General features: G+C 35.6%; 79 protein-coding genes, 4 tRNA genes and 1 pseudogene (1 of these 84 cut by a window edge). 21 read left to right on the top strand and 63 right to left on the bottom strand.

Annotated elements, in window-relative coordinates; all coding sequences use genetic code 11:
• A pseudogene (locus KZH69_RS05380) lies at positions 1–180 on the top strand (hypothetical protein); the annotation flags it as partial.
• A gap of 132 nt (positions 181–312) precedes the next feature.
• Positions 313–1,902, top strand: coding sequence for a peptide chain release factor 3 (locus KZH69_RS05375; RefSeq protein ID WP_219316413.1), 1,590 nt, complete (start codon positions 313–315; stop codon positions 1,900–1,902).
• Between the two features lie 87 nt (positions 1,903–1,989).
• On the opposite strand, the gene KZH69_RS05370 is transcribed toward KZH69_RS05375, so the two are convergent.
• From KZH69_RS05370 to KZH69_RS05275, 20 genes are all read right to left on the bottom strand, one after another.
• Positions 1,990–2,349 (bottom strand): hypothetical protein, encoded by a 360-nt coding sequence (locus KZH69_RS05370; RefSeq protein ID WP_219316412.1) that lies wholly within the window; start codon positions 2,347–2,349, stop codon positions 1,990–1,992.
• A 201-nt stretch (positions 2,350–2,550) separates the two neighbouring features.
• Positions 2,551–2,862, bottom strand: coding sequence for a DUF3467 domain-containing protein (locus KZH69_RS05365; protein WP_219316411.1), 312 nt, complete (start codon positions 2,860–2,862; stop codon positions 2,551–2,553).
• A gap of 63 nt (positions 2,863–2,925) precedes the next feature.
• A complete protein-coding gene (gene rpoC, locus KZH69_RS05360) occupies positions 2,926–7,236 on the bottom strand; it encodes a DNA-directed RNA polymerase subunit beta' (RefSeq protein ID WP_219316410.1) in 4,311 nt (1,436 codons plus the stop codon).
• 235 nt (positions 7,237–7,471) lie between these two features.
• Complete coding sequence (gene rpoB, locus KZH69_RS05355; RefSeq protein ID WP_219316409.1) at positions 7,472–11,284, bottom strand: DNA-directed RNA polymerase subunit beta; 3,813 nt, start codon at positions 11,282–11,284, stop codon at positions 7,472–7,474.
• 269 nt (positions 11,285–11,553) lie between these two features.
• On the bottom strand, positions 11,554–11,922 hold the full coding sequence (gene rplL / locus KZH69_RS05350) for a 50S ribosomal protein L7/L12 (protein ID WP_077370834.1): 369 nt from the start codon (positions 11,920–11,922) through the stop codon (positions 11,554–11,556).
• A 94-nt stretch (positions 11,923–12,016) separates the two neighbouring features.
• Positions 12,017–12,517 (bottom strand): 50S ribosomal protein L10, encoded by a 501-nt coding sequence (gene rplJ / locus KZH69_RS05345; RefSeq protein WP_219316408.1) that lies wholly within the window; start codon positions 12,515–12,517, stop codon positions 12,017–12,019.
• 22 nt (positions 12,518–12,539) lie between these two features.
• Positions 12,540–13,229, bottom strand: a complete 690-nt coding sequence (gene rplA / locus KZH69_RS05340; RefSeq protein WP_072944426.1) for a 50S ribosomal protein L1 — start codon at positions 13,227–13,229, stop codon at positions 12,540–12,542.
• A gap of 13 nt (positions 13,230–13,242) precedes the next feature.
• Complete coding sequence (gene rplK / locus KZH69_RS05335; RefSeq protein WP_035639405.1) at positions 13,243–13,680, bottom strand: 50S ribosomal protein L11; 438 nt, start codon at positions 13,678–13,680, stop codon at positions 13,243–13,245.
• 66 nt (positions 13,681–13,746) lie between these two features.
• Positions 13,747–14,298 (bottom strand): transcription termination/antitermination protein NusG, encoded by a 552-nt coding sequence (gene nusG / locus KZH69_RS05330; protein ID WP_077370832.1) that lies wholly within the window; start codon positions 14,296–14,298, stop codon positions 13,747–13,749.
• A gap of 9 nt (positions 14,299–14,307) precedes the next feature.
• A complete protein-coding gene (secE, locus tag KZH69_RS05325) occupies positions 14,308–14,505 on the bottom strand; it encodes a preprotein translocase subunit SecE (protein WP_111411243.1) in 198 nt (65 codons plus the stop codon).
• An 18-nt stretch (positions 14,506–14,523) separates the two neighbouring features.
• Positions 14,524–14,594: transfer RNA gene (locus KZH69_RS05320), tRNA-Trp, on the bottom strand.
• A 55-nt stretch (positions 14,595–14,649) separates the two neighbouring features.
• Positions 14,650–15,837 (bottom strand): elongation factor Tu, encoded by a 1,188-nt coding sequence (tuf, locus tag KZH69_RS05315; RefSeq protein WP_111411244.1) that lies wholly within the window; start codon positions 15,835–15,837, stop codon positions 14,650–14,652.
• Positions 15,838–15,891: 54 nt separating this feature from the next.
• A tRNA-Thr gene (locus KZH69_RS05310) sits at positions 15,892–15,963 on the bottom strand.
• Positions 15,964–16,048: 85 nt separating this feature from the next.
• A tRNA-Tyr gene (locus tag KZH69_RS05305) sits at positions 16,049–16,129 on the bottom strand.
• A 30-nt stretch (positions 16,130–16,159) separates the two neighbouring features.
• Positions 16,160–16,233, bottom strand: a tRNA-Thr gene (locus KZH69_RS05300).
• A 91-nt stretch (positions 16,234–16,324) separates the two neighbouring features.
• Positions 16,325–16,627 (bottom strand): ribosome hibernation-promoting factor, HPF/YfiA family, encoded by a 303-nt coding sequence (gene hpf, locus KZH69_RS05295; RefSeq protein ID WP_219316407.1) that lies wholly within the window; start codon positions 16,625–16,627, stop codon positions 16,325–16,327.
• A gap of 33 nt (positions 16,628–16,660) precedes the next feature.
• Positions 16,661–17,560: a tyrosine-type recombinase/integrase gene (locus KZH69_RS05290; protein ID WP_219316406.1), complete on the bottom strand. Its 900-nt coding sequence runs from the start codon at positions 17,558–17,560 to the stop codon at positions 16,661–16,663.
• A 74-nt stretch (positions 17,561–17,634) separates the two neighbouring features.
• Complete coding sequence (gene rpsU, locus KZH69_RS05285) at positions 17,635–17,832, bottom strand: 30S ribosomal protein S21 (protein WP_100431805.1); 198 nt, start codon at positions 17,830–17,832, stop codon at positions 17,635–17,637.
• Positions 17,833–17,967: 135 nt separating this feature from the next.
• Positions 17,968–19,107, bottom strand: a complete 1,140-nt coding sequence (locus tag KZH69_RS05280; RefSeq protein WP_219316427.1) for an acyl-CoA dehydrogenase family protein — start codon at positions 19,105–19,107, stop codon at positions 17,968–17,970.
• A 17-nt stretch (positions 19,108–19,124) separates the two neighbouring features.
• A complete protein-coding gene (locus KZH69_RS05275) occupies positions 19,125–20,009 on the bottom strand; it encodes a ComEA family DNA-binding protein (protein WP_219316405.1) in 885 nt (294 codons plus the stop codon).
• A 254-nt stretch (positions 20,010–20,263) separates the two neighbouring features.
• Between KZH69_RS05275 and KZH69_RS05270 the strand changes: the two genes are divergently transcribed.
• Positions 20,264–21,742, top strand: coding sequence for an amino acid permease (locus KZH69_RS05270; RefSeq protein WP_219316404.1), 1,479 nt, complete (start codon positions 20,264–20,266; stop codon positions 21,740–21,742).
• 80 nt (positions 21,743–21,822) lie between these two features.
• Here the strand turns inward: KZH69_RS05270 and KZH69_RS05265 are convergent, their stop codons facing one another.
• The 5 genes from KZH69_RS05265 to KZH69_RS05245 all read right to left on the bottom strand — a co-directional run bounded on the left by KZH69_RS05265 (position 21,823) and on the right by KZH69_RS05245 (position 27,586).
• Positions 21,823–22,050, bottom strand: a complete 228-nt coding sequence (locus KZH69_RS05265; protein WP_219316403.1) for a PspC domain-containing protein — start codon at positions 22,048–22,050, stop codon at positions 21,823–21,825.
• A 107-nt stretch (positions 22,051–22,157) separates the two neighbouring features.
• Positions 22,158–23,429, bottom strand: a complete 1,272-nt coding sequence (locus KZH69_RS05260; protein WP_219316402.1) for a DUF2851 family protein — start codon at positions 23,427–23,429, stop codon at positions 22,158–22,160.
• Positions 23,430–23,601: 172 nt separating this feature from the next.
• Complete coding sequence (locus KZH69_RS05255; RefSeq protein ID WP_219316401.1) at positions 23,602–24,084, bottom strand: 3'-5' exonuclease; 483 nt, start codon at positions 24,082–24,084, stop codon at positions 23,602–23,604.
• Between the two features lie 79 nt (positions 24,085–24,163).
• On the bottom strand, positions 24,164–25,525 hold the full coding sequence (locus KZH69_RS05250) for a pyridoxal-phosphate dependent enzyme (protein ID WP_219316400.1): 1,362 nt from the start codon (positions 25,523–25,525) through the stop codon (positions 24,164–24,166).
• Between the two features lie 105 nt (positions 25,526–25,630).
• Entirely contained in the window at positions 25,631–27,586 is a 1,956-nt protein-coding gene (locus tag KZH69_RS05245; protein WP_219316399.1) for a putative porin, read from the bottom strand.
• A gap of 381 nt (positions 27,587–27,967) precedes the next feature.
• On the opposite strand from KZH69_RS05245, the gene rnhB reads away from it, so the two are divergent.
• Positions 27,968–28,627, top strand: coding sequence for a ribonuclease HII (gene rnhB / locus KZH69_RS05240; RefSeq protein ID WP_219316398.1), 660 nt, complete (start codon positions 27,968–27,970; stop codon positions 28,625–28,627).
• 10 nt (positions 28,628–28,637) lie between these two features.
• Here rnhB and lipB read toward each other — a convergent pair whose 3' ends face one another.
• Both lipB and KZH69_RS05230 read right to left on the bottom strand, forming a co-directional pair.
• The gene (gene lipB, locus KZH69_RS05235) at positions 28,638–29,339 is read right to left on the bottom strand and encodes a lipoyl(octanoyl) transferase LipB (RefSeq protein ID WP_219316397.1); all 702 of its coding nucleotides are present in this window, start codon (positions 29,337–29,339) and stop codon (positions 28,638–28,640) included.
• A 169-nt stretch (positions 29,340–29,508) separates the two neighbouring features.
• Entirely contained in the window at positions 29,509–30,249 is a 741-nt protein-coding gene (locus KZH69_RS05230) for a hypothetical protein (RefSeq protein ID WP_219316396.1), read from the bottom strand.
• A 357-nt stretch (positions 30,250–30,606) separates the two neighbouring features.
• On the opposite strand from KZH69_RS05230, the gene lysS reads away from it, so the two are divergent.
• Together lysS and KZH69_RS05220 are read left to right on the top strand one after the other, a co-directional pair.
• The gene (gene lysS / locus KZH69_RS05225; RefSeq protein WP_219316395.1) at positions 30,607–32,304 is read left to right on the top strand and encodes a lysine--tRNA ligase; all 1,698 of its coding nucleotides are present in this window, start codon (positions 30,607–30,609) and stop codon (positions 32,302–32,304) included.
• Between the two features lie 125 nt (positions 32,305–32,429).
• Positions 32,430–32,666 (top strand): hypothetical protein, encoded by a 237-nt coding sequence (locus KZH69_RS05220; RefSeq protein ID WP_219316394.1) that lies wholly within the window; start codon positions 32,430–32,432, stop codon positions 32,664–32,666.
• Between the two features lie 70 nt (positions 32,667–32,736).
• Here KZH69_RS05220 and KZH69_RS05215 read toward each other — a convergent pair whose 3' ends face one another.
• From KZH69_RS05215 to KZH69_RS05160, 12 genes are all read right to left on the bottom strand, one after another.
• A complete protein-coding gene (locus KZH69_RS05215; protein ID WP_219316393.1) occupies positions 32,737–34,011 on the bottom strand; it encodes an alginate export family protein in 1,275 nt (424 codons plus the stop codon).
• A gap of 11 nt (positions 34,012–34,022) precedes the next feature.
• Entirely contained in the window at positions 34,023–34,664 is a 642-nt protein-coding gene (locus tag KZH69_RS05210) for an SCO family protein (RefSeq protein ID WP_219316392.1), read from the bottom strand.
• 127 nt (positions 34,665–34,791) lie between these two features.
• On the bottom strand, positions 34,792–35,562 hold the full coding sequence (locus KZH69_RS05205) for a formylglycine-generating enzyme family protein (RefSeq protein ID WP_219316391.1): 771 nt from the start codon (positions 35,560–35,562) through the stop codon (positions 34,792–34,794).
• 26 nt (positions 35,563–35,588) lie between these two features.
• Positions 35,589–35,966, bottom strand: coding sequence for a c-type cytochrome (locus tag KZH69_RS05200; protein WP_219316390.1), 378 nt, complete (start codon positions 35,964–35,966; stop codon positions 35,589–35,591).
• Between the two features lie 27 nt (positions 35,967–35,993).
• Positions 35,994–37,415 (bottom strand): copper-containing nitrite reductase, encoded by a 1,422-nt coding sequence (gene nirK, locus KZH69_RS05195; RefSeq protein WP_439649425.1) that lies wholly within the window; start codon positions 37,413–37,415, stop codon positions 35,994–35,996.
• Between the two features lie 166 nt (positions 37,416–37,581).
• Entirely contained in the window at positions 37,582–37,824 is a 243-nt protein-coding gene (locus KZH69_RS05190) for a cytochrome C oxidase subunit IV family protein (protein ID WP_219316388.1), read from the bottom strand.
• Positions 37,825–37,826: 2 nt separating this feature from the next.
• Positions 37,827–38,408: a cytochrome c oxidase subunit 3 gene (locus tag KZH69_RS05185; RefSeq protein ID WP_219316387.1), complete on the bottom strand. Its 582-nt coding sequence runs from the start codon at positions 38,406–38,408 to the stop codon at positions 37,827–37,829.
• A 279-nt stretch (positions 38,409–38,687) separates the two neighbouring features.
• Positions 38,688–39,653, bottom strand: a complete 966-nt coding sequence (locus KZH69_RS05180; RefSeq protein ID WP_219316386.1) for a DUF438 domain-containing protein — start codon at positions 39,651–39,653, stop codon at positions 38,688–38,690.
• A 236-nt stretch (positions 39,654–39,889) separates the two neighbouring features.
• The gene (locus KZH69_RS05175) at positions 39,890–41,665 is read right to left on the bottom strand and encodes a nitric oxide reductase activation protein NorD (RefSeq protein WP_219316385.1); all 1,776 of its coding nucleotides are present in this window, start codon (positions 41,663–41,665) and stop codon (positions 39,890–39,892) included.
• Positions 41,666–41,751: 86 nt separating this feature from the next.
• Positions 41,752–42,543: a CbbQ/NirQ/NorQ/GpvN family protein gene (locus KZH69_RS05170; protein ID WP_219316384.1), complete on the bottom strand. Its 792-nt coding sequence runs from the start codon at positions 42,541–42,543 to the stop codon at positions 41,752–41,754.
• 115 nt (positions 42,544–42,658) lie between these two features.
• Positions 42,659–43,993, bottom strand: coding sequence for a cbb3-type cytochrome c oxidase subunit I (locus tag KZH69_RS05165; protein WP_219316383.1), 1,335 nt, complete (start codon positions 43,991–43,993; stop codon positions 42,659–42,661).
• A gap of 11 nt (positions 43,994–44,004) precedes the next feature.
• The gene (locus KZH69_RS05160) at positions 44,005–44,439 is read right to left on the bottom strand and encodes a c-type cytochrome (RefSeq protein WP_219316382.1); all 435 of its coding nucleotides are present in this window, start codon (positions 44,437–44,439) and stop codon (positions 44,005–44,007) included.
• 431 nt (positions 44,440–44,870) lie between these two features.
• Here KZH69_RS05160 and ric point away from each other — a divergent pair, with 431 nt between their 5' ends.
• The 8 genes from ric (at position 44,871) to KZH69_RS05120 (ending at position 52,070) form a co-directional block, all read left to right on the top strand.
• Positions 44,871–45,602: an iron-sulfur cluster repair di-iron protein gene (gene ric, locus KZH69_RS05155; RefSeq protein WP_219316381.1), complete on the top strand. Its 732-nt coding sequence runs from the start codon at positions 44,871–44,873 to the stop codon at positions 45,600–45,602.
• 29 nt (positions 45,603–45,631) lie between these two features.
• The gene (locus KZH69_RS05150; RefSeq protein WP_219316380.1) at positions 45,632–47,737 is read left to right on the top strand and encodes a ribonucleoside triphosphate reductase; all 2,106 of its coding nucleotides are present in this window, start codon (positions 45,632–45,634) and stop codon (positions 47,735–47,737) included.
• Positions 47,738–47,861: 124 nt separating this feature from the next.
• A complete protein-coding gene (gene nrdD, locus KZH69_RS05145) occupies positions 47,862–48,029 on the top strand; it encodes an anaerobic ribonucleoside-triphosphate reductase (protein ID WP_116763518.1) in 168 nt (55 codons plus the stop codon).
• The gene (locus tag KZH69_RS05140; protein ID WP_369410633.1) at positions 47,983–48,705 is read left to right on the top strand and encodes an anaerobic ribonucleoside-triphosphate reductase activating protein; all 723 of its coding nucleotides are present in this window, start codon (positions 47,983–47,985) and stop codon (positions 48,703–48,705) included. Before nrdD ends, KZH69_RS05140 begins: the two co-directional genes overlap by 47 nt.
• The gene (locus KZH69_RS05135) at positions 48,702–49,937 is read left to right on the top strand and encodes a hypothetical protein (protein WP_219316379.1); all 1,236 of its coding nucleotides are present in this window, start codon (positions 48,702–48,704) and stop codon (positions 49,935–49,937) included. The genes KZH69_RS05140 and KZH69_RS05135 overlap by 4 nt, the downstream gene beginning before the upstream one ends.
• Before the next feature lie 44 nt (positions 49,938–49,981).
• Positions 49,982–50,416, top strand: a complete 435-nt coding sequence (locus KZH69_RS05130; RefSeq protein WP_219316378.1) for an RrF2 family transcriptional regulator — start codon at positions 49,982–49,984, stop codon at positions 50,414–50,416.
• 63 nt (positions 50,417–50,479) lie between these two features.
• Entirely contained in the window at positions 50,480–51,217 is a 738-nt protein-coding gene (locus KZH69_RS05125) for a hypothetical protein (RefSeq protein ID WP_219316377.1), read from the top strand.
• Between the two features lie 109 nt (positions 51,218–51,326).
• The gene (locus tag KZH69_RS05120; protein ID WP_219316376.1) at positions 51,327–52,070 is read left to right on the top strand and encodes a DUF3667 domain-containing protein; all 744 of its coding nucleotides are present in this window, start codon (positions 51,327–51,329) and stop codon (positions 52,068–52,070) included.
• A gap of 61 nt (positions 52,071–52,131) precedes the next feature.
• On the opposite strand, the gene KZH69_RS05115 is transcribed toward KZH69_RS05120, so the two are convergent.
• A complete protein-coding gene (locus tag KZH69_RS05115; RefSeq protein WP_219316375.1) occupies positions 52,132–53,946 on the bottom strand; it encodes a hypothetical protein in 1,815 nt (604 codons plus the stop codon).
• A gap of 260 nt (positions 53,947–54,206) precedes the next feature.
• Here KZH69_RS05115 and nadA point away from each other — a divergent pair, with 260 nt between their 5' ends.
• On the top strand, positions 54,207–55,133 hold the full coding sequence (nadA, locus tag KZH69_RS05110) for a quinolinate synthase NadA (RefSeq protein WP_219316374.1): 927 nt from the start codon (positions 54,207–54,209) through the stop codon (positions 55,131–55,133).
• A gap of 2 nt (positions 55,134–55,135) precedes the next feature.
• Positions 55,136–56,677, top strand: a complete 1,542-nt coding sequence (gene nadB, locus KZH69_RS05105) for an L-aspartate oxidase (RefSeq protein WP_219316373.1) — start codon at positions 55,136–55,138, stop codon at positions 56,675–56,677.
• A 99-nt stretch (positions 56,678–56,776) separates the two neighbouring features.
• Here nadB and KZH69_RS05100 read toward each other — a convergent pair whose 3' ends face one another.
• The 17 genes from KZH69_RS05100 to KZH69_RS05020 all read right to left on the bottom strand — a co-directional run bounded on the left by KZH69_RS05100 (position 56,777) and on the right by KZH69_RS05020 (position 73,980).
• Positions 56,777–57,868 (bottom strand): alpha/beta hydrolase family protein, encoded by a 1,092-nt coding sequence (locus KZH69_RS05100; RefSeq protein ID WP_219316372.1) that lies wholly within the window; start codon positions 57,866–57,868, stop codon positions 56,777–56,779.
• Positions 57,869–58,232: 364 nt separating this feature from the next.
• Complete coding sequence (locus tag KZH69_RS05095) at positions 58,233–58,481, bottom strand: DUF6755 family protein (protein ID WP_219316371.1); 249 nt, start codon at positions 58,479–58,481, stop codon at positions 58,233–58,235.
• Between the two features lie 104 nt (positions 58,482–58,585).
• On the bottom strand, positions 58,586–59,101 hold the full coding sequence (locus KZH69_RS05090) for a Rieske (2Fe-2S) protein (RefSeq protein ID WP_219316370.1): 516 nt from the start codon (positions 59,099–59,101) through the stop codon (positions 58,586–58,588).
• 101 nt (positions 59,102–59,202) lie between these two features.
• Positions 59,203–59,772, bottom strand: coding sequence for a 4Fe-4S dicluster domain-containing protein (locus KZH69_RS05085; protein ID WP_219316369.1), 570 nt, complete (start codon positions 59,770–59,772; stop codon positions 59,203–59,205).
• A 16-nt stretch (positions 59,773–59,788) separates the two neighbouring features.
• Entirely contained in the window at positions 59,789–62,005 is a 2,217-nt protein-coding gene (locus KZH69_RS05080; protein WP_219316368.1) for a molybdopterin oxidoreductase family protein, read from the bottom strand.
• A gap of 98 nt (positions 62,006–62,103) precedes the next feature.
• A complete protein-coding gene (locus KZH69_RS05075) occupies positions 62,104–63,153 on the bottom strand; it encodes an MFS transporter (protein ID WP_219316367.1) in 1,050 nt (349 codons plus the stop codon).
• Positions 63,154–63,275: 122 nt separating this feature from the next.
• The gene (locus KZH69_RS05070) at positions 63,276–64,868 is read right to left on the bottom strand and encodes an MFS transporter (RefSeq protein ID WP_219316366.1); all 1,593 of its coding nucleotides are present in this window, start codon (positions 64,866–64,868) and stop codon (positions 63,276–63,278) included.
• Between the two features lie 376 nt (positions 64,869–65,244).
• On the bottom strand, positions 65,245–66,774 hold the full coding sequence (locus KZH69_RS05065; protein ID WP_219316365.1) for an ArnT family glycosyltransferase: 1,530 nt from the start codon (positions 66,772–66,774) through the stop codon (positions 65,245–65,247).
• Positions 66,775–67,127: 353 nt separating this feature from the next.
• Positions 67,128–68,078, bottom strand: coding sequence for a tRNA modification radical SAM protein MnmL/YtqA (gene mnmL, locus KZH69_RS05060; RefSeq protein ID WP_219316364.1), 951 nt, complete (start codon positions 68,076–68,078; stop codon positions 67,128–67,130).
• Between the two features lie 208 nt (positions 68,079–68,286).
• Positions 68,287–69,294 (bottom strand): GTP 3',8-cyclase MoaA, encoded by a 1,008-nt coding sequence (gene moaA, locus KZH69_RS05055; protein ID WP_219316363.1) that lies wholly within the window; start codon positions 69,292–69,294, stop codon positions 68,287–68,289.
• Positions 69,284–70,204, bottom strand: coding sequence for a bifunctional molybdenum cofactor biosynthesis protein MoaC/MoaB (moaCB, locus tag KZH69_RS05050; RefSeq protein ID WP_369410635.1), 921 nt, complete (start codon positions 70,202–70,204; stop codon positions 69,284–69,286). Before moaCB ends, moaA begins: the two co-directional genes overlap by 11 nt.
• Before the next feature lie 51 nt (positions 70,205–70,255).
• Positions 70,256–70,729 carry a molybdenum cofactor biosynthesis protein MoaE gene (locus KZH69_RS05045; RefSeq protein WP_219316361.1) on the bottom strand — a complete coding sequence of 158 codons (474 nt, stop codon included), beginning with the start codon at positions 70,727–70,729 and terminating at the stop codon, positions 70,256–70,258.
• Between the two features lie 44 nt (positions 70,730–70,773).
• On the bottom strand, positions 70,774–71,922 hold the full coding sequence (locus KZH69_RS05040) for a HesA/MoeB/ThiF family protein (RefSeq protein WP_219316360.1): 1,149 nt from the start codon (positions 71,920–71,922) through the stop codon (positions 70,774–70,776).
• A gap of 155 nt (positions 71,923–72,077) precedes the next feature.
• Entirely contained in the window at positions 72,078–72,320 is a 243-nt protein-coding gene (locus KZH69_RS05035) for a MoaD/ThiS family protein (RefSeq protein ID WP_219316359.1), read from the bottom strand.
• Positions 72,317–72,886 (bottom strand): molybdenum cofactor guanylyltransferase, encoded by a 570-nt coding sequence (mobA, locus tag KZH69_RS05030; RefSeq protein ID WP_219316358.1) that lies wholly within the window; start codon positions 72,884–72,886, stop codon positions 72,317–72,319. The genes KZH69_RS05035 and mobA overlap by 4 nt, the downstream gene beginning before the upstream one ends.
• Before the next feature lie 18 nt (positions 72,887–72,904).
• Positions 72,905–73,654: a sulfite exporter TauE/SafE family protein gene (locus KZH69_RS05025; RefSeq protein ID WP_255557643.1), complete on the bottom strand. Its 750-nt coding sequence runs from the start codon at positions 73,652–73,654 to the stop codon at positions 72,905–72,907.
• Positions 73,651–73,980 (bottom strand): winged helix-turn-helix domain-containing protein, encoded by a 330-nt coding sequence (locus tag KZH69_RS05020; RefSeq protein WP_219316357.1) that lies wholly within the window; start codon positions 73,978–73,980, stop codon positions 73,651–73,653. The genes KZH69_RS05025 and KZH69_RS05020 overlap by 4 nt, the downstream gene beginning before the upstream one ends.
• A 325-nt stretch (positions 73,981–74,305) precedes the next feature.
• Here KZH69_RS05020 and KZH69_RS05015 point away from each other — a divergent pair, with 325 nt between their 5' ends.
• Positions 74,306–75,064, top strand: a complete 759-nt coding sequence (locus KZH69_RS05015) for a DUF5995 family protein (protein WP_255557642.1) — start codon at positions 74,306–74,308, stop codon at positions 75,062–75,064.
• A gap of 101 nt (positions 75,065–75,165) precedes the next feature.
• Here the strand turns inward: KZH69_RS05015 and glgA are convergent, their stop codons facing one another.
• The gene (glgA, locus tag KZH69_RS05010) at positions 75,166–76,392 is read right to left on the bottom strand and encodes a glycogen synthase (protein ID WP_219316356.1); all 1,227 of its coding nucleotides are present in this window, start codon (positions 76,390–76,392) and stop codon (positions 75,166–75,168) included.
• Positions 76,393–76,662: 270 nt separating this feature from the next.
• On the opposite strand from glgA, the gene KZH69_RS05005 reads away from it, so the two are divergent.
• Together KZH69_RS05005 and KZH69_RS05000 are read left to right on the top strand one after the other, a co-directional pair.
• Entirely contained in the window at positions 76,663–77,751 is a 1,089-nt protein-coding gene (locus tag KZH69_RS05005) for an AI-2E family transporter (protein WP_219316355.1), read from the top strand.
• Positions 77,752–78,353: 602 nt separating this feature from the next.
• Complete coding sequence (locus tag KZH69_RS05000; protein WP_219316354.1) at positions 78,354–78,782, top strand: putative quinol monooxygenase; 429 nt, start codon at positions 78,354–78,356, stop codon at positions 78,780–78,782.
• 32 nt (positions 78,783–78,814) lie between these two features.
• Here KZH69_RS05000 and KZH69_RS04995 read toward each other — a convergent pair whose 3' ends face one another.
• From KZH69_RS04995 to KZH69_RS04980, 4 genes are all read right to left on the bottom strand, one after another.
• The gene (locus tag KZH69_RS04995; protein WP_219316353.1) at positions 78,815–79,984 is read right to left on the bottom strand and encodes a molybdopterin molybdotransferase MoeA; all 1,170 of its coding nucleotides are present in this window, start codon (positions 79,982–79,984) and stop codon (positions 78,815–78,817) included.
• Between the two features lie 89 nt (positions 79,985–80,073).
• Positions 80,074–82,071: a TonB-copper family protein gene (locus KZH69_RS04990; RefSeq protein ID WP_219316352.1), complete on the bottom strand. Its 1,998-nt coding sequence runs from the start codon at positions 82,069–82,071 to the stop codon at positions 80,074–80,076.
• A 139-nt stretch (positions 82,072–82,210) separates the two neighbouring features.
• Positions 82,211–83,059: a hypothetical protein gene (locus tag KZH69_RS04985; RefSeq protein WP_219316351.1), complete on the bottom strand. Its 849-nt coding sequence runs from the start codon at positions 83,057–83,059 to the stop codon at positions 82,211–82,213.
• Between the two features lie 331 nt (positions 83,060–83,390).
• Positions 83,391–83,765 carry a hypothetical protein gene (locus KZH69_RS04980; RefSeq protein ID WP_219316350.1) on the bottom strand — a complete coding sequence of 125 codons (375 nt, stop codon included), beginning with the start codon at positions 83,763–83,765 and terminating at the stop codon, positions 83,391–83,393.
• 130 nt (positions 83,766–83,895) lie between these two features.
• Here KZH69_RS04980 and KZH69_RS04975 point away from each other — a divergent pair, with 130 nt between their 5' ends.
• Positions 83,896–84,645 carry a glycosyltransferase family 2 protein gene (locus tag KZH69_RS04975; protein WP_219316349.1) on the top strand — a complete coding sequence of 250 codons (750 nt, stop codon included), beginning with the start codon at positions 83,896–83,898 and terminating at the stop codon, positions 84,643–84,645.
• Positions 84,646–84,762: 117 nt separating this feature from the next.
• Positions 84,763–85,191 (top strand): DUF4890 domain-containing protein, encoded by a 429-nt coding sequence (locus KZH69_RS04970; RefSeq protein ID WP_219316348.1) that lies wholly within the window; start codon positions 84,763–84,765, stop codon positions 85,189–85,191.
• Positions 85,192–85,299: 108 nt separating this feature from the next.
• Here the strand turns inward: KZH69_RS04970 and hemL are convergent, their stop codons facing one another.
• Positions 85,300–85,776, bottom strand: partial view of a glutamate-1-semialdehyde 2,1-aminomutase gene (hemL, locus tag KZH69_RS04965; RefSeq protein ID WP_219316347.1) — the end only. 810 nt of this gene lie beyond the right edge of the window; 477 of the gene's 1,287 nt are visible here — the last part of the coding sequence; the start codon falls outside the window, past its right edge; it ends in the stop codon at positions 85,300–85,302.

Raw genomic sequence — 85,776 nt, 5'->3', positions numbered from 1 at the left:
AAAAACCCATATAACCGTTCTGATTTAAAACGGTATATATGGGCTATAGCTAGATTAGGAGGCTGGAAAGGTTATCTTTCAGAGAGAAAACCTGGCATCACAACCTTTTGGATTGGTCTTCAAAAATTCGCCGCAATTATGCAAGGCTGGATGCTTTTTAGAGATGTGTCCAGACCGTAGCTGTAAAGGGTAGCTTTTTTTATACATTTAAATTCCACCGTAAATTCAAACAATAAAGAACTCTATTATTACAACTATATTTTTCAAATAGCATTTATAAATAGTACTTTTGCAAACTATTGATATAAAAATATGAGTTTTTTAAAAGAAATACAAAGACGACGCACTTTTGGGATTATTTCACATCCCGATGCTGGAAAGACAACACTAACCGAAAAATTACTTCTTTTTGGAGGAGCTATTCAAGAAGCTGGTGCCGTTAAAAATAATAAAATAAAAAAAGGGGCAACGAGCGATTTCATGGAGATTGAACGTCAGAGAGGAATCTCAGTTTCCACTTCTGTTTTAGCCTTTAATTACAAAGAAAAAAAGATAAACATTCTTGACACACCAGGTCACAAGGATTTTGCAGAAGACACTTTTAGAACATTAACAGCTGTAGACAGCGTAATTGTTGTTATTGATGTTGCCAAAGGGGTCGAAGAGCAAACCGAAAAACTGGTTGCCGTATGTAGAATGCGTAAAATCCCAATCATTGTTTTCATCAACAAATTAGACCGAGAAGGAAAAGATGCATTTGACTTGATGGACGAAGTGGAACAAAAACTTGGATTAACAGTTACTCCTCTAAGTTTTCCTATCGGGATGGGATATGACTTCCAAGGCATTTATAATCTTTGGGAACAAAACATCAACTTATTTAGCGGTGATAGTCGCAAAAACATTGAAGAAACAATCGCTTTCTCCGATGTACAAAGTCCTGAGCTGGAAAAAATAATTGGCCAAAAACCTGCCGACCGTTTGCGTGAAGAACTTGAATTAATAGACGAAGTATATCCTAAATTCGACCGACAAGATTATTTGGACGGAAAATTGCAACCAGTCTTTTTTGGATCTGCGTTAAATAATTTTGGAGTTAGAGAACTTCTTGATTGCTTCGTTGCAATCGCACCTTCTCCAAGACCAAAAGATTCCGAAACAAGGCTAGTAGACCCTAAAGAAGAAAAAATGTCTGGGTTTGTATTTAAAATCCATGCGAATATGGATCCAAAACACAGAGACAGATTAGCATTTATAAAAATTGTTTCTGGAACTTTTGAAAGAAACAAACCTTACTACCATGTTCGTCAAAAAAAGAACTTAAAATTCTCAAGCCCAAATGCTTTCTTTGCCGAAAAGAAAGAAATTGTAGATATTTCATATCCTGGAGATATCGTTGGCTTACACGATACCGGGAATTTCAAAATCGGAGACACTTTAACTGAAGGCGAAATCATGAGTTTCAAAGGAATTCCAAGTTTCTCTCCTGAACACTTTAGATACATTAACAATGCTGACCCAATGAAAGCCAAACAGTTAGACAAAGGTGTTGATCAATTGATGGATGAAGGAGTTGCGCAATTATTCACATTAGAGATGAACAATCGAAAAGTGATTGGAACTGTTGGAGCGTTACAATATGAAGTTATTCAATACCGTTTGGAGCACGAATATGGAGCAAAATGCACATACGAAAATTTCCCGGTACACAAAGCTTGTTGGGTAAAACCAGATGACCCTAAAAATGATGAATTCAAAGAATTCAAACGCATCAAACAGAAGTTTTTAGCAAAAGACAAATACAATCAGTTGGTATTCCTTGCAGATTCTGATTTCACTATTCAAATGACACAAAATAAATACCCAAGTGTAAAATTATTTTTTACTTCTGAATTTGATTAAATCAATTATTACAGAAACAAAAAAAGAGGGTGTCTAAAATAGACAACCTCTTTTTTATACATACAAATTAATTTTAACCTATAAATCTTAACAAGACTTAATATTTATCGTTTTTTTTAATAAAGTCTTCAATAGCAATCGATTAGGCTCCCTCCCCGAAGTTATTATACTTTTTTTAGAATATACCCCATCATCCATAAGAGTACTATTCACACCCTCTTTGGTTCCCATGAACCATAATATAAAATTCACATTCGAATTCAACACTCTTACAGGAACATTATCACTAACAATATCATTTCGATTAATTGCTATTTGCTGACAAGGGCCTTCAATATTAGTCTTTTGGGAAAACACAGTACTACTTAAGAAAAAAACAAAGAAAACCACAGTGAAAAATTGTAATCTTTTACTGTGGTTTTGATTTATCTGAATAATTATTTTCATAAATTTATCTTATAAATGATATGGCAAACATTTATAAGCAGCAAAACTAAGTCAATAGCCAAGCAAGAAAAAAAATAGTCGTTGAAATGTATATTTAGTCGTTGAAATGCAATATAACAACTGGAAAATAAGTAAAAAACTCAATTATCAATAATAAAAAAAAAGACTCCTATTCAGGAGTCTTTAATCTTTTTTAAAAAATTAGGCTTGTCCAGTGGGCCCAAAATTAAGAGGGATTTGAGCTTGTTCAACCTCTTTTATTTCTCCATGTGTTTGTTCAAAACGGTGAATATTTTCGCCTATGGCTTTGAGCAATCTTTTAGCATGTTGTGGAGTTAAAACAATTCTTGATTTCACTTTTGCTTTTGGAACACCTGGCATAATACATACAAAATCTAACACAAATTCAGATGAAGAATGATTAATTATAGCCAAATTTGAATAAATTCCTTCAGCTACTTTTTCATCTAATTCAATATTAATCTGTTCTTGCTGTTGTTTAGAATTGCTCATAAAATATATATTTTTTCAATACTCTCTCTCTACAAAAGTAGAGAGAGACATATTGTAAAAGAATTAATAAATGTATTCTTCTTTATTGGCCATCATATCATTATAATCTTCCCTAGAACCTACAATTGCATTGTCATATTCTCTCATACCGGTACCAGCTGGGATTCTATGTCCTACAATTACATTTTCTTTCAATCCTTCTAATAAATCAACTTTACCTGCAACAGCAGCTTCGTTTAATACTTTTGTTGTTTCTTGGAAAGAAGCAGCAGAAATAAATGATTTAGTTTGAAGAGAAGCTCTAGTAATACCTTGCAATACAGGTGTTGCAGTTGCTGTGATTACATCACGTGCAACAACAAGGTTTTTATCTGTACGTTTCAATAATGAATTCTCATCACGCAATTGACGTGGCGTTATGATTTGACCTGGTTTCAAAATACTTGAATCTCCAGCATCTTCTACCACTTTCATTCCATATAAATTATCATTTTGAACGATAAAATCTTTAGTATGAATCAATTGATCCTCTAAGAATAAAGTATCTCCTGGATCTTGAACTCTAACTTTACGCATCATTTGACGTATTACTACTTCAAAGTGCTTGTCGTTGATTTTTACCCCTTGAAGACGGTATACCTCTTGAATTTCATTTACCAAATACTGTTGAACAGCTGCAGGTCCTTGAATTCTCAAAATATCATCTGGAGTAATTGCACCATCGGACAAAGGAACACCAGCTCTTACGAAGTCATTTTCCTGAACTAAAATCTGACTTGATAATTTAACCAAGTATTTTCTAATATCACCAAATTTAGACTCAATAACGATTTCACGGTTACCTCTTTTAATTTTTCCAAAAGAAACAACACCATCAATCTCAGAAACTACAGCTGGGTTTGAAGGATTACGAGCCTCTAACAACTCTGTAATTCTTGGTAAACCTCCTGTAATATCCCCAGACTTAGATGAACGACGTGGAATTTTCACCAAAACTTTACCAGCTTTAATTTTCTCCCCGTTTTCAACCATCAAGTGAGCTCCAACCGGTAAGTTATAAGAACGGATTAACTCTCCTTCTTTACCGTAAACCAATAAAGTTGGTATTAATTTTTTATTTCTTGACTCAGAAATTACTTTTTCTTGGAAACCAGTTTGCTCATCAATCTCAACCATGAACGATTGTCCTTGCTCTAAATCTTCATAAGCAATTTTACCAGTAAACTCAGAAACAATAACTCCATTATATGGATCCCATTTACAAATCACATCTCCTTTGGCAACTGATTGACCATCACCAACAAAAATACTTGAACCGTAAGGAATATTATTGGTACTCAATAAAATACCCGTTTTTTCGTCAATTAATTTCAATTCTGTTGAACGAGAAACTACAATATCAACTGCGTTACCTTCGCTATCTTCACCTTTAACAGTTTTTAAATCTTCAATTTCTAGTTTACCAGCAAAACGAGTAATAATACTAGACTCTTCAGAAATACCCCCTGCAACCCCTCCAACGTGGAAAGTACGTAAAGTCAACTGTGTACCTGGTTCTCCAATAGATTGTGCAGCAATTACACCAACTGCCTCACCTCTTTGAGTCATTTTACCAGTAGCTAAGTTTCTACCATAACATTTAGCACAAATTCCTTTAGTAGCCTCACAAACTAATGGTGAACGTACTTCAACTTTCTCCACTGGAGAAGCTTCGATACCTTTCACTAATGCTTCTGTGATTTGCTGACCAGCATGAACTAATATTTCACTTGTTAAAGGATTAATTACGTCTTGCAATGCAACACGTCCTAAGATTCTTTCACCTAATGATTCAACAATTTCCTCATTTTTCTTCAAAGCAGAAACTTCAATACCTCTAAGAGTACCACAATCCTCAATATTAACAATAACATCTTGAGAAACGTCATGTAATCTTCTAGTTAAGTATCCAGCATCAGCCGTTTTCAAAGCCGTATCCGCAAGTCCTTTACGAGCACCGTGAGTAGAGATAAAGTACTCAAGGATTGAAAGACCTTCCTTAAAGTTAGAAAGAATCGGGTTTTCAATAATTTCACCACCACCAGCAGTCGATTTTTTAGGCTTAGCCATCAAACCACGCATACCAGTTAACTGACGAATTTGTTCTTTGGAACCCCTCGCTCCAGAATCAAGCATCATATACACAGAGTTGAAACCTTGTTGGTCTTCTCTAATGTTTTTCATTGCTAACTCTGTCAATTGAGCATTTGCTGAAGTCCATACGTCAATAACTTGGTTGTAACGCTCGTTATTGGTAATAAGACCCATGTTATAGTTTGCAGAGATACCTTCAACTTGCTCTCTGGCATCTGCAATCAATTTTGGTTTTTGTTCTGGGATTCTAATATCACCAAGAGAGAATGACAATCCTCCTTTGAATGCAAATTTATAACCCATATCTTTCATATTGTCCAAGAAAGCTGCTGTAGTAGGAACATCAGTCGAACTCAATACGTGTCCGATAATATCTCTCAAGTTTTTCTTAGTCAATACATCATTAATATATCCAGCTGCTTCCGGCACTACTTCATTAAATAATACACGTCCAGCAGTTGTTTGGATAATTTGATACACTAATTCTCCAGCTTCATTGAAATCTTTTGCTCTAATTTTCACACGAGCATTCAATTCTAATCTTCCTTCGTTCAATGCAATATTTACTTCTTCAGCAGAATAGAATGTAATTCCTTCTCCTAAAATTTTAAGTTCTGGTGTAGACAAACGCTCTTTGGTCATATAGTAAAGACCAAGTACCATGTCTTGAGAAGGTACCGTGATTGGCGCACCATTTGCAGGGTTCAAGATATTATGAGAAGCCAACATTAACAATTGTGCTTCCAAAATAGCCTCTGGTCCTAATGGTAAGTGAACCGCCATCTGATCCCCATCAAAATCCGCATTAAATGCAGTACAAACTAAAGGGTGCAATTGGATTGCTTTTCCTTCAATTAATTTTGGTTGGAAAGCTTGAATACCTAATCGGTGCAAAGTAGGAGCACGGTTCAATAATACTGGATGTCCTTTGATTACATTTTCAAGAATATCCCAAACAACTGGCTCTTTTTTGTCAATTATTTTCTTAGCAGATTTCACTGTTTTTACAATTCCTCTTTCTATCAATTTACGAATAACAAAAGGTTTGTATAATTCAGCTGCCATATCTTTTGGCAAACCACATTCGAACAATTTCAATTCAGGTCCAACAACAATTACCGAACGAGCAGAATAATCCACACGTTTTCCAAGTAAGTTTTGACGGAAACGTCCTTGCTTACCTTTTAAGGAATCCGATAATGATTTCAAAGGTCTGTTTGATTCTGTTTTTACTGCAGAAGCTTTACGAGTATTATCAAAAAGTGAATCTACAGATTCCTGCAACATACGTTTTTCGTTACGAAGGATTACTTCAGGAGCTTTAATCTCGATTAATCTTTTCAAACGGTTGTTACGGATGATTACACGACGGTATAAATCATTCAAATCTGAAGTTGCAAAACGACCTCCATCAAGAGGCACAAGAGGACGTAATTCTGGTGGAATTACTGGAATCACTTTCATGATCATCCATTCAGGACGATTTTCTCTGTTCAAAGTAGACTCACGGAAAGATTCTACAACTTGCAGCCTCTTTAACGCTTCAGTTTTACGTTGTTTAGATGTTTCGTTATTCGCTTTGTGTCTTAAATCATATGACAATTCGTCAAGATTAATACGAGCCAATAAATCCATAATACACTCTGCTCCCATTTTGGCAACAAATTTATTAGGATCAAAATCATCTAAATATTGATTATCTGCAGGAAGAGTATCTAAAATATTCAAATATTCTTCTTCTGTCAAGAAGTCTAATCTTTGTACCGATTCACCTTCTGCATTTTTAGCAATACCAGCTTGAATTACTACGTATCTTTCGTAGTAAATAATCATATCTAATTTCTTAGATGGAAGACCAAGAATATAACCAATTTTATTAGGAAGTGAACGGAAATACCAGATATGAGCAATTGGCACAACAAGGTTGATGTGTCCTACTCTGTCTCTACGTACTTTTTTCTCTGTAACTTCAACACCACAACGGTCACAGATGATCCCTTTGTAACGAATTCTTTTATATTTACCACAAGCACATTCAAAATCTTTGACAGGTCCAAAAATTCTTTCGCAGAAAAGACCGTCGCGCTCTGGTTTGTGAGTTCTGTAATTGATAGTTTCAGGTTTTAAAACCTCACCTCTTGACTCTTTCAATATTGATTCTGGCGAAGCCAATCCAATTGAAATTTTGTCAAACCTTTTTACAGGATTCTTATCTTTATTATTATTTCTATTATTCATCATAGTTTTTACTATTGATTTATTTGCAATTAAAAATTGATTTTACAGAGACGTAGCAGTGCTACGTTTCTACTCCTCGGATTACTTCTCTAAACTTCAAACAAATTTTGAAGTGCTAGTTATAAATTACTTAAAATTTATAAAAAATCGGAACGGTTTACGGGTCTAAATCCTAAAAACTCTTATAAATGAGTAATCAGTCTCGAAAAAATCGGACTGATTACTACTAAACTTTTATTTATTCTTCTAAACGAATATCAAGTCCAAGACCTTTCAATTCATGCATTAATACATTGAATGACTCAGGTAATCCTGGTTCTGGCATAGACTCTCCTTTTACGATTGCCTCGTAAGTTTTGGCTCTACCTATAACATCATCAGATTTAACAGTCAAGATTTCACGAAGAGTACTTGATGCTCCATAAGCTTCAAGTGCCCAAACCTCCATCTCTCCAAAACGCTGACCTCCAAATTGAGCTTTACCTCCAAGTGGTTGTTGTGTAATCAACGAGTATGGACCGATAGAACGTGCGTGCATCTTATCATCAACCATGTGACCTAATTTTAACATATAGATAACTCCTACGGTTGCAGCTTGATGGAAACGCTCTCCAGTACCACCATCGTAAAGATGTGTATGTCCAAAACGTGGTACTCCAGCTTCGTCAGTCAATTCATTGATTTGATCAAGAGTTGCTCCGTCAAAAATTGGTGTAGCAAATTTTCTACCCAAATTCATACCAGCCCAACCTAATACCGTTTCATAAATTTGTCCAATGTTCATACGTGAAGGTACCCCAAGTGGGTTCAACACGATATCAACTGGTGTTCCGTCTTCAAGGAAAGGCATATCTTCATGACGAACAATACGAGCTACAATACCTTTGTTACCGTGACGTCCCGCCATTTTATCCCCTACTTTCAACTTACGTTTTTTAGCAATATATACTTTAGCTAATTTCAAAATCCCTGATGGTAATTCATCCCCAACAGTAATTGTAAATTTCTCTCTACGTAGCGCACCTTGTAAGTCGTTCAATTTAATTTTATAGTTATGAATTAAATCATTAACCATTTTATTAGTCACATCATCAGCAACCCATTGACCTTTACTTAAGTGAGCAAAATCTTCAACAGCATAAAGCATTTTTTGAGTATATTTTTTACCTTTTGGTAAAACTTCTTCACCCAAATCATTCATTACACCTTGAGACGTTTTTCCGTTTACAATATTGAAAAGTTTCTCAATCAATTTATCTTTAAGCTCAACAAACTTAACTTCAAACTCCATTTCAAGTGCTCCCAAAGCATCCTTGTCTTGAGTACGTTTACGTTTGTCTTTTACTGCTCTTGCAAATAATTTTTTATCTAAAACCACACCGTGCAAAGAAGGAGAAGCTTTCAATGAAGCATCTTTTACATCACCCGCTTTATCCCCGAAGATTGCACGAAGCAATTTCTCTTCTGGAGTAGGATCTGATTCTCCTTTTGGAGTAATTTTACCGATAAGAATGTCACCAGGTTTAACCTCGGCACCAATTCTGATCATACCGTTTTCATCTAAATCTTTAGTAGCTTCTTCTGAAACGTTTGGTATGTCATTCGTTAACTCTTCATTACCTAATTTAGTATCTCTAACTTCTAATGAATAATCATCAACGTGAATAGAGGTAAAGATATCGTCACGAACCACTTTTTCAGAAATTACAATCGCATCCTCGAAGTTGTATCCTTTCCATGGCATAAATGCAACTTTAAGGTTTCTACCTAAAGCTAATTCACCATTTTGAGTAGCATATCCTTCAGATAATACTTGACCAGGAATCACTCTATCCCCTTTTCTTACGATAGGTTTAAGGTTGATACTTGTTCCTTGATTGGTTTTTCTAAATTTAATTAAATTGTATGTTTTATCATCTGATTCAAAACTTACCATTCTTTCTTCTTCAGAACGATCGTATTTGATAGTGATAATATTAGCATCAACGTATTCTACAACTCCATTTCCTTCAGCGTTAATTAAAACTCTAGAATCTGAAGCCACTTGACGCTCTAAACCAGTTCCAACGATTGGTGCTTCAGGACGAATTAATGGTACGGCCTGACGCATCATGTTAGATCCCATCAAGGCTCTATTCGCATCATCATGCTCCAAGAAAGGAATCAAAGATGCAGAAATCGAAGCAATTTGGTTTGGCGCAACGTCTGTATAATGTACTTGAGCAGGGTCAATTACAGGGAAATCACCTTCTTGACGCGCAATTACGTTTTCGGCAGTGATTTTACCTGTAGCATCCATTTTAATGTTTGCTTGAGCAATCAACATTCCTTCTTCTTCTTCAGCACTCAAGTATATTGGAGTAGACTCTAAATCTACAACTCCATTAGTTACTTTACGGTAAGGTGTTTCAATGAAACCCATTCCGTTTACTTTAGCATAAACTCCAAGAGATGAAATCAAACCAATGTTTGGTCCCTCAGGAGTTTCAATTGGACATAAACGTCCGTAGTGCGTATAGTGAACGTCACGAACCTCAAATCCAGCTCTTTCTCTCGAAAGTCCACCTGGTCCAAGTGCAGATAATCTTCTTTTGTGCGTAATCTCAGCTAATGGATTCGTTTGATCCATAAATTGAGACAACTGGTTTGTTCCAAAGAAAGAGTTGATAACAGATGATAATGTTTTAGCATTGATCAAATCTATTGGTGTAAACACCTCGTTATCTCTAACGTTCATACGCTCTCTGATGGTTCTAGCCATACGTGCTAAACCAACTCCGAATTGTTGAGACAATTGTTCTCCAACTGTTCTAACACGACGGTTTGATAAGTGATCAATATCATCAATCTCAGCTTTAGAGTTAATCAATTCGATCAAATATTTAACGATAGTAATGATATCTTCTTTGGTAAGCACTTGCTTTTCCATTGGAGTATCAAGACCAAGTTTTTTATTTATTCTATAACGACCTACTTCACCTAAGTTGTAACGTTGATCAGAGAAGAATAATTTATCTATAATACCACGAGCAGTTTCTTCATCAGGCGGTTCTGCGTTACGCAATTGTCTGTAGATATGCTCAACAGCTTCTTTTTCAGAGTTTGTTGGATCTTTTTGTAATGTATTATGAATGATAGAATAATCAACTAGATTATTATCTTCTTTATGCAACAAAATAGATTTAACGTTTGAATCAATGATTTCTTCCACATTATCTTTATCGATAATGGTATCTCTATCAAGGATTATTTCGTTACGTTCAATAGAAACAACTTCGCCGGTATCTTCATCAACGAAATCTTCATGCCATGTGTTCAAAACACGAGCAGCTAATTTTCTACCAATATATTTTTTAAGTCCTGTTTTAGAAACTTTAATTTCTTCAGCTAGGTCAAAAATCTCAAGGATATCCTTGTCTCTTTCGAAACCAATTGCTCGGAATAAAGTTGTAACAGGTAATTTCTTCTTTCTATCAATATAAGCATACATAACGCTATTGATATCTGTAGAAAATTCTATCCAAGATCCTTTAAAAGGGATAACTCTCGCAGAATATAATTTTGTTCCATTTGCATGGAATGACTGTCCAAAGAAAACACCAGGAGAACGGTGTAATTGTGAAACCACAACCCGCTCAGCTCCATTGATAACAAAAGTACCACTTGGTGTCATATAAGGTATTGTTCCAAGATATACATCTTGCACAATAGTTTCAAAATCTTCGTGTTCCGGATCGGTACAATATAGTTTCAACCTTGCTTTTAAAGGCACACTATAAGTAAGACCTCTTTCTATACATTCTTGAATAGTGTAACGTGGTGGATCTACAAAGTAATCTAGGAATTCCAATACAAAGTTATTTCTTGTATCTGTAATTGGAAAGTTTTCCATGAAGGTGTTGTATAACCCTTCGTCGCCTCTTTCGTCTGATTTAGTTTCTAATTGAAAAAAATCTTTAAACGATTTTACCTGAACATCTAGAAAATCTGGATAGTCAGGAATATTTTTTGTAGAGGCAAAATTCAATCTTTCAGTCTGATTTGTTATCATCAATGGACAAAATTTTGATTAAAAAAAAGTAGTTTTTTGTGCAAAAACACAATGTTTAATTGATACCTTTCTTTTTATAATCAATACATCTTTAAAAATGAATAGGTAAAATTCAGTTCAATTTTTTTTCTTCGTATTGATCAAAAACTTTTTCGTATTTTAAACTATTATTATAATAAAACTTGTTATAATTTTATTATACGAAAAATGGTTTAGGTCATTGAGTGACTAAACTCAAGACCTAAACCGAATTCTAAACTATGTAAGAGTTATTTTAACTCAACAACAGCTCCAGCTTCTTCTAAAGATTTTTTAAGACCTTCAGCCTCTTCTTTAGTTACACCTTCTTTAACGTTACTTGGAGCGCTATCAACTACATCTTTAGCTTCTTTCAAACCTAAACCTGTAAGTTCTTTAACCAATTTTACTACAGCTAATTTAGAAGCACCAGCTTCTTTCAATACAACTGTAAATTCTGTTTGAGCTTCTTCAGCAGCAGCTTCTCCACCACCTGAAACTACTACAGCTGCAGCAGCTGGTTCGATTCCGTACTCATCTTTTAATATTGTTGCTAATTCGTTAACTTCTTTTACAGTTAAATTAACTAATTGTTCTGCGAATTGTTTCAAATCTGCCATTTTTTCTATCGTTTTAAAATGATTTGTAAAAATATAATTTATTTATTGTGCGCTATTTTAAGTAATAAGGAAATAAAATTCCCTATTTTGAGTATTATGCTTCAACCTCTTCGCTACCTGCGAATTGATTTTGTAAAGCAGAAATAACTCTTTGAGCTGGTGATTGCAATAATCCAATGATTTCGCCGATAAGCTCTTCTTTAGATTTAATAGTAGCTAATGCTTCTAATTGGTTATCACCAATATAAATTTCAGAATTGATATAAGCTCCTTTTAATACAGGCTTATCCGATTTTTTTCTGAAATCTTTAATGATTTTTCCTGGTGCATTTGCAACATCCGCAATAAAGATTGCAGAATTTCCAGCCAATACAGTTGGTAAATCACCAAAATCTTTATCAGAAGCTTCCATTGCTTTTGCAAGCAAAGTATTTTTAACTACTTCTAATTTTATACCTGCTTTAAAGCAAGCTCTTCTCAAGTTTGAAGTAGTTTCTGCGTTCAGTCCAGAAATATCAGATACATAAACAATATTTGTACCAGCTAACTGCGCAGTTAAATCTTCAATCGCGATTGATTTTTCTTCTCTAGTCATACTAAAAATTATTAACTACCAATTATACTGCTTTAGGGTCCAATGCAATTGCAGGACTCATAGTGCTTGTAAGGTGAATACCTTTAATGTAGGTACCTTTAGCAGCAGTTGGTTTAAGTTTGATTAATGTTTGAATAATTTCGTGTGCATTGTCATAAATTTGCTCAGCTCCAAAAGAAACTTTACCAATTCCTGCATGTACAATACCAGTTTTATCAACTTTAAAGTCAATTTTACCAGCTTTTACCTCTGCAACAGCCTTTGCAACATCCATAGTTACAGTACCTGTTTTAGGGTTAGGCATTAAACCTCTAGGTCCTAAAATACGACCTAATGGACCTAATTTACCCATTACAGCAGGCATAGTGATGATAACATCAACATCTGTCCAACCGTCTTTAATTTTTTGTAAATAATCGTCAAGACCTACATAGTCTGCACCAGCTGCTAAAGCTTCCGCTTCTTTATCTGGAGTAACCAATGCTAATACTTTAACATCTTTACCTGTACCGTGAGGTAAAGTAACTACACCTCTCACCATTTGATTCGCTTTTCTTGGATCTACACCCAATCTAACAGCGATATCAACAGACTCATCAAATTTTGCAGAAGCAATAACTTTAATCAATGCAGCAGCATCTTTCAAAGAGTATAATTTGTTCTTTTCAATTTTTGAAGCAGCCTCTTTTTGCTTTTTTGTCAATTTTGCCATGTCTTTCTCTTAATTAAAAAGGAGAATCTCCTGATACAGTTATACCCATAGATCTAGCTGTTCCAGCAATCATGCTCATAGCAGATTCGATTGTGAATGCATTTAAATCTACCATTTTATCTTCAGCAATTGCTTTGATAACATCCCAAGTAACGCTAGCTACTTTTTTACGATTTGGTTCACCTGATCCGGACTTTAGCTTTGCAGCTTCCAATAACTGGACAGCCGCCGGAGGAGTTTTTACAACAAAATCAAATGATTTGTCTTTATACACAGTAATTTGTACTGGGCATATTTTGCCGGGTTTATCTTGTGTTCTAGCATTAAATTGCTTACAGAACTCCATGATGTTTACCCCAGCAGCTCCTAAAGCAGGTCCAACCGGTGGCGACGGGTTCGCAGCACCTCCCTTAACTTGTAGTTTAACTACCTTACTAATTTCTTTAGCCATTTTTAAAAAATTTAACACGACAATCATTGGAAGCGATTGCAGTGGATATTATAGATGTAACAAAAATTATACTTTTTCAACTTGCATAAAACTCAATTCCAAAGGTGTTTTTCTTCCGAAAATTTTCACCATTACCTCAAGTTTACGCTTTTCTTCATTTATTTTTTCAACCGTACCATTAAACCCATTAAAAGGACCATCGATCACTTTAATAGTTTCACCTAAATTGAAAGGAATAGAACGAGTATCTGTATTAACAGCCAACTCATCAACTTTACCTAGCATTCTATTTACCTCAGACATTCTTAATGGAACTGGCTCTCCGCCTTTAGTTTCCCCTAAGAATCCGATAACACTTGTAATAGACTTAATAATATGAGGAATTTCTCCAACTAAATTGGCTTCCAACATAACATATCCTGGAAAATAAACTTTATCTTTTGATAATTTTTTACCTTCTTTTACAGTAACTACTTTTTCAGTAGGCACAAGAACTTGCGAAACATAATCACTCATACCCAAACGAGCTATTTCCGTTTCGATATAAGCTTTTACTTTATTTTCTTGTCCGCTTACTGCACGAACGACATACCACTTTTTTATATTATTATCTGCCATTACAAAAAATTATGCTTTTATCCAGTTAAAAAACACAGCTAATGCTTTTGCAAATACCTCATCTACTCCCCATGTTGCTAAAGCGAATACCACTGAAAATACAGCAACAACGATCGTAAGACGTTGCACTTCAGCCCAAGCTGGCCAAGTTACATTTGATTTTAATTCTTCAAATGATTCTGATATGTAATTAACAACTTTTGTCATAGTGATTAGTTTATTTTGCACGGGCGGAGGGATTCGAACCCCCATCAACGGTTTTGGAGACCGCTATTCTACCCTTGAACTACGCCCGTAGTTAATAAAAACCAGTGTCGTCAAAACGACACTGGTTTTGGTATTTATATAGTATTAAGCTACAATTTCAGTTACCTGACCTGCACCTACAGTTCTACCACCTTCACGGATAGCAAAACGTAAACCTACGCTCATTGCGATTGGGCTTAACAAAGTAACATTGATTGTTAAGTTGTCTCCTGGCATTACCATCTCTACACCTTCTGGTAAAGTAATAACTCCTGTTACGTCAGTTGTACGTACGTAGAACTGTGGACGGTAGTTATTATGGAATGGAGTGTGACGTCCTCCTTCTTCTTTTTTCAAGATATAAACCTCAGCTTTGAAAGTAGCGTGTGGTTTTACTGATCCTGGCTTAATGATAACCATTCCTCTTTTGATAGATTCTTTATCAATACCTCTCAACAACAAACCTACGTTATCTCCTGCTTCACCTCTATCAAGGATTTTACGGAACATCTCAACTCCTGTAATAGTAGAAGTTAATTTTTCAGCTCCCATACCAATGATTTCAACAGCATCTCCTGTATTAGCAATACCAGTTTCGATACGACCTGTAGCAACAGTTCCACGACCTGTAATTGTAAATACATCTTCAACTGGCATTAAGAATGGCTTTTCAGTATCACGTACTGGCTCTTCAATCCAGCTATCAACAGCTTCCATCAATTCAAGAATTTTTGGTACCCAAGCCGGATCATTATTCAATCCTCCAAGAGCAGACCCTTGAATAACTGGACAATTATCTCCATCATATTCATAGAAAGACAATAAGTCTCTGATTTCCATTTCAACTAATTCCAATAATTCAGCATCATCAACCATATCCACTTTATTCATGAATACTACCATTCTAGGAATACCTACTTGACGACCTAAAAGGATGTGCTCACGTGTTTGTGGCATTGGTCCATCAGTTGCAGCTACAACAAGGATAGCACCGTCCATTTGAGCAGCACCAGTAACCATGTTTTTTACGTAATCCGCGTGACCAGGACAGTCAACGTGTGCGTAGTGACGGTTAGCAGTTTCATACTCAACGTGTGATGTATTAATTGTAATACCTCTTTCTTTTTCTTCAGGAGCATTATCAATTTGATCAAATGATTTTGCTTGACAGTAACCAGCATCAGATAACACTTTTGTGATTGCTGCTGTTAAAGTAGTTTTACCGTGATCTACGTGTCCGATCGTACCAATATTTAAGTGTGGTTTCGAACGGTTAAAGGTTTCTTTTGCCATTTTACTTAATTTTTAATCTAGTTTATATATTTATTTCAATTTCCTACTTACTTGAGCCAACTACGGGAATTGAACCCGTGACCTCTTCCTTACCAAGGAAGCACTCTACCTCTGAGCTAAGTCGGCAGAATCCTTGATTAAAGAGATTAGATTTCTAATTTTAGATTTTTCAATCTACAATCTTAAACCTTCAATCTAAAATTAATTCTTGTGGGGAGAGCAGGATTCGAACCTGCGAAGTTCACACAGCAGATTTACAGTCTGCCCTCGTTGGCCGCTTGAGTATCTCCCCAACTTTTTTTATTAAAACTTTCGCCTTTTGAGCCGGCGGAGGGACTCGAACCCACGACCTGCTGATTACAAATCAGCTGCTCTAGCCAACTGAGCTACGCTGGCAATATCAATAAAAAAAGTCCGCTATTTCTAACGGACTGCAAATGTAGAGATTTTATCTTTTAATCAAAACATTTTTTGAAAAAAATTTTAATTAAATATGTGTTCTTAACTTTTCTTTACGCTTTACCAGTAATCGCTCTAGAGATTCCGCTGCTTGTTCGACTGCTTCCTCGAAGGATTTGCACTGTTTTTTAACCAAAAAATCATCTCCCGGAACATTAATCTTTATTTCGACAATTTTATTTTCCTTTTCACTTGTCTTTTCTACTTTCATAAAAACATCCGAAGAGACTACTCTGTCATAATATTTTTCCAATTTATCCATTCTCTCTTGAACGAAATCCACTAGTTTTTTGTCAACAGTAAAGTTAACTGCATGAACATTTACCTTCATAATCAATCTTTTTAATGGTTAAACATTTCAGAATTATTTTTTATTTCTAGGATGCGCCTCTTGATATACTTTTTTGAGTTCAGACAAACTGCTATGTGTATACACCTGTGTAGAAGCCAAACTCGAATGTCCCAACAATTCTTTAACTGAATTTAAATCAGCTCCGTTATTTAATAAGTGAGTCGCAAACGTATGTCTTAATATATGAGGACTTTTTTTTACCTTCTCGGAGACAGCACTAAAGTATGAATTTATTAAACGATACACAAAAGAATCACTCAATTTTAACCCTTTTTTTGTTAGAAATAAATAATCCCCATCCACTATTGTTCCCAATAAGGAACGCTCCTTAATATACAACAATAACTGCTCCATTACTATAGGCAAAATTGGAAGAATGCGTTCTTTATTTCTTTTTCCCAAGACTTTCAAAGTGTTATTTACCAAATTAACATTTGAACATTTTATATGAATCAGCTCTGTCCTTCGTATTCCCGAAGTATAAAACAACTCCACTATGAGCTTATCTCTCACTTCTTGAAATCCTTCAGAATGTAAATTTTGAGACAACGCATCGACTAACTCTTTCTCCGAAAAAGGTATTTGAAGTTTTTTTTCTGTCTTTAAAGCCTTATGCTTCAACAACGGATTAATTTGAATTTGCTTTATTTTTAAAAGAAATCTATAAAAAGCTTTTAAGGAAGCTATCTTTCTATTTACTGTACTATTTGATACACCATCTTCTACAAGCGAAACAATCCAACTTCTAATTTGATTGTAATTTACCTGTTCGATAGCATCTTGTTCAAAACACTGCTTATTAAATGACTCAAAGTAAGTTATATCATTTAAATAAGCATTTATGGTATGTGGAGAATATTTTTTTTCAAATTGCAGATAATCTCTAAATGCATCTTTATTATTTGTAGCCATAAAAAAAACCGTTAGCATCAAAGTTAAGAAACTTTAATTACTAACGGTAATTTATTTTAAAATGCAGTGATGTATTAGATGTTCTCGATACTATCTCTCATATTTTGAATATAAGCTGCTTTTTGGAATTTCATTCTATTGATAACTGATGGCTTTATAAAAGCAGTACGTGCTCTTAATTGTCTTACAGTTCCAGTTTTATCGAATTTTCTTTTGTAGCGCTTAAGTGCTCTATCGATATTTTCTCCGTCTTTAATTGGTATAATTAACATAATTTTATCACCCCCTTTCGTTAAGTGCGCAAAAGTAAACATTATTTTGTATTTGAAGCAATTTATTTTTATTTTTTTTTGAAATAATTTACACCTTCAACCAAGATAGAAACCTATACTATGACGACCAAAAATCTATTTCAACAAATTTCTGGAAATTACAAGTTTTTGAATTTCGGTAGTTCCTTCCCCAATGGTACATAATTTTGAATCTCTATAGAATTTTTCTACTGGATAATCTTTGGTGTACCCATAACCTCCATGTATTTGAACCGCATCATTGGCTACTTTGACACAAACCTCTGATGAGTACATTTTAGCCATTGCTCCCAATGTAGTTACGGGTCTGTGTTTTTCTTTAAGGAAAGCCGCTTTGTGCAATAACAATTCGGATGCTTCGATTTCCGTAGCCATATCGGCTAATTTAAAAGAGATTCCCTGAAACTCACAAATAGGCTGTCCAAACTGATGTCTTTCCTGCGAATATTTCAAGGCAGCTTCATAGGCACCTTTTGCAATACCTAATGACAATGCTCCGATGGAAATTCTTCCGCCATCAAGAATTTTCATGGCTTGAATAAATCCTTGCCCAACTTCGCCTAATCTATTGGCATCTGGAATACGGCAATTGTCGAAAATCAATTCGGCCGTTTCGCTTGCTCGCATTCCTAATTTATTTTCTTTTTTTCCTGATGTAAATCCAGGCATCCCTTTTTCGAAAACAAAAGCCGTCATTCCTTTTGAATCACCTTTTTCACCTGTACGTACAATTACCACCGCAACATCACCTGAAATGGCGTGAGTAATAAAGTTTTTGGCTCCATTCACTACCCAAAAATCACCGTCACGTACCGCAGTTGTATTCATTCCGCCTGCATCGGATCCTGTATTGTGTTCCGTCAAGCCCCAAGCACCAATATGTTCGGCGGTTGCTAGTTTCGGAATCCATTTTTTCTTTTGCTCTTCGTTTCCAAAAGTAAGAATATGATTGGTACATAGTGAATTGTGTGCCGCAACAGACAATCCTATAGAAGGATCGACTTTTGAAATCTCTTCAACTACTGTAATGTATTCGTGATAACCCAATCCTGAGCCTCCTAATTCAGTTGGAACCAGAACTCCCATGAATCCCATTTCACCTAGTTTTTTGAAAAGTGGAATTGGAAAAGTTTGAGCTTCATCCCACTCCATTATAAAAGGTCTTATATTTTTTTCGGCAAAATCCCTTATAGATTGCGCTATCAAAGATTGTGTTTCGTTGTAATCAAAATTCATCATAAATGTCTTTTATATTAAAAGTCCAAATATAAGGCAATAAAATTTGCTTTTTCAACAGGAAAGCTGTTAATTTTTATCAAATCCTCAATATTTTTAAAATCGCCATTCATACTTCTATATTTTACAATTTGTCTTGCTAGGTCGTATTTGAAATAAAAAAACTGAGAAAGCTCCTTTATAGACGCATTATTGACATCAATTTTATTCAAATTTGGAAGTTTTGCTATCTTAAAATGAGTATTTAAATTCAGAATTACTTCTGGAGACAAACCCCAAACATCTTTAAGCTGCTCCATAGAGACAAATCCTCCTAATTTTTCTTTTTGAGTTAAAATCCTAAGTGAAATCGCTTCTCCTATTCCATTTATTTTAATTAAATCTTCTTTCGTGGCTTGATTAATATCGATTAAAGCTATTTTCTCTTTTTTTGCGAAAGCCGAATTCTGATCATATTTATACTCCTTGAACTTTTTTTTATTATTCACCCAATCAGGGAATTTAAAAAATGGAGAAATTACATTCAATAATGAATCTGATACTTTTGTTACGTCTTGAAACTCTTTGGCAGAATTAACAAACTTATTCTCTTTTCTAAAAGCGAGAAGTCGATCAATTTCCTGAATAGACATCCCGAGTTTGTATCCTTTATAATCCGAAATAAAATTGGGATTGAAAGGGAAGATTTTAGGTTTATAATTTTGACGCTGCAATTTTTCAGCATCTATTTCCGATTGAAATGTCAGCCATTTTTGCTTCTCAGGATATTCTTTTTCAGTTTCATTAAAATCAACAAAAAAATAAATCAATTGAAGAACAATTATAATCCCAAACAAGACAACAATTCCTGCTCGCTGCTCACGTGAAAATTTAAAATAATCTTTGATCGTATTGAAAGTCATAGGCAAAATTGCATGCTTTTGAGTAAAACATTTGAAATCTAAAAATATAAAAATTATTTACAAACAAATCCTTTTATAAGAAAAATATTAAATCATTTCGTTATCCAAATAAATCAAAACCTTCTCTTACTATTTTTTTGCTAGATAAAAAAACAGAATTCAACATTAAATTGTTAGTTAAGTGAAATTATAATTTTTATTTTTTATAAAAAACAATACATTTGGCGCTTAATAACATTTAAACCATAAAAACCATGTCTATTTGGAAAAGAAAACCATTAGCTCTACTATTAGCGGAGGCTGCGGACTCTGAAAAAGGATTAAAAAGAACGCTAACTGCCTGGTCTTTAATCGCATTAGGAATCGGTGCAATTATCGGTGCTGGATTATTCGTTAGAACAGCAACCGCTGCCGCCCAAAGTGCTGGACCATCTGTAACAATCGCATTTATTGTTGCCGCTGTTGGTTGTGCATTAGCGGGATTGTGTTATGCTGAGCTTTCTTCTTCTATTCCTATTTCCGGAAGCGCCTATACTTACACTTATGCTACTATGGGTGAATTTTTAGCTTGGATTATTGGTTGGGATTTAATTCTTGAATATGCAGTAGGTGCCGCAACAGTAGGTATTGCCTGGAGTGAATATTTAAACAACTTACTCACAAATGTGCTACACATAGATCCTATACCATTTGCACTATGTCACTCACCATTTCAAACATCAGCAACTGGCGAACATGGAATGATCAATTTACCTGCTCTGTTTATTGTAGCCGTTATCAGTTTATTATTGATAAAAGGAATACATGAGTCAGCAGTGGTAAATTCTATCATTGTTGTTGTTAAAGTTTTAATCGTAATACTAATTATTGTATTGGGGTGGCATTTCATTAATCCATCAAATCATACACCTTACATTCCCCCAACAGATGTTTTTGTTGATGAACACGGAGTAGGACATGCTTATGGAGGAATAATGGGAATATTAGGTGCTGCAGGTACTGTTTTTTTTGCATTCATCGGATTTGATGCTGTGAGTACTGCCGCACAAGAAACTATCAATCCTAAAAAGAATATGCCAATTGGTATTCTAGGATCTTTAGCAGTATGTACCGTTTTATATATTCTTTTTGGACATGTATTAACAGGTCTGGAACCAGTAGAATTCTTCAGAACAAGTGGAAAAGAAGCATCTGTTGCCAATGCAATTATACATGCTATGGGAGAGAGCTACAACTGGCTTGCACAGTTTGTCACTATTGCCATTTTAGCAGGATTTTCATCTGTTATTTTAGTAATGTTATTAGGACAATCAAGAGTTTTTTATTCTATGGGTAAAGATGGTTTACTACCAAAAGCATTTAGTGATTTACATTCAAAATACAAAACTCCATACAAAGCAAATCTTGCTATCTTGGTAATAGTTGGAGCTTTTGCTGCTTTTATTCCAGGTGATATTGTAGGAGACATGACCAGTATTGGTACTTTATTCGCTTTTGTTCTTGTATGTATTTCTGTAATTATCTTAAGAAAAAAGGAGCCAAATATGGTTCGAGAATTTAAAACTCCTCTAGTTCCTTTCGTACCTCTTTTAGGTGTATTTGTATGTTGCGCTATGATGTATGGCCTAGGTTGGACAAACTGGTTGAGACTTTTTGTCTGGATGGCTTTAGGTATTGTTTTCTATTTTGCATATGGCAAGAAAAACAGTGTATTGAACAAACCAAAAGAATAATTTCAATTCAACATAAAAAAAAAGGGATTTTAAAGCTTAACCACTTTAAAATTCCCTTTTTTTTATAATTTATATTTATTCTACAAATCAAAAACGGAAGTCCGCTTGGCTCTTACTAAATCCTTGAGCCGAATCCAGAAAGCCAATGTAAGATAAACACCAAATCCTAACCCCGCAGTTACAAACGAAATGTAGATAAAAAACAGTCTGACACTTGTCACACGCATACCCAATTTATCGGCCAAGCGAGAAGACACATGAAAACCATATTTTTCTAAAAAGAATTTCAAATGTATTACTGCTCGCATTTATTTCAGTTATGAGTTATGAGCAAAATTACAGAAACTTTTGATATCATCAATTATTAGACAAAAAAGTTCTTCAATAAATACCCTTTACGATTATTTCTTGGTCCTTAATTGTTCTTCAGTAATTCCATTCCAATCGCACAATGCAAACATTTATTCCTATTACAGTACTCATTTTTGAGCTGCAATAATGATTGAGTTTCAAATGCATTTTTAGCTTTTAATCCAAATGAACTAAATTTATCTACAATAGAATTCCTTTCAGGATCAACCTCGTTTAAAATAGCTACCAAATCCTCCGAAACTTCCTTTCCTTGACTTTTAGCATAGGCAAATTGAAGTGGAATAATCGTATTCAAAACAATCAAATCCATGAAAGATTTGCTCAAAGATTTCTTTTTCTTAGGACTTTCTTTATCAAATTGATAATGAGTTTTCCAATATGGAGCAACAGAAACATCAAAGATTTCATAAATAACCTTAACAGAATTCAAGTCACTTATCTTCGAAAATAGATTTTGTTGTTTGTGGTATAAATTGGCTAATTGGGAAAGTCGAATCGTGGGAAAATTATCAGGACGGTGTTTAAAAAACTGAACAGGTTCGACAAAGATTTTCCTAATTTGGTATTTATGAAGCAAATAAAAGTATCTAAATTTTAAATCTTTGAAATATTCATCCTCTTTCTCTGCATCCAATAATCCAGCAGAACCAAAAAGTAATGCTTCGAGATTCTCTACTTCAAAACATTCTTTACGAATCACAGAAAACGGAATAGATTGGGCTATTTTAAGAAATATTTCCCCGTTGGTATTCAAACCAAAATTCTTAGCCAAAAGACAAAACAAAACTGCTTCCCAATCATTATTAGTTGATTCTAACAACTCCAAAATAGGTTTTGCTTTCCTTTCCAAACGTTCAAAAAACAAACGCTCCTGCCAATTGATTAATGTAAATTGAGGAATTTCCTTTATTTGCTTTTCGCAAAAAATCCAAGATTTGGGAGTCAGCAACTTTTGATAATTGTTAACCGTTGCAGTACTAACATAATTTTTGAGCTCGAGAACAGGAATCTCGGTATTATTACTTCTGTAGATTTCGGAGTCGTGTTCCCAAACCACATGCAGAATCACATTTTCATAACCCGCATCTTTCTCATGATGGTGTATATACCAATCGGATGATTTAACATGAATTTCTACATTACCAGCCCACTTTTGATTTCCAATAGTAATTTGTGCATTGAAAAAATCCGGACCCGCCAATTCTAAATACTGTCCCACATTACTGATTGTGACTTCCTCTTTGTTACACGTTTTTAAATTTAATGTATCGAACTTTTTAAACTTCCAAAGGTAATGGAGAAAATCTTCTTTCATGTCTTTTTTAGATATTAGATGAAAAGATGAGAGATAATAGACTCATCCTAAAAGACTAAAGTACTAAAAAAAACAAACAACTTAACTTACAAAATTAAAAAAGGCAGATAATTCTACAATATCAAAAATCGAACTTATGCTAAAACTAATTATATCTTGTTATAGATTGAAATTATTTCAATAAATACAATTTAGCACAAGCTCTCGCATCTGACAAGGCTTCGTGATGATTCAGTTGAATTTTCATGGCTCTACAACAATCACTTAAAGTTGTCGGCTTTAACCCTTTCGATTTATATATTTTCACGGTGCATTCCCAACGAGAACCAATATTCAAATCCTCGTAGTCCAAACCATAAAGCGACATTGATTTAGACAAAACATTACGATCAAAGCTTTCATTATGTGCTACAACTACTCTGTTTTGCAATCTTTTTTGAATTTCAGGAAATACTTCTATAAACGTTTTGGCATTTGCGGTGTCTCTAGGATAAATTCCATGTACACGTATTGTGAAGGGATTGTATTCATTATTTGGCGGTTTGATTAAAGTCACAAACTCATCTACAATAACACCATTTTCAACGGTAACAATTCCAACGGAACAGGGATGATATGCCGTTGCAGTTTCAAAATCTATTGCGGTAAAGTTCAATTTGATTAATGATTTTAAATTCCTGATTATAAAAACAATTGGGTTTTTATGAAAATCACAAAACCCCAATCAAATAATTCTATTTCATAGACCCAATGATATCATATTTGGTAATGATATGGTGGTTTCCATTTCCTAAATCGACCAATACAGCCGCATTCTCTTTGGTAAACAATTTATAAAGTTCATCTATTGAAGTACCTAATTTTACAATCGGAAAAGGTTTCCCCATTACTTCTTTGATCGGTTTGTCAGCTACATTTTTATCGGCCACATAGCTTTGAAACAAATCACTTTCATCAACAGAACCTACAAAACCATTCACATCTATAACTGGAATTTGTGAAATTTTATATTTACGCATTCTTTCGATAGCGTGTGAAACCAATTCTTCGGTACGAACAATAACTAATGGCTTATCGATATGATCTTTGATCACATCTTCAGCTTTGGTCACATCATCTTCCAAGAATCCTCTTTCTCGCATCCAGTCATCATTGAACATTTTGCCCACATAACGACTTCCCGAATCATGAAACAAAACGACAACTACATCTTCTGGTTTGAAATGCTCTTTGAGTTGCAACAACCCTTTAATGGCAGCACCAGCTGAATTACCGACAAATATTCCTTCTTCAAGGGCTATTTTTCTAGTATAAACAGCAGCGTCTTTATCAGTTACTTTGGTAAATCCATCAATAAGTGAGAAGTCTACATTCTTTGGTAATATATCTTCGCCAATTCCTTCGGTAATATAGGAATAGATTTCATTTTCGTCAAAAATACCCGTTTCATGGTATTTTTTAAAGACAGAACCATAAGTATCAATTCCCCAGATTTTGATGTTTGGGTTTTTCTCTTTCAAGAATTTACCAACTCCCGAAATTGTCCCTCCTGTTCCTACTCCAACCACAAAATGAGTTATTTTCCCTTCAGTTTGTTTCCAAATTTCAGGTCCTGTTTGCTCATAATGTGCTAACGAATTTGATAAATTATCGTATTGATTTACATACCACGAGTTTGGTGTTTCTTCGGCCAATCTTTTGGAAACCGAATAATACGAACGAGGATCTGTTGGCTCCACATCGGTAGGACAAACCACTACTTTGGCACCTACTGCACGAAGAATATCCATTTTCTCTTTAGATTGCTTATCGGATATTACACAAATTAGTTTGTATCCTTTGATAATGGCAACCAGTGCCAATCCCATTCCTGTATTCCCTGAAGTGCCTTCAATTATGGTTCCACCTGGTTGCAAGCGCCCATCGGCTTCGGCATCTTCTATCATTTTTACAGCCATACGGTCTTTCACCGAATTACCTGGATTGAAAGTCTCTACTTTGGCCAAAACCAAAGCATCCACTTCTGCCGTTATTTTATTGAGCTTTACTAATGGGGTATTCCCAATAGTGCCTAATATATTTTCAGAGTATTCCATTTTGTCTTTTTTTTGGGATTATTTTCCAAATTACTCTTCGCATGCATCATTTGTATGCAAAAGTAAAATTAGTCATTCTTAAATTTTAAAGGACCAAGTTCTAAATTAATTGAAGAAATTCCAAACTAATCCGAAACGAATTAAGAAATCACGATACGGATAATCGGGTGCTGAAAAGTAATTGTTTTTTGAAAACAATGAATTGAAATGTTCCGCTTTTAAATAAACTCGAGTACGTTGAATTCTGGCATTTATAAAAAAATCAAGAAGCGGATAATTTCCAATCGTAGTTTGATTTTGGGTAAAAAACTCTCCAATCAAAGGATTGTAATTATCACTTTTATAACTTGTGAAATAATTCAACTCCACCCCTGTTTGGAAAAATAATTTTTTATCAAACATATAATCCGAGAAATAAAACGTGTTTCTAGTTACAAATTCCGGAACGTTCAAAATAGCCTCCGATTGATCCACTTTTTGGAACAACAAAGTATTATCTAATGCCCATTTGCCAAACACAAACTCTTTACCAACCTTAAGCGATGCATAATTAATTGCCTTACCATATTGAGCTGGTGCCACAATTTGCATGCTTTCTATTCTTTCATCATCTGTTGTAACATCAGCAAAATACAAATGATCGTTTATAGAATTCAACAGTAAAGATAGAGATACCCATTTAGTATCTGCATTGACACTGATAGCATTTATTTTTTCATTCACAAAATCATTCGACCAATTGTATTTTGTATAACTACTTTGATACAAATTATAATTATTATTTGGCAATTTATTCATGTTTTGATATCGAAATGAGATTTGATTCTCATCATTAATATCGTAGACCGCCGATACATCAAGGTTTGATAAATTTTGATCCGTTAGTGATTTTGAATATGAAAACTTTCCCTTCCATTTGTCCTTACGATAATTGTACTGCCCGCCCACAGTGTTTATGGTTTGGCTCAGCAAATTGGGAACGGTTTCTGTATCCAAATACAAAATATTGTTGTAGTAATAATTAGAGCGTAAATCATCTGCAAAAAAAGTAAAAGCGCCCAAAGTCGTGTTCTCATACACCAACCCCACTTTATTGTACATTTTATTGTATTTCGTCTCATCATTTAAACCACCTGTCACAAAAGATTCCCCATATCGAAATACTTGCTTTCCACCAACTATAGAAGGTATTGTTTGCTGGGTAAAATCAAAGTAAATATCTTCATAGTTAAATTGCTCGGTAACATATAAATTATTCCCGCCTTTTTTCGGGTTTATCCTAAAAGTTTGGTCAACAAAAAAACGTTTGCCTTTTAATACAGATTTAGCATCTTCAAAATAAACCCCCAATCGGGCTCTATTATCAAAAGAAGGATCACCATTTTCAAAATCAATTACATTACTGATACCTCCATTTTCCTCATTCTGAATTTTCTGAGCTACATAATGTGCATTGGCTACATAACGTCCATCTTTGGTGTTATAACTGGTAGTGAATCTAAAATTACCTGTTCTAGCTTCATGATTGATGTACCTACCTTCAGAGCGCAACGCTCTATAAGCGATAGAGAAATTAAGTCTTGGAGATGTATTTATCGCAAAATAGGAATCAGCCGATTGCCCCCTTTGTATCGTCGTTTTAAAATACAACTCGGTTACAGGACTTGCAACATTGGCATATTTAATCTCTTCGGCTTTGCTAAAATTAAATTGTTTTGCTGTAAAACCAAATCCAGGATAAGGCGAAAAACCATTCATCCCGTATTGCAGTGTATTATATGTTTGTCCCTCATTGGTAAAACTTAAAAGTCCAAAATTATCTTTTCGCAAATAATTAAAACCGTGTTCCTTTCTAATCGACTGTGTCGTATCAATATATGTAGTATCCCTTTCCAAAGAAATAAACTGATACAGATCTATAGTTGCCTCTGGCGCTTTTTTCTTCTTTATCGAATCCGAAGAATTGTATTTGCTGTTATAATCAATTTCTTTAGCACTATTAACTTGAGAAAACAGGAGTATTGGGAAGGCTAAACAAAATAACGAAAAGAAAATTCTCATTTGAAAAGGTTATAATTAGGCAATTATTTTACTGATATACCGAGCAAAGGTAAAGGATAAAAACGTATAAATAAAAAAACACTCCAATTTATAGAACAAACAACAAAACATAATTTAGTTACAAACCACAACTTATCTGTTCCAAATAATCAGGACGAGCCACCAGTAGAAAAAGGGGCTAACTCACAGTACCGTCGATTCGCCCCTTTTCCTACTGCTGTCGGGCTATACGCGCTACTTTGGTAGCTTGCTGCTATCCCTCTCGCGCTCGCAACAACATAATACAATCCCCACATCTTTTATTTTTCCGAAATCAATTTGTCACTCAAAAAAGAAAATCAAGAAAAAATCACAATATTTGCCACACGAAAATATTTCAATATGCTTCTTAATAATTTCTCCTCTTTCCAGCTCGAAACAGGCACCGATGAAGCGGGACGCGGTTGTCTTGCCGGCCCTGTTACCGCTGCAGCCGTAATTCTGCCAATTGATTTTAAAAATACAATCCTAAACGATAGCAAGCAACTGTCCGAAAAGGCGAGAGAAAAACTAAGACCAATAATCGAAGAACACGCCATTACATTCGCCGTAACCCATTTGCATCCGAATGAAATTGACGAAATCAATATCCTAAACGCTTCGATGAAAGGAATGCAGGAATGCATCTTGAAATTAACCCAAACTCCACAATTTATTATTGTTGACGGCAATAGAGCATTAAATGCCAAATTAGGTTTAAAAAATACTTTTGGAAAACAATTCTCTAAAGCTGAAATCGAATTATTAAAATCAATCCCAAATCAAAGCATCATAAAAGGAGATTCGAAATATTTAAGTATTGCTGCCGCATCAATATTAGCAAAAACGTATCGTGATGAATATATGGATAAAATTCACGAAGAATTCCCAATGTACAATTGGAAAAAAAACAAAGGCTATCCCACACAAGAACACCGCGACGCTATCCGAAAATATGGCACCACAAAATACCACAGAATGAGTTTTAAGTTGTTGCCAGAGCAACTAAAATTAGATATTTAGAATAATCAAACTATCGAACAACCGTGCATTCAAATAAATCAGAGAAATGTTTTAAGATTTTTTCTTTGACTTCTTGTTCATCCACTTTTTCTACACCAAGTTCTACATGAAGAGAAGTAACCGCTTTGCCACGGATTCCACAAGGAATGATATTGTCAAAATAACCCAAGTCGGCATTAACGTTTAGGGCAAAACCATGCATCGTTACCCAGCGGGAAGCACGAACTCCCATAGCACATATTTTTCGGGCGAAAGGTGTTCCCACTCCAAGCCAAACTCCGGTTTCGCCCTCGCTTCGTCCACATTCCAGACCGTATTCCTGCAAAGTCAGAATAATGGCTTCCTCCAGAAAACGCAAGTATTTATGAATATCCGAAAAGAAATTCTCCAAATCCAGAATAGGATAACCTACAATTTGTCCTGGTCCGTGATACGTAATATCACCACCACGATTGATTTTATAGAAAGTGGCACCTTTGGCTTCCAATTGTTTTTCGGATAAAAGCAAATTACTCAAATCACCGCTTTTCCCTAAAGTATAAACGTGAGGATGTTCTACAAACAAAAAATAATTAGGAGTTGGAATAGTAGTTTCCTCCCTCCTGTTTTGAATCTTCAAATCCACAATTTCCTTGAACAATTCTTCTTGGTATTCCCAAGTTGCTTTGTAATCTTTATTTCCTAAATCTTGAAGTTGGACTGTTTTGTTCATTTTTTTCCTGAGATGCTAAGAATCTAAGATTCTAAGATTTATTTTTGCAAATGTACAAATGTTTATGGCATCCTAACCAGTTTCCAAAACCTGTTTAGGTATAATATCTTCTATCTACTAAACAACAAAACACCTAACAGATTTTGGAGACCTGTTAGCGAAACGCGTTTTAATCTATAGCTTCGGGTTCCAAAACCACTTCAAGATTCGTGATTTCAGGATTTTGTTTACAATCGGTTATTATAAATTGCAACGATAGCGATTTACGGTCGACACTGATTTTAGCGAGTGGATTGGAAACCGATTGAATTTTTCGAGAAAAATGATAGTTCAACACATAATTCTGAACAAGTTTATTCCCTTTGTAATGGGTTTTGTATTTTTCGATTTTATCAAATTCTTTTTTTAATTGGATCGAATCGGTAATTTTAACGGTTCTGTTGAATCGGTTTCCAACATAATCGTAACTCACTTTATAATAATGTTCCTCGGCTGTCAAAGCGTAATTCTTTTTGATATTATCAGCATAATCTTCGACTTTATAAAGATCTACAATATCTGTCGCTTTTTTGAAGTTTTGAGACACTGTGGTTCGGAACTCTTTTTCGTAAGAACTTTTCTTGATGTGTACTTTCACATCGGAGTATCTGAAATATACATTTTGATCTTCCGTTGGAGTTCTGGCAAATGTCTCAGCGTATTTTTTTAAATAATCCGCGAATACATAAGTCGTGTCTTTGAAGATGTCTTCTTTTGAATATTCCTCTTTTGCCAATTGCATATAACTGTATTCGTCTCTTAGGTCGACTACTTCAATGCTTCCGCTACCATCGGGATTGAGATAAAGAGTTTCAGTAACTTGACAGCTTACCGTTAGGAGAATTAAGAGCAGGAAGAAATATCTTTTCATTTTTAAAGTTTTCTAAATTTTGAAAAGCGAAGTTATATAATTTTGTACGGATTTTATATTGTTTTTTTTTAATCGCGATCCCGATAATTATCGGGATTGTGGTTAAGGAAATAATGCACTATTATTAAATTCCAATGTAGCTTTGGTTAAGATCTCATGAAAAACAAAACTTGTAGAATAGCCCCGATAGCAGTGAAAATCCTTTTTATTTTTTCTTTAAAAATAAAAAGATTGAAACGGATAGCGGGAGAGATTGTCTTAAAAACACTGGAATTTTCTGCTCCAAAAAATCTAAAATCTGAATTCTGAATTCTGCAATCAATTTGTTATCTTTGCGCACTTAAAAAACAGTATATAATGGCCTTATCAGAACAAGAAATCATCCGAAGAGAAAAACTTCAATCATTGCGTAATTTAGGAATCAATCCTTATCCTGCTAATCTTTTTCCTGTAAATCATACTTCGAAGCAAATAAAGGAGTCTTTTGAAGAGGGCAAAAAAGTGATTGTTGCTGGACGTTTGATGAGTGTTAGAGATCAAGGAAAAGCTTGTTTTGCCGAATTGCAGGATAGCGAAGGACGTATTCAATTGTACGTGAACCGCGATGTTTTGTGTGAAGGCGATGATAAAATGCTATACAACCAAGTATTCAAAAAATTGACCGACTTGGGCGATTTTATTGGTATTGAAGGCGAATTGTTTACAACCAAAGTGGGTGCGCAATGTATTCGTGTGGATGGATTTACTTTCTTGAGTAAAACGTTGCGTCCGTTGCCATTGCCAAAAGTAGATGAGGACGGAAAAGTACACGACGCTTTTAACGATGCTGAATTGCGTTACAGAATGCGTTATGTGGATTTGACGGTGAACCAAAATGTGAAAGAGACGTTTATCAAGAGAACCAAGTTGTTCAACTCGATGCGTTCGTTCTTTAATGAAGCTGGATATCTTGAAGTTGAAACTCCTGTTTTGCAATCAATTCCTGGTGGTGCTGCAGCGAGACCTTTTATCACGCACCATAACTCGCTTGACATTCCTTTATACATGCGTATTGCGAATGAATTATACTTAAAAAGATTAATCGTAGGTGGTTTTGATGGAGTATATGAGTTTTCGAAAAACTTCCGTAACGAAGGAATGGACAGAACGCATAACCCGGAATTTACCGCGATGGAAATATATGTAGCCTACAAAGACTACAACTGGATGATGGAGTTTACTGAGCAATTACTGGAATATTGCGCTATTGGCGTTAATGGCTCTAGCGAAGCTACTTTTGGTGAACATAAAATCAATTTTAAAGCGCCTTATGCTCGCGTTACGATGACGGATTCTATCAAACATTTTACAGGTTTTGATATTTCTGGTAAGACGGAAGCGGAACTGTTCGAAGCTGCCAAAGGCATGGGAATTGACGTGGACAATACAATGGGTAAAGGAAAATTGATTGATGAGATTTTTGGAGCAAAATGTGAAGGAAATTATATTCAGCCAACATTCATTACTGATTATCCAAAGGAAATGTCCCCGCTTTGTAAAGAGCACCGTGACAATCCAGATTTGACAGAACGTTTTGAATTGATGGTTTGCGGTAAAGAAGTAGCGAATGCATACTCTGAATTGAATGACCCAATTGATCAAAGAGCCCGTTTTGAAGACCAAATGCGCTTAGCTGAAAAAGGAGATGATGAAGCTACAGGAACAATTGATGAGGATTTCTTGAGAGCATTAGAATACGGAATGCCACCAACTTCTGGTTTAGGAATTGGAATGGATCGTTTGATGATGTTCTTGACCAACAATGCCTCTATTCAAGAAGTGTTGTTTTTCCCTCAAATGCGTCCTGAGAAAAAACAGGTACAATTGGAAGAAGATGAAAAATTAATTGTTTCCATCTTGCAAGCTAACGCCAATGTTATGGAATTTGGTTTATTGAAAATCAAATCAGAATTAAGCGGAAAAAAATGGGACAAAGCCATGAAAAATCTTTCGGTTCTTGGAATGACAGAAGTTGTTGTTGATGGCGATGTAAAGGCTTGTCGATTGAAAGAGTAATTTATATTCTAAATATATTACAAAAGGAGTTTCAAATTGAAGCTCCTTTTTTTATGCAAAAACATCGAATTAAATTAAACAATCCATATTCGTTTTCGTAACTTTACTTGTTAAAACAACACGTTATGAACACTTTAGCATTAAAACAAAAAATAATTGATAAGTTGAAATCTGTCGATGATATTGACTTGTTAAAGCAAATTATCAATTTAATTCAATCATTAGATCCAAATGAGATTAAACATTTAAATGAAAATGAATTGGAAATGGCGAAAGAAATTGAAGATGACATGAAATTTGAAAATGAGATTTCAGAAGAGCGACTTGACAAAGAAGATTCAGAATGGATTACTGAACTGTAAAGTCCATAATTACAAAAACAAAAAAAGGAGCTTTTACCAAGCTCCTTTTTCATACAAGAAATTAACACCTTTATTTAAAAGAAAAAATTTGAGGGTTCACATTAACCATTACCCAAGCCCAATTATTGGTGTGATCAACATCACCACCTTTCAGCCTTTGCATGGTAACTGTTGCAAACATTTGAGAATAACCTCCTGTTATGTTTACAAATTTATGTACTGAATAGCCAAATGTAAAATCGACTTCCGTACCAAGATAGTTATTCATTTCATTTCCGCTAGCGTCTAAAACTGTATTAGCAGCATTAAAAACATGTGGCAATAAAGCAAACTGCCATTTATTCTCTGCATATCCAAATTTCAAAAAAGCGTCCTGCAACCCTACCGAATTTTTATGGTTTCCTACGTAGAAATAATCCATATATCCATTCAATCCGTGGTTGGTTCCAAAAATAGGATTGAATGATTTTATGTCGGTACTGGTATTAGCCTGACTTTTTCCCGATAAAAATTCATATCCAAGACCCGCTTTAAATTTATCCGTTAAAGCATAATTAAAATTTAAGGCTGTGTCAAAAGCACTTACAGTATAAGTCGAGCTTTTCCCTGTTTGTCCATAGAACCATAGATTTGCATCCCAATATTTTCCTTTGGTATTCATATAGGTTCCAAAAGTTTGCATATAATCTACTTTTAATTCAGGTGTTGGTGTTGGGATTGGAGCGACTAGTTTATTTTCGTAACCTGTGTTTAAAAATAGTAAACTCATATTTATTTTACCCAACTCAGTATGATACCAGGCATATTGCATCGCTTTGTAATTGGCTACAGTATAAGGTGTGGCAATATCCGTTTCGCCATTAGCATTATAGGCAATGGCCATATCTAGATGGTTTTTCCCATTTTTATAAGTCGCAGATAAAGCATCATGACTTTGTGCTTGTTGTGCCCAATCGACTTCTCCTAGAATACGTTGATTGTCATACGAAATCACTTGACGCCCTAAACGTGTGCTCCACTTTTCATTAAAATTGTATTGTGCCCAAGCCTCAAATATTTGAACCCCATTTGCATCCGATTTGGTAGTTGGCGCTACATCTCCCCAAACACGAACATTTTGCATTGTTAATTTGGTTACAAATTTATCTTGTTTAAAATTTAAGTTCAAACGCGTTCTTCCTGATATAAACTGACCTGGCGTTTCACCATGAGGAATTGGGGCTTTATAACCGTTTCTAAACTCGTAACGAGGCCTAATTTGTAAATTGGCATCAAACTCTTGAGCAAAAGTATTCATGCTGGCCATTAACACAACTGCCAGTGTCATTATTTTAAATAGCTTCATTTGGTGAAATTTTAGTTTAGTTTAACTGCTTCTTCAGTTATTTTTTTGATGGTTTCATCCGAGTTTACTCCTAGTCCTTCTTGTTGATAAGCCAATTCCCCTTCGGCATTAAAAACGCTTATAATATTGGAATGTGAAAATTCCAGCGGCGCAATTTTCTTGTAATTGACAGCCAAAACTGCTGCAAATTCTCGGGTATTTTCTTCTGTAGATCTCAGGAATTCCCATTGGTCGCCATCCATTTTATTGGCAATAGCAAACTCCTTTAAACGTTTTGGCGTATCCACTTCGGGATCAATACTCACTAACACCAATTTCACATGTTCCTTGATATTGTCAGGCAAACGCGATTCGATATTACGCATATCTGCCACCAAACGAGGACAAGCCGATTTGCAAGAAGTATAAATCATTACCATTACAAGCACCTTCCCTCTCAAATCTTTAATTTCGACATTCTGTCCGTTTTGATTGGTCCATTTGGAAGGCAAATTATAAATAGACAAATCCGAAATAGGTTTGTCTTTATCTACAACATCTTTTTTATTACAGCTCTGGGACGCAAAAATAAGTATTAAGATGGGCAAAACAAATAAATAAGACCATCCTTTTTTTAGAATTTCTTTTTGGTTTTGGGTTAACTTTAGTTTCATATATGTAAATTTTATTTGTCAGTTGTCATATATGTTATCGCCTTTTTATTCTTTGGTGTTTGCATACGCAAACTTATTGTTAATGGCGATTTCATTTTATTTGGTTTTGGTTGACTCTCGAAAGCAACTATTTATCACTAGCACATCGAAAACCTAAATTTTTTGTAGTATAATTGGCTTTTAGGCTACCTCTAAAAGCGTAGCGCATAAAAGCGGCATAATTCATTAAATCAGTTGCATTTACTGATCCGCTTCCGCAAAAGAGATTCTTATCGGTGTCTTTATCTTTTCTGGATTCGCCCGAAAGAAAAATGCTATTGAAGTCTGCTGTCCATTCCCAGACCAAACCGTGCATATCATAGACACCCCAATAGTTTTTGAAGGTTTGTCCAACAGGATTCGAATAGGTTTTTGGTTTTTCGTACCAAGATAAAATGTATCTATTGAACTCTTCTTTGGTACGGGCATCAGATCGTTTTTCATCGGCCATAGCTACATATTCCCACTCGTCCATTGTAGGTAAACGTTTTCCTTGGCATTCACAATATTTTTTGGCAGCAAACCAGGAAACATTGGTTATGGGTGCATTGCTTAGATTATTTTTTCCGTAACTAAAGTCACTTTCCCATTGTGTTAGATAACTTTTATCGGCATATAATCCTTTCATTTTCGAACGACTGTAATCTGGATATTTTTTAACAAAAGCAAGATATTGCGCATTTGTAACAGGATAGACATCCATACTAAATGAAGCTACTCTGACTGGTTTTTTGGTAGTAGCTCCATAAAGGGGGACAAAAGTTCCCCCTTTTATGGGTACCATTTTAACTTCTTGAGCAAAAAGAGTAACGCAAATCAACAATAAAAAGAAGGTTATTATTTTTTTTAGTGGAAACATTGAGGCACTTTTTGCTTTAGTAATTATTATTTTCTTTGTGCTTTAACCATCGCTACTGTCACTGATTTTTTGCTATTCCCCCAACTGGCATATACATAAGTAAGTACATCTGCAATTTGTTGGTCACTCAAAGCTTGAGGAGGCATAGCTCCAGTAAATTTCTTTCCATTTACAGTGATTGTACCATTAGACCCTTTAATTACTTGTTTAATGGCACGATTCACATCGGCATTCAAATAATCCGATTTTGCCAATGGAGGAAAAGCGCCTGGAATTCCTGCTCCAGTAGCTTGATGACAAGCAATACAGGTTTTGGTATAAACCCCTTTCCCTTTGGTCGCATCTTGACTAAAGCCTTTCAAGCTTAATCCAATCAACGCTATTCCTAAAATGTAATTTTTCATGACTTATAAATATTTAAAATTATGTTTTTATTTTCTTTGCGCTTTTACCATTGCTGGCGTAACTACTGTTTTATTATTGCCCCAACTGCTGTAAACATAAGTTAGAACATCAGCAATTTCATCATCTGAGAGATTTTGGCTTGGCATTACACTATTAATTTTCTTGCCATTTACAGTAATCTCACCGCTTAATCCTCTTATTACTGCTTGAATAGCACGTTTTGGATCAGCATTCAAATAATCTGATTTTGCCAATGGAGGAAATGCATTTGGCACCCCTTGCCCTTCGGACTGGTGACATGCAAAACAAGTTGTTCCAAAGATTGCTTTTCCAGATTTAATTTGTTCGGGAAGTGTTTTAGCTACAGTTGATTTGGTCACTTTTTCCCCTTCAGGCATATTTTGAATATTTCCACCTTCTGGTAAATATATACCTTCTTGAGTAGTTCCTGAATAAATTTTCTTGTTTTCTTCTCCAGTTACTTTCAGCATTCCTAAAGCTCCTTTATTAAAAGCTCTGAAAATAGAGTGATCTACCAAAATAAAGGTCCCTGGCACATCAACTTTAAACTCTACTATGGCAGAACCTCCTGCTGGAATCAATGTTGTTTGAACATTTGTGTTAATAGCATCGCCTCCTTCAATATGAACTTTATCAAAAATTTCACCAATTACGTGGAATGAAGAAAGTAAGTTTGGCCCACCATTACCCATATAGAGACGAACGGTTTCTCCAACTTTGGCAGTAAGCGCATTATCTCCCGCTATACTCCCTACTTTACCATTAAAAACTACATAATCTGGTTCCTCCTTCAATGCTTTGTTCATATCAAAAGGTTGAATACCTTGTTCTCCATAGCTTCCTTTAGTATAAAAATCGCCTTGCATCACATAGAATTCTTTGTCAACTGGTGGTAAGCCTCCTTCTGGTTCTACTAAAATCAACCCGTACATTCCGTTTGCGATGTGCATCCCAACAGGTGCTGTTGCGCAGTGGTACACATACAACCCTGGATTTAAAACTTTGAAATTAAATACTTTTTCGTGTCCAGGTGCTACGATTGAAGATGCAGCTCCACCTCCTTGCCCTGTTACGGCATGCAAATCGATATTGTGAGGTAATTTATTATCGGGATGGTTTTTTAAGTGAAATTCTATTTCGTCACCCACTCTCGTTCTTATAAAACTTCCAGGTACTGATCCTCCAAATGTCCAATAGATGTATTTAGTCCCATCAACCATTTCTCCTTCTTGCTCTTTGATTTCCATATTAACAACCAATCGCATGGCAGGTCTGTCACCTACTGGTTTTGGAACCATCGGGGGAGCTGTCAGCTCAGCTTCTTTTTGTCCTTCGACTTTTATTTTTTCGTAATAATCAACGTCATGCTTTTCTTCTTTTTTGTCACAGGAAAAGAAACAGGCGGATGCAAATAATGTAAAAAACATAACTTTATAAAGCTTGCTACAATGGAATAATACTTTCATAATTGTTCTTTTTAAAAAGTGGTTTTATATTAAGGATAATTTTATCTTTTATTGTGAAGTAAAATTAAAATATGACTTTCAAAAAAATAATGATAAATATCATGTTTTTAACTTTTATTTAAGGTTTTTATTTTAAACCAACAATCAAAACTAAAAGCAACACTAAAGTCAGTATTATACTGGTTTTCCAAAACAGATGTGCTTTTTTTAATTCCATAAATTGGAAGGCGACCAATAAAAATTTAAAAGCTGCCAGAACCATAATCAAAGGGCCTACAAAGGTAGAAACCGCAAATGCATCAGCAATATAAGCTGTTGTAAATGTGAATAATATCAGTAAAACAAATGTTAAATTTAGTGGTTTTTTCATTATTAAAAAAATAAATAAAGCGTAGGAAATAAAAGTAACCAAATCAAATCGCACATATGCCAAAAAGCAGCACAGGCTTCAATGTCTTCAATAGTAGTATCTGAATTTTTCTTTTTCATTCCGTAATTTGTCCAAGCCAAAATCACCAATCCCATAATCACGTGAATGACGTGAAATCCTGTTAACAGCCAATAAAAAGTGTAAAACATATTGGTGTCCAATGAAATTCCACCTTCTATTTTATGGTAATATTCTACACTTTTGAGTGCCAAGAATAAAAATCCACCTAGCATAGCCAACTTAAAGAATACCGACGATTTTTGAACTTCATTTTTCTTAAACAAATGCACTGCATTGGCCATAAAAAAACCGCTAGTCAATAAAAAAATAGTATTTGTTGCTCCGAAAGCGGTATTCAATTCCAATCTGGATTGGTGAAAAACAGTAGCATTTTCAATTCCGTAATACACAAACGCAACTAATGCCATTCCGAAAGTAATTAGTTCGAGAAAAATGATAATCCACATAAGGATTCCCCCCGGCGGATAATAAATGCTTTTGCAATTTATTTTTAGAGTGTCCATTTTATTTTAGATTTTATATTGCAGATTTTAGATATTGAAAACTGGAGTTAATTATTTCTTCTTTTTTAATAATTGCAAAAAAGCAAAATCTTTCCTTTTAGCCCTGATTACTTCACTATACTTTTATTTTTATTGGAGTTCAGTGAACTTCGTTCGCAGTGTAAGTCCTCTTGTGCCGGGGTTCGGCATAAAAGATTATAACGAAAAGCAGGAAACATAGTACCTAAAAAGTCTTTTCTTATCGCTCTAAATTCTGAAATCTGCAACCTTAATTCTTTTTTACTCCCAATCCAACAACCTTTTTTCTCCCTCAATTTTCTTGATATCTGTAATATCCTGAGACATTTCGATTACGCCTTTGTAATTTTTATTGGCATCCCTTACGGCGAAATAGCGGATATAAATCAATCGGTCTTTATAATTAATCCAAAACGATGATTCATTCTGAGTTCCTTTTCTGAATTCATCAAGGATTTTTAGAACCGTTCCCACGCTTTTTGGAGGATGGCAAAACTTCACTTCACGGCCAATGATTCCGGCACTTCTAGGAAATACGCGCTCTTCGCCCCTGTTGTAGAAAATTACTTTATCATTTTCGTCAACATAAGTCAAATCCAACGGCATCGTTCTGAAAAGCAAATTCACTTGCTCCACTGTCATATATCCTTCATCAAAATGCGAAGTATTTTCCAACGAAAAAGGCATTTCCCTGATGGTAAAATCTTCGCTCGGATGCACATATTCCACTATTGGAAAAGGCGGTGGGGTTTGCAATAACATCCAGCCAATTTCTTCCTCGCCTTTACGCATTTCGATCCAATCACTTTCGGTAAGGATGTCCAATGCGTTTGGGAACAAGACGTTTTCTTCGACTCCCATCAATCGATAAATTCCATCTACCAGAAAAGGAGTATTGGTTTCAATTCTTTCGGGGTTATTCATTTTGAGATAATATTGAATCAAACGAAATTGCTCTCTCAAATTATCATGAAACGACCACATTCCCTGTGAAGGTCCTACCCAACCTTTTTTTTCCAAAAAAGGAAAAAGCTGATTTTCTTTGCGGGCAAAACGCTTTTCAATCGTAAGCAATTGATGGAATATGTTGGTGTATTTTGGTAAATCTCTTGAAGGATTTACAGCTACAATTTCTTCCAAAAGGGAAGTTATTAATTCTTTTTCCTGAAAGTAAATCCAAACTGGATGACCTTCTTGTAATTCTGGTGTATGAACTGTTTCTGTCATTTCAATTAAATTTTAAAACCATTAAAGGATTTTTTTTAACCATTAAAAAATTAAGAAAATTAAGCTTTATGGGGATGTTTTTTATAACCATATAAGTCATAAAAGCTTTTTAAGTTTAACTTATATGGACTAATATTTCTTATATGTTTAAAATATTTACGCTTCAAGATTCTATTTTCATAACTTAATCTTTCTTAATTTCTTAATGGTTCAACAAAAAAATGGTTATTGTATTCTTATTTTTGGTGTTTTATCTTTTCATATAATTTCACTAAAGATTGCAACAGCTCGACAGGAGTCGTTAAAATTTGATAGTGATTTTGGCCAAACATTTGTGGCAAATAATATTTGGCTTCAGCTTCAATAGCTAATGCGTAGGAATTTATATTTTTCGAATTGAGTTCTCGAAGGGCTTGTTTTACGTCATTGATTCCATATTTGCCTTCGTATTTATCATAATCATTAGGTTTACCGTCAGAAATCAGGATTACCCATTTGTTTTTTGTGCTTCGTTTGTCGAGGCGAGCTCCTGCGTGTCGCAAAGCGGCTCCTATTCGGGTATAACCGCTTGGTTCTACAGCTCCCACTTTATGTTTGGCAACATTCCAATTTTCATCAAAATCTTTCACGGTCAGGTAAGTCGAATAATTTCTGGTTTTGGAGTAAAAACTGTCTATCGAAAAATCAATATTGAATTCATTTAAAATCTCTCCAAACAAAATTGAAACTTCCTTCTCCACATCAATCACCCTGTTTCCAGCGGCGTATCCGTCACTGGAAAGGCTTATATCTAATAGAATCAGAATCGACAAATCCTTTTCTTTTTTTCGATTTGAAACATAGATTTTATCCGAAGGCGTTCTTCGAGAATGCACATCAACATACAAATCGGTGATGGCGTCAATATCAAATTCATCTCCCTGCGTTTGACGTTTTTGCTGTTGCATTTTGTTATTGACATTGGTCAACATTTTGCGCAAGCCCATTAAAGTAGAAGCATTCTTTACCAATGTCTTTTTGTAATAATCGCTATCCGTTTTTAACTGTGATTTTGGATATACTTTACAAAAATTTTCTTTGTAACAGTTTTTACTAAAATCCCATTCATTATAGGAATGATGAAATCCTTTTGCGTCCACGGAAGCACTTTCGGAAATAGTTGTGTTTTCTATAAAATCTGCCTGATAAACAGAATGCGAGGTATCATCAACGCGAACGGTGTATTTCATATTCAACTCTTCCAAAGCATCCTGATGATCTTCGAGTTCATCCGAACCATCAAAATCACGCCAGTTTCCGTTGAATTCTTCTGCAGTTTCCACTTTTTCAAAATTATGTAGCATTACATAATCTTCTTGCTGTTTTTTATCGAGTTCTACCGTGATGACTTCCTCAACCGCTTTAGCTTTGAGCGTAGTCAAAGGCTGAATCTCATTTGGTTTTTTTGTCTTATCCGAAAAATTTTGAAGTACATCTTCTTTGCCTGTTTCCACTTCATTTTTCATCCATTTACCAAATAGCCAAGAAAAGTCGGGTTCCTTTTTAGCATCGGCTTCTTGGATAAAATGATTCTTGGCATTCACCAAAAACTGTTCATCGATTGAAAATTCTTTAAACAAAATGGTAAGAACCGCATCGGATGTTTCCAATGCTTTTTGTTGTGAAAGGGACAACTCTGGTTCGATTTCTTCGGCTGTCCAATTGTAATTTAATCGCTGTTGCACGGTTAGGTACAACATTCTAAAATGATAAAAAGTAAGATTCTCTTCCAGCGTAGGGAATTCAGCAAACGAGATTGGGAGAAAAAAATTATTGTTTTTATAACCTCCTTCCCTTTCGGCAGGAAATATTTCGATTGGATTTCCTGTCAAAGCACGAGCCATAATGGTCAAGCGGGATTTTATCTCAGCAAGCGTTACTGTTCTGGCTTCAGTTTCGGGATTTGTTTTTTTTCTGCTTTTTAAATGCTTGAAAAACTTCCCAACTAAGTATTCATCTATCTCGAAACCCATAATTTTTCAGTTTGCAGTTTTCAGATTTCAGATTTCAGTCTCAGTGCCAACTGATAACTGCAAACTGACAACTGATACCTTTTTTCTTAAATCATCAAATTGCACAAATCTTTCAGTGCTTCCAATGTTTGCAAATCATCTGTCAGCGGTTCTACAACGGCCACGTGAACGGCCAATCGTTTTGGTAATCCGCTGTGGATGATTTTTGCGGCATCGACCAACAATCGTGTTGAAACGGTTTCAGTCAAACCTAATTCAGTTAAATTTCTAATTTTGTTACCGATGGCAACTAGTTTCTTGGCGGTATCATTATCAATATTGGTTTCGCTAACCAAAATTTTAGTTTCAATTTTCGGCTCTGGATAATCAAAGGAAACTGCAATAAATCGCTGACGTGTGGATGGTTTTAGTTCTTTGAATCCTCTTTGATAACCGGGATTAAAAGAAGCTACTAGCATAAAATCATCGTGCGCTTTAATGGTTTCTCCCAATTTGTCTATAAAAAGTACACGACGGTGATCGGTTAGGGAATGAATCGCCACAATTACATCGGGACGGGCTTCAGCAACCTCATCCAAATAAATAATCGCCCCTTCTTTTACAGCAGTGGTCAAAGGACCATCTAGCCAAACCGTTTCGGCTCCTTTGATAATGAATCGCCCAATTAAATCGGTTGAAGAAGTTTCTTCATGACAACTGATAGTAATGAGTTTTTTATCCAATTGATGCGCCATATATTCAACGAAACGAGATTTCCCTGTTCCAGTTGGGCCTTTCAGTAAAAAAGGAATTTTATTTTTATAGGAATGTTCAAAGACTTCTACTTCTTTGCCTACGGTGTGGTAATAAGGTGTGGGTATTAAAGTATCTACTAACATATTTTTTGGTTTTTTTTTGAAAAAACCGAAACGTAAAACAATCGTTTTTATGGAAATGGAAATTCAAAAACTTTTGTCAAAACGCTTCGGTTAAAAAAAAGGCTGAATTAGTAAGTTATTTTATTTCTAAAGCTTCATCAGTTGGTCGGCCATATTTAAAGAAATCAAATATAAACAGACCTATTCCTGTGGCGAACATCGTTGCGCAAATCAACAATACTACAAAGTGAATACTGATTTCGTTTTGCACGACCATAAATTCCATTTTCATTTTTCGTTCCAAATACACTTGTACCACTCCCGCTACTCCAAAAGCAACTGTCATTCCCAACATCCCGATATTGGACAACCAAAAAGCAGCCATTCCTGTTGCGCTCTGGTATCTTTTTCGGCCTGTTAAATTTGGCAAAGCATAGCTAATTATTGCCAAAACAATCATCGCATAAGCACCCCAAAAGGCATAATGGCCATGCATAGCCGTTACCAAAGTTCCGTGAGTATACAAATTAGTTTGTGGTAAAGTGTGAGCAAACCCCAATAACCCTGCTCCTACGAAAGAAACTATAGAAGAACCAATGGTCCAGAATAATGCAATTTTATTGGGATGGCTTTTTTCGCCTTTTCGGTACATATTCACGGCAAACAATGCCATTGCCAAGAATGCCAATGGTTCCAATGCAGAAAAAATACCGCCTACGATTAACCAAATTTTGTTTACTCCTATATAATAATAATGATGCCCGGTTCCTAAAACTCCCGAAAGGAAAGTTAGCCCAACAATTACGTATAGCCATTTCTCGATCACTTCTCTATCGACACCCGTTAATTTGATTAATAAATACGAAAGAATACCTCCCATAATTAGCTCCCAAACACCTTCAACCCACAAGTGAACTACCCACCAACGGAAGAATGAATCCATCACTTGGCTATCAAACCAAATCATTCCCGGTAGATACAATAAGGCAGCAAACAGCAATCCCATTGACAATACCAATGCTGTTGTGGTTCTGCGTTTTCCTTTATAAAGTGTTCCTAAAATCAACCCTAGGAAAAGCAATACATTAATAACTACCAGAAAATCCAGTTCTCTCGGAATTTCAAGAAACTTTCTGCCTTCCCAATGGTTGAAGTGGAAGCCTACAATGGCTACAACCCCAACAACGGCAAGGGAAATTAATTGCACATAAGCCCATTTTACGCTTATCAATTCGCGTTGCGCTTCTTCGGGGATGATGTAATACGCTGCTCCCATAAAACCAGTTAGCAACCACACCACCAATAAATTGGTATGCACCGCTCGGGCAACATTAAAAGGGATAACATCGTGCAATGCTTGAATACCTATTCGGTCAAAGCCCATGATAAAACCATAGACAATTTGCAGAGAGAACAACAACATGCACAGTGCAAAAAACCAATAGGCTACTTTTTGTGATTTATATTTCATATCAATTTATATTAATTATTTTCTTTAGCTAAAGGAGAAACAATACGGTCAAACCCATTCAGATCTATTTGTCCGATCCATTTAAAATAGGCTACCACTGCATCGGCATCTTGCTCATTCATATTATAAACAACCATTTTTCGTCCATTTGGCGCCCAGGGTACTGGTGACATCAATACTGCCTTGACATAGCCTTCTCCTCTGCGATCGATAACTTTTGTCAGTTCCGGAGCATAATAGCCTCCTTCTCCCAAAATGGTGTGGCAACCCATGCAGTTGTTGTGTTCCCAAATTTCTTTTCCTCTCACTACTTGTTTGTCAATCGCCTTGTAGTTGGTTTGATCATTTCTGGGCATAAAAGAATAAACAGTCAATCCTATAAAAATTAAAAAGGTGACCAATGTTCCTCCCAGAAAAAATGCTCGTGCTTGTGATTTTGAAAGCATAATAATCTGTTTTTTGTTAATTAATAAATATCTAATCGAAATAAAAGACAAACATGTCCTTTATTACTCTGCAAATATAAAAGATATTTTTATCTTTTATTAAGTTTGTGCTATTTATTTCAAATAAAAACACTTTTCAATTGTCCTTCCTTTATTATACATCCACAAGTCGTTTAAACAAACAAATTCATAAGTTTTCAACAGCAAAATGTTCTTAAGTCGTATGTGAAATATGATAAAAATCATATTCTACTCTTTTAAATATTCGTAAAATTATAGTGTTAAAAAAAGAAGATTCCCAAATCTTATTCTTTTCGTTTTCAAATATTTACACAAATAAAAAATAATATACTTAATTAAAGATAAATTTGTCTTTTATTTAAATGTTACCTACTTTTGTACTCTAAACTTTAATTATAAAAAACGACAAAATGGAAACTTTAGAGAAAATTACGATAGGTGAATATGTAGCAAAAGACTTTAGAACAGCGGCTTTATTTTCGAAATATGGCATTGATTTTTGCTGTAATGGCAACAGAAGTATCGAGGAAGCTTGCCATAAAAAACAAGTAAATCCTGATGATTTATTACAAGAAATTCAAACAGTTTTATCCTCAAAAAGCGATTCTGGAATTGATTTTAATACATGGCCAATCGATTTATTAGCCGATTATATTGAGAAAACACATCACCGTTATGTAGAAGAAAAAACACCAATTCTACTTCAATTTTTAGACAAATTAAGTAGAGTACATGGAGCGAACCATCCTGAATTATTAGAGATAAATGAACTCTTCAAAGGTTGTGCAGGAGAATTAGCGCAACACATGAAAAAAGAAGAATTGATTTTATTTCCTTTTATCAAAAAAATGGTTCATGCTACAATTTCGGACGAATTGATTGAGCAACCTTATTTTGGAACGGTAGAGAATCCGATTGCCATGATGATGCACGAACACGATGCGGAAGGGGAACGTTTCAGAAAAATAGCGAAATTAAGCAACAATTACATAACACCAGCTGATGGATGTAACACCTATAAAGTAACATTTGCGATGCTACAGGAATTTGAAGAGGATTTACACAAACACATCCATTTGGAAAATAATATTTTGTTTCCAAAAGCAACCAAGCTCGAAAAGGATTTTTCGGCACAATCATAACCAATGTCAAACACTAAAAACCAACAACTATGGAGAACTACGTTATCAAAAGAAATGGAAAATACAAACCATTTGAAAGTTATAAAATCAAAGATGCTATTGAAAAGAGTTTCAAAAGTGTCTCTGTAGTTGTTGATGAAAGTGTTTTTGAAAGCATTATCATTCAGCTCGAAAGTCAAGAGGTATGGGCTGTTGAAGAAATTCAGGATCTAATTGAAAAGAAGTTATTTGAGAAGAAATACTTTGATGTTATGCGTTCTTTTATGCTGTTTCGCCACACCAGGAAGTTACAACGCGAACATGTAAACGGACTTAACGAGGACACCACTTATGTAGACAGCACACAGACCATCCAAGAATATATAGAACAAACGGATTGGCGCATCAATGCCAATGCCAATACTTCCTATTCTAATGCCGGATTGGTCAACAATGTTGCAGGCAAAATCATAGCCAATTATTGGTTGGATAAAGTATACTCGAAAGAAGAAGGCTATGCGCATCGTAATGGTGACATTCACATTCATGATTTGGATTGCCTAACGGGTTATTGTGCAGGCTGGAGTTTGCGTGTGTTACTCAACGAAGGTTTTAACGGTGTAAGAGGTCGTGTAGAGAGTAAACCTCCTTCTCATTTTAGAGAAGCCTTAGGTCAAATGGCTAATTTCCTAGGAATTTTGCAAAGCGAATGGGCAGGAGCTCAGGCCTTCAGTTCTTTTGATACGTATCTTGCTCCTTATGTATTTAAAGACAATTTAGGTTTTGATGATGTTTTAAAAGCAGTAAGAGGTTTTGTTTACAACTTGAATGTTCCGGCACGTTGGGGCCAATCGCCATTTACCAATATCACTCTGGATTGGATTGTCCCAGATGATTTAAAAACACAAATTCCGACCAAAAACGATCATCACATTTTTGAAGATAATATTACCTCCAACCTACTAATAAGAGCCCGAAAAAGAGGTGTAAATAAAGTTACAGAATTGCGATATGAACATTTCCAGAAAGAAATGAACCTCATCAATAAAGCATATTACACTGTAATGACCGAAGGTGATGCCAATGGACAACCGTTTACCTTCCCTATTCCAACGGTAAATATCACAGAAGCCTTTGATTGGGACGGAGAAAATACCGATTTGCTTTTTGAAAACACTGCCAAAATTGGTTCTTCCTATTTCCAAAATTTCATTGGAAGTCAGTATATTTTAGACGAAAACGGCAATCAAGTTGAAAATGAGAATGCCTACAAACCCAATGCCGTTCGCTCTATGTGTTGCCGTTTACAACTCGATTTACGTGAATTATTAAAACGTGGAAATGGTCTTTTTGGTAGTGCTGAAATGACAGGAAGTATTGGTGTAGTAACCATCAACATGGCTCGTTTGGGTTATTTGAATAAAGGAAACAAAGCAAAATTATACACCAAACTGGATGAGCTTTTGTATATTGCCAAATCAACTTTGGAGAAAAAAAGAGTGTTTATTCAAGAGATGTATGATCGTGGATTGTATCCCTACACCAAACGCTATCTGCAACATTTTAGAAATCACTTTTCGACAATCGGAGTGAATGGCATGAATGAAATGATCGAAAATTTCACCAACAACGAAGATACGATCACATCTGAAGCGGGGATAGAATTTGCCTCAGGAATACTAGATCATATTCGCAACAGGATGAAAGAATTTCAAGAAGAAACTGGAAATCTTTACAATCTTGAAGCGACACCTGCCGAAGGAACCACCTATCGTTTTGCCAAAGAAGACAAAAAACGTTACGACGACATTATTCAGGCAGGACAGGCAGAAAATATTTATTATACCAACAGCTCCCAAATTCCTGTGGATTTTACCCAAGACCCATTTGAAGCCTTGATGCTACAAGATCAATTGCAATGCAAATACACCGGAGGAACCGTTTTACACTTATACATGAGCGAAAAAATAAGTTCACCCGAAGCCTGCAAACAGTTTGTCAAAAAAGTAATTACCAACTTCAGATTGCCATATATTACTGTAACTCCAGTATTTAGCGTATGTCCGGTACACGGCTATTTGAACGGAGAACACGAATATTGTCCAAAATGCGATGAAATTATAATTGAGGAAAAGGCTAAATCCATAGAAATTTAGAAGGAAATTTAACCGCAAGGTTCGCAAAGGAAACGCAAAGTTAGCAAAGCTTTGCGCCCTTCGCGTAAATCCTTGCAAACCTTGCGGTTAATTTCAAACAATTCATAACTAAAAACCATAAAATATGAAACTAACAACCAACCAGATTTTAGAACAAAATCAAGAATTACGCACCAAGTGTTTGGTGTACACACGAGTAATGGGCTACCACAGACCCGTAGAAAGTTTTAACATAGGAAAAAAAGGTGAACACAAACAACGAACTCATTTTACAGAAGGAAAGTGTTGCTAAACCTATTTATAGCTTAACCCCTTTTACTTTATTAGATTACCCACATAAATCAGCTTGTATACTTTGGTTTGCAGGCTGTAATATGCGGTGCCTTTATTGCTACAATCCCGAAATTGTTTTTGGAAAGGGAACCATCTCCTTCGAAAAAACACTTCAATTCCTAAAAACCAGAAACCATTTGCTGGATGCTGTCGTTTTTAGCGGAGGCGAATGTTTGTTGCACAAAAAAAGTATTGCTTTTATTGCTGATGTGAAAAAATTAGGCTTTTTAATCAAAATTGACACCAATGGTTCGCAACCCGAAGTATTGAAAGAACTCATCCAAAAGGAACTCATCAATTATGTGGCGCTCGATTTTAAGGCAATGCCCGAGAATTTTGAAAAGATAACACAGTCGAAACTTTTTATTCCCTTCGAAAAGTCATTACTTTTATTGCTACAAAGTGGAATTTCGTTTGAAGTACGCACAACCGTCCATTCCGAGTTAATAAACAAAAAAGACATCCAGCAGATGATTGGCTATTTGGGAAATACAGGGTATACAGGTGATTATTTTATTCAACATTTTGTGAATGGAGCTCCAACGATAGAAAAATTAGGGCATTCATTCAAAGAGTTAGAAAAAGAAAATCTTTCAACAGAGAAAATTAAAGTACATTTTAGAGGAAAATTATGAAAAAGAGCTGGATTTTAGCATGTTTTGTCAATTTTTTTATCGCTTCGCTGATGGGATTATTGCTTCGTTGGATGTATGTTGACCCAATTTCGGGAGTCAATTTTCAATTTTTGATGCACGGACATTCGCATGTTGCCATGTTGGGCTGGGTGTATTTGATGTTATATTGTTTGATTTTTCATTTTTTTGTTCCAAAAGAAAATCAACAAAAACCCATATACAATAGATTATTTTGGGTAACAGAACTTGCTGTTATCGGAATGATGATTGATTTTCCTGCCCAAGGATATGCCTTTGCTTCTATCCTCTTTTCAACTTTACATATTTTTTGCAGTTACTATTTCTGTTATTTGATATGGAAAGATGCCAAACCAAGCACATTTCCTGAAAAAAGAATGCTCAGAACCGCTTTGTTCTTTATGATTTTTTCTACATTAGGCGTTTGGTGTCTAGGTCCTGCAGTAGGATTGATGGGAAAAGCCAGTGCATTCTATCAAATTGCGATTCAGTTTTTCCTTCATTTTCAATTTAATGGTTGGTTCCTGTTTGCCGTTTTGGCGTTGTTTTTCAAACAGTCAAAAATAAAAATAGATGAGAAAAAATTCCGTTTGTTCTATAATTTGTTAGTTACGGCAACGATATTAACGTTGGCTTTACCTGTGAGTTGGTCACTTGCCAATCCTATTTTTTATTGGATAAATGCCATTGGAGTCACAATTCAATTAATTGCATTTGTTCTTTTTGCTCTACTCATTCAAACTCAATTCCAAGATTTCTTTACGCCTCTCTCCTCTTTAGAAAAAAAAGTTTACCGATTTGCTTTATGTTCTTTAGCCTTAAAAGTCATCATCCAATTGGTCGTCTTGGTTCCTGAATTAGCTCAGGTATCACATGAGATTCGGAATTTTGTCATTGGCTACATTCACTTGACGATGTTAGGAATTATAACTGGTTTTCTGTTTGGGTTTTCGTTGCAAAATGGTTTTTTAAACGCACAAAATAACATTCAAAAATGGGGAATCAAGATTTTTCTGCTAGGATTTGTGGCAACCGAAATTCTTTTATTTCTCCAAGGCACTTGGTTATTCTTGAAAAGTGGATCATTTTTTAATTATTATCAAAATTTATTTATAGCCAGTATACCATTACCAATAGGATTAATATTTGTAACTGGCAGTCTATTTTATAAAGCAAAATTTCAACGTTCAGACGTTCGAAACTATAGTATTTAATACCAAAAATGAAACTTATTTCTTAAATTTGTAAAAAACCGATTATGTTTTCTAAAACCTGCGAATACGGCATTCGAGCCACAATTTTCATCGCTTCTCAATCTTATCAAAACAAAAGAGTGGGACTCAAAGACATTGCCAAAAAAATTGATTCCCCCGAAGCTTTTACTGCTAAAATTCTTCAAATTTTATCCAAAAACAACATTATTCATTCCATAAAAGGTGTAGGTGGCGGATTTGATATCCCGAGAGAAACAATGAAAGATATCAAATTGGCACAAATAGTAAATGCTTTGGAAGGCGACCGGGTATTTACCGGATGTGGTTTAGGCCTAACCCATTGTTCCGAAGACCATCCTTGCCCTATGCACGAAAAATTCAAATCCATTCGAAACGAATTGGCTTTTATGCTCGAAAACACCAATCTTGAAGAGCTGGCTCTGGGTATAAAGACAGGAGATACTTTTTTGCGGTATTAATAAAAAGTAATCTTATATTTACATGATATTCCTTAAGTGATTGAATTTAAAACTTAAACTATCATGACTAAATCTAAGCAATCCAGTTTAAACACTTTTTTAAAAGTAGATTACAAAGAAGATAATAGCATTTGGCTAACCAATAGTTTGACACTTCGGAAAATTATTGGTGTTTTAGGAATGGTCATGCCGCTACTATTATTTGTATTCTTATACCTTGAAAATGGTTTGCAACACCCTTTAGAATCCATTAGTCATTATTACTACACGAGAGTGAGCGGTATTTTTGTAATAATCTTAAGCCTATTGGCTTTTTTTCTGATTGTTTACAAAGGCAAAGAACCAATAGATTTCTACATTTCTTTTTTCGCGGGAGTTTTTGCACTCTTGGTTGTTTTATTCCCAACAAATAACATTACCGAAACATGTTGCGATTCTACTAAAAAATACGCTGTGACCTTTTTACCTGTTACTGATCTAAGCACATTTAGAATGTATTTTCATTATACGGTGGCAGGCTTGTTTTTTCTTTGCTTGTCCTATATGTCCTTTTTTTTATTTACCAAATCGAACAAAACTCCTAACGAAAGAAGCATCCAAAAAACAATTCGAAACCGTATTTACAGAACTTGCGCTGTATTGATGCTTTTGGCTATTCTCGTGCTATTTGCAGGTTCACTTAAATTAATACCACTAGCGTATTTTAAAATATTTCCATTAACATTTTGGATGGAAACACTAGCGATAGAAAGCTTTGGTCTCTCGTGGTTAGTCAAGGGAGAAACGTTATTTAAAGATTAATTCAGGTCATTCATCAAAATGTTATTTTTAACTTTCTAATTAATCTGCTATATTTACTTAAGTAAATTCTGTTCTATTTTTTTACAAAGACTAAAACACCAACAAGAATATGAATATCACTTGTAAAAACTGCCATCAAACTTTCAAGGGACATTACTGCAGTAATTGTGGGCAAACTGCAGAAACACATCCTATAAATTTGCACTTTTTGTGGCATGATATCCAAAAAGGACTTCTTCATTTTGACAGCGGAATATTATATACCGCCAAACAATTATTTAGCCGACCAGGGCATTCGATACGGGAATTTATAGAAGGAAAACGGATTAAACATTTCAAACCTATTTCTCTCGTGATGGTTTTGGCAACTGCGTATATTGCTTTAATTCATTTGCTCCATATCGACTTATTTGTAAAGACAGAATCTACAACAATTTCCAGCACCCATATTGACATTGAACAATTTAGAGAATGGTTGATTTCACATTTTGCTTGGATAACCTTACTCAGCATTCCTTTACACACGATTGGCACAGCTATTTGTTTTAGAAAACAAGGCTATAATTTTATTGAATATTTTGTATTGAATACATACAAAGCATCCCAAAAATTATATGTCGCGATTCTATTCATTCCTGTTCTCTATCATTATAGCGGGACTGCAACTATCAATACGGTGAGCAAAATTCTTCTTGGCATTGATTTTGTTTTGTATTTTTGGACCAATGAGCAATTTTTTAATCATTTATCAAAAATAAAGACATTCTTACTAACGTTATTAACACATCTAATATTCTGGATGATAGTCATTATAATCACATCCATTACAGTCGTTATTATAGACTACTACTAAAACAAAGAATACCATAATTCCAAAAAAAAAGGCTTGATTTTCATCAAGCCTTTTTCATTATTTAAACTACTACTAATTCAGGAATATTAAGTTCAAACAGTTCTTTTTTATATTGTTGCAATTGGTTTTCGATGTTTTGTTTGCTTTTCTCAAACCATGTATTGGAGGCAATCAATGATTGATAATACTCAATCCCTTCATTCAAATTACTTTTAAAAGCTTTCAATTTTTTTATTTGAGGTGCTGTAATTTGTTCTGAAAATTCATTGATTTCATTTTTCAGATAATCGATATACATTTTCAATTCATTTACAATGACATTCGGACGGTCCTTGTTTCCAAGTACGGAAGCATTTCCATAAATGTGTTTTACCATATCCAAAAGTGAAACTTCTTTGTCAAAATAAGCCAAATTAGGCCCCGGACAAATAACAACTCCTTGCGATTGCCCTTTTATTTTGATGTGATTTTCAAGATAAGAAGCATTGGCTAAACCAACACAAAGGCACGATTTCTCGGTAATGCTGTTTTTCTTTTTATCAAAAGTCTCCTTAGACATCGAATCCTTCACAGCATCCAATTCATCTAATTTTAAATCCTGATATTTTTTAGAAGCAGGACACATTCCTTTTGGTCCGTATTCTTTGCTCAAAGCCAAGAATTTTTTCGGGCAAGAACTTCCTGCTTTTTCTTCCTCAATACGTTTTTGCTTAAAAAACTCATTTGTTGTTCCTTTCACCGCATTAAACGGAATGCCTAGTGGCGAAATATGACTCAAATAAAAATCGTCTTCTTTGGCTTTTTCCAATAATGCTCGAGTAGCTGGATCTACAGAAGTTGCTTCGGGAACCAATAAAAAAGGAGAACCCCAACCCACAGAATCCACTTGATAATGTTCTAATAAAAAGTCATGCTCTTCAGCAGTTCCTACCCCACCTTGCACAGTGATTTTTAATTCTAATGGTGTTTCAGGAATAGGCAATCCTTTTATTTCTAATGCTTTCACCATCAATTCATGAGCTGATTGGATTAATTGCTCTTTCTTTTGTTTGAATTCTTCCAAAATTGGCCCCAACAAGTAACCATCGGTAGCAAAGGCGTGGCCTCCACAGTTTAGACCTGATTCTATTCGATATTCCGAAACCCAAAGTCCTTTTTTGGCTAAAAAGTTTCCTTGTATCATTGCAGAACGAAAATCACTTACTTTCAAGATAATTTTCTTTTGCAACTTATTATTGGCATCTGGATAAAAAACAGGAAAATTTTCAAAATAAGCATACAATCTGGGATTCATCCCCGCCGAAAGTACTACCGATGAAGACAAATTACTATTGGCAAAACCACGAAGAGAAGCATGTGCATCATTAAATTCAACCGGTAATTGTTCATCCTTATTGAAATTATCTTTATCGACTTTGGTCATAATATTGACATCGATTTCACCTGGAGAAAGGTTCTCTTCCAGATAATTTTTGATGGTATCCTTAAAAGCAATTCCATCGTCAATAAGGTCTTGCAATCCTTTTTTAATTTCCGATTTATTAGGTAACATGGCAATATAATTCTCCAAAGCTTGTTTGCTTTCGGTCAATTCTACTTTGAATTTTTCGAATTTATCTTTTACAATAGTATCCATCAAATTCAAATAGGAAGTCACACGTTCAGCACGATAATCATGCATTTTTTGTGTTATTTCTTGATAGGGCATTTTGAATTTTTCACTATAAAAAGCATTCATTCTTTCAATCAGATCGTCATCTATAATAGAAACAACAGATGAGATTCCGTATTGCGCCACACGTATCGGACTATCAATTGTATAGGCCAATCCCATCACTGGAATATGAAAAGTATGTAGTGGTTTTTTAGTCGTCATAAGTGTAAAAATTTATTCATTAAACATTTATGCAAATATCACCATACTAATTTGCTTAAAAACTGATAAATGTCATACTACAACGAAACATATTAGAATAGATTTGCGGGTTGCAAAAACCACAAAAGCAATTTTTTAACAAAAACATTTTTTTTGAAACTTTTAGAAAGCTTTCAGAAACGTGTAGCTTCAAAGTTTTAACTTATATTTGCATAGAATTAATCTTCAATTAAAAAAAACACCATTAAAGTTTTTAAAAAATGAAAAGTCTTAAAGAACGTATATTGGAATTGAAAAAAGAGAAAAATGCCGTAATCTTAGCGCATTATTATCAAGAATCCGATATTCAAGATGTGGCAGATTATGTGGGAGACAGCTTGGGATTATCTCAAGAAGCAATGAAAGTTGATGCCGATATTATCCTTTTCGCAGGAGTTCACTTCATGGCCGAAACTGCAAAAATATTAAATCCTACCAAAAAAGTAATTCTGCCTGATTTGAAAGCAGGCTGTTCGCTAGCCGAATCCTGCCCTGCGCCCTTATTCAAAGAGTTTACAGAAGCACACCCTGATCATATTGTAATCACTTACGTAAACTGTTCTGCCGAAGTAAAAGCACTGACAGACATTGTGGTTACTTCCTCAAATGCCGTTAAAATTGTACAGTCTATTCCAAAAGACAAGCCTATCATTTTTGCTCCCGATAAAAATTTAGGAAAATATGTGATGGAACAAACGGGTAGAGATATGCTACTTTGGGATGGTTCCTGTGTGGTTCACGAAGCTTTTTCACTAGACAAATTGGTGGCTTTGTATAAACAAAATCCAGATGCTCAAATCATTGCACACCCAGAATCTGAAACACATATTCTTAAAACAGCCAACTACATTGGTTCTACCGCAGGAATGATTAATTATGTAAAAACCAATCCAAGCAACAAATTTATTGTGGCTACCGAAGCGGGTATTTTGCATAAAATGAAACAAGAAGTTCCTAATAAAATACTGATTCCGGCTCCTTCAAACGAGGATAACACTTGCGCTTGCAGCGAATGTGGCTACATGAAAATGAACACACTTCAAAAAGTATATGACTGCTTGCTAAATGAAACTCCCGAAATTAATGTACCGGATGACATTAGAGAAAAAGCATTAATCCCTATCGAACGCATGCTCGAATTATCTTAATAATGATCACAACCAATTATTTAATTATAGGTTCTGGAGTAGCCGGTCTGACATTTGCACTCAAAATCGCTAATCGTTTTCCTGAGAGAACAATAACCATTATTACCAAAGCAAACGCAGACGAGTCTAACACCAAATACGCACAAGGTGGAATCGCTATTGTTACCGATAAAACCGAAGATTCGTATCAAAAACACATTGAGGACACACTAATATGTGGGGACGGATTGTGTGACAAAACTGTAGTTAAAATGGTTGTTACCGAAGGCCCGAAACGATTGAAAGAATTGATTGAATGGGGCGCACAATTTGATAAAAATGCCAAAGGTACTTTTGATTTAGGCAAAGAAGGAGGCCATTCTGAAAACAGAGTAGTACATCATAAAGACCAAACCGGTCATGAAATACAGCGTGCCATTTTGGAACAAGTAATGCAAAAAGAAAATATTACCGTTCTGGATCATCACTTTGCATTGGAATTGATTACACAAGACAATCGCTGCATAGGTGCTTATGCACTTGACGAAAAGACAAACGAGGTCATCACCTATCAATCTGATTTTACTTTACTCGCTACTGGAGGTATTGGTCATTTATATGGTCACACCACCAACCCTATCATAGCAACAGGAGATGGAATTGCAATGGCGTATCGTGCCAATGCTGCAATCCAAGATATGGAATTCATACAATTTCACCCAACGGCTTTATTTGACAATACAGGCGGTTCCAAATTTTTAATTTCGGAGGCTGTTCGTGGTTTTGGCGCTCGTTTGAGAACCAAAAAAGGGGAATTATTCATGCTCAATTACGATTCAAGAGGCGATCTGGCTTCGCGGGATATTGTTTCGCAAAGCATCGATTTGGAGCTCAAAAAATCGGGTGATGAATGTGTCTATTTAGATTGTACGCACTTGGATATGGAAGGATTTAAAAACCATTTTCCAATGATTTACAAACACTGTAAAAAAGCAGGTATAGATCTTGAGACTGAATGGATTCCCGTTGTTCCTGCCCAACATTATTTGTGTGGCGGAATAGTGGTAGACATTAATGGAAAAACATCTATCGAAAATTTATATGCTTGTGGCGAATGTTCCAGAACAGGCTTGCATGGCGCCAACAGACTGGCATCAAACTCGCTATTGGAAGCTTTAGTATATTCGGATAAAATATACCACTACTTGGCCGAAAATCCTTTTATTGAACCAAAAACGGCCAGCATTATTCCAAGATGGCAGATTCAATCGAAAATAAAAATCGCTCCCGAATACATCGCTCAAACCAAAGCAAAATTGCAACTCTTAATGAGACAAAATGCGGGAATCGTTCGATTTGACTCTGATTTATTGAAAGCCAAAGAAGCACTTAAAAGCCTGCAAAGCGAAATTGACGAGAAAATTAAAAATCATCTTGTTTGCACCGATTTATACGAATTGAATAATATGATTGACATTGGGAATCTCATCGTTCAGCAATCCATTGACCGCCATGGGAATTGTGGAGGATTTGTTAAGTATGAAACAAAGGATATAAAACAATAAACATTTAAAGATAAATGAAAAAAAGTCTCTTAACAATACAGTTGAGAGACTTTTTTTTAAATGCTAGCAGCAGACATTGCTTATTCACAAATCTATATTTTATAACGTTTTTATGCTCCTGAAAATTTTAATTTGTGCTTCTAAAACAGCTTCATTAAAACCATGTGCTGCTTTAGGAAGCAAATAATACTTCTTTTCGGGTGCTTTTATCTTATCAAAGTAAGCTTTGGAAGCTTCCTTTGGTGTCATCAGATCTTCATTGCCTTGAATTAAATAAACGGGAATTTTGAACTCCAAATTGTCTTTCATCAAATCAATCGTATCAATGATCGAATGCAATCTCAGTTTGCTATCGCCTATATAATTGACAAACGAATAATCATCACCCTCTTCTCGATTTTGAATATCTTTGGAGCTGTTATAAGCAGGGGCTTCTACAAACCAAGTTTCGGGAGCAGGAGTAGAATTGGCTCTTTCATACTTCTTCAAAACTCGAAACAACTGACCTGTCTTTTTGGCTCTATCATAAGGAGGTTTCCCTATAGAATTCAATACTTCTAGCGATTCCGTATCATTTTTATCTTTGGCAATTTTATAAATTTTATTATAAAAGGCGTCATCAATCGCTGGTTTTACAATTTGTGAATGACCTACATAGGCATAAAAAAGATCGGGGCGTTTGGTCACAATTTTAACCCCTAGTGCTGATCCCCAAGAAGTGCCAAAAAGTATTAGTTTTTGTTTCCCTAAATGTTTTAACAAATATTCTGATACTGCAATTCCGTCGTCTGTCATTTGTTCAATCGTTAATGGATTGGCTTGTAAAAACTCAGGAGTAAATTCTACTGGAGCGTTACGCCCATAGGTTTTTCCTGTGCCTCGCTGATCCCATTGCACAATAATAAAATCCTTGGTTAAATCCTTGTAGAGTTTATCCGAATAAGGACTTATTGGACTGCCAGGTCCTCCATGAATGAACAATATTATGGGTTTAGAACTTTCACCTTTGATGGTTATCCATTGATCAATACCATTGATCAAAACAAAATTATCTTCAGAAATTTGTTTTGTAATAATAGAATCATTCGAGATTTTTACAATTCCAGTCCGAACTGGAGATTTAGCAAAAAGTGATGCTGATAACAATAAAGGAAAGAGAATTAAATTTAGTGAGCAAGAGAGATTTTTCAAAATGATATTGGTTTAATGGATTGAAAGTTAATGAGTAGTAAGACTCTATATTTTGAAATTGTTACACTATTATATTTTTAACACAATAAAACGTATAGCTTTCCTCAAAATGTCTTAGAATCACAAGAGGTGTCACATCACTATCCATTTATTTTCATGAAGTTCAGTGAATTTTATTTGTACCAATTGTCGAAGAAAGGGAAATCACGCTACCATCGATAGAAAAAAGAGGCAATGACAACAACCAAACTGCCCTTTCTCCTATTTGCTGTCACGACCAAATTAATCTTTTTAGAAACAAAAAAATCCCAATAGATGCACTGGGATTGATTAAAAGGAATATTGGCTGTTACCGCTACTATTACTATTTCTGTCTTTTATTGCCTGTTGGCAAATAATACAGCCATGCAAATCCTATCAAAAACAAGATTAATGAAGCAATAAATGCCGGTATTAAAATTTCTTTATTATTATCTAAAGCGTTGTTCAGCGAGGCATACAACAACCAAATCTGAATCGTGACATTCAAAATTAATATAAATATCAAGGTCGAAAGAATATTGTTCAGCTTGTTGGGATTCGCTTGATTTTGACTGGTTCTAAATGTACTCATAGCTATGGGATTTAGGCAAAATAAAATATTTTTTTAACCATTAAGAGATTAAGTAAAGTTAAGTTTTAGCTTAATGATTCTTAATCTCTTAATGGTTTAATTTTTTAAACAGTATGCTCTTCGTGATGGGATGCTTTTACATAAATATCATTTTCCTTAAAAAAAACTTCCAAGCTCGGCAATGCTCTTGGTGGCGGGCCTCCTAAAACATCTCCTGTTTTAGCGTCAAATGAGCCTTCATGACACGGGCAATGAATGATTCCCGTGCCGGGTTTGTAAAATACAGAACAAGACAAGTGGGTACACTTTTGCTCGTATGCCTTAAAATCTCCGTTTTCGAGATGAATCAAAATATAGGGTATGGTGCTACCCTCAATTACAAAAGCTCGGGTTCCGCCCAATGGAACTTCCTCTTTTTTGCATACAAAATGTTCTCCCTCGACTTCTTCTTTGGGAAGTAAATAGGCTTTGGCTGCAATGAGTCCGCTTCCTACCATCAGTCCGCCCGAAACAAGGGTGAGAAATTTGGCAAAATCACGACGACTAACATTGGTCGCCTGCTGCTTGAGAATTGGAAAATCTTTCTTCCAATTTTTATTTAAATTATCTTCTTTTGACATTTCTTTATGTTGTAAAAAGTTTTGTTTCAGTATTCAAGTTTCAGTTTTTTGATGCTATCTGCAATCTAAAATCTGCCTTCTGTTCTCAATTTTCTAAAATCTTAATAAATAATCAACTCCGTACTTCCTTTTGGCATCATGATATTGACTTTGGTGTTGACTATTTCTTTACCAAAAATGAATGTATTGATTGGCGTGCTGTTCGGGCGCATTTCCTCGATTTCGGTTCTCGTTCCAAAGAACAAAGCTCCGCTTGGACAAACTGTGGCACACATTGGTTTTTTTCCAATGCTGGTTCGGTCATAACACATCGTACACTTCATCATCAAGTCATAAGATTCTTCTTTTTTCGGGACACCAAATGGACAAGCCATTACGCAATTCGAACAACCTATACATCTTTCGGTGTTGGCAGTGTGTACGATTCCGTTTTCATCTTTGGATATGGCATCTGCTGGACACACATTGGCGCACACAGGATCGTCACAGTGCATACAAACTTGAACAGTGGTTTGCACAGTCGAAGCCCTATCCACATAATTTACATGAATTAAGGATTCCTGACCGTTGGTCTCACATTCAGCGCAAGCCATTTCACAGGCTTTACAGCCAATGCAACGTTGCATATCTACAAAAAATTCCTCGTTTTTATTGAAACTGGTGTAATTCATACTTCTTTTTTATAGATTAAACACTTGCATACGCTGTTGATTCATTCGAGGGTGCCGCTATTTCTTTAAGCGGTTCCAAGTGGCAGGCGCATACCTTAAATTCTGGTATTTTAGAAATTGGATCCAATGTCCCGGGCGTTAATTGATTGGCCGATTTTTTGCCCGACCAATGGTACGGTATAAAAACAGTATCCTCCCGAATAGTTTCGACTATATTCGCAGGGAAAATTCCTTCTCCGCGTCGAGTGGAAACTTTTATTAATTCTCTTTGTTTGATTCCATATTGTTGAGCTAGTTTAGGATGAATCTCCAATAATGGCTCTGGATATTGATCGACCAATTTACCAATTCTACGGGTTTGGGTACCGCTTAAGTATTGCGACACCACACGACCTGTAGTCAAAATCACAGGATAATCCGCATCGGTAACTTCGCCCGGAAGTTTATACGGAGCGGGATTAAAATGCGCTTTCCCATCAGGTGTTTTAAATTTTTTGTCCTCCCACAATCTTGGTGTTCCTGGATGACCTATTTCTGGACATGGCCAAAAAACACCCATTTCGTCTTCAATTCTTTGGTATGTAATACCGTAATAATCTGCCGTTCCTCCTTTGGAAGCCACACGCAATTCATTGAAAATAGATTCGCTGTTCTCATACGTAAACTTATCTTTCACTCCCAAACGTTTGGCCAATTCCAAAATAATTGACGTATCTGTTCTGGCATCTCCCGGAGGTGTTACCGCTTGGCGAATGCGAATTACTCTTCCCTCTGCAGATGTTGTGGTTCCTTCTTCCTCTTCCTGCAAAGATCCCGCCAGTACAATATCAGCATGACGTGCAGTTTCATTTAAGAAAAAGTCAATACATACATAATATTCTAGTTTTTCCAAGGCTTCGCGAACGTAATTACTATTCGGCAATGACACTAGCGGATTGAAACAAATCGAAATCAATCCCTTAATTTCTCCACGATGAATGGCTTCGATAATTTCGTAAGCCGAAAGCCCTTTTCCTGGCATATCTTTCTCATTGATTCCCCAAACTTCCGAAATATACTTTCGGTGTTCTGGATTCTCAATATCTCTATTCCCGGGCAATTGATCGCATTTATGACCGTGTTCTCTACCTCCCTGACCGTTTCCTTGACCAGTAATAGTTCCATAACCGCAATACGGTCTGCCTATTCTTCCAGTGGCGAGTACCAAATTGATACAACCCAAAACATTATCTACTCCTTTTGAGTGGTGTTCTATTCCACGAGCGTGCAGCAAGAAACTCGTCTTAGCTTTGCCCCACAATTCAGCCGCTTGGCGTATTTTATTTTTGTCGATTCCCGTAACTTCCTCAGCCCATTCCAGCGTATAATCTTTTACGGCATCAATTGTTTCCTGAAAACCGGAAGTATAATTATCTATAAATTCGTGGTCCAGCATATCGTGATCTACCAAATATTTTAACATTGCGCCGTACAAAGCCGAGTCGGTTCCCGGGCGAACATCCAAATGAATATCGGCCGTTCTCGCCAGCGGAATCATCCTTGGGTCAATCACTATAATTTTAGCACCTCGATCACGGGCTTTCCAAATCCAGTGTGTCAGTGTTGGAAAAGTCTCACTGATATTGGCTCCAGCCACAATAATTACTTCCGCATATTCCAAATCCGAATAATTATTGGAAGCTCTGTCCAGTCCAAACGCTTTTTTGTTACCCGCACCTGCACTCACCATACACAAACGTCCGTTGTAATCTAAGTTTTTGGTTTTCAGAGCCACGCGGGCAAATTTACCAACCAAATAACTTTTCTCATTCGTCAAAGAAACTCCAGATAGCATCGAGAACGCATCATTCCCGTATTTTTCCTGAATGCGTTTAATTTCCGAAACCGTTTTGTCCATCGCATCATCCCAAGAAACAGGAACGAATCCTTGACCAGGAACGCTCTTCAACGGAGACATCAAACGGTCGGGATGGTTATTCTGCAAATAACGCTGAACCCCTTTTGGACACAGCCTTCCTTCATTAAATGGAAACTCCATCCAAGGCTCAAACCCCACTACTTTATTTTCTTTCACCAACAATTGGATTCCACATTGCATCCCACAAAAACAACAATGTGTTTTCACAGCCTCATCCGGTTCGTCCCGTCCAACATAGCCATCCTTGGGCGCATAATTTAGAGTGGGACCAAAATGCTTAACTATATTCTCCTCTGCTACTGGTAATTTTGCCATTTTATATTTCTTTACAGTTGTATGTTATTTGTTTTTTTTTGCAAAAAATCAAAATTCAGCATTCTGCCGTCTGAATCCTGCATTCTATTTTTAAATAATCATCCAAACAAATTCCCTCCTTTTAGCCTAGCTTTCAAATGCGCTTGTGCCAATCTAGACCTTTTCCCTTCAGGGCTTAAATCTAAATGTGACGTTCCATCTTCGTGAGAAAAATCAAAACCCAATTGCTCTGTTACAGTTTTTAAATCCTGAATATGCAATTTAGTGGCAAACTCCTCACCCGTATGAGGGCAAACCACCATTCCCATTTTCATTCCTTCCTTCTTATAAATATGTGCCCCGATTTGAGCGGGACGTTGAATGATATGGAAAAACTTCCCAAATGGAATCCAGATCAGAAACATAATCACCGTAACTGCATGCAAAACTGCCAAAAAATCAAAAGCAAATCCTTTCATAAACTGATAGGAATATGTCAATCCCAATCCTGTAACCGAAATGGCTATCAGTAAAATAAGTGGCAGCAAATCTCCTTCAAAAGATTGAGTTGCAATAAGTCCCGGATTTGTCAAACGTCTTCTTAAATAATACAAGGAACCAAAAATAACCAAGTAAGATGACCAGTTCAAAGCATGGAAAGTCAAAAAAGCAGTAATAGAATCCAAGTTGAAATCCATTACTTTAAACCCGAAAAAATAGGCTTCATATACTGAAATCGTGTTAGGCGCCATTGCAAAATTAATCCAGCCAAAAGTGAGCGGTATCGTAATCAAAAATGCTGACGTACATCCCACTGCAATCATAAAATGCGCTACCCAACGGTATTTCCCTCTAGGATAGATAAACTTTTGAAACGCAATATTCTCCACTGACTCTTTCGTAGCAAACCAAAAATGCGAAAACACTTTGCCGGTTATCAAATATGTAATACCTCTTTTGAAATAAATCCAAGTCGGCGGCCTTTGCAACCAAACTGTATAACGATACACGATCCCAAAAAAAGCAAATACCGTCCCAAATAAATAAGTCACCAGTGCGGCATCAAAATTCTGCAATTTTCTGGAACCAAAAAACACAAGAGCAATCATAAAAATAGAAAGCGCTGTTGCAATCAGTAAAGCTTTGGTATTGTAGGTATTGTTTTTCATATTCAATGTATTAATAACAAAATGATGTAGATTCAGATATTCCGTTATATTAAACACCTAACAGGTCTTTGAGACCTGTTAGGATAAAAGTTTTATAAAATCCTCCTTCGGGGATTGGGCGACTAACTTGGCTTCTCACAACCTTTACGGTTGTAAAACCACCAATTAATTGTTGTTGCTAATATAGTGAAAAGAATTAAGCCAATAAAAAATTGATTGACTGTACCATTGACCGCTATATTATTTCCAATGAATTTAGAGAATATAAAAGGACCAAAAGCAGCAATTGCAGCAGTCCATCCAATTACACCTGCAGCTTGACGTTGATTTTCAGAAAATATGATAGGAAATTGTCTAAAAGTACCCGCATTACCAATTCCCGTAAAAAAGAACATCGCCAAAATTACCCCTACAAAAAGCGGAAATTGATCCATGCTCGTTGGCGCAACCAATCCTTGGGTAACCAAAATAATAGATCCCGCCAAAATTCCGATTCCGGTAATAGTCGTCAATATAGCTCCTCCCACTTTATCGGCCACAAAACCAAAAGTAACTCTGCTGGCAGAACCAATCAATGGGCCATAAAAAGCGTAAGCCAATGGATCTGGAGCATCAGGAAAATCGCCATACAAATATTTTATCATCAAAGGAAAAGCTGCCGATAACCCTGCAAACGTCCCAAAAGTCATCACATAGGTAATGGTACATAACCAAGTATGTTTGTTTTTAAAAATATCCATTTGATCTTTTATTGAAGCCTTCATCGGAATACTTTTTAAAAAAAACCAACTCATAAATGCCAAAACCAAGAGAAAACCAATGTACCAAAATGCAGCAGATTGAATATAGATTTCCCTTTTATTTACCGCCACATTTTTGGGACTTATCTTGTTTAATATTTTTTCAGCTAATTTAGGATTTGCATTTGCAATCACTTTAGATTTCTCATTCAGTGGTAATGCAGTGAAAATTTCGAAATTTTGATTTGATTTCGTAGCTGCAATAACAGAATCCAACACTGGTTTCTTTACAGTAGCCAAAATTTTATTTTGCGTTTTGGTGTCCAAGGCGGCAAAGACTTCTTTTTGTTTTTCAACTGTTGAGTCTGTTAAAACATTCTGAGTTTCTTTGGCATCGATACTTGTAAATACCGAAGTGGTTCCGTAAATACTAACACTCAAAATAATCGGAGTAATAAACTGAGCTAAACTAACCCCAAAATTCCCTATACCAGCTTGAATTCCCAACGCTGTTCCTTTTAATCTTTTTGGAAAAAATAGACTTGTGCTAGGCATAAAGGATGAAAAATCTCCACCACCAAAACCAGTGGTAATAGCCAAAAGAACAAATACCCAAAATGGAGTAGTGGTATCCATTACTGCAAACCCGATTCCAATTGCTGGAATTAATTTGAGTAATGTTGCCACAGTCACTACATGCCTTGTCCCGAAAATAGGAAGGATAAACGTGTGAATAATTCTTAAAAATCCTGCAGCCAAACCAGGTATTGCCACCAACCAAAAAAGTTGGTCTTTGGAAAACGGAAAACCAAGCCCTGGTAATTTCACCGCAATTACACTCATCATAAACCAAGAAGCAAAAGAAAATATTAATGACAAGGTTGTAATCGTTAAAGTTTTCCAAGCTATTTTACTACCTGTATTTTTCCAGAAATTTTCATCTTCTGGCTCCCATTTGTCTAACCATGTTTTCATATTTATTTTTTTTATTTTCAGAATTTAATTTTGCAATTGTCCTATTCCAAATTCAATCGGACAACAATTTTCCATTTTTTAAATAAGATAAAAAAGTCCTTTATTTATTGGTGTAAAATTAATAGACAAAAAAAAATTAAAATATGATATTTATCAGTCGAAAGAAATTAGTAAAATAATCATAACTATGAATTGTAAAGGTATTTCCTTTAAAAGGTAATATTTTTTAATCTGTTGGATTTTCCTTCGACTTTTTAAAACCTTTCAATTAACAAAACCACAAAACAATCTGGGCAATAAAAAACAAATCATTCAAATTCAAATTTCTTTTTTTTGAATAAGGTTTTTTTATTTTAGATAGTTGAATAAAACATTATCATTCACTATAATTCTTCTTCCGTTCCATTTCGTCTTTTATCCTTTTGTTGACATCCACTTTTGCTCCTCGCAATACATAAATGAAAATTTCTGGTTCTCTGGCAAATTTATTGATTCTTTTACCGGCTAGATAAACGGTGTCAAATAATGGAATTTCTCTTTTTCTGTCTTTATCATCATCGTTTTCCTCCTTTACCAAAATAACATCTTTTATTTTTTTATCTAATGGAAGCCAATTGATATAGTCTGCATTAAAGGAATGGGCCACCACTTTTTTATTAGTTGTATAATAATTGATTGCGCCGGCTTGCCCGTAATTGTCGCACAGAATTAAGGTATGCTCCAAATCTGGCAGAGTTGCAGCAACAGAATCTACTTTCATGGCCAATTCTTTCCAACCCAGCATATCAGCAAAATCCTGTGGTAATAAATGGTCCTTACCATCTTCCCAATGAAGCAAACCGAATTTTTGATACGGTTTAGCATGATTCACTATGTATTCCGGACTTTTATTTGGAAAAAAAGCATTGTACATCGGGATAAAAAGCAGAATAGGTATTATGATTAAAACCGGCTGTAAATATCGTTTCCAACCTTCTTTTAATTGGTTGGCCAGATATACAGAGCCAAAGGAAATGTAAATAGGATAAAGCCCGATAGCATAATAATCTTTGGCTTTGAAATATATAAAGACTACAAGTGTAAAAATAATGCTCCAAAAGAACAGCCTGTATTTTTGGAAAGGTTTGTACAATAACAAGGCCAACCATCCCGATACAATCACAAAAAAAGAACCAATAAAGAAGAGCAGTTGTGATTTTAAAAAATCCAATCGATCTACATAAACCAATTGTGTATCGGCCAACTCTTTTAAATGATGAATTACGGGAAAGCTATTATCATACTGCCACAAAAGGTTGGGAAAAATCATAAACAAACCCACAATGAGAGCAACATATAATTTAGGCTGACCAAAGATTTTGCGTTGCTCCGTCAAGACAATAGCAGGAATCAACCCAATAATTAAAAAGCCAATATTGTATTTATTCATAAAGCCAAGTGCAAATAGAATTGCTCCAATGAAAAGCCACTTGGTGTTTTCGGAATTGAAGTATTTGATTAGAATAAAATAAAAAGTCGTCCAACACAATACGTCGAAAGAGTTGGGTTGGTATAACGTGTTCAACCTCAATAATGCCGAAAAAAACACACAAGTTGCACCCAAAACCAAGGCAAATAAATTACCTTTTAATTCTTCGATGGCTTTCCATACCACCACAATAGTCAAGGCACCGAACAAAGCAGGGAAAAATTTAACCCAAAAAACCGAATTTCCTAAAAGATAAATAAGATACGAAATCCAAGAGGTAAAAGGAGGAACCGATAAATACCCCCAGTCCAAATGATGGGCTTGATCAAGGTGCAAATATTCGTCTCGTTGCAAATCGTAATCTGGGCTTATTAAAGAATATTGCAGTACAAATTTCAATATAATGAAGCCTAGTAATAGTAGTGTCTTTTTGGTCATTGGATACTGTTAGTTATGGTCGTTACTAGTATTAATTCTAATGTAAATATAAAGGATTTATACTACAGTAAAAACTTCTTTTGAAAAGATAGTGACAATGGTTACCACCTAGTTAAAACCGTGGGCTATAACTCATACGTTTAGAAAACTATTGATAAAAAAAACATCTCATATTCCCTAAACATCTTGTAAACCGCGTGAGGGATAGAAATAAGCTACCAAAGTAGCATGGATAGCCCGACCGCCGATAGGAAAAAGGGCAGTGACGACAATGAAACTAGCCCTTTTTTCTAGCGGAGGTCACGCCCACAAGAGCTTTTGAGAATTGACGAAGTAAATGATCCTTGCAATTTCTAAATTGGATTGTATTTGGAACCTTGGATGACACCTCTTTGCTTGATTGTCGAGTCGATATAATGCTGAATTTGGGTCTTTTTGAGTCCCCAATTTGGAGCGATGAGCAAATCCCAATCCGAGATTCCGAAGAGGCGCTGGATGACGATATCGGGGCGCAGGAGTGGGATGATGTCACAAAGTAGATCGGTGTATTGTTCCAAAGTGAAAAGCGGGAACGGGTTTCTTTTGTAATGCACGCCCATAATCGAACCTTCAACTATGTGTAAATGATGGAATTTGACGAATTTTATTTGGGCAAAGCGGTTGATTTCGACAATGTAGTTGAGCATCATTTCGTGGGTTTCCCAAGGAAATCCGAAAACGGTGTGTACACACAAATCGATTGGGCTGTCTTTTAACAATTCCACAGCGGTAACGAACTCGGCGTGAGTACACCCTCGATTTATTTTTTCTAGCGTTTCGTCATACATCGATTCCATTCCCATTTCGAGATCAACGTCGAATCGGTCGCAATAGCTTTCGAGTAAAGCCACTTTTTCGGCATCAATACAATCTGGCCGAGTTCCTACCGAAAACCCGACAACCTCATCGGGATTGAAAGACAAGGCGCGGTCGTAAATGTTTTTGAGATAATCGACACTGGCATAAGTGTTCGTGTTGGGCTGAAAGTAAACAATGAATTGGTCGGCTTTGTATGATTTTTTGGCACGCTCCATGCCTTTCAACAACTGTTCTTCGATGGTAGGCGCTTTTCTGGAAATATCGGGTGTGAAAGAATCTACATTGCAATAGGTACAACCGCCGTAGCCCTTTAGCCCGTCTCGATTAGGACAACTAAAATTACCATCTACAATTACTTTGAAAACTTTTTGACCATTGTATTTTTCACGGAGATGTGTGCCGTAATTGTTGTACCCTTTCTTGTTGGATTCTTTTTCTGCATTCATTTTGCAAAGGTATTCACTATTGTATAGTGCCAACAATGACTTTTATCAGGGATTTTAAAACGGGGTCTTGTTACATTAAAGATTTGTTTCGCAAAGATTCACAGAGAACACACAAAGAATCGCAAAGGGTCAGCAAAAAAGTAATTCTCTTCGTGAATCTCTGTGTTTTTTTCGCGAGTCTTCGTGAAATGATTTTCTATTGTTTCACTTATCCCCCAATCTTAATCATACTTCGATTTTGAGAAAAAAGAAGCGGGTTTTGGAATTTAGCATCATCATCCATTCCGCCTCGCATGGCGTGTTTGGATTTTATGTTTTGGAAGATCAACGGTTCGATAGATTCTCCCGCTCGCAAGGTATCAAGCAAAGAGGTTTCGGTATTGGAAAACAAACAGTTTTTTAGTTTCCCGTCAGCGGTTAGGCGAATGCGGTTACAGGTACTGCAAAACGGATTTGTCACGGAACTGATTACAGAAAAACTTCCTTGATAGCCGTCAATTTTATGATTTTTGGCAGTATCGTTCGGTTTGTCTTGGGTACGTTCTACTTTTTGTTCGGAATAAAAAACATTGACTTGCGAAAGGATTTCGGCATAACTCACCAATTTCTCTTTGTTCCATTGATTACCATCAAAAGGCATAAACTCTATAAACCTGATTTGAATGTTTCGGTCTTTGGTCATCTCTATAAAATCAATAATTTCGTTATCATTAAAACCTTTAATCACAACCACATTTAGTTTTACCTGAAATCCATTCGCTTCTAATAAATCGAGATTCTCAATTACTTTTTCAAAATAATTGCGACGGGTGATTTGGTTGAATTTGTCTTTTTTCAAACTGTCGATACTCACGTTCAAAGTGGTAATTCCGGCTTCCTTGAACGTATCTATAAATTCGTGCACCAGAATTCCGTTGGTGGTCAAAGTGAGTTCAACTCCCAATTTCCCTAATCGCTTAATAATATCTTTGGCATCTCTTCGTACCAAAGGCTCACCACCGGTCAATCTAATTTTGGTCACGCCGAGTTTTACAAAAGTTTTGGCAATGATAATAATCTCGTCTGCAGTCATCAGATGCGCTCTTGGCGTAAGGGCAATCCCCTCGGCCGGCATACAATAGGTACATCTCAAATTACAGTGTTCCGTAATCGAAATGCGGAGGTAATTGTGCGCTCTGCCGTGGTTGTCCTGCATTGGATTGATTTTATTTTCCATGGTTGAAACCATTTAATATTTTGAATAAATGCAATACGGAAGGAAATACAGCATCCATAGATTCACTGGCTCCCGCTGTGGAACCTGGCAAGGCCATAATTAGTGTATTTCCTTTGAAACCCACCACGCTTCTGGACAACATCGCATAAGGCGTTCTGTCCTGTCCATAAGAGCGAATGGCTTCTTCAATTCCGGGAATACGACGATCGAGCATTGGAATAATAGCTTCGGGAGTCACATCGCGGTTAGACAAACCTGTTCCGCCAGTGAAAATTACCAAATCTTTATTGGCCGAACACAGCTTGTTTAAGGTTTCCTGAATATCGGCAACCTCATCTGGAATGACCGAATAACTCGAAATGCTCAATCCCAGATTCTTGATTTTGTCCGAGATTACTTTTCCTGCTCGATCCTCTTTTTTTCCGCTGGAAACACTGTCCGAACAAACGATTACCGCTACCGACAAATCCAGATTTTCTTTGACACCATAATCGGATTTTCCTCCTTTTTTATGGAGCAGTTTTATGGTCGAAATTTCAACTTTTTTGTCAATCGGTTTTAACATATCGTACATTGTTAGAGCCACAATCGATGCTCCGTGCATGGCTTCGACCTCCACTCCTGTTCTGTAAATCGCTTTTACCGTTACCTTTATCAACACTGAATCTTCCAATAGTTCATATTCGATTCCGGTGAACTCAATCGGCATAGGATGACAATCCGGAATGGAGTTCGAAGTATTTTTTACGGCAAATAAACCCGCAGTTCTCGATACTTCAAGCACATCACCTTTTGGAACGGTTTTGTTCAGAATGGCCTGCATTGTTTCTGGCGAACCAACTTTTACAATGGCTTGAGCCGTAGCAGTGCGTTGTGTGATTATTTTATGGGTGATATCTACCATGGAGATTTTAGATTTTAGATTTTAGATTTTTGCTTATTGTCATGCATTTAAGACAATCTACAGAACTCCCCCTTCAGGGGTTGGGGGGCTATTCTTTTTCCAAGTATATGATTCATCTTCAAAAATTTCTTTCCCGAAAATGGCTGTCTTTTCTTTTATTTCTTCCACCAAAAATTCCAAAGCTTCATAAACGACTTTTCGTCTTGGTGCCGAAACAAAAACAAACAAACATATCTCACCTGTTTTTACCGTTCCCAAACTATGGTAAATGTGCAAACACGATAACTCATATTTGGCAAAAGCCGCTTCTCGAATTTCGTAGAACGATTGTTCCGCCATTTCTTCGTAGGCCGTGTATTCAATCGCAGCGACTGCTTTTCCTTCAATCACATCGGCACGAACCTGCCCCAGAAAAATATTATGTGCTCCAATTGTGGTTTTGCTTTGGTGTTTGGCAATCGAATTCCCAATGAACTCGGATGTTATTTGTCCCTGAATAAAAGAACTTTTTTTGGCTTTATCTGTTGACATAATTAATATTGTATCTTTTTATTTTTTATTAAAATTGGACATTGTTATTCAATTTGATTTCTCAAAGATTCAATGCCTTTTCCTAAATGAAAAACTCCAACAAATCCTGATTTTTGAAGATAATTCATAGCGGCTAGACTTCGCTGGCCCGTTTGACAAAACAAAACAATTTCTTGATTTTTACTCAATTTCTTACTGTAATCTTCTAACATACTCAAAGGAATCCGAATTACATTATTTCCTTTAAACTCTGGTGTTTCGTCTAATTCTCGAACGTCAATAACAACGATTCCGAATTGTTTGCATTTTTCTAAAAAAGACTCTGGACTTAAATCTGTTTCTACTTTTTTATTGTTTAAAAACAGAGTTCCATTTATAATTCCTTTTTCTTCCGAAAAAACATTTAGATTTTGGATGTCAGGAACCGCTTGTTCTTTTTTTTGCGAATAATACTTCTTTGTGGCGGTTTCAATCATTTTTGGATTTTTGGAGAAATTGATCGTTTGAGTTTGAAAATGCAGAGCATCGTAAATCAATAATTTCCCCGACAATATTTCACCAATTCCGAGTATTATTTTTAAGACTTCTGTAGCCTGCAATGTTCCGATAGTGTTGGGCAAAATTCCCAAAACTCCTGAATCAGCGCAATTCGGAATCGCATTCAGTCTTTCCTGCTCGGGAAACAAACAACGGTAACTCGGCCCGTTATTATAGTTAAATACTGAAATCTGTCCTTCAAACTTGTGAATTGAGGCATACACCATCGGAATCCTTTTGGCGACCGATATATCATTAATCAAATAGCGAACTGTAATAGCATCGGTGCAATCAACAATGATTTGGTAATCCTTAACTATACGAGCGGCATTTTGGGCAGTGAAAAACTCTGAAAAAACGGTTACATTAATCTCAGGATTGAGTTCGAAAATAGCTTTCTTGGCTGTTTCTGCTTTGCTATTTCCGCAGTCTTTTAAGGTATATAATAATTGCCTGTGCAAATTAGTTTCTTCCACCACGTCTCCATCCACAATTCCGATGTTACCTACTCCTGCGGCAGCCAAATTTTGTAAAACCGGACAACCCAAACCACCGGCACCAATTACCAAGACACGAGCGTCCTGCAATTTTTGCTGACCTATTTCTCCTATTTCAGGAAGAACTATTTGTCTAGAATAACGTTTGGAATTTGCCATTTTCAAATATTGGAACTTGGTTTAAACATATAAGTCATATAAGTTTCCCTTTTAAAATTTCTTAACCATTTAAGAAACATAAGTTCATCTAAGTTTTCTATTCTAATTATTGCCAATTTACATTTCTGCAATCTTAAATCTGCAATCTTAAATTTCTAACCTCCAGCAAACGGTGGCAGAAAAGCAATTACATCCTGATCCTTTATGGTGGCTTGCAAACTACTCATTGCTTGATTGACAGCAATAGCATAAGTAGTGTTTTGCATAGTTTGGTAACTGTTCTCTATTTTTGATTTTAATACTGAAACTGAAATAGTCTCCTCATCGAAAGTAAATTGTTCCTCTTTCAACTCCGTGATATCAGCGACTAAACCAAAATATTTTAGCGTTATGGTCATTTGATTAAATTTTGATATTCTTCTGGTGTGTTTATATTTTGCACTTGGTTGTTCCATTTTTCAGGAACTTCAAGAGTTTGGTGTTTGACATCTTCAATCACTTGCCTTAATTTCAATTGATTTCCCGCCATGTGTTCTCCGAAAACAATTCGCATCGAGCGGTCGTAAACCCCAATAAGCGGACTCGTTTTATCTCCACTTTTGGTTTGTGTAACCATATAGGTTTCGTCATGATTTTTTAAAATCCATTCCAACAGTTCTTTCGAAACTAGTGGCACATCAACACTCAAAACCAAATTCACTTTGGTTTTAGACGCTGACAGTGCGGTATAAAGTCCTCCAACTGGTCCTTTGTTTTCAATAATATCTTCGACTCTGATAAAACCTAAAGCATCATATTCTTTGCTACCTGACACAATTAAAATATTTGAACCAACTATTGGTTTCAAAACATCACAAATGTGTTTGATGAATGTTTTTCCGTTCAAATTCAGTAGTCCTTTGTCTGCTCCCATGCGCTGGCTTTTACCGCCTGCCAAAATAATTGCCGTTATTTTATTTTCCATAATTCTCTTTAAGAATGATTACGCTGTTGCATATAATTTAAAAATGGCGATTCCGATAACAACAGACAATACATAACGCAACGCCTTCGAATTGAATTTGGCACTTCCATAATATGCACCAAATAATCCTCCTATAAAAACCAATCCGATTAACATTCCTGAAGAAGCAGGTAAACTTCCGCCTTGCGACACAAAACCAAAAAGACCAGATATTGAATTGACCAATATAAACAATGCTGATACTGCTGCAGTCTGTTTCATTGTGGCCCAACCCATCAATAATAAAACGGGACTCAAAATAATTCCTCCACCAATACCTAATAAACCAGATAAAAAACCAATTAGTGCTCCAAAGACCAATGCCATTGGAACATTTATAATTTTTAAATTTTCTTTCTCTTTACCAAAAAGGCCTAACAATCGCATTACAGCAAAAACCAAAACGGTGGCCAGAATTATTTTATAATAAAAAGCTTCAATTTTCAAATAACCGCCAATAAACGAAAACGGAATTGAGGTTAGTGCAAAAGGATAGAAAAGGTTCCACTTGAAGTTTTTTTCCCTGTAATAAAAATAAAAGGAAAGCCCCGAAACCAAAATATTCAATACCAAGGCAGTCGGTTTCATGAACGTCATCGGGAAAGCAAAAGCGCTCATCAAAGCGAGATATCCGCTAGCACCACCATGACCTACACTCGCATACAAAAAGGCTACAATTGGAAACAATAGTAATAGTAAAGGCATGTCTAATAAATGTTCTATACTCATAAAGAATGTTTTTTAAGTTCTAAATCCAAAAATTCCCAACAGGCAACATTGATCGCTTCAAAAGATTCAATTAAGGATTTACCATAAGGAGTGATAACTGTACCGCCACCTTTATTCCCGCCCACTTGAGTTGCTATTAAAGGTTCTTTGGAAGCTTTATTCGAAGCATCGATTAATTTCCAAGCTTTTTGGTACGAAATATTCATTTCTTTGGCAGCTTTATTGAGCGAACCGGTTGATTCAATAAGCTTTAACAACTGAATACGTCCTTCGCTAATGAGAATTCCTTCATCGGTTTCAATCCAAATTTTACTCTTGATTTTCATATGCAAATGATGTTTTTTTATAGGAATATGTACTTCGCATAATTGTTTTTTGCAGTCATGTCCAATTTACGGTTATGCTCATTTCAAAGTCGATTATTTTCGTTATACTTTTACAAATATAACGAAATGATTATTCCAAAAAAATAAAAAAACAGCACTGCAACCTTTTTTTTGTTATAAAAAAAAACAGCAATTCACCCACTCACTAACTTTTAGCATTAAAAAAAGAAAATAGCAAGGCAATTACTCCAAAAAAGTGCTCTTTAAAAAATTAAAATAATTATATTCGCTCTTCATTTTCAACCATAACCAACTATAAATAAGCATGAAACAAGCCACTACCATAGACGAAGTCATTCAGTTTTTGGATGAAATAATAACAACATCAAAACTGGAACAAAGTGCCATAGGCTTGTTTACCACACTATACCGTGAAGTCACAATACAAATAAAACAAGGTATTGCCAATGGTTCTTTTCAAAATGGCGAGCGAATGGAAAAATTGGATGTGATTTTCGCCAATCGGTATTTGAAAGCCTATTACCAATACAAAGCCAAGGAAAAACCATCGGAATGTTGGGAGTTCTCGTTTCAGCAAGCAGAAGACTTTTGGCCAATAGTTGTTCAGCATTTACTGCTTGGAATCAATGCGCATGTGAATCTAGATTTAGGAATAGCATCAGCTCAAGTCAGCACTCCAGAAGATATCGAAAGTTTGAAATCCGATTTCGACCAAATCAACACCATTCTTAGCAATCTCGTGGAAAGTGTCGAAAAATGCCTAATTAAAATTTGGCCAACATTGACCATTATACTAAAATTATCCGGCAAAATAGATAATTTCTTTATTGACTTTAGCATGAAAACGGCAAGAGACGGTGCTTGGAAATTTGCCAATGAATTTGTGGTGCTTCCCGAAAATCAAAGAGAAGCCACCATTCAGGAAAGAGATGTAAAAATCACCGAAATCGCACGATTGGTTTCAAATCCTGGGTATTTGGTCAGTGCTGTTTTTAAATTCATTCGATTGTTTGAAAAAGGAACTGTTGCTCAAAAAATAATTGATTTAAGTAAAATTGAATGAATTTAACCGCAAAGTCACGAAGAAAAAACCGCGAAGTTCGTAAAGCTTTGCGTTCATAGCGCTTGCTTTGCGAACCTTGCGGTTAAAATTTTATGCTAATCTTATGCCTGCTCTTTCACAAATCGGGCGATTACTTCCTGATAATAATTAAACGTGGTTTTCGCAATAGACTCCCAACTGAATTGTTTCAACACTCGCACTCGACCAGCTTTACCCATCACGGTTGCGAGTTCTTCATTATCCAATAATGTATTTATTTTTTCCGCAAAAGCTTTTTGAAAAGCTGTTGGATCCAACGGATTAAAATTGGTTCTAGAAATACTTTCCAGCGGAATCAAATATCCGGTTTCGCCTTCTACAATAATCTCAGGTATTCCGCCTACATGACTACCTACAACAGGTGTTTCACATGCCATCGCTTCGAGATTAATGATTCCAAAAGGTTCGTACAACGAAGGACAGGCAAAAACTCTTGCATGACTGTACAACACTTTGACTTTTTCACGAGGCAACATTTCCGAAATAAGGATTACACCTTTTCGTTTGGCTTTTAATTCGTCAATTAAAGTTGATGTTTCAAGAGCAATTTCTTCGGTATCGGGAGCGCCTGCGCAAAGTACGATTTGGCAATTTTCATTAAAATATTGAGCCGCTTCTATCAATCCCGAAATCCCTTTTTGACGAGTAATTCGGCCTACAAAAAGCACAAATGGTATTTTTGGATCAATACCGTATTCGGTCAACAAAGCCTCATCAAAAGTAGGTTTGTAAAATTCAGGATCAATTCCGTTATGAATTACGGTTACCTTTTTGGGATCAACACCATACGCTTCCACCACATCGGTTTTCATTTGTTCACTCACAGCAATCACCCCATCGGCAGTTTTATAGGCGTTGGTTTCGATCCATCGGGACATAAAATAACCGTTTCCTAGTTGTTCTACTTTCCAAGGACGGTGGGTTTCCAAACTATGAGTTGTCAAAATCAACGGCACCTGCAACAATTCCCTGCTAAAAACACCAGCCAAATGCGTGTACCAAGTATGGCAATGAATAATGTCAGCTTTTGGGGTAGTTTGAGCCATTTCGACATTTCGGCTTAAATTATGATACATCTTAATGTGTTCGTTTTCAGGATCCACCATCTTTGTCAAACAGGAATTAATTCCTTCCACGTGCATGGATTCCTTGTTTTCTTTTTGGTCACCAAAACACCGAACTTCAACCTGACCCAAATTGGCCAGTTCCTGACTCAAAAAATCAATGTGAACTCCAGCCCCGCCATAAATATTAGGTGGAAATTCGTTAGTATAAAGCGCTATCCTCATTTGTTACATTTTTATAATTCATAGAATCTGATACAAGGACACACCCATAAAGTCTTGGATTGCATCAAAATATCAATTTAGTAAAAATACAAAACCTCATTTTAATTCATTCAGAAACCAACTATTATTTTAAAACAATTTCCATCTAAATTCTAAATTATTTAAAATTTCAACAAAAGACAATATTAAATACCATCGATAATTACTACATTTTAACTAGATTAGCATAATAATTCTATTGCCATTTTATTCATCAAAAAAAACTCAAATATGAACCAAAAAAACTCAAATTTCAATAATTACAGTTTTGAAAAAATCGCCGACACCCTTATCCGACTTGGAGTCCTTTTTTTACTAATCGGCTGGTGTTACGACATCTTGAAACCTTTTGTTTTAATCATAATTTGGGCGATTGTCATTGCCGTTGCATTCAGTCCGATTTATGAATCCGTGGTGAAATTATTTAGGGGAAAAAAAATTTTGGCTACCATTTTCCTAGCCGCAATATTGCTCAGTATTTTGGTCCTTCCAAGCATATTGGTATCCCAATCATTATATGAAGAAATCAATAATTTCAGCCATTCCTATCAAGCTGGCGAACATCTGATTCCGCCTCCGGGAGAGAGCACAAAGGACTGGCCAACAATTACAAAACCCATACTAGAAATCTGGAAAAGTGCCTCCGAAGACATTTCGAATGTTGTATTTAAATACTCTGATCAGTTAAAAGTAGTTGGAGAATGGTTAATACTTGCGTTAGCAGGAGTTGGCAAAGGCATCTTGCAATTCATTATTTCTATTATTATTGCGATGGGATTATTATTGTATTCCGAATCACTCATCAAAGTTTCCAAAAACATCTTCATCAAACTAATAGGTTCCAATGGAGAACATTATGCTCTAATCACCGTAGCAACAATTCGCAATGTCGTAAAAGGATTTCTGGGAGTGGCCCTAATTCAGTCCTTAATGGTAGGAGTAGGATTCTTCATGGCAGGAGTTCCCTTTGCTGGAATTTTCACTGTTGTTTGCCTTATCCTTGCTATTATCCAAATCGGAATTGGCCCTATTGCCATTCCCGTTGTAATTTATATGTTCTCGGTTACGGACACCACAACCGCAACCATCCTGGCTATTTGGATAGGCATCACAATGATTTCCGACAATATCCTAAAACCACTTTTTCTTGGAAGAGGCAATCCACCAGCTCCAATGCTTGTGATATTTCTAGGCGCCATTGGAGGTTTCATTTACAACGGATTCATCGGATTATTCCTTGGAGCAGTTATCCTAACTCTAGGCTATAAATTTTTCCTAACTTGGATCGAAATGATAGAAGACGAAAAAATAGAAGAATAGTTTTTCATTATTATTTGGGCATGCCCCCGTTGAGAAAAGTGGCTTACTGATCGCACCGCTTATAAAGCCACTTTCCTCAACGGCGTCGGGCTATTTGGGCTACTTCGGTAGCTTCCGTCTATCCCTCACGCAACTCACCAAAGCGCTTAAGGAAGACAAAATATTTTGATTATTTAAAGAATATAAATAGCTCCAACCAAACAAAAGACTTTTGAAAATTTATAATGATTAATCTGTATATTTGGTTATGAAACTATGGCATTTTTTATACTTACACGCCTAATTTTCAGCGGAAATGTATAAGAGTCACACATATAAACGAGTTGTGCATAAATAAAACCAAACAATATGGAATTACCTAAATATCATGAAACTTTCATACCTGTATTAGAAATTCTAAATAAAAAATAAAAAGCCTGCCAACTACAGCAACGGATTTATACATTTTGCATAATGGGAAGTTGGTCTTATATTTTGGTCCCGATAGCTATCGGGATTGTCAATCCTGAAGACAAGACTTTTTTTAATCACAAAACAGCTATTTTAATAGGATATCGTTGAAGACTAAATAGAAAATAGGTATAATGTATAAATCGAATTTTATGAAAATCCTTAAACCAACTAAAATGCAGTTTAGCCCAATTAAATCACTTTCCACTATAATTATCCTATATACACTAATACTTTTATTTAGCAATACTACCATGGCACAGGAAAAAATTCAAATGGTTCGACTGGCAAAAATAAAAGTTGATCCATTGCAATTGGACAAATACAACACTGCACTAAAAGAGCAAATGACAACTGCTGTTCGTGTTGAGCCGGGTGTATTAACCTATTACGCTGTTGCCGACAAAAACGACCCTTCACAAATTACAATACTCGAAATCTATGCTGATACTTCCGCATACAAATCACATATAGAAACAATGCATTTTAAAAAATACAAAGAAACTGTCAAGGATATGGTTCAAGCATTGGAACTTATAGATGTTAATCTAATTGCTTCAGCTAAGAAAGAGGGAATGTAATTTTAAATGAACAATATGGTTTTCAAAAATCATTACAGCAAATACACTTCAACCTTGTCTCCTTTTTTCAATTCATAATGGCCGTGAGGCACGTAAATCAATCCGTTTGAGACTGAAAAAGAATTAAGCATAGATGAATTTTGATGTGACAAGATTTGTGCTTCACCATTGCTGACACTCGCTTTCAAAAATTGACAACGGGTGTTTTTTACTTCGTAATCATGGGCTAATGAAAACAAAACAGCTTGTTTATAATTCGCCTCCGCACCCGACATAATTGCCAATGTGGGCAAAACATACACATAAAAACAAGTTAAACAAGCCGCAGGATTTCCCGGCAAGGCAAAAACCATTTTATCACGTAATTTACCTGCGAACAAAGGTTTTCCTGGTTTTTGATTGACTTTGTGAAATAAAGTCTGCACCTGAAGTTCTTTTAAAGCTCGTGCCACAAAATCATAATCCCCAACCGATATTCCGCCAGAAACCAAAACCATATCGTTGTTTGTTAACGCTTCTTGCAGTTTATTTTTGGTGTTTTCAAAATCATCATTGACTTCATATAAAGTCACTGAATCATAAAAAGCATCAATTAATGCAGATTCCAACATTATTCCGTTACTCTCATATACCTTTCCGTGTTCGAGTGGTGTACCGGGCTTGGCCAATTCATTACCCGTAACCACAATTGCAACCTTTGGTTTTTTAAAAACGCTAACTTTAGTAAAACCAAGTCCCGCCAAAAAACCGATGGATGCTGAATTCAGCAAAGTTCCTTTTTCGAGCGCCAAATCCCCTGCCGAAATTTGTTCTCCAATGGGTCTGACATTTGTTTCTGGTTTTACCAATTCGTCCAACAACAATTGTGTGCCGTTTGCAGCAACCAATTCAATCTGGATCACCGCTTGCGCCGAATCCGGAATGGCGGCTCCGGTAAAAATCTTTATGGCTTGTCCTGGAATTAAATTTACCAAGTGAGAATCTCCCGCTTTTATTTCGCCTACAATTTCATAAACCAAAGCATCGTGTAAACACAAAGCATAACCATCCATCGCCGATTGACGAAAAGGAGGCATATTGATGGGTGACAAAAGTGATTCTGCCAAAATATGTTTTCTGGCTTGAGAAAGAGAATACTCCACTTTATGCAAAGCAGGCAAATTTTGTTCTAATATCGAAAAGGCTTCTTGAACGGAAATCATAGGTTATTTTTTAATAGTATTCAAAAATACAATTTGGAAATGATATATACTGCCTCAAAAAATAGATAATCCCTTTTATTTTGTTGAAACTAAAATCCGAAATTTAAATTCAAAACAAAATTTCTTCCTTTATTCGGAATGTTGTTCCAGCTAGAAAAAGTAGAATAATAAGTGTCGAAAACATTCTCGATCCCTACCTTAACATTCCATTTGCTTTTTTCAACATAAAAAGAATAACCGACAAAGGCATTTAAAACTGCATAATCTGGTGTTTCATTTTCACCATAATAGGAACTGAATTTCGACTGGGTTGCATTTCCAACAACAGCAATCGAAGCCGAAATTCGGTTTTTGAAATAGTTAAATGCACTAGAATAACTGAATGGACTTATAAAGGGTAAATTCCTTTTATTACTTTCTTTTCCATACGCATAAACCAACTGTCCTTGCCATTTTAGGCTTTCTAAAATTTGATAGTCTAAATTCAAATCCATATTAAAAAGAGTGGCATAATCCAAAGCAGTATATACTTTGACCCCATTTGCGCCAATTGTCATAGGAATTAAATTTACATCTGGTGCTCCCACAATATAATTTGAAATATGAAAAAAAGTTGCCGATAATTTAGAACTCCATTTACTTTTGGAGTACCCAAAAGACACACTTGATTCCAAGGATTGCTCTTTGTCCAAATCAGGATTTCCAATATAATCGTATCCATCAAAACTATTGAACAAATAAAAACCATAACCTTCGGAAACTGAAGATGCTCGTTCTCCATACCCTAATCCTACTCCGTATTCAAAACCATTTTTGGTATAATTATACTTGGTCGAAAAACTACCGAGAAATCGAGTATTGACAGCATCCATATTAGGATAAAAAATCTGTAAACTTTCCAATCCAAATTGACTGGCGACTTTATTACTATGACTGGCGATACTTCCTGTAAAAAGTAAACCTGAATTGGTATTTAGAACTAGATTATCCTCCAAAAACACCCCATAATACAACGTTCTAACATCAGGCCAAGTGTACATGAACATTAAATTTTCGGTTGGATCATTGGGATACATCGTCATCTCGGCTATAGAACGATTGTAGAACGAACTAACATCTGCAATGAAATGATGTGATCCAAAAATACCTTTTGCTTTTGAATACATTCCATACGTATCACTCCAACCTGGCATATCCATGTGGATGGGAATATTGGGACGCTTGGTGTCATCCATAATATGTGTAATGGTATTGTAATAAATCTTGGTTTCCCAAGATTGAAGAGTTGATCCTACAGGAACATATTCATAACTCAAAGAAGTTATCAATGCTTTAGCCAAAGAAACATCCATTGGCAAGGCGGGATAACCCACATCGGTTGCTTTATCATAAATTACAGCCGCTTTAATAATTTTATCGGTATCCAAACGAAACCCTGTAGAAGCTGAAATATTAAATTTTTGAAATTGCGAAAAAGGTATTTCTTCATTATTTCCGGCAAAATAATTATCTGCTTTTCGGAACATAAAATCGGTATCGATATAAAATGATTCCTTTACATAATTGACAGCCGAACCTATAATTTTCTGATGGCTGTTCGTCTCATAACCCGCATTCAAATCAGCACTCCAGCCAGTATTAGAAAAACTGCTTTGATTTTTTTTTAAATCAATAGCCCCTCCAATTGTGGCTCCGTGACACCCTCCCTGTTGTCCGGAAACAACAGTAGCCTCAGTCAAATTTGAAACTTCCACATAAGAAGTGATAGGATCCATTTTGTCAGTGCAGGCTCCAAAAATACGCATACCATCTATAGTAATCAACGTTCGCTCCGTAGCCATACTGTTGATTATCGGTTCCCATGCATAACCGCCTCTTTTAATCATATCGACTTTGCTCGATTGTTGCAGGTATTCATCAATCGTGGCAAGTGGTTTACTTTGTTTTTGATACAATTTGGCTTTTTTTCCAATAACAATAACTTCATTCAATGGTTTGACAACAATCGAATCCTTTGATTCTTGTTGAGCAAAAAGAGTTACTGAAATTAAGAAATTTACCAAAAGGAAGAATACTATTTTTTTCATCGAAATAAAATTTTGCATGCGCAAGATTACTCAATCCCCACTGGCGTTACTATTGATAATTAATCGTGTTTAAAGTAATTTTAAACCAATTTAAAAAAGGTCAAAAATCAAAATTGATAATTGACCTTTTTTTATTCAACTAGAATTCTATTTCAAAGTAAATACTGCTTGCAGGAACAGCATCAGTTATGGCTTCCCCTTTTAAAACTTCATTGTTGGCATTCATCAATTGCAGGTTTATTTTCCAATAGCCTGTCATAGTAAGTGACATTTTTCCTTTGTACAATCCACCGGTAGCCGTTTGAGTCAAATCCACATTGTTTGGGGAACTGTGATTGCCCATACTTGGCATTCTTGGGTCAATTTTCAATTTATAATTATCCACAACAGGAAAAGTCATCATATCTTGCATTTTAAAAATCGCCACTTCGATATCATTGATTGCCACTTTTGGGTGATGCGGTTCTGCATAGGCAACAATGTATTTCACTCCATCAATTCCCTTGAAAGTTGTCACTGTTTGTTTGGCTGATGCTGGTACATCAATAACTGAAGTCGCAGTGTATGTAGTTCCATTGATAGTATAATCTATTTTTAAATCCCAATATTCGGTAGCATTTTGAGCCATTTGAAAAACAATATATCCTTCATATAATGTCGCTTCGGCAGATTCCTTTTCAATTTTAGATTTTGGACAAGAATGCGTCATTGAAGTCATGTGCATTACGGGCATCCAGCTTGCTGTTGCATTTGTAATAAATTTTCCAGTAGCATTGTCTTTGATTCTAAAAGCCACTTCGTTATATCCTTGCACTAATCCTCCCATATGTCGGTATAGCTCTATGGTATGAGTTGTGTTCGTGATTTCTTGAAACTTTGTAAGCCCGTCCAGTTCATCCACAGTAGGCTCAGTAGAATCTGAAGAACAAGAGGCAAAAGCAAGAGCAGCAAATAATAATATGATATTTTTTTTAAATTGAATTTTCATTTGAAATGCATTTTTTATTAATTAAATCTTGATTCTGTTTGTTTGTTTTGCGTGAGGGATTGCAGTGGAGCTCTTTTTCCTTTTCAATAGCCACGGGTTTAAACCCGTGGCTATTGAAAAGGAAAAAAGCGGGAACGGAAAGCCCGACCCGTCCCCGATAGCTATCGGGGTTAACGGAGGGTCACGCCCATATAAAATTTAGCGAACTCACGAAGCCAATTAAAATACTTGCATTGTATAATTAATTTGCCCGAAAAACGAAACAATTGTTTCCATAAAAGATATGCTCTTTGAAAAATCAAACAGCCTCAATTATAGTAATTGAAAAAATCTAAGAAATAAAAATGGGTGGTCTTAAAAGGGACTCCAAATGGGATTTGGAATATAAATTGGAATAGGTATTGCTGTTTTTTTCTTTATCTAAAAATGATGCAGAAGCAATAGAAAAAGTTTTAATTTCCTGAAAAAATAATAGTTCAGCAACAGGAGTATATCCTTTTTTATCGGAAGAAGCAGGCTTTTCGTTTTCGGCAGCCTTTGCCAATTCCTTCATCAAATGACATTTTCCGTTACAATTCATCATTGGCTTTGCCTTGTTTTCGCAAAGTACCTTTGAAATGTATTCATAATTGACCACGTATTCTATAACCGGAAAAATCGGTTTTATAAAAATAGCAATGATAAGTATAAATACGAAGTTTTTCACGGTGCAAAGATAATACACACTTTTTAAATTCAGATGACTAATATCAGTTTTTATTATCTTTGCATTATTAAAATTAAACTTTTACATATATAGACAGTCTTACAACAATAACAATACTAAACGTTTTTTTATGGCAATTAGCGGTTTGATTATTACGTTTAATGAGGAAAAAATGATTGGAAAGTGCATCGACTCACTTTTCAAAATTTGTGATGAAGTGATTGTTGTCGATTCACTAAGCACTGATAGAACGGTAGAAATTGCCAAAAAAAAGGGAGCAATTGTTGTTTTACAAAAATTCTTAGGAGATGGTCCGCAACGCTCACATGGCTTGCCCTTTTGTAAAAACGATTGGATTCTTAATTTGGATGCAGATGAATTTCTTGATTCGGATGCAGAAGAGTTTATTTTAAACAAGAAATACTTAGAAGGCAATTTCGATGCATTTAGTTTTCGGGTAAAAAACTTCTTAGGCGACAAATTAATTGATTTTGCAGGTTGGTACCCTGACTATAAGGTGAGATTTTTTAATAAAAAAACGTCTCGTCCGTCTGATTCCAAAGTACATCAAGTAATCGTAACAAAAAACGAAAAGAAAATTCCTGTCCACATACTCCATTATGGTTGGGAATCTATAGAACAAATTGTCACAAAAAAAAATCAATATTCCGATTGGCACGCCAAAGAACTTTTTGACCAAGGAAAAAGAATAACTCCTTTAAAGCCATTTACCAATGGAATAGTTGCTTTTATTCGCTGTTATTTCTTTAAAAAAGGTTTATTGAATGGCATAGACGGCTTGTCCTTTTCTATGATTCAAGGTTTTTTTTCTTATATGAAATATGCTAAACTCTTAAAACACCAAAAAGGCTGTTCTTGAAAAACTTCTATTTTAAAATTTAATAGGTATATATCATTTTTTCATAAATTAAAGCTTAGACATTAAACCTTAAGTTATTAAAACCGTCTTACAACTATAACTTAATAGCTAATAAACATGAAAAAATTAATTATTGCCTTAGTATTCGGAATGGGATTAACAGGATTTGCACAAGAAGCCACTCCCCAGCCCAACGGAGCCAACATGGAAAAAATGACTCCAGAACAACGCCAGCAAAAACATCTTCAAAAGTTGACCAAAGAATTGGCTTTGGATGCCAAACAGCAAGAAGCAATTGGTAAAATTTTAGCGGAGAAAAGCGCCAAAGCACAAGATCTGAAAGTTCAAAAAGATACCCGAAAAGCCAGTGGCGATAAAATGACTACGGAAGAAAGAACTGCATTCAAAAACACAATGCAAGCTGAAAAAACAGATACCGAAGCTAAAATGAAAGCGATTTTATCTGCAGATCAATATCAAAAATGGCTTGATATGAGAGAAGAGAATAAAGACAAAATAAAAGAAAGAAGAGGAGGAGGAATGTAGAGAATAATTTTGATTGAATCCTTTTTGACCTCAAATATGAATTCCACTTATTTACACCAATTAATTTGGGCAAATGAGTGGAATTTATGTTTTATTAATTGACGTTACTTAGAACGTTTTAGAAACTTTGTCAATTGCTTGAATAGTAAAATCCAAATCTTCGTAAGTCAATGCATCAGTGATAAACCAAGTTTCATAAGCCGATGGTGCTATGTAAACTCCTTCGGCTACCAATCCGTGGAAGAATTTCTTGAAAGTTTCATTATCACCTGCAGCAGCAGATTGAAAATCGGTTACTGGATTTGCATCAAAATGAACCGAAATCATAGACCCTATTTGATTGATGGTGAAAACAACATTATTAGCTTTCAGAACTTTCTCAATTCCTGCGCTTAAATAAGCAGTTTTTTCTTCCAGTCTTTTGAAAATTTCCCGATCGTTGTCCAACGCCTGCAACATCGCCAATCCGGCCGCCATAGCCAATGGATTCCCCGACAAAGTTCCCGCTTGGTAAACAGGTCCCAATGGCGCTAGGAAATTCATAATTTCGGCACGTGCCGCAAAAGCTCCAACGGGTAATCCACC

The organism is Flavobacterium taihuense, from assembly GCF_019351435.1.
GTDB lineage: Bacteria > Bacteroidota > Bacteroidia > Flavobacteriales > Flavobacteriaceae > Flavobacterium > Flavobacterium taihuense.
Note: the sequence above shows the minus strand (reverse complement) of the source record. Positions and strands in the feature narration are given on the sequence as shown.

What these genes read in the sequence shown, in the direction of transcription:
- KZH69_RS05165 (WP_219316383.1), bottom strand. Translation starts at nt 43,993, where the DNA reads ATGAAATATAAATCACAAAAAGTAGCCTATTGGTTTTTTGCACTGTGC.
- rplL (WP_077370834.1), bottom strand. Translation starts at nt 11,922, where the DNA reads ATGGCAGATTTGAAACAATTCGCAGAACAATTAGTTAATTTAACTGTA.
- rpoC (WP_219316410.1), bottom strand. Translation starts at nt 7,236, where the DNA reads ATGATGAATAATAGAAATAATAATAAAGATAAGAATCCTGTAAAAAGG.
- KZH69_RS05125 (WP_219316377.1), top strand. Translation starts at nt 50,480, where the DNA reads ATGACTAAATCTAAGCAATCCAGTTTAAACACTTTTTTAAAAGTAGAT.
- KZH69_RS05245 (WP_219316399.1), bottom strand. Translation starts at nt 27,586, where the DNA reads ATGAGAATTTTCTTTTCGTTATTTTGTTTAGCCTTCCCAATACTCCTG.
- nusG (WP_077370832.1), bottom strand. Translation starts at nt 14,298, where the DNA reads ATGGCAGATAATAATATAAAAAAGTGGTATGTCGTTCGTGCAGTAAGC.
- KZH69_RS05200 (WP_219316390.1), bottom strand. Translation starts at nt 35,966, where the DNA reads ATGAAAAATTACATTTTAGGAATAGCGTTGATTGGATTAAGCTTGAAA.
- KZH69_RS05280 (WP_219316427.1), bottom strand. Translation starts at nt 19,107, where the DNA reads ATGAATTTTGATTACAACGAAACACAATCTTTGATAGCGCAATCTATA.
- KZH69_RS04985 (WP_219316351.1), bottom strand. Translation starts at nt 83,059, where the DNA reads ATGAAAATTCAATTTAAAAAAAATATCATATTATTATTTGCTGCTCTT.
- KZH69_RS05115 (WP_219316375.1), bottom strand. Translation starts at nt 53,946, where the DNA reads ATGACGACTAAAAAACCACTACATACTTTTCATATTCCAGTGATGGGA.
- nrdD (WP_116763518.1), top strand. Translation starts at nt 47,862, where the DNA reads ATGAAACTAACAACCAACCAGATTTTAGAACAAAATCAAGAATTACGC.
- KZH69_RS05065 (WP_219316365.1), bottom strand. Translation starts at nt 66,774, where the DNA reads ATGACCAAAAAGACACTACTATTACTAGGCTTCATTATATTGAAATTT.
- mobA (WP_219316358.1), bottom strand. Translation starts at nt 72,886, where the DNA reads ATGGAAAATAAAATAACGGCAATTATTTTGGCAGGCGGTAAAAGCCAG.
- KZH69_RS05220 (WP_219316394.1), top strand. Translation starts at nt 32,430, where the DNA reads ATGAACACTTTAGCATTAAAACAAAAAATAATTGATAAGTTGAAATCT.
- KZH69_RS05025 (WP_255557643.1), bottom strand. Translation starts at nt 73,654, where the DNA reads ATGAGTATAGAACATTTATTAGACATGCCTTTACTATTACTATTGTTT.
- KZH69_RS05160 (WP_219316382.1), bottom strand. Translation starts at nt 44,439, where the DNA reads ATGCTTTCAAAATCACAAGCACGAGCATTTTTTCTGGGAGGAACATTG.
- lipB (WP_219316397.1), bottom strand. Translation starts at nt 29,339, where the DNA reads ATGAACAAAACAGTCCAACTTCAAGATTTAGGAAATAAAGATTACAAA.
- KZH69_RS05120 (WP_219316376.1), top strand. Translation starts at nt 51,327, where the DNA reads ATGAATATCACTTGTAAAAACTGCCATCAAACTTTCAAGGGACATTAC.
- KZH69_RS05150 (WP_219316380.1), top strand. Translation starts at nt 45,632, where the DNA reads ATGGAGAACTACGTTATCAAAAGAAATGGAAAATACAAACCATTTGAA.
- KZH69_RS05005 (WP_219316355.1), top strand. Translation starts at nt 76,663, where the DNA reads ATGAACCAAAAAAACTCAAATTTCAATAATTACAGTTTTGAAAAAATC.
- nadB (WP_219316373.1), top strand. Translation starts at nt 55,136, where the DNA reads ATGATCACAACCAATTATTTAATTATAGGTTCTGGAGTAGCCGGTCTG.
- KZH69_RS05205 (WP_219316391.1), bottom strand. Translation starts at nt 35,562, where the DNA reads ATGTTTCCACTAAAAAAAATAATAACCTTCTTTTTATTGTTGATTTGC.
- KZH69_RS05170 (WP_219316384.1), bottom strand. Translation starts at nt 42,543, where the DNA reads ATGTTAGTAGATACTTTAATACCCACACCTTATTACCACACCGTAGGC.
- KZH69_RS05080 (WP_219316368.1), bottom strand. Translation starts at nt 62,005, where the DNA reads ATGGCAAAATTACCAGTAGCAGAGGAGAATATAGTTAAGCATTTTGGT.
- hpf (WP_219316407.1), bottom strand. Translation starts at nt 16,627, where the DNA reads ATGAAGGTAAATGTTCATGCAGTTAACTTTACTGTTGACAAAAAACTA.
- rplA (WP_072944426.1), bottom strand. Translation starts at nt 13,229, where the DNA reads ATGGCAAAATTGACAAAAAAGCAAAAAGAGGCTGCTTCAAAAATTGAA.
- KZH69_RS05265 (WP_219316403.1), bottom strand. Translation starts at nt 22,050, where the DNA reads ATGCGAGCAGTAATACATTTGAAATTCTTTTTAGAAAAATATGGTTTT.
- KZH69_RS05370 (WP_219316412.1), bottom strand. Translation starts at nt 2,349, where the DNA reads ATGAAAATAATTATTCAGATAAATCAAAACCACAGTAAAAGATTACAA.
- KZH69_RS05070 (WP_219316366.1), bottom strand. Translation starts at nt 64,868, where the DNA reads ATGAAAACATGGTTAGACAAATGGGAGCCAGAAGATGAAAATTTCTGG.
- KZH69_RS05035 (WP_219316359.1), bottom strand. Translation starts at nt 72,320, where the DNA reads ATGACCATAACGCTAAAATATTTTGGTTTAGTCGCTGATATCACGGAG.
- KZH69_RS05085 (WP_219316369.1), bottom strand. Translation starts at nt 59,772, where the DNA reads ATGAATTACACCAGTTTCAATAAAAACGAGGAATTTTTTGTAGATATG.
- KZH69_RS05185 (WP_219316387.1), bottom strand. Translation starts at nt 38,408, where the DNA reads ATGGACACTCTAAAAATAAATTGCAAAAGCATTTATTATCCGCCGGGG.
- KZH69_RS04975 (WP_219316349.1), top strand. Translation starts at nt 83,896, where the DNA reads ATGGCAATTAGCGGTTTGATTATTACGTTTAATGAGGAAAAAATGATT.
- KZH69_RS05175 (WP_219316385.1), bottom strand. Translation starts at nt 41,665, where the DNA reads ATGGGTTTCGAGATAGATGAATACTTAGTTGGGAAGTTTTTCAAGCAT.
- KZH69_RS05045 (WP_219316361.1), bottom strand. Translation starts at nt 70,729, where the DNA reads ATGTCAACAGATAAAGCCAAAAAAAGTTCTTTTATTCAGGGACAAATA.
- KZH69_RS05210 (WP_219316392.1), bottom strand. Translation starts at nt 34,664, where the DNA reads ATGAAACTAAAGTTAACCCAAAACCAAAAAGAAATTCTAAAAAAAGGA.
- KZH69_RS05230 (WP_219316396.1), bottom strand. Translation starts at nt 30,249, where the DNA reads ATGAAAAGATATTTCTTCCTGCTCTTAATTCTCCTAACGGTAAGCTGT.
- KZH69_RS05000 (WP_219316354.1), top strand. Translation starts at nt 78,354, where the DNA reads ATGAAAATCCTTAAACCAACTAAAATGCAGTTTAGCCCAATTAAATCA.
- KZH69_RS05290 (WP_219316406.1), bottom strand. Translation starts at nt 17,560, where the DNA reads ATGGCTACAAATAATAAAGATGCATTTAGAGATTATCTGCAATTTGAA.
- mnmL (WP_219316364.1), bottom strand. Translation starts at nt 68,078, where the DNA reads ATGAATGCAGAAAAAGAATCCAACAAGAAAGGGTACAACAATTACGGC.
- KZH69_RS05190 (WP_219316388.1), bottom strand. Translation starts at nt 37,824, where the DNA reads ATGAAAAAACCACTAAATTTAACATTTGTTTTACTGATATTATTCACA.
- glgA (WP_219316356.1), bottom strand. Translation starts at nt 76,392, where the DNA reads ATGAGGATAGCGCTTTATACTAACGAATTTCCACCTAATATTTATGGC.
- KZH69_RS05015 (WP_255557642.1), top strand. Translation starts at nt 74,306, where the DNA reads ATGAAACAAGCCACTACCATAGACGAAGTCATTCAGTTTTTGGATGAA.
- lysS (WP_219316395.1), top strand. Translation starts at nt 30,607, where the DNA reads ATGGCCTTATCAGAACAAGAAATCATCCGAAGAGAAAAACTTCAATCA.
- rplJ (WP_219316408.1), bottom strand. Translation starts at nt 12,517, where the DNA reads ATGACTAGAGAAGAAAAATCAATCGCGATTGAAGATTTAACTGCGCAG.
- KZH69_RS05180 (WP_219316386.1), bottom strand. Translation starts at nt 39,653, where the DNA reads ATGACAGAAACAGTTCATACACCAGAATTACAAGAAGGTCATCCAGTT.
- secE (WP_111411243.1), bottom strand. Translation starts at nt 14,505, where the DNA reads ATGACAAAAGTTGTTAATTACATATCAGAATCATTTGAAGAATTAAAA.
- KZH69_RS05090 (WP_219316370.1), bottom strand. Translation starts at nt 59,101, where the DNA reads ATGTCAAAAGAAGATAATTTAAATAAAAATTGGAAGAAAGATTTTCCA.
- KZH69_RS05375 (WP_219316413.1), top strand. Translation starts at nt 313, where the DNA reads ATGAGTTTTTTAAAAGAAATACAAAGACGACGCACTTTTGGGATTATT.
- KZH69_RS05270 (WP_219316404.1), top strand. Translation starts at nt 20,264, where the DNA reads ATGTCTATTTGGAAAAGAAAACCATTAGCTCTACTATTAGCGGAGGCT.
- nirK (WP_439649425.1), bottom strand. Translation starts at nt 37,415, where the DNA reads ATGTTTTTTACATTATTTGCATCCGCCTGTTTCTTTTCCTGTGACAAA.
- moaA (WP_219316363.1), bottom strand. Translation starts at nt 69,294, where the DNA reads ATGGAAAATAAAATCAATCCAATGCAGGACAACCACGGCAGAGCGCAC.
- KZH69_RS04995 (WP_219316353.1), bottom strand. Translation starts at nt 79,984, where the DNA reads ATGATTTCCGTTCAAGAAGCCTTTTCGATATTAGAACAAAATTTGCCT.
- KZH69_RS05075 (WP_219316367.1), bottom strand. Translation starts at nt 63,153, where the DNA reads ATGAAAAACAATACCTACAATACCAAAGCTTTACTGATTGCAACAGCG.
- KZH69_RS05130 (WP_219316378.1), top strand. Translation starts at nt 49,982, where the DNA reads ATGTTTTCTAAAACCTGCGAATACGGCATTCGAGCCACAATTTTCATC.
- tuf (WP_111411244.1), bottom strand. Translation starts at nt 15,837, where the DNA reads ATGGCAAAAGAAACCTTTAACCGTTCGAAACCACACTTAAATATTGGT.
- KZH69_RS05275 (WP_219316405.1), bottom strand. Translation starts at nt 20,009, where the DNA reads ATGACTTTCAATACGATCAAAGATTATTTTAAATTTTCACGTGAGCAG.
- KZH69_RS05040 (WP_219316360.1), bottom strand. Translation starts at nt 71,922, where the DNA reads ATGGCAAATTCCAAACGTTATTCTAGACAAATAGTTCTTCCTGAAATA.
- KZH69_RS05215 (WP_219316393.1), bottom strand. Translation starts at nt 34,011, where the DNA reads ATGAAGCTATTTAAAATAATGACACTGGCAGTTGTGTTAATGGCCAGC.
- rplK (WP_035639405.1), bottom strand. Translation starts at nt 13,680, where the DNA reads ATGGCTAAAGAAATTAGTAAGGTAGTTAAACTACAAGTTAAGGGAGGT.
- KZH69_RS04970 (WP_219316348.1), top strand. Translation starts at nt 84,763, where the DNA reads ATGAAAAAATTAATTATTGCCTTAGTATTCGGAATGGGATTAACAGGA.
- KZH69_RS05095 (WP_219316371.1), bottom strand. Translation starts at nt 58,481, where the DNA reads ATGAGTACATTTAGAACCAGTCAAAATCAAGCGAATCCCAACAAGCTG.
- KZH69_RS04990 (WP_219316352.1), bottom strand. Translation starts at nt 82,071, where the DNA reads ATGAAAAAAATAGTATTCTTCCTTTTGGTAAATTTCTTAATTTCAGTA.
- rpsU (WP_100431805.1), bottom strand. Translation starts at nt 17,832, where the DNA reads ATGTTAATTATACCAATTAAAGACGGAGAAAATATCGATAGAGCACTT.
- rnhB (WP_219316398.1), top strand. Translation starts at nt 27,968, where the DNA reads ATGCTTCTTAATAATTTCTCCTCTTTCCAGCTCGAAACAGGCACCGAT.
- nadA (WP_219316374.1), top strand. Translation starts at nt 54,207, where the DNA reads ATGAAAAGTCTTAAAGAACGTATATTGGAATTGAAAAAAGAGAAAAAT.
- KZH69_RS05260 (WP_219316402.1), bottom strand. Translation starts at nt 23,429, where the DNA reads ATGAAAGAAGATTTTCTCCATTACCTTTGGAAGTTTAAAAAGTTCGAT.
- KZH69_RS05365 (WP_219316411.1), bottom strand. Translation starts at nt 2,862, where the DNA reads ATGAGCAATTCTAAACAACAGCAAGAACAGATTAATATTGAATTAGAT.
- KZH69_RS05020 (WP_219316357.1), bottom strand. Translation starts at nt 73,980, where the DNA reads ATGAAAATCAAGAGTAAAATTTGGATTGAAACCGATGAAGGAATTCTC.
- KZH69_RS05135 (WP_219316379.1), top strand. Translation starts at nt 48,702, where the DNA reads ATGAAAAAGAGCTGGATTTTAGCATGTTTTGTCAATTTTTTTATCGCT.
- KZH69_RS05250 (WP_219316400.1), bottom strand. Translation starts at nt 25,525, where the DNA reads ATGGAATACTCTGAAAATATATTAGGCACTATTGGGAATACCCCATTA.
- rpoB (WP_219316409.1), bottom strand. Translation starts at nt 11,284, where the DNA reads ATGATAACAAATCAGACTGAAAGATTGAATTTTGCCTCTACAAAAAAT.
- ric (WP_219316381.1), top strand. Translation starts at nt 44,871, where the DNA reads ATGGAAACTTTAGAGAAAATTACGATAGGTGAATATGTAGCAAAAGAC.